The sequence below is a fragment of the Oscillatoria salina IIICB1 genome (assembly GCF_020144665.1).
Lineage (GTDB): Bacteria > Cyanobacteriota > Cyanobacteriia > Cyanobacteriales > SIO1D9 > IIICB1.
The window spans coordinates 1-81,922 of the sequence record NZ_JAAHBQ010000016.1 but is presented as its reverse complement, the minus strand read 5'-3'; the positions used below and the strand labels follow the sequence as shown (position 1 = coordinate 81,922).

Genomic DNA, 81,922 nt, shown 5'->3' with positions numbered 1-81,922 from the left:
AATCAGAAATATCAACATCTCTTTATCATTAAAATTAGTTTATGTCAAGAGAGGTAACGTTAACCAAACTTTTCTGATTCGGATCTTACGTAAAATCGATCGCTAAACTTTGCGTGTAACACTGATGACGATCGCCACTAAATTCGCTTTGCTATATCTAAAGGTAGATATCTTTAATCATTATTAGTGAAATTTACTGGAAAAATCCCCAAGCTAGTTTTAGAGCTATGTTTAACTACAAAAAGCAAGATTATATCAGAGTCTGGTTAGCGATCGTCAAAAGCAAGATCGCTCTCAATAATCAAATCGGACAAAATACTCCTTTTACGACAATTATTCCCTAAAAAAGTGGAAAATAGTCGATTATTTAGCTGTTTTCTCACTCAATTTGGTTAGAAAACTTGAACCTGACTAACTCACTTCACAAAGTTAAAATTGAAGAATCACTGATGCTAACCTGATTGAGTTGCGAGTAAACATTAGAGCAGTCATGACTAAATTTTTGGTAATTGAAGATGCGAGAGAAGTCAGGTTAAATTTGCAAGAAATCCTGGAATCTAAAGATTTTGAGGTAATTGATGCCGAAAATGGCGAACAGGGAATAAAACGAGCGCAAGAAGAGTTACCCGATTTAATTATTTGTGATATTATGCTGCCCGGATTAGATGGATATGACGTTTTAGGTGAATTAAGAAAAGAGCCTATTACAAGCACAATTCCCTTTATTTTTCTCACTGCGAAAGTAGATCGCGACGATCAACGTTTAGGTATGGAATTAGGAGCCGATGATTATATTACCAAGCCCTGTACGCCGACAGAATTATTAAGTGCGATCGCCACCAGAATGAAAAAACACACTGCTTATATGGAATCTTACGATCTAGAAAAAAAACGAGCGCAAGCTTTACAAAAAAGAGTTCAAGAACTTGAAAAATTGAGCAATTCTCAGGAAGAATTACTGAACAAACTATGTGAAGAATTACGCAATCCTACCTCGAACATTAACTTAGCTATTAAAATGTTGAACGTAGCTAATTCAGAAGAAACTCGTCAACGTTATTTACGAGTTTTACAACAAGAATGCAGCCGCGAAATAGCAATAATAAATCAATTTTCTCAACTCCTAAAAATACTCACACCAGAAAATGCTCAACTTTTAAGTTTATTGAATTCGTTAAATAAGTCAAATCAAGATTGAAGATAATGACCAAAGTGTTAGTAATTGAAGACGAACAATCAATTCGAGAAAATTTGCTTGACTTACTCGAATCAGAAAACTTTGAAACCCTAGCGGCTGCCAATGGGAAAATTGGCATTCAGTTAGCACTCGAACAACTACCAGATGTGATTTTGTGCGACGTAATGATGCCGGAATTAGACGGACATGATGTTATTTCTGAGTTACGCAAAACTCCAGCTACGGCTAATATTCCCTTTATTTTTTTGACAGCTAAAGGAGAGCGAACTGACTTAAGAGAAGGTATGAATTTAGGTGCCGATGACTATCTGGTTAAGCCATTTACACCTGATGAATTATTAACAGCACTGTCAGCAAGATTGAAGAGATTCCTACAACAAAATGAACAGCTTAAGCAAGTCGAGCAACAATTAGAAACCTTAGAAAATTTCGATCGGCTTACAGGTTTACCTAACTCATCAGCTTTAGGAGAATATTTATCGCAAGCTGATGCTCGAAGAAACAATAGTCAAAGTTTGGTTCCTTTTTTAATTTTAGGTTTAGATCGCTTTTCTCGAGTTAACGAAGTTATCGGTTATGAGGAAGGTGATTTAATTTTACAAGAGGTAGGCGATCGCCTAGTTGATTTTGGCAAAAATTATGATTTCTTAGCAATTGTCCGCCTTGAAGGCGATGAATTTGCTTTAATTTTTCCTCCAATTAGCGATGAAAATGAAATTAGCAATATTACTGACAATCTCCTCAAAGTTATCGCTAAACCTTTTTGGGTAGCTGGGAAGTCTTTAGTCTTAACTAGTAGTATCGGAATTGCTTTTTATCCCTTAGCTAAAAACTTAGAAGAATTGCGGAAACAAGCAAGTACCGCAATTAGTCAAGCCAAAGAGTCAGGAGGAAATAACTGTCAAATTTATCGTCGTCCTTTATTTGGTCTCGATGCCGATAAAGAGTTAAAATTATTAACTCAATTTCACGATGCGTGGCAAAATAAAAAATTAGAAGTTCGCTATCAACCGAGAATCGATTTAAAGAAAAATAGACTGGTTGGTGTTGCTGCAACTGTGGGCTGGAAACACCCTTGGCGGGGCGAGATTTCTCCAGGTAAAATTATCGAATTGGCAACAGAAGCTGGCTTAATTGTGTCGCTAACTGAATGGTTGTTAGAAAAGGCTTGTCAGGAAGTAGCAAAATGGCGAGAATCGAAATTTTTTTTACAGTTAGCAGTTAGTTTACCCGAACAGTTATTTGCGGCAAATAACTTACAGGAAATAGTTACTAATATTTTAGTAAAGACAAATTTAATACCTGGGATTCTCGAATTAGAAATAACAGCTAAAACAATTGAAAATACGAAAAATCTCAATGCTTTAGCTTTAAAACTTATGGAATTAAGACGATTGGGAATTAACATAACGATCGCCCAGTTAAATATGGCTAGTGGCTGTTTGCAAGACTTAGGCGATCTCCCCATAAATGGTGTCAAAATAGATGCTAATTCGATCGGTTCATTACCGCAAAATGCACCTTTAGTCAAGGCAATGGTAGAAGTAGCGAGAAATTTAAAAATGCGCGCGATCGCGGAAGGAGTAGAAAACCAAGAACAAATAATAATGCTAAAAAAGCAAAAGTGTCACGAAATCCAAAAAAAATCAGCCTTGACAGCAGCAGAAGTTAAAAAGTTACTAGAGAAAAATAAACTATTCAAGTTAAACTAAGAAAATAGGAGCGAGCAAAAATGACTAAAATTTTACTTATTGAAGACGAAGAAGCAATTAGAGAAAATATCTTAGACTTACTAGACGCAGAGGATTTTGAAACTTTTGCTGCTCCCAATGGCAACATAGGAATTAGTCTGGCAACAGAAAAATTACCAGATTTAATTATCTGCGACGTAATGATGCCAGAAGTCGATGGTCATGACGTACTAAAAACGCTACGATCTAATCCTAGAACAGCAACAATTCCGTTTATTTTCCTCACAGCTAGAGCAGATAAAGTAGATCTGCGGCAAGGAATGGAACTCGGTGCTGACGATTATCTTACCAAACCTTGTACCCCAGACGAATTAATGCGCGCGATCGCCATTCGCTTAGAAAAAAAAGCTCTTCTTCATCAAGAGACTCAGCAAAAATTGGATGAGTTACGCAGTAGTATTTCTTACTCGATTCCTCACGAATTGCGGACGCCACTAAATGGCATTCTTGGTTTTACGGAACTGATTTTGCTTGCAGGTGAAGACATGGAAAAATCAGAAATTCTGGAAATGGTCGAGCATATCAATACTTCTGGGAAGCGTTTATATCGACTGATTGTTAATTTCTTACTTTATGCAGAGTTAGAACTAGCTCGAACTAAACCAGAACGAATTGCCCAGCTACAAAATCAAAAGACTTTTTCGGTTAAAGATTTAATCACCGACAAACTGCTTCAACAAGCACAAGAAGCAGCAAGAGAAGCAGATTTGCAGTTAAATTTGTCAGATGCTCAATTAGCTATTTCCGGCAATTACCTGCAAAAATTAGTCGAAGAATTAGTCGATAATGCCTGGAAATTTTCTCCTCCGGGGAAAGCAGTCTTAGTCAGCAGCAAAGTTGAGAATGATAGTTTTATCCTGGAAGTGAAAGACAAAGGAAGAGGGATGAAACCCGAAGAAATTGACAAAATTGGCAGTTATATGCAATTCGATCGTAAACTTTACGAACAACAGGGAACGGGTTTAGGATTGGCGATCGCGCAACGTTTAGCAGATTTACATCGAGGTAAATTAATCCTGGAAAGTATACCCCAACAAGGAACTACTGTCCGAGTTATGCTTCCTCTAGCTTAGGAACTTCGGGTTAAAGGCGATCGCCTTTAATCAATTCCTAAGCTGGTAAACGATAAATATTAATCTCCCCATTTGCCGTACCAGTAACTAAAGTTTGCCCATCGGGGCTAAAAGCAACCGCATGAACTATGGCTAAACTGGGGATAGCTTGCAATACTTCTGCGGTGTGATAATTCCAAATTCTCAGTTGAGTATCTTCACCACTAACAAGAGTGCGTCCATCAGGACTAAAAGCAATAGCTCTAGCCTTGCTTGAATTGGCGCTAAGAATACGACACTCTTCTCCATCCGCAACTTTCCAAAGATAAATCGGTCGTTCCGAACTTGCTGCGGCGACTAAGCTACCATCGGGACTCACCGCAACAGACCGAATGAAACCTCTGGAGATGTCACCCCAAGCTGCAAAGGCGGCAAACCAATCATCGTGGCGGTTGAGAATTTGCGTTCGTTTTTCTTTACGCCAGTCCCAAATCATCACGATACCGTCCATACCACCACTGACAAGAAACCTTCCATCAGCAGAGAAAGCAACCGAAGACACTTCCCAACCATGTCCGCGTAGAGTATGCTCTTCCTTTCCGCTAGCCAGATCCCAAATTTTAATGTCAGTACCGATATGTCCGCTAGCGAGATATTTTCCATCAGGACTAAAGGCGACACTGCTAACTCTAATTGCCGGAAGATTAAAGAAAGATTTATTGAGCGATCGCTGCACTTTGCCAGTATTTACATCCCACAGCTTAATTGTACCCTCATTAAACTCCATATTACTCGAACTAGCTAAAGTCTTCCCATCCGGACTAAAAGCAACACAAAGAATAGAATTTAAATTTGTCTCTGGATTGTGTGCTTCTAGCCTCTGACATAATTCTCCAGTTTCTAAATTCCACAAGCGAATAAATCGATCCATGCCACCACTAGCAATAATTTTGCCATCTGGAGAAATTGCTACCGAATAAATTATTTCTTTATTTTCCCCAAGAGTTTTTTCTAATACCCATTCGTGAGAAAGAAAATTTCGCCAAGTAGGAGGTTCGATAGCTAGATTTTGGCAAATTATCGGCAACCAACTAATTCCTGGATATTGCTGATTATATAAATCGTACAACTTTCTTCTTGCAGCCAATACCGCCGCATAAACAGACTCATTAGCAGCAAAACTCGTCAGAAAATGCTTGAGAAACTCTCGTGCAACTTCATCTGGGATCTTTTCGCGCATCACGATACTTAAAGGAATGTGTAACTTAGCTAACTCATTAGCTAGTCCCAAACCATCACAAGAATTAAAAATAGCTACTTGCAATCCTTTCGCGATCGCCTCATCAATTGCGTTATAAAAATCTCCAATTGCTAAAATTTCTTTCGGATTAATTTGCAGTTCGCCAATTGTACCATCTTCATTACTACTACTGTGACCAGCAAAAAATAAAATATGCCAGCCCTCATTTTTCCATAATTTTTCGAGTAATTTTTGTTTGCTTGGCTGGTTGAGTAAGGCAATTTCTGCACTTGATGCAACTTGCTGCAACTGCTGGCGATCGAAATTTGTATTAATGCCAATACTATCGCCTAAAACAGCTAAAATTTTTACTTGCGATTGACGTTTTGTTACTGATGTTTTCCCTGGAGATTGGTAATTCGGCGTACTCAAAGCAATTTCTGCTTTTTTATATTCAAGGGCAAATAAATTCCAAACTGACCAAGGCAGTCGGCGCATTCGATCGTTGTCAGTTTGAATAATTACTCGAATCTCATCATCTCGGTGTAATTTTTGTTGTAATTTATCCCGAATTTTTTGCCAATCTGGTTCGCCTGAATTGAGCCATGTGTTAAACTCTACTTCTAAGTTCCGAGCTGAATTAAGAGAGTTTCTTTTAATTGTTTGTCTCGATGTGGCACGAGCGCGATCGCCAGCAGTTCTGCTATACTTTGGATTTACTTTATTTTGAAAGTCTTCCTGCCACTGTTTAACTAATTCAGTAAGCCGAGGTGCTGGAGGTAACTTACCCGCCATTTTCACTTCAGGTCGAGCATTTTCTTCTCCAATTTCTACAATAACTGTAAATCCCCGGTCAAAATCACCTTCAGCTAAATTAAGGACAACCAGTTTTCCCATTATTATCTAGATTTAAAAATCTTCTCTAATCGTAACATTATCTAGAGTCAGTTGGACGCTAAATAGTTCTTCTGGTTCAATACCAAACTCCAGTTGCATAGAGTCGTCTCCCCTTTCTGCTGTTGCTTCTGAAATAATTGCTGACAATTCGTCTATTGCTACTATTTGCAAACTTTCTGGTAAATGGGTAGTATCTTCAGCTGGATAAACTGCGACAATAACTCCAACTTGGTTCTCTAATTCTAAGGTCATTTGAACAACGAGTACGACTGAATCATTTTCGCCTAATTCTATTTTTTTAGCTCGTCTAATACTGGCTTCTGGTAATTCATTTTCGCTCGAAATAAATCTAGTTTTACTCTTAGGCAAAACTGTTTCTACCGGCTGCCAATCTTGAGCTAACGTTTCGCTACCGGGCGGAATTTTATTAGCTTTTACTTCGATTTTTAAATAATTTTCCAGTAATTGAGAAATTAGGTTATCAATGAAGGGTTTGTCAACTTCTTCAACTACAGCTTTTATCTCGATTTCCAGTAGAGATTTATTACTAGGTAAACTCAAATCAGCAATCTTTTGCCAATCGTTCACTCCTACAACTTCGCAAATTTTGACAAAATTTTCTGGGCGAATTCTACTTCGCTGCCAAAATCTTTTCAGAGTCGATCTGCCTACTAAAGCTAATTGATACCAAGCCTCTTCTTCTTTACTCCATCCTTTCTTAATTCTAGCGAGATCGATAATCTCTAAACCTTGTTTCGTTGCTCTAATCGAATTTGCCATGCTTTTTCTGAATTGATTGGCTAACTAGGTTCAATTTTCGCTCATTTTAGATCCAATTGGAAGCGACAAAGCTGGTAAGAAAGTGAACGTTGAAACGTAGATATATCAGTCATTCTAGAGTTGTGGAGAAAAAAAGCAGTTCCGGAACTCGATTTCTCCTCTTTCAAATAACAGTTGAAGGAGAACCGAGTTATGCAACAACTCTTAACAACTATTTTCGGCGTAACCGCGATCGCTACCCTAGCTACACCTACTTTAGCTGAAAGCAAAGCTGCGATTGAGCCAAGTACAGCAATCTTTGCAAGTTACCGTCAGGTTGGTAACGCGATCGCTACTGACAGTTATTCCCAGGTTTGCGATGACAAAGACGGTAAAAGCCCTTGTCCTCAATAGGCGATCGCATAAATACTTTAACGCACTGTAATTATACACAACGGAGGTGAATTAACTATGTTCAGCAAGCTAGAAACAATAATTACTGCTGTCGTGACAACATTTTTCGCATTAGCTACGAGTGGAAACTTCGCGCCGATACATTTACCTGCAACCTTGTCGGTAGGGAAAAATCTTCTTCTGGAAGTGGTTGAAGCACCGCAAAACAATTGCGATCCTGCACCACCAGTGAAGAATACTGCTCGTTAATAGTAGTAAGTTAGCCCGCTTATGCGGGCTAATTTGCTATTAGAAAATTGGTGTTTAAAATTTAGGAAGAGCAATTTGCTCTTGCAGCGATCGCGCCTTCTCTATCTCCCATTTTTTCTTCTACCTCAGACAATACACAATAAGCATCATCTCGATTATCTAAATTAATTGATTTCTGTAACTGAGTCTTAGCTTCAACTAACTGATTTTTCTGCAAATAAGCTAAACCCAAATTTTTATGCAAAGCCGATTTAACTGCCACTTCTTCCGCTTGTTTCAAGCCTGCTAAAATAATCTCGACGGCTTCATCGTAATTGGCATCTCGAAGTATATACAAACGAGCTAAATTATTCATAGCCCTAGAAGCAGCGCGATCGTCTTCATTTTGACTAGCAATTCTATATTCTTGATAAGCACAATCAAACTTTTTTCGCTCCTCACAAGCTGCACCCAAACCATATCTAGCAATGCCATAATTTGACTTAAATGAAATTGCCAAGCGATAATATAACTCAGCCTGACTGTACTCTTGTGCCATATATTTATCATAGGCAAGTTTATTTAACTGTTGGGCTACTTGAGGGGATAAAAATTTCCAACCTAGCACTCCCAAAACTAAGACAACTAACTGAGTCTTCCATCTCAAAAAAATAATTTGTTTTTTAGGGTTTATTTCCCGTTGAATTATCTTTCTTTTTCTAACAACTGACGAAGTTTGCAGACTTTGCTCTATTTCTTCAATTCGTTTGAAAATCTCTCGTGTGTGTTGAGGACGAACTTGAGGAGAAAAAGCGGTCAAATCATCTATTAAATCAGCAAATTGGTGACTGCATTCAGGCGCTTGAACGCGCCAAATCAAATGACAATTTTCATAATCAAAATTGAGCTTACTCGGCTCAATTCCTGTTAGTAAATATACAAAAGTTCTTCCCAGTGCAAAAAAATCTGACTGCGGAATTGCTTTCCCATTCGTTTGCTCCCAAGGTGTATAACCATCAGAAAGTAAATTTGTTACTCGATCTTCAGGTAATTTTACTAAATAAGTGTTACTAATTTTTCTCACAGCACCAAAATCGACTAACACCAGTTGTCCATCGGGCTTTAAAATAATATTTTGCGGCTTAATATCGCGGTGAAAATAATTATTTTTATGTAAATAATCTAAAATATTAACTAACTGCTTTAACCAATCAATTGCTATTTCGGTAGTAATTAATTTATGCTCTTTTTGTGGCAACCAATTTAACAAATTAACCCCAGGAATTTTCTCCATCATTAAACAATGAAGAATCGGGCAATTTTCTGAGTCATTAATCGTAAAATATCCTTCCGCAGCTAATTTTGGTATACCTAGATGATTTAATTTTTCTAGTACCTCAGCTTCTCGTTGAAAAAGCGCGATCGCCTTTTCCATTTTCTCTAAAGAATGACAATTTTCTAGATTTAAAACTTTTAATACTTTCAGCTTATTACCATCATTTACTTCATAAATTTTACCAAAACCTCCTTCACCCAATAGCTTAAGATTATGATAACGCTTTTGCAGCAATATTTCTAAAGTCAACATAACTCTTATCATCTCCTCTATAAATTACTAAAACGATTGATAACATACTTTCTAATTAGTGGCTGAATTGTATAAACCGTTTCCTTTTCCCTAGAACTTACCGAACTGGTTTCGATTAAACATCGTCGGATTAAAGATTGAAGTGCGTCGGTAATTTTTGTCGTTGATACTTGCAAGCAAATTCGCTTTTGTAACTCAGGATGATTCAGAGTTTTTTGCGCTGTTGCTAATTTATAGATTATCCTAATTTCTAAATCAGATAATCGTTCAAATTGTTGGTCTAGAATTTCACTTATATGACCCAAATAGGTACTATTCTTAGAAAAAAACTCTGAGGTTCTACCTTGGAATACTTCTGCAATTGTTGTAGAAACTATTTTTAAGTATGTAGGATTACCTTGATAACGTTGAATCAAATTTACCCACTCTGGTTCTTCAACTAAATTCCTAACTTGCAAAATATTTTTGGCTGCTTTGAGTTGCAAACCTTCTAATTTTAAGGAACGAACTGGGCTATTTTTACCTTCTAGTAAAGCAATTTCTGCTGATTTTTCAGAACTGGTTAACAACAAACAACTTTGATGTTCTGAATTACCTATTTCTCGGCAAAAATCTCCATATTCTTGATAACATTCGTGATATTCTCCTGCTAATTTATTGGTACACATAAGTGTTTCCAAGCCATCTAAAACAATTAGACAGCGACGCAATCGCAAAAATTTTAATAAGTTTTCTATTCTAGCTTCTAAAGTTTCTAGTGACTCAAATTCCTGGTGATTAGTAACTACTGAAACTAAGTCACCAACAATTTCTTCTAAGCGTGGAGTGTAACGTAAACTTCGCCAAATTATTATTTGAAATTTATCTTTAATTTCTCGTGCTAGTTTTACCGACAAAGACGTTTTCCCAATTCCTCCTATACCTATTATTGCCACCAAACGACATTGCTCTTTTACTATCCATTGTTCAAGAGTTGCTAATTCGCGATCGCGTCCATAAAAGTTACTAATATTTGGCGCACTATCCCAATTTTCAATCCGTTTATATTTTGGTTCTAACCAACAAACCACATCCTGCCAACTGCGGAGACTATTTTCTTCTCGTCCGGTTAAAACTTCTACATATCTATACAAACTTCTAGATAAGTCTGAATTAATTGTACTAGGTTGTTTGCAGATTTTACTAGCAAGTTCTGTAGGATTATATCCACAAAGTAAACCCAATAAATACTCTTTTTCTAGCTCACTCAATCCCTGTCTTTTGTGAGGAGCATACTTTTCCTTTGCTATTTTTAAATCTTCATACAGTTTAGCTATATCCCAATACTTTTGTACTATCTGGATAAATTCTTCTCGTTGAGTCATTTTCCTCGTTCACTATTAACTTCTTAAATATTAGCTTACCATCAAGTTAACAACCAAGTTAACAATCAAGTCACCAAACTTAATTGTTAACTCGTTGACCATGCCGACAAAAAACCTTACAGAAAGTAAGATTTAACGCCAAAGTTTTGCTAGTAAATTGCCAAGCAAATTACCAATCTTGATTGGTAGCCTCCATCCTGCCTTTCTAGTTATATTATTAATGAATCTAGAAGATGATAAACCCCAGAAAAATTTAGTTTCTATCAGAGTAAGGTTAACTTTGGAGACCTAAAGTTCGAGCAATAGCTGCTGAGAAAGCAAAAAAGTCTTCAAATGTAATCCCATCTCCATTTAGCTCACAGGGAGGCGATCGCTAATGTTTTCTTTACGTTCTCAGTTTTTGTTTGGAGCCAGCTTTCTCGCACTATCAGCTTGTCTGACTCCTAAAACTCAAGCCCAGATCATCGATAAGTATCTTAAAGTTCAGCCAATTCGAGTTTGTAATGACTTTGGCTTGAATTGTGCCGAGATGAACTTTTTTGAAGCCGAAACAGATAAAATTTGGTTTCAGGCAGGTATTGACATACTTTTCCTCGACTCCGTACAACTCAATGACTCTAAATATTTAAGTATTGCTGAAAACCCTGATAGTTCCCCACCTTACATCAATTACGAATTCCATCAATTAGCTTTTTCCGGAGATCCAGGTTCTTTCGGAAGACACCTGGACTCTGGGTGGAACACTGGACCTTTAAATATGTGGTTCGTTGATAATATCGAGACTGCTCTTCCTAACTTCACTACTTATGGAACAGCTTGGATAGGTGGTAATGGAACTATAATTAACGATGCCACTTTTAGTTATAATTCAGGTATTGGTCGCCGAGATACAATTGCTCACGAAATTGGTCATAATTTTGGACTCAAACATGATAATTTTGGTGCAGGTGATTCCGTAAATTTAATGACAAAAGGTAGTAAACGTAATGCTGCTAATTCTGTTAATGATATTACTCCAGACGGAGCTAAATTAGATCGGCTTACCCAAACCCAAATTGAGCAAGCTAGAAGTAGCAGTTTCCTCAGCACAATCCCTAAAGTTACTATTGATACTATCGGTTCTACACCTTATGAGACTAATGACTTTTTTAAAGTTAAGTTTTTAGAAGGTTCGTTAGGTAAAACTTTGGATTGGTTGACTTTAGATCTCAGTTCGGTTAATGCTTTTTTTGATCCCACAAATAATGCTCCAGGTTTAGAAGGATCGCCCCTAGGAATGAACTTACTTAACGGTATTTCTGACACTGATATTCAAGTTAGCGGTCTTGTGGATGGAAGTCAATTACTTAGACTAGATTTTCTGAATAGTTCTTTCGAGGTAGGCGATAGTTTTAATTTTGGCTTAGATATCGATATTTGGTCGAAAATTGACTTTTTTGGTGCTGAACCTTTTGAATTGGAAGGCGCTCTTTTTACCTTTGGATTTGATGATGGTTATACTGTTACCTCTGCTCTTAATGACTTTGTTGCCAGTTCTCATCAGCCTTTTACTAATTCTCAGTTTTTTGGCACGTCACTAGGTAGCGGAAATGCTCCCCAAACACCCCCTATTCCCTTGGAATTACCCGAACACGAACCCGAAAAAGTACCCGAAAATTTTATCTCTTTTTGGGTTTGGCTTGGTTTAGTAACCTTCGGTTTAATCTCACAAAAATTGAGTTTTAAAAACGAAAAAATAGCTGCCCTTAAGTAAATAAATATTAATTTTAGCTATTTTTTAGGCGGTTAAAATTCTTGCCAATCTTGCTAACGAGTAAGTTTATTTGTCGAACAATTAAGTTACCAACAAAAAGATTAATTTTAATTGTCAAGTTGGTGATAGTTCTGATGATTAATCTCGAAGCAAGAAATTATCAAGGTGCAAGTAGATTAACAATAGAGGTTGCTAGTCGCTAGATTTTTGTTTCAGTTATTTTGGTTTTAAAGCTAAATAAGTAGCCAACCAAACAATGATTTAGTTGTTCGATTGCTCTTGCTGTGAAAGTAATTTTTTCTAATTTATTAGGGAGATTTTGATAATGGCAGATTCTATTTTTTACGATAACGGCGTAGTTAGGGTAACGAGAAATATGTTTGAAGTTCCTAGTACTCAGTTTCCTATTCGTAATATTGCCGCAGTTAAAACTTTAATTGAAAACCCTAGTCGTAAAGGACCTATTATTTGTATTGTTTTAGGAGTTTTTTTGCTTATCTTTTACGGTCTTGGTCTTTTGTTAATTGGATTAGGAATTTGGTGGTGGCGTTCTCAAAAGTCTACTTATTGGATAGTAGTTGTTTCTGGGGGATCGGAATCAAGAGCGTATGCTTCTACCGATTTTAAACAAATTAGAGAAATTCAGTCAGCAGTTAATAGCGCTTTATCGCAGCATTAGTCAATTTGAGTAGGAGAAAAAGTAAGGTTTAGTTAGGAGCAAAAATTATGGCAATCGATCTGGATTTATTTTCTGGTAGTAACTACCGTTCAACTATTTCTAGGTATTGTAATCAATTAGGATGGAAAATTGCAGATATTAACGATCGCCGTACTATTCTTCGATTCACAATGGAGTCTGGTAGCACTCAAACTCTTTTTATTTTACGCTATGACACTACTTTGGAATTTTCTGTACCTAGTGGTGTCAAGTTTGATAGTCGAGATGAGATACCAGGTTGGATGTCTACGCTGTTGATTGCAGAAAACTCTAACTACAAAATCGGTTTTTGGTGTTTGGAAACTATTAGTGGTAGACAAACTTTTTCGATTATGCACAATGCTGAGATAAGTTTAATTGATGTTCCTTATTTTCAGAAAGTTGTTATTCAGTTAATTAACGAATGTGATAAGTTTGAGCAAGCAGTTTATCGAGCTTTAAGAGGTTAGTTTATTTGCTCTCAAGGTGGGTCGCGATTTCTTCTTAGTTACTTTCTAGAGGTCAAATTTATCAAAAGCTTGATTCGTGTAGCTAAAATTTCCTCATCGAAAAAGTTTTGCCTATTTTTGTCGATTGAGATTGCTTATGCTATTAATATGATAGTTCTTACCTAAGATAGATGTGTAGAAAAGAACTTATAAATAAAGCACAAATGTAGACTATAATAGCAGCAAAAAGTAGGCGATCGCCGTGTCGAAGATTTGCCTGAAGTGAGATTTAAATCACACCGAAAAGGTATTCTGAGCAGCTATCAATGAGATTAACTTATCTAAGCTAACAGGAGTGTATTTACCAATGAGTGAAGTTGCTAGCACTGGTGTAGAAATGTTTGCAGAACCATCTGTAGGAAGTGTAGAAGTAGCGATCGCTCACGATCGACCGGGACGAGCGAAGTTTCGTGCTAGCTATTGGCCCGCGAAGCTTTACCAAACTACTCCCGATCTTATTCCTACTATTCTACAGCCCGGTCAGCCAGTAACTGTTGTGGGTAGAGAAGGAATTGTCTTATTAGTAGTTCCAGCAAAGTAGCGATCGCGTCTTAGAAATCAGTCTTTCTTAATTAAATAATGGCGATCGCACTCAACTATCTCTAGCAACAATAATAGCGATCGCTTCGGTGAAAATTAAATAATCCGCCTTTAGCATGGCTAGAAGGCGGATCTAATCTTATTTATTTGATTTTCATGAGGTGGTTAGCCGACAGGTTGCAGGAGTAAATCGGAATGCTTCGAGCCTTTGACTTTCACGTTACCATCTTCGTCGAGGTCTACCAGTACGGTATCTCCATCTTCCACTTCACCCGACAAAATGGCTTCTGCCATACTATCTTCTAACAGTGCCATAATTGCCCGACGCAAAGGTCTTGCACCGTAACTAGGATCGTAACCTTCACTGACGACACGCTCTTTAAACGCTTCTGTAACTTCTAAATGAATCGATCGCTGTTCGCTCAGGCGATCGCTAACTTCACTTAACATACTTCACTTAACATATTGTCAGCGATCTGCTTAACTTCATCCTTAGTCAATTGACGGAAGACAATAATCTCATCGAGACGGTTGAGGAACTCTGGACGGAAATAATTCTTCATTTCGTCGTTGACGCGATTTCGCAGTTGATTATACTGCGATTCCGCTTTGTCTTCAGCGAACTCAAAGCCAAATCCGCCACCACCTTTCTCAATAATTCTCGAACCGATATTCGAGGTCATAATTACTAAGGTGTTGCTGAAGTTAACATGACGACCTTGTGCGTCAGTCAGACGACCATCATCTAACAGTTGTAGCAACAAATTAAACACATCTGGGTGTGCTTTTTCAATTTCGTCGAACAACAACACTGTATAAGGTCTGCGTCGCACTGCTTCGGTTAACTGACCGCCTTCATCGTAACCGATATATCCTGGAGGCGAACCAATCAACTTAGAAATCGTATGTGGTTCCATGAATTCCGACATATCGAGGCGAATCATTGCTTCGTCGGAACCAAACAGATAAGCGGCTAAAGCTTTGGCAAGTTCGGTTTTCCCTACCCCAGTTGGACCGGAAAAAATGACACTCGCGATCGGTCGATTGGTATCTTTCAAACCGACTCTTGCACGACGAATGGCGCGAGAAACTGCTTTGACAGCTTCGTCTTGACCGATCAAACGTTCGTGGAGGTTGGCTTCGAGATGCAGTAACATCTCCGATTCTGGGCGGGTTAGCTTAGTAACAGGTACTCCCGTCCAAGAAGCAACGATTTCGGCGATCGCTTCTTCGTCAACAATGGGAACTTCTCGATCTTCTTCTACTTCTTCGGCTTTGAGACGCTGAGAATGTCGTAAATGAGTCCGCGAACCAGCTTCGTCAATTAAGTCAATTGCTTTATCGGGAAGGAAGCGATCGCTAATATAACGGTCAGATAATTTTGCGGCTGCGGCTAAGGCTTCTTGAGTAATACTCACTTTGTGGAAATCTTCATAAGTTTCCCGCAAACCGATGAGAATTTCAAATGTTTCCTCAACTGAAGGTTCGCCAATTTTAACAGGTTGGAAGCGACGTTCTAATGCTGCATCTCGTTCGATATGCTTGCGGTATTCGTCGAGGGTAGTCGTTCCCACACACTGCAATTCTCCTCTGGCTAAGGCAGGTTTGAGCATATTTGCTGCATCGGTTCCCCCTCCCATCGCACCTGCACCCACGAGGTTGTGAATTTCGTCGATTACGAGGATAATATTACCTGCTTCTTTCACTTGGGCGACAACTGCTTTGAGACGTTCTTCAAATTCGCCTCGGAAACGAGTTCCGGCTAGGAGTAAACCCATGTCCAAGCTAATTACCTGTTTATCGCGGATTAACTCGGGAACGTCACCAGAAACAATTCGCAAAGCTAGTCCTTCAGCGATCGCGGTTTTCCCGACTCCTGGTTCTCCGATCAAAACTGGGTTATTCTTAGTACGACGACCTAATATTTGTACTGTTCGTTCGATTTCCCGTTCCCGTCCCACTACAGGATCGATTTTTCCTTCTGCTGCCCGTTGGGTCAAATTAATGCTAAATTCTTCTAAGGTGGGTTTTTTGCCCATCCCCGGACCGAAGAAAGAACCTGGTTGTTGCCTACTACCCATTGTGGCGGCGGCGGCCGTATTTTCTTCTGTAGAGGAATTGATTAATTCCTGGCGAATTTCGGCTCGATTGACTTCGAGTTGTTCCAAAACTTTAGTCGCTACGCTTTCGGTTTCCTTGGCGATCGCTAGCAATAAATGTTCTGGCGCGATAAAATTATGTCCTAGTTGTTGGGCTTCTCTGAGTGACTGATCGAAAATTCGCTTGGCTTTCGGTGTAAATGGTATATTTACTGGGGAATAACCCGGTCCTCTACCAATCAATTCGTCTACTCTCTTGCGGGCTTCCTTCAGCGTTACACCTAATTTTTTCAGGATTTTCGCTGCGTTAGAAGTTCCTTCAGCAATTAATCCCAGGAGAATTTGCTCGCTTCCGACGAGATTGTGCCCCGTACGCCGAGCTTCCTCCTGAGCTAACATAATAGCTTTGATTGCTTTGTCTGTGAAATGTTCAAACATAGTTGAAGATATTTAACCTAAATATACTGCTTAATTTTTCTTTACTTTGTTCCTTACTTCAACTATATCGAGGTTAACTGATTTGGATCAGTGGGAAAATCCGTAACCTAGTTGTCAGTTAAAATTTACCGAACTTGGGTTGACAGCGACCTAATTTTGTAGTAAAAGAAAATATTTGTTGATTAGTTAGCGATCGCCACTCAAAAACTAACTAATTATGCACCGAGTTAAATTGCTCGTTAACCGGAGTAGATGGAGGAAGTTGACAAGTTTGGACAGAAGGTGGAGAAGTTTTCACTTCAACCTGTTTATAGCCCGTGGTACTTAACAACTGAGTAACTGTCAATTGAGCGCGATCGTTTGCTTCTTTTAGCACCCCATCAGAGCAAGCAGTCGTAACAATTCGTTGTAAAGTAGTTTGTTGGGCTAAGGTTTGTAATTCTGGTGCCACATCAGGACCCAAACCTAAAAAACCTCGATTATAGTCATAAACACGAGAGCGATTAACATCAATTTTACTATCGAGAATCTGTGGCGGCGGGAGGATAACTTCAATTCGCTCATCAGTGACAGCAATATCTTCAGTTTCCAACTCACTTAAATCGACTCCAGCGCGTACTTCACCATAAGCAATATAAAGTAACGTCGTCGAGCCAACCACAATTTTACCTAATTTCCGGTCTTGACGAGCCGGAACCACAGCCTCCATAGCAAAAACAGCAGTCGTTAATTCACTAGCCCCGCGCAGTTTACTAACAATTTGAGTGGGCGGTTCAATTTCGGGTTTCGCCGGTTCAGCATGAAAAATCGTCCCAACCTGACTAACAAAGCGAGATCCCGTTTGCCACAAACCAAACAAGAGTAATAAAAAAACTAAAGTAATACTACCTTTAGTAATCAAAAAGATATATTTTAGGAAAGATAAGACACCCCGATCTGATGATTGGTTGGGAGTTTTCGGACTCATAAGTTTGCTCTGCATAGTAATTAACTTTCGCGATCGCCCGATCGGGCGCTGGGCGGAAGCCCAATCGCCACTAATCACGCTGACTACTTCACTCAATCGAAACTACAAAAATTTTGCACCCAATTTCGCTGAATTGAATTACCACTTAATCTTACAAAAAAATCAGGCATCCTCAGCGAATGCCTGACAAAGACTATCGAAAGTAAGAATTTTACTTAACGCTGACTTTCGCTCCAGCTTCTTCAAGCTGTTTCTTAACCGACTCAGCTTCTTCCTTAGCGACAGCTTCTTTAATCGGCTTAGGAGCAGATTCAACCATTTCCTTAGCTTCTTTCAAGCCCAAGCCAGTGATTGAGCGTACCACTTTGAGGATTGCAATCTTCTTATCAGCCGGGAACTCTTCGAGAATAACGTCAAATTCAGTTTTCTCTTCGACTTCTTCGGCAGCCGCAGCACCACCACCCCCAGAGGGAGCCATCATCATCATCCCACCAGAGGGAGCAGCAGCACTTACACCGAATGTGTCCTCGATTTGCTTAACAAGCTCAGAAGCTTCCAGCAAAGTCAGAGATTTCAATTTTTCCAAAATTTCGTCAGTTGTAGCAGACATGAATTAAACTCCTTGATGGTAATTAGTTAACTTTAACGACGCTCAAGCGCCAATTGGCAATCAACTGCTTAAGCAGCCTTGTCTTGTTCTTGTTTTTGAGCCAAAGCCCCAAAAACTCTGCCCAAAGAACCAGGAACCTCGTTGATTCCCCGTCCCAAAGAAGCAGGAACTTCATTGATCCCGACAGCCAGCTTAGTAGCGATCGAATTAATCGCCCCAGCCACTTGACCAATCAGTTCTTCCTTAGAAGGCAGATCCGCGATCGCTTTTACCTGATCTTGATTCAGGGCTTGACCCTGCATCACGCCACCGCGAAACTCAGTTTTCTTAGTAGCTTTCTGAAAATCCTGGTAAGCGCGAATCGCACTACCTACATCGTCTTTCACCAGTAAGAAGGCAGAACTACCAGCCAAAAATTCATTCATTGGCTGCCAGGTTTCATCACCTTCCACCGCACGCCGCATCAGCGTATTTTTGGTGATTTTACAAATTGCACCTGCGGGGCGCAGACGATCTCGCAAATCGGTAATTTCGGCTACCGACAGCCCTTGGTAGTCAATGACTACTGCTAGCTGCGATTCACTCAAGAGTTGCTTGAGATCCTCAACTACCGCTTCCTTGTTTTCTCGCGTTCTTCCCAACTCTGACTCACCTCCTGTGTTTATTTGGTAATGGGTTGGTAACTGCTCGCTGATAACTACTCAGGAGGTCTTTACTTCGTTGCTAAACAACTCGTTTTCCCAACACAAAACCCCGACATTTTTGCCGGGGTTGTGCTTGACGCAACACACTTTCTTAACTCTGCCACAGCTAAACTACGGCTGTAGCAGAAAGGGAAATTGTGAGTATCAACCTCGGCAGGGTATTAAGCTATTCGCTCCTGCTGTCTTCGGCTTAAACCTATTCAGTTATGAGTTATGAGCACTTAAGCAGCAATTTCAGTTGTTTTTAGATCCCGCAGCGAGCTAATATCAACTTCAATCGCAGGTCCCATTGATGCCGAGACATATACACTGCGCCAATAACGACCTTTAGCTCCAGAAGGACGATTGCGATCGATAACTTCCTGCAATGCCTTCAAATTGACTAACAAATCTTCTGCTGGGAATGATGCCTTTCCAAACATAACATGAACGATCCCAGTTCTGTCAGCCCGGAATTCTTGTTTACCTGCTTTAAATGCGCCAATCGCATCAGTAATGTCAGTAGTAACTGTTCCTCCCTTCGGAGAAGGCATCATCCCTCTCGGACCCAAAAGCCGCCCCAATTTAGCTACTTTCGGCATCATGTCTGGAGTCGCGATCACAATATCGAAATCCATTCGTCCTTGTTGGATTTCGTCGATTAATTCTTCAGAACCAACCACATCAGCACCAGCGTTAGTTGCTTCCTGTACTTGTTCGCCTCTAGCGATGACGGCAACCCGCACAGCTTGACCTGTACCTTTCGGGAAGCTAACCGTTGTCCGTAACTGTTGGTCGGTGTATTTGGGGTCAATTCCCAAACGAATATGAGCTTCGGCTGTTTCGTCGAATTTAGCCGTAGCTGTTTCTTTTAAAAGATTGAGAGCTTGTAGTGGTTCGTAAGCTCGTGGTTCTACTTTTTCCAGCGCCGCTTGCATTCGACGCGAGATTTTTTTTGCCATTTTTTTCTCCTTGGGTAAATAACGAAGCCGCAGCCTCTCCCCTAGTTAAATTATTTTAGTCTTCGATTTTCACGCCCATGTTTTTCGCCGTTCCTGCCACAATCTTCATTGCTGCTTCGATATCGTTAGCATTCAAATCGGGCATTTTAGTTTGCGCTATTTCCCTCAATTGGTCGCGAGTTATCTTACCCACGTTCTGCTTATTCGGTTCACTAGCGCCTTTTTCTACTCCGGCAGCTTTGCGAATCAATACTGACGCTGGTGGCGTTTTTAGGATAAAGGTAAAACTGCGGTCTTCAAAAACCGAAATTTCTACCGGAATCACCATTCCTGCTTGGTCAGCAGTCTTCGCGTTGTATTCTTTACAAAAAGCCATGATATTTACGCCATGTTGACCTAGGGCAGGTCCCACAGGCGGCGCTGGATTGGCTTTTCCTGCCGGAAGAGCCAATTTAATCAGGGCAACTACTTTCTTTGCCATTGCTAGCTTTGTTTCTCAACTTGGTTAAACTCTAATTCTACTGGCGTATCGCGCCCAAAGATAGACAGCAGAGCTTTCAGTTTACTTCTTTCCGGACTAACTTCAATGACCTCACCTTGAAAATCTTTAAAGGGTCCAGAGAGTACGGAAATTTTGTCTCCCACTGCCATATCGATTTTGACGATTGGTTCTCGCTCGGTAGTTTGTCTGAAAATGCGCTCGACTTCTCCCGGACTGAGAGGAACAGGTTTTACGTGACCGCGCCCTCGTCCGTAGCGACGTTTTTGTTCAGCACCTACAAAGTTAATCACATTTGGGGTGTTTTTGACAACCTGCCAACTTTCATCGTCCATTACCATTCTGACTAGGACGTAACCGGGAAAGACTTTTTCTTCGCTATGTTGGCGACTGCCATCTTTCCGGATTTTCACGGTTGGCATTTGGGGAATTTGTACTTGGAGAACTCTGTCAGCTACATCCAGCGTGCGAATACGCATTTCTAGGTTTGCCTTCACGCGCTTTTCACAGCCTGAAGCTACCTGCACTGCATACCAACGAGCTTTCTGTCGTTTTTCTTGTTGCTCAAGATTTTCTTCGTCTGGATATTCTGCTGCAAAACTCATTTTAAAACACCTTCCCTGCTGCCCATGCGAAGAAGTTATCGACTAAATAAATAATTGTTGCCACTAGTGTTACCATTAGCATTACTGCCGCCGATTCCCCAATCAATTGTTGTCGGCTAGGCCAAACGACTTTGGCAAGTTCTTCTTGAGTTTCTTTGACGAAACTCATATTGCCTAAGCCCTCTTTGCTGTCTTTGGTTTCTGTATTTTCTTTTTTAGTTGCATTTTTCTTTGCCACTGTTACTACCCTCCCCCAAAAAGTTCATTTAAAGGCGAAGTAATTTTCTACCTTTAAGTTTTATTTTTACTCACACTCAACAGCTTACCCGAATCTTGATTTGGCTAGGAAAAGCGTAGTTTGGTACGCTTGGGTTTCGCGTCACTGGTTTGCTCTTTTCGGGTACAGCCTTTTGGTTGAGATGAGAACGCGCCCTGGAGGACTTGAACCCCCGACATCAGGTTTTGGAGACCTGCGTTCTACCAACTGAACTAAGAGCGCATACTTTTTTATTATAACGTGAGGCGGAGCTTTTCTTCGATCCAGTTTAACGCAAAAGGGTAACTTTTGCAGGAGACTCCGCCGCTCTCTAGTTTAAATTGGGCGGTCGAAACGTTGTTTAATGCGGGTTGCTTTACCAATGCGATCGCGTAAATAATATAATTTGGCTCGACGTACTTTACCTCTACGAACTACTTTTACTGATTGAATTCTCGGTGAATGTAGCAGAAAGACTCTTTCTACTCCCACACCTTGGAAAATCCGTCGAACGGTAATTGTTTCATTAATTCCGCCATTACGCATGGCGATTACTGTACCTTCAAATGGCTGTACGCGTTCCTTTCCCCCTTCAATAATTCTTACTCCGACGCGTACTGTATCCCCCACGTTAATTGAGGGTAAGTCAGATTTGATGTATTCTGCTTCTATTGAGCGAATGACTTGTTCGGCTTTCATGGCTTTTGTAAAAACTCACAATTTTCTACTATACCTCATTGAGAGGATTTTTGTCTAGATTTGTTAAGAATCTTCGCCGCACCCGTAAACGGGCGGCTACACGAACGAAGCCCGCCTTCGCGGGCTAGTAAATGCTGTCATTCTTTTAAAGCGAAGAATCTCAAGCACACCTGAGACGAAGGGACAATCTACATTGCGCTGGAGATGCTACTCTACCCTTCGGGAAGGCTACGCCAACGAGAACGCTACGCGAACACTCAATTCTTCACTACGTTCACCCATTTCCCTCAGCATGACATAATTTAGACTGAGAACCTTTTGGCGATCGCTTCCCAATTGTCAGTTTACATTGTCATTCTGAGCGAAAAGTAGTGTCATTCTTTTAAAGCGAAGAATCTTCTCCATCCAGTATGTTGGAGATGCTACTCTACCCTTCGGGAAGGCTACGCCAACGAGAACGCTACGCGAACACTCAATTCTTCACTGCGTTGAGAATTTCACTCAGCATGACATAATCAGATACAGAAGTAAAATGCCCATCCCATCGGGCGATAAAATAAAGTAAATATTCCTAACATTTACTTGCTATTTAGCCAAAAATGATTTTAAATCAGTTAACTCCCGAAAGAGAAACGACGACCGTAAACTTAGATTATGATGTGGCGATCGCTGGTGGCTCGATTGTGGGAACTACTTTTGCGGCTGCGTTGCAGGATTCTGGCTTAAAAGTAGTTATTATTGAAGCGTTACCCCAAGAAGTAGCCACTGCACGTAAGCAAGCTTATGCTCTTTCGTTACTTTCGGGGAGAATTTTGACTGGGATTGGTGTTTGGGATGATATCTTACCCAAAATTGCCCAGTTTCGCAATATTCGCTTGTCGGATGCAGATTATCCGGAAATTGTCAAGTTCCAGTTGTCCGATTTAAAGACAAATGCACTGGGTTATGTTGCTGAACATGGCACAGTTTTGTCTTCTCTGCAACAGTTTACGGCGGAATGCGACAATATTACTTGGTTATCTCCGGCAGAAGTAATCAAAGTTGATTATCACGAATCAGATGTCGAAATTGAAGTAAAATTAAACGGAGAGATCCGCAAACTGCGATCGCGTTTACTGGTGGGTGCTGATGGGAAGCGATCGCAAATTCGTACTCAAGCTGGTATCCAAACTCACGGCTGGAAGTATTGGCAATCTTGCGTCACATTTACGATTAAACATTCAGCCCCAACTAATGATACTGCTTTCGAGCGCTTTTGGTATAGCGGTCCAATGGGAGTCTTACCTTTACCAGGAAACCGTTGTCAGATAGTCTGGACATCTCCCCACGCAGAAGCGAAAATTTTACAAGAACTACCCGCAGACGAATTTCTGGCAAAATTAGAACAGCGTCTGGCTGGTTTACTTGGAGAAATTGAATTGAGCAGCGATCGCTATTTGTTTCCCGTACAATTGATGCAGAGCGATCGCTACATTAAACCTAGATTAGCCTTAATTGGCGACGCAGCCCACTGTTGTCATCCCGTCGGGGGACAAGGTTTAAACCTCGGTATTCGCGACGCAGCCGCCCTTGCTCAAATCTTGCGCGAAGCTTACAATCGAGGTGAGGATATTGGTGATATTCGCATCCTCAAACGCTACGAACGCTGGCGCAAACTAGAAAATCTTACTATTCTCGGCTTTACTGACTTTTTAGACCGAATTTTTTCTAATAACCTTTTTCCTATTGTCACCCTCCGTCGCTTCGGTTTGTGGCTAATGAATCACATTCATCCTCTCAAAATCTATTCCCTAAGATTGATGACAGGATTATTGGGAAAAACCCCGCAATTAGCCCAACGTTAAAAAATGAATTCAAGGTGGGCATTGCCCACCCATCAAAACTGGTAAACTGAAAACAGTAAATTATTTATTTTTCACTCAGCTAAGTTAAAAAATTGCCATGAAAATAAAAATTTGTAACTTAGGCGTTATCGAAAAAGCTGAGATAGATTTAAAGCCTCTTACAGTGTTTATTGGTCATAATGGCACTGGAAAAACTTGGACAGCTTACACTTTAGCATCCATTTTTAGTTCTTACGGATATGAACAGTATTTAACAACATATCTTGAAAATAAAAATATAACTCAGCAACTTTACCCACCTATTGATACTGCTATTGAACAAATAATAAATGAAGGTAATGCTCAAATTAATTTAGTTGATTTTGTAGATAAATACGCAGAAATATACTTCAACGAATTAGCCAAGTTGACACCTAATTGGATGAATAATTTTTTGGCTACCGAACGAGCAAATTTTCAAAAATTAAAGGTTAGTTTTGATTTACAGGATACCAAACAAAAGTTAAAACAAGCAGTTTATAATTTAAGTATAGATTCAAAAATTTCTCCTGACTCAAAAGAAAATTTTTCTTTACTAAATAGTTTAAAAGAATCCGACGATTATACTCTTTATTTTTATAGGATTTCTACTAATTCGGATCGAGAAATTCTCCAAAAGCTTCCCAAACAAATTCTTATTAGCTTTATATACAATGTGATATTTCAAGCGATTCATAATTCTTTGTTTAAACAACTGTATATATTTCCGACAGAAAGAACTACATTTATTACCTTACCTTTTCAAAACTTTAATGCGACCACTGCTCAAGCAGCAATTGAAGAACAAAAGCGGCAAAATACAAAATATTTAGTTTATCAACCAGTAAGATATTTTTTAAGAATTATTCATCGAATTTTAAACGGAAATAAGCTAGAACGAGAAAAGTTAGGGAAAAACCATCAAATAATTTATAAATACATACAACTTTCTCAACTATTAGAAAAGGAAATTTTACAAGGAAAAGTAGATTTTGATAGCTCAGGATTACAGAAAGAATTGCTTTTTGAAGTATCAGAAAATTATAAGTTAGAAATGCCAATTGTTTCCTCAATGGTAAAGGAACTTGCTCCCTTAGTTCTTTGCTTACGTTATCTAGCTGAACCCAATGAATTAATAATTATTGATGAGCCGGAAATGAACTTACATCCGGCGGCTCAAGTTGAAATAATTGAATTTTTAGCCACGTTAGTAGAGGCTGGACTAAATGTATTAATAACTACTCATAGTCCTTATATTGTCGATCATTTATCCAATTTAATGCAAGCTGCTAGATGTGAAGATAAAGAAAGTATCAAAGAACGTTTTTATTTAGAACGTACAGAAGCTTTCATTCCACAAGAAAAGGTATCGGTTTACTTATTTGAAGACGGGACAGCCAAAAACATTTTAGGCGAAAAAGGAAGAATAGATTGGGGTAGTTTTGCTGATGTTTCTGATGATATTTCCCACATTTTCTCTTAGATTGTTAATACTTTAAAGTTGTTGAAGAAACTGTGTGTTTTGATATTTTAATGTTAAGTGGATGTTTGCTTCCTGGTAAAACAAGTTTCAAAGAAGAAGGTGTTTCAATTAACATTCAGCCAGAAAGTGGAGAAACAATTCTTTTTTTCTCGATAGATGACCAAGTAAATACTCAGTGTAAATTGCGACAATTATTAGGAATGAACAAAGAGAAGACAAGAATTTGCGATTTGCTTGTTTTTTATGCTAAAGAAGATCGGAGAATAATTTGCTTTGTAGAATTAAAACGTAGTGGTAAGCTAGGAGATGCTGTTGAGCAAGTAATTAATACAAGTAAATATTTTCAGCAATTTTTGAATAAAAACAAATATCTTAATCAATCTAATTATTTGAGCAAAGCTTTTATTATTTTAGAAGGTTCTGTGCCAAAAGAATATCAAGAATATAAAGATAAGTTAGATAATGCTTTTGGGAAAAATAATTACGATCATAACGGGAGAAGTACAGATTTTGGTAACTTTTTAAGAGGTACAGGAGGTATACCACGTGAATATAAAAAAGGTAAACGCAAAAAAAGCAAATAGGTGGGCAATACCCACCTAAAAAATTACTTACCCATACCTAATTGTTGCGCCTTTTGATAAACCTTACCTTCTGTTAGTAAAGAAGGAGCAATTACAACTTCAACTTGTTGCATTTCTTGGAGATTTTTCGCGCCTAAAGTTCCCATACTGGTTTGTAAAGCACCTAAAAGATTGTGCGTACCATCGTCCAATTTAGCTGGACCGCGCAGAATTTCTTTAAGAGTACCAGTGGAACCAACCTTGATGCGAGTACCGCGAGGTAAAACTGGGCTAGGTGTCGCCATACCCCAATGATAATCTCTGCCTGGGGCTTCTTTCGCACGAGCGATGGGAGAACCAATCATGACCGCATCTGCACCACAAGCGATACACTTACAAATATCGCCACCAGTGACAATCCCGCCATCAGCAATAACCGGGACATAATTACCTGTTTCTGCATTATAGTCGTCTCGTGCTGCAGCACAATCAGCGATCGCTGTCGGTTGTGGTACTCCTACACCCAAAACGCCGCGAGAAGTACAAGCAGCCCCCGGACCAATACCGACTAAGATAGCAGCCGCGCCTGCTTTCATCAAATTCAAAGCGACTTCATAAGTAACGCAGTTACCCAAAACCACAGGTATCGGCATTTCCTGGCAAAATTGAGCTAAGTCTAGCGGTGTTATCGACTCCGGCGATAAATGCGCTGTCGAAACTACTGTAGCTTGGACAAAAAATAAATCCGCCCCTGCTTCAGCTACAGTTTCGCCAAACTTTGACGCGCCCGCAGGTGTCGCACTAACCGCAGCGATACCACCTTTATCCTTAATTTCCTTAACGCGCTGTTGAATTAATTCTGGTTTAATGGGTTCGCTATAAAGTTCCTGCATCAAACCCACAAACTCATCCTTCCCAACCGAGGCAATGCGGTCTAAAATTGGTTTTGGATTGGGATAGCGAGTTTGAATTCCTTCTAAATTCAAAACGCCCAATGCTCCCAACTCTGACAGCAAAACTGCCATGCGTGCGTCAACCACACTATCCATTGCACTAGCAATAATGGGAATGTCGCGCTCAATGCCCCCTATTTGCCAGCGTGTATCTGCCAAACTAGGGTCTAAGGTTCGCTGTCCCGGAACTAAAGCAATTTCATCTATTCCGTAGGCTCTCCGAGCCTTTTTACCCCTACCGATTATAATATCCACGCTTGTTCACCGTTCCCAAACTTATTCAGATAGGCTACCAAATTTTTGTTGCTCTTGGCTAATCCCAACTTAAATCGAGTTGATAATTGGCAATAAAATCAGTAAAGTTTTACACCAATTAACAGTAATTGAGGAAGGAGAACATTTTTTCTTTGTTTATGCTCCTTCCTCAATTATGATTAATCAATCAAGCTGGATAAATTCGCAGTCGTCGATTAGGTTCTTCGCCGAAACTATCAGATTTCAGGCGATAATGTTCGACTAGCTCGTGCTGCATCTTGCGGACTTTTGCCGATCGCGGTAATAATTCTACTGGCTGTCCGTTGGGAATGACAATTTGCTCTACGGCTAGTCTGGCTTCTTCTAAGGCTTCGATTTCGTCGTCGTTACCACTTTGGGTAAATAAGCGTAAATCGACGGCTTCAGGCGTGCGGGGGTCGTCCATATTCAGTAAACGCCGCAAAGCACGAGTAATCTGAGCGGTATTGCCTGATTTGACTGCATGAATTGGCAGTTGGCGGTGTTTCGCCATTTGCTTGAGTTTCGAGTGATGTTTGATGTGCGATCGCAAAGCTAAAATTGCATCAGCATTTTCTAGGTCTTTTGTCAAGACTACAGGCAAATTTAAAATCTCGATTACTTGGTCGAGGAGATTGCGGCTGATGCCGTAAGGATAGATATACACGGGCAAATCTTCGCCGTTGGGTCCGGGAGTCCGGATTTTCTCGCCCAGTGCTTCTTGCTGATGCCAAGATTTATCGAGCATCCGCTCAAAATCGTTACTAGGTGCAGCATAGCGCGTTTTCGTCGAACTGGGTACAGGCTGCATTCGTCCTGATGCTCGCCAGCCGACTGGTTGTTCGGGTGCGGAAATACGCGTACCCAGTGGTGCAGTTGCAGGAAGCGATCGCTCTTGTCGAGAACCGGAAAATCTCTCTAACTCTTTAACTTCTATCTCACCTCGATCGTTAACCGTTCTCAATTGGGGTTGTGGCTCTTTTCCCCGCAACAAGAGATCGACGGTTTGCGACACATCAGGATGCACAATCCAAGTTTGTCGCTCTTGCATTTCAATGGCAATTTCAAATGTTGGCGGTGCTTTACGTTCTAAAACAGTCTTTTGAGAACCCCGCCGTCTGGCTTCGTCGTCTCCGAGGGTAACAGCTTGAATCCCGCCTACTAGATCTGATAAAGTAGGATTCTTGATTAAATTTTCGATTTGATTGCCGTGAGCCGTACCCACTAATTGTACGCCTCGTTCGGCTATGGTTCTGGCAGCAAGAGCTTCTAATTCTGTACCGATCTCATCAATGACGATTACTTCCGGCATATGATTTTCCACTGCCTCGATCATCACTTGATGTTGTAATTCCGGACGAGCAACTTGCATTCTTCTTGCACGACCGATCGCTGGATGAGGAATATCACCATCACCAGCAATTTCGTTGGAAGTGTCGATAATTACGACTCTTTTTTCGAGATCGTCGGCTAAAACTCTGGCAATTTCCCGCAAAGCTGTAGTTTTGCCGACACCGGGACGACCTAAAAGTAAAATTGACTGTCCGGTTTCTACCAAATCCCGAATCATGCCAATTGTGCCAAAAACCGCTCGACCTATGCGACAGGTTAAACCAATAATCTCTCCAGTGCGGTTTCGCATCGCGCTAATGCGGTGCAAAGTACGTTCGATACCAGCCCGATTATCACCACTAAAGATGCCGACTCTCTCGATGGAATATTGCAAATCTTCGTGAGAAATAGGTGTTTGAGTCAGGTACTCCGCGCGATCGGGAAAACGAGCTTCGGGTAGTCTTCCTAAATCCATGACTACTTCGATTAAGTTATCTCGTTTAGGATGTTTTTCTAATACCGTACGAATTTTTGCTGGCAGAATTGCTAGTAATTGGTCGAGATTATCAGTTACTTCCGTTCTTCTGGTTGTCTGATTGTTTTTCTGCACAGTTGAGGATGTTTCAGAAGCTAACACCTGTTGTTCTCGAAAATCGATCTTCTTGGGGTTCACCATTACAAATTGGATTAGTCAATTTTTAGGGGTTAGTTATCAGTTGTGAGAATTGAGCCTTAGTTAAGGGAAAATAGTGCAGTAAGTAATGTCGATCATGTTTTTAGTGAATGGGTAAAGGGTTTGCGGAAAAAGATTTAACTTGAGACACGAGAGAATGTGCTAACATCACAGCTTGCCAAAGCAAATTAGGGTCATTTTCTAATTTAGGTAGAGGATAAGCTGAATTAGCCTCGTTGGTTTGCCGATCGCCTTTTTCTAAACGATCGAGAATTGGTGCAAGCCGCGATCGTGCGTAACTTCCATAAGCAACTCCTGCTATCTGATGAGAAGAAAAATCAAGTTTTGCTTGTAAATTTACTCCCCAATTCGACTGGAAACTCTGAGTAGTTTCCCCCTCAAAGTTAAGTCTTTCTCTGCTGTTTAAAAGCCCAGCTTTGGCTAACTTGGTAACGGTATGATTGTTCGTTCCGCCCGCAAGCTGAATGTATCCTGGTAATTTGGTTTGGAGGACTTTTTGCGCTAATTTAATTGAGGCGCTAGTCGTACCTTTGCCAATGTCGCCACTCATCGGACGACCATCGGTTTGCCAAATTAACGGACAAGGTAAAGGCGAAATTACTGCATAGAGAAAGTGTAAATAATCCTCTAAATTTGCACCATCGGGACAGCTAATTGCTAGCAACTTAAGTCGATCTACCCAAGGTGCGATCGCTTGCCAAATTCTCTGGAAATCTTGTTCGTGTCCTACTTGGGTATGAATTTCAATCGCATCAATTCCCGACTCCAGAATTAATGGCGCGATCGCCTCTGGCGTATATACATAAGAGCGTGCAAAAATCAACCCCTCTGGACAGACAGGAATACACCTACCGCAACCGTAACAGCGTTCGTCAATGACTCCAAATTTAGCCCGATCCAAATCGCTAATCGCCTCTGCCGGACAAATTTGCTGACAGGGACGCGAACATTCTGGCGGACATTGAGTTGAGTCAAATTCTGCTTTGCGAAAATGAGGATCTTCCCCATCGTTTAAACTGACCATCAGCCAAGGCAAGCTACGATAGCCAAACCCCCTTGCAGTAGCAGCTTCGGCAAACTTCTCAGCAACCGCTAGCGCCTCCTTCGCCGCCGCGATCGCCGCAGGATCTGCCGCTACATCAATACAGTCAGCACCCGCTAAGGTATAAGCTAAGGTGAGACTACGCACCGCAGGGAGGTGTTGGAAACTGGCTCCGCAAATTAGTTTGAACCAGTGACCTAACTTTAGAGAATGTAAGGGATAGTACAGTTCGCTCACCCTTATATCCTAATATTCCTGACCACAAAAATGATGCTCTCTTAGGCATGATTTTCCAGCCGGAAAGTAAATTTTGGTTAAATTTTACTATCTTGGGTTGCCATCAACACTAAATGTGTGGTAATCAACACTCATTCCTCTACATCTAGCGACTGACTCTTCATCTCCTCCTTGCTCGCAACTCTAATCTTTGAACCAAAAATTTAAGTAAATCATCTGAAACCAACTTTGTAGTATTACTTGTAATATTATACTACAAAGTAAATCATTGTCTAGAGATCGAATTAGCCCGCGTAGGCGGGCTTTGTGCATCTAGCGGGCTACTATCTCTTAATCCAATTAATCAATAACAGCATTCAGCAAAACCTCAGCCAGAGTCACCTCTTCCATATCATCCATCGTAATCGTATCGACAATATCGAAAGCCGCCCCCGCACTTTGTAACTGGTCATCCAAAGCCTTGAGAAACTCAGTTGCCATTTTATCTGTACCAACCTGAATCAGAGAAATACCCAACTCCTCATCGCGATCGATTTGACGCGAAGCCTCAATAATCGTCCGCATCACCGCTTTGCGATCGTCAGGTTCCCCATCAGTAATCACTAAAATTGTTTCTCCATTCGGCTTCGTTTGTCCTGCTGCCTTACGCTGAAAATAATTATTCAAAGCATCTTGTAACACCGAAGCCAGATCGGTACGCCCCATCGGATCGTTTTCCGCAAAAACTTGAGAAACCTTATCCGAAGTCACATTATCGTAACGTCTGAACCGCCCAGAAAACAAATAAACTGTAATCCCATCCGGGTCAAACTGTTCGCACTTTCTCGCTAACGCCAGCGTAGACTCTTGTACAGCCTGCCAGCGACTTTTACCTCCTGGCTGGTCTTGAGTGGACATACTGCCACTTTTGTCAATAATTAGGGTATAATCGCGATCTTCCACCAAAGAACCTCCTTCCATCTTGGATATAACCTCCTAATCTTAGTTATTTCCCCATCTAGGTTATCTGACGTTTCTGCATATCCAGAAGAATCTCTATATTTTTTTTGCCTAATCACTCATATAGTGACTAAACTAGCATTTGTTGGCAATATTTTCGCTCGAAGGAACCTGAAAACGCCTCGATCGCCTCTTTTTGTCGTAACTTCGCCAATACTAGCCGATCGGCTTGCTCGGCTAAATTTCAACCCGAATTGGGAATTAATTTCTTGACAAATTCTCTTCCCTGTGAATTTGCTTCCATTTAACACTTGCGGCACTACCGCTTCCACATCTGCGATCGCTAGCAAACTTTCTCGTTGTTGCTGGCGAATTTGATTCAGGCGATCGGTTAATTACCGGATAATGTTGAATATTGACATATGTTTGAATAATATGTATTAATGTGATGGACACTTATTCCGTTTAAGTAATTAAAAGCAGCTACCTTAGTCTTCAAAATGGCTAAATTATCGAGGAGAAGTAAGAGTCGTTATTCTTTCGATAAAAAGCACATCCCAATTAACTATAGAGGTTACTATCCCTATAAGCAGGGCTGGTTCAGTCTATCTTCAAGTATTAATTTAATAACGACTTAAATTCTTAGCCATATACTCAATAAAAACCAATGATCGTTAAGAAACTGGTATTAAGAGAAGACAAGGAAAACTCGGATAGTAACGCGATCGCCCTAATGGGATTGATTATTGCACTAATAGCACTTTCTATAACAGCAATATTGATCAGAATTTGTCTTCAAGAAAATAGTGCTAATACAATTGTTTTCAACCGTCTTTGGATGGCTAGTTTATGTTTTGGTGTATTGAATGGAATTAGTCAATTCCGCACGCCAAAATCAAATCAGTCCTCCGAATTACCAAATCAATCCTCTGAATCAGAATCGTCCTATAAAATAGGAGATATTTTACTTTTTGTAGGGGTTGCAATCTTTCATTTATCAGGCAGATTACTTTGGACTATATCCATAGGTCAAACCAGCATAGCTAATGCTAATGTCTTAGGCTCCTTAACACCATTATTTGTTACCCTAGGAGCATGGTTATTCTTAAAGCAGCGTTTTGATTCTCGTTTCTTGCTTGGTCTATTACTTGCTATAGTAGGAACGACAGTTTTAGCGTATGAAGATTTCTTCAAATCAAGCAGTAGTTTTATCGGAGATTCGATTGCTTTATCGTCTTCCTTATTTTATGCAGTTAACTTTCTCATTCTCGAAAAACTGCGAGTTAAGTTTAACGTAGAAATCATCCTATTTTGGCGTTGTTGTTTAGGCGCAATTTTTATGCTTCCAGTCGTCCTAATCTGGGAAGAGCAATATTTTCCAATTGGTTGGACGGGATGGTTAGCTATTGTTTGTTTGGCATTGATCTGTGAAGTAGTGGGACATGGTTTAGTAGTCTATAGTCTCAAGCACTTTTCTTCAAGCTTTGTTTCTTTAGTTTTACTTCTCGACCCCATAGTTGCTGGTATTTTAGCTTGGATAATTTTTGCCGAACACTTAAGTGTTTTTAACGTAGTGGGTTTTGCAATAATAATGCAAGGAATCTATCTAGCCAAAACTGGTCAAGGTGCTGATAAATCAAACGATACAACAGAAGATCTAGCCAGCCAGACAACAGAAGAGCTAGAACCGATAAACGAAGGTGAACAATTAAGTTTGTTCTAAATCTACGGGAGAAAGCAGTTTAGTTAGTAGTTGCTTTTCTCCCCACAGCCCCTTACAGTGTGAGTCTCCAGCAAGTATTTATTTAAGATGAAAATATCTGACGAGAAGAAAAAGCATTTTTACCAAATAACTACCTTATTCGTTCTGACGATCGCCTTTATTAGTTATTTACTTTCGCAAAATTTAGTTGCCCAAGCCCAAACAATCGATCCTCTCCCCAGTTGGAATCAAGGAATTGCCAAAACGTCAATAATTGAATTTGTAAACCGGGTTACCACAGAAGACAGTCCTGATTTTGTTCCTCTAGAAGATCGCATTGCCGTTTTTGATAATGATGGTACCCTTTGGCCCGAAGAACCTTTTATTCAAATGATGTTTGTTAAGGAACGGTTAAAATTAATGGTAAAAACCTTTCCGAGTTTACAAGACAAACAACCGTTTAAAGCCGCATTAGAAGATGATAACGACTACTTTGATACTCATAAAAGAGAAACAGGAATGATAGTATTTGCTGCCGCTTTTGCTAATATGCCCGAAAAGGAATATCAAGCAGAAGTAAAAGCTTTTTTTGCTAAAGCTAATCATCCTACCCTAAATATTCTTTATACTGAGGTTGCTTATCAACCGATGGTAGAATTAATGGAATATTTACGGAATAATGACTTTCAAACTTGGATTTGTTCGGCAGGTGCATTGGATTTTATTCGGGCAATTTCTTTAAAAATGTATGGGATTCCACCTCAACAAGTAATTGGCAGTTCTACCATCAAAGAATTAACTGCAAAAGATGGTAAATTGGTACTTTGGCGAAAAGATGAACTTAATTTATATAACGACCAGCTAGCGAAACCAGTTTCCATCGATCTCTTCATTGGTAAGCAACCTATTTTTGTAGCTGGAAATGTTCGCTCAGAGGGAGATATTGGAATGTTAACTTATTCTCAGATACAAGAAAACCCCTCTTTTCAATTACTGATCGATCATGATGACAAACAGCGAGAATTCGCTTACTCAGAACCAGGTGATGTTTCTTTGAATGCAGCACGAAAAAATAACTGGCAAGTTGTCAGTATGAAAAATGATTGGAAATTGATCTTCAATAGTAAGTAACCTGAGTTAGAGGTAAAAAAAAGGCGATATAGTAAGTAAAAATGCCCAAAAGCTTACCATTAAACCCCATCCGATCGTTGAATAATATAACTAGAAATGGGCGCGATCGCTTGTACAACTACAAAGTCATTTAGTTATTAACTCCTGCTAAAAAATAAAAATCTTTCTTGAGATAGATAACGAGCGATCGCTACTCGTGAAATGCTTCTGTCACTCTCCGAAATCAAGAAATAATCAACATGAGAATCGATCGAAAAAGAGAAAATGACAGAGATTTTTTTCATATATATTTATATATTGACATTCGCAGATCGAGTGAGCCATAATTGGGTTAACTGAAGGTTAAATCAACTAAACTTTGAGGTTATATACTGAAAAATGACTGACTTTATTGATTTTGAGTTGAAGGAGATAATTTCCAATGATAGACTACATCAAGTAACAGAAATAAAACAAATAGTTACTGACAAAACTAAAGTTAATAGTAATGAGCTTCGGGAAATCGATCGAGAATATCTTTCCTGGGGAGATACAGTACATTATCAGAAAAGACCGATTATTGTTAATGGCTGTCAAGGCGGACTCATTTTTGATGATGAAGGACACTCCTACATAGACACAGGAATGTGGCATTCTAGCTGTAACTTTGGTTATCGAAATCCTGAAATTGAAACAGCAGTTGTCAAACAAATGGGGATTTTACCTCAAGCAAATGGAGATTTTTTACACCAAGAAAAATTATTAATTGCCAAAGAAGTTGTTAATGCGATTTATGAAAGAACGGGAGTAAAAGGTCGAGTTTCTTTCAATGTTGGTGGAGCTTTAGTTGTTGAAGATGCCCTAAAAATCGTCCGCAAAAATACAGGAAAAAATAAAGTAGCGGTAATGATGGGAGCCTATCACGGGCGTTCTTTAGGAACCCTTAATCTTTCGAGCAGCCATCGCTATCGGGAATATTATAACGAATTTCCAGAAAAGTCGATTATGTTTCCCTTTGCTAACTGTCAGCAATGCTTTTACGAAAAAGAGCGAGAAAGCTGCGATCTCTACTGTGCCAAAATGATTCGGAAAGCATTTTCTAATGAGTATTATGGCATTGCTAGTGTTAACAGTTCAGAAGTAGGTGCTGTTGTCATCGAACCCTGTCAAGGTCGAGGTTATACCATTCCCCCTAAAGACTTTTACCGCAACTTTGTTGAAGACTTAAAACAGCGAAATATTCTCGTAATTGATGATGAGATTCAAGTCGGTATGTATCGCACGGGAAAACTATTTGCTTTTGAACACTTTGGCTTTGTACCCGATATAATTACCCTCAGTAAATCCTTTACCAATGGATTAAGTCCAGTAAGTTTAGTTTGGGCGAGAGAAGACTTAGTACATCCGGAAAAATTCACCCCTGGTCATGCTCATAGTAACTTTGCTAATCATCCTCTAGGAACTGCTTCTGCCTTGGCTTCATGGCGTTATATGTTAGCACAGAACTATGAAACATCAATCCCCCAAAAAAGTCAATATTTTCTTGAGCAATTACAAACACTTCAAGCTCGTTATCCCTTTGTGTATAGTGTGGATGGGTTAGGATTATTGCTCAACATGGTATTTGCTGATGAGAAAGGGCAACCCTACAACAATTCAGCCAATTTAGCTGCCGCGATCGCCCAAGATAATGACTTTATTTGGGATAATCAAACTTGGCGGATGATTCTGCAAACTGGCGGTTATAATTTGAATGTTATTAAATTAGCCCCTCATCTTGATATCACTTACGAAGAAATCGATCGGATGATTGGGGTATTAAATCAAGTTCTACAAAAATTGGGCAAGGAGTTAAGATGAAATGAATTGTATTAGCGTTGATGACTTAGTCAATAACTTAGCAGCTCTACGGTTAGATAGTCCAATGGCAATCATTGGCACCAAGGCAGGCAAAATTTTTGATATTTTAGCTAAAAAATGGGGACTTTCCTCAAAAAAGATAACACAATATATCGACAAAGATCTCGAAGCCATTACCTCTTCGGAAGGGGAAAAAACCGAATATAACCTTATCATTCTGCTTCCCGATATTTTAGCACAAATCTATCAAATAGAAGAACGGTATCAAAAAATTGTTGCTTTAGCTCAAAAATTACGTCGCGATGGACGAATTGTTATTTTGGTCGTCGATCCAGGCAATTTAGGATTGATGGAGAGACGTTGGGATGATAGTATCGAGACCAGAGAAAGCAGAACTCAATTAGCAGAAGTAAATTGGATTAAGGGCATTCGTCATTGCGAGTCTGAAGGAACAACCGCGATTATTACTCGCTCAGAACTTCTACTAAGTTTTGCGACTGCCAACTTAACTATAGAGGAAGAACCCCTCACAAAGGTAAATAATTATCCATCTCTAGGTTTACAGCGATTTATCGCCCGTAAGGAATTGCATTCTCCCTATTCTAACGGACAGCTTTATAATCTACTGGTTACTCTCCCAGAAGCATATAAAGAATTTGTCCTCTCTTATATTACTCCTGGAATGGAAGTTTTAGAATTAGGTTCCGGGACAGGGCGATTTAGTTTACCCTTGCTAGAAAAAGGAGCAAAAGTTACCGGGATAGAAATTGAGGAAAGATTGCTAAATGAAGCCAAAATAAATCTTAGTCAATGGTTAAAAAAAGAAAAGCTTGAACTGATTCATGGAGATATTTCCCTTTTTGACTTAAAACGGCAATTTGATTTTGCTTTTTTATCAGGAGAAATTTTAAGCTATCTCCCAGAGGTCGAAAAACGTCACCAATTTTTTCAATGTGTCTCAGCACATTTGCGAGAGAAAGCACGTCTGTTAATTATTCTAGACAATCCTGCTATCTATATGCACAGAGGATATCGTCGAACTCGTACTCGTCAGCGTCAATTATCTGATGGAAGTATCCTCAGAATCACGGAAGATCGAGCTTACGATCCTGTAGGAATGTATCAAATGGGAATTGAACAATATTCCATATCATCCGAAGAAACATTTTTTCAAGGGAGTCATTCTCTAAAACATGGAATTATTCTAACTGATGAAATTCGCTTACAAGCTCATTTAACAGGATTAAAACTGGTAGAGACATATGGAAACTATCAACGAGAAAAGTTACTTCCTTCCTCGGACAGAGCTATTTATGTTTTAGAAAAAGTTCCCTAACTAAGTAAGAAGAAAGAGTTTGAGGTTTTGTACTATAGCAGCAAACAAGTTGGTAAGGATATCCTCATTGTTGGCAAAATTTGCTAACATATGCTTCGCTCGTTGTTTACTTGTCGCTGCTATAAAAGCTCAACTACAAAGTTGAAATTTACAACAGTTTAAAAGTAAGGTAATCAAATAATATTTTTGTGTTAAATTAATAATTTAATGAAAGCAATGAAAGCAGCAATTTTATCTCAATCTAAACAAATAGAAATCCGTCAAGTTCCCACACCACAAACTTCTCAACCAGACGAATTAGTGGCTGATGTTAAATTTGTGGGAGTATGTAAAACTGACCAACAATTGATGCAGACGGGGATAGAAAAAGACTGTATTTTAGGTCATGAAGTCGTTTGTAGTTTACCCGAACGGAGCGGTCATTTTGCTTTAAATAACGAGCTTTCTTGTGGTAAATGTAGTTATTGTGTTGAAGGATTAACCAGTCATTGTCTTAACCTTAAAGAATTGGGAGTTAATGAAGATGGCGGGTATACTGAGAAAATTTGCGTACCTAAAAATGCCTTACACCCGTTTCAATTTTCTAATCCCGCTTTAGGGGTTTTAATTGAGCCGTTAAGTTGTGCCGTTCATGGATTCAACCGCATTTTAGCTACCCTTAAATTACTCCCGGTTTCTCAACCCAAAACCCTAGTGATTGGTGGGGGAATTTCCGGCACATTAATGACCTATTTACTCGATCGCTCACCTGAGTTTCAAGGACAAATATCCCTTTACGATATTACGCCAAATCAACTACCTTGGCTAGATAAATTAGGAATAGAAAGAGTAGAAAAACCAGAGCCAGATCGCTTTCATTTAGCGATCGAATGTTCCGGTTCACCTGGTGGATTAAAGATGGCTTTCGCTTTAGTGCGTAAAGGTGGTTTGGTGTTTATTTATGGGGTTCCCAAACCCGATATTACCTTACCCATGTCTCCCCAGGAATTATTTATGCAAGAGGTGACAGTTTTAACCTCTTTTGCGGGTGCAACAGACGCAACCATTACAGCCGCTATCGACTATATCAAACAAGATGAAGCCTTTTTTGAGAAACTGTTAGGAAAATTTATTCCCCTGGAACAACTGTCCCAGGAGTTAACCTATTGGAGTCCTCAACCAGGAACAAGAACGGTGGTAGATTTAGAGGCTTAAGGGATTTTTCCATGAAAAAAAGACAAAAAGCCTTTATTTTTGACATGGATGGGTTACTTATTGATAGTGAACCCTTGTGGCAACAAGCTGAAATAGAAGTATTTGAAACTATTGGTATTTCTCTGACTAAGACAATGTCTTCTGAAACAATGGGGTTACGAACCGATGAAGTGGTTAAATATTGGGCGGATAAATTCCCTAACATTTCTTTTAACCAACCTCAAATTGTTGAGAGACTTATCAACCGCATGAAGGAACTAATTATAACCGTTGGACAAGCAATGCCTGGTGCGATCGAGGCAGTACAACTATGTAAAAAAATGAAGGTTCCTTTGGGTTTAGCGACCTCATCTTCGATGACATTAGTGACTAGTGTTTTACAACGATTAGAATTAACCAATGTGTTTGAGGTCATTACCTCAGCAGAAAAAGAACCCTTCGGCAAACCCCATCCTGCTGTTTATCTTACTGCCAGCGATCGCCTAGGCATACCAGCCACTAACTGTATTGCTTTTGAAGACTCCCTTAACGGTGTTATCAGTGCTAAAGCAGCCAGAATGAAATGTATTGCCGTTCCCTCCCCAGAAAGTAGAGAAGAACCACAGTTTGCCTTAGCCGATGTCACTCTCAGTTCCCTCGAACAAATTACTCAATCTCAGCTTGAGGAATTTCTTAAACTATAAGATTATTGATTGGAGGTGCTGATGACAACCATGCAAGTTGCAGTTTGGTATGGAGCAGGTCGTGAAAACTTTCGTTTAGAAACTAGAGAACGACCCTCCCCAAAACCAGGAGAAGTCTTAATTCAAGTTAAAAAATGCTTTTTTTGTGCGATGCACGCTAGGGCTGTTTTAGTCGGTCATGCTAAACATACTCCCCCTGTCATCTTTGGTCGGATGTTTGCCGGAGACGTGGTAGCAGTGGGAGATGGGGTAACTCATGTTCGAGAAGGAATGCGAGTTACAGTCAACCCAGAAAAGCCCTGCGGTGACTGTTTTTATTGTCAACGGGAAGAATTTGGTCATTGTCTGTTTCCCACTAAGTTACAATCCGGGGCGATGGCTGAATATGTCTATATTCCCCCAACGCTGGTTCAGGGGATTTTTGAATTACCTGCCTCAATTCCCTATGAATTTGCTGCTTTTACCGAAACCCTTGCTTGCATCCTTCAGGGAATGGACTTATCTCACATTAAACTGGCTGACTGTGTGGTGATTATCGGGGATGGGGGTGTGGGACTCGCTTTTACCCAATTAGTCCGGTTGAGAGGGGCAACCAAAATCATTGTTGCTGGAAAACACGATGAATCTTTGCAACAAGCAACAGAATTGGGGGCGACTCGAACTGTCAATATCAGCAAAGAGTCTCTTCAGGAAGTGGTAAGGGCAGAAACGGGAGAATATGGGGCTGATGTAGTGATTGAAGCCGTCGGTTCTGGACAAACCTATGAAGAATCCTTGACGCTCTTACGATCTGGCGGGACGGCTGTAGGGTTTGGTGGAACGCCCCCAGGAACTAAGTTTCAAGGAGATCCGAATTTAATTCATTATCGTTCTCTCAAGATTTATGGAAGTTATCGTTATGCTCCCCATCATTTTCGTCAGGCTCTAGACCTAATTTGTACTCAGGCGATCGACCTTAAACCCATTGTTACTCATGAAGTTCCTTTCGCCAATTTGACAAGAGATGGGGTTGATATTCATAATCAAGAGAATTGTCGATCTTTGGTCATTAATTTTTAAGTTGTGAGGAGTTTTATTGATGATTTTAGCAGGTGATTTAGGTGGAACAAATTGTAGATTAGCTGTGTTCGACATGGATTTATCCGTAGTTACACAAAAAATTTATAAATGTAGAGATTACGATTCTTTTGAGGCGATCGTCGAACATTTTATTACTAACTGTGAATATTCGCTAAAAGCTGCTTGTTTTGGCTTACCTGGTCCAGTTAAGCAAGGTAAATGTAAATTAACTAACTTACCTTGGCCCGAAATTGATGCTACTAAGTTAGTGGAAGTCAGTGGAGGACTCCCCGTCAAGTTACTTAATGATGTAGAGGCTAATGCTTACGGACTGAAGACATTACAAGAAGATGAGCTAGTGACGTTAAATGAGGGCGATCCCATCCCAGGGGGAAATTGCGCGATCGTTTCTCCGGGAACAGGTTTGGGAGAAGCAGCACTTATTGAAGTGGAAGGTAGAAGTCATGCGATCGCTTCTGAGGGTGGACACGCTGATTTTGCCCCATTAAATGAGCTTCAGATGGATTTGGTTAAATATGTGCAGCAAAAATACCGACGGGTGAGTTATGAAATTATGTTAGGGGGTCCGGGTTTAGTTTGGATGTATGATTTTCTGCTCGATCGCTCTAATACTACCACCCCTGAATGGTTAGCTCAAGAAATGACTCAAGGGGATAAAGCGGCGGCTATTAGTAACGCAGCTTTAAATAACAAATGTCCTATTTGCGTGCAAGCACTGGATATGTTTGTTTCCATTTTAGGGTCTGAAGCCGCCAACGCTGCGGTCAAGTTTTTGGCTACTGGAGGAGTCTATATCGGTGGCGGAATTCCTCCTCGTATTCTCAATAAGCTACAAGAACCCCTATTTATGGAAAATTTCCTCAATAAAGATAAGATGGTCAATTTCTTAAAGGGGATTCCGATTTATGTCATTCTTAACGATAAAGCGGCTTTACAGGGGGCTGCTTGGTATGGGAAGAGAATCATTTCTTCTCCCTTGATCAGTTCGTTGGAAACTAAGAATCCAGGTAAAGATTAGATGTTTTCTCAATATTTTATGGGGAATCCTAGCATTCCCCCATTAGCGGAACAGGTAGCTGCTGAATTTGCGGTTCTCCCTCAAGTTGTCGCAATCGCTTGGGCAGGTTCGCGGACGAATCAAGCCTCAGATGAACAGTCAGACTATGATTTTTATGTCTATATAGAAGAGGATATTCCTATCGAAATTAGAACCGCGATCGCCAAAAAGTTTGCCCAGAAAATAGAAATAAATAATCAATTTTGGGAAACGGGTGATGAGTGGATTGTGACAGAGTTGGGAATAGGGGTTGATATTATGTATCGTAATCCTCAGTGGATCGAAGGCGAAATCGATCGCACTTTGATTCACCATCAAGCATCGGTAGGTTATTCTACTTGTTTATGGTGGAATGTCTTAACTTCTGTGAGTTTGTTTGACCGAAATGGTTGGTTTAAGAAACTACAAGAAAAGTCTAAACAACCTTATCCTGAATCGCTGAAAAAAGCAATTATTGCTAAAAATTATCCCATCCTGAAGCAAAATATTTCTTCTTATACCCATCAGTTACAATTAGCAGTATCTCGCCAAGATCGCATCAGTGTTTTACATCGAACTACTGCATTGTTAGCCAGTTATTTTGATATTATTTTTGCGCTTAATTCTATCCCTCATCCAGGGGAAAAACGTATTCTTAAAAAAGTTCTGACACTTTGCGATAAAGTCCCTGAGAACTTAGCAGAACAAATTAATAATATTATTAATTCTTTGAATTCAGAATCGCAGTCAGTTTTATTGAATAATATTAATTTATTAGTCAATAATTTAGAACAGTTATTAATTGCTGAAGGTTTGTATAGCAATCCTCGATGACTTACGAGGTGACAAGTGGGTTGAAGCCAAGATGGGTAGAGAGTTTGCTCGTTTGGATTTACGATCTAATAAAGAAGATTTGCCAATGCGATGTTTGACAACTATATTAATGCTAGTTGGTTGAGCGTTGGTCATCAGGGATAAAATTTGCTTTAGTTGCTCTTTGCGACTAACTCGATCCAGCAATAAAAGGATATCTTTCCTGCGATCAACTACCAAGCATTTTTCAACACTCTTTGAGCAGAAAAACGGTAAAATTAAAGCTAATCTGAGTTTAAATTGAGCGAGTTTCTCGTAAAGCTTCTAGGTAATCGATCGCTGCTTCTAGTTTAGACTCGTAAGAATAGGAAAACTCTTCAAACCACAATCCTTCTTCGGAGTTGGGGTTTAAATTTTTCAGCCACTCTTTCGCTTTACTTTCTAAGGCTTTTCTACGTCGCTGTTGTCGCAGTTGTTCTTGTCTTTGTTGTTCTTTCAGTCGCAGTTGTTCTTGTCTTTGTTGTTCTTTAAGCTGTTCTTGTCGGCGTTTTTCTTCTTCGCGCTGTTTCTCTTCAAACTCAGATTTTAATTCGCCGAGAAAATTACTACTAGGCTGAGTATATCGTTGCTTGGAGGGACGTTTAACTTGTTGAGGTGGGGTAACTTGATTTTGCGGTTTTGGTTTGTTTTCTTTTACCTCAGACTCCACTGCTGCTAATAAGTCATCTAACCTGGAAGAAGATGACTCAGATGAGGTATTATTCAGATGAGAAGGGCGAGAAAAAGATTGCTGTTTACCTTGCTCAACCTCAGTTTTAACTTGATTTAATAAATTGTTGGTGAGGGAGTCAGTTCGAGATTGAGATTTAGGTTTTTCTGAATCTAATTCAGATTTTACTTCACTTAATAAATCGTCGATGGGGGAAGATTCCCGATTTTGTTTATTCATGGGTGAAGATGACTGATTTCGAGACTCTGACGGCTTGGGAGAGAGTTTTTCAGATTGGCGATCTTGGCGATCGCCTTCAGCTTTAATTTCCGCTAACAGATCGTCGATTGATTCCATTACTCTACCCCCTCTACGATAACCTACGACTCAGCCTAAGCTTCACCCAAAATGCTTACTTGGTGAGATCGACTTTTCACCAATTTAGTCTAGATTTGGCGATCGCTTTAATCAATAATCGCATTGAGTAACACTTCGGTGAGAGTCATATCTTCCATATCATCCAGCGTCACCGTATCCACAATGTCAAATTTAGCACCCGCCGATTGCAATTCATCGTCTAAAATCTTGAGAAACTTCTTCGCATCAGGATCGTTACCAACTTGAATAAACGAGATCGCTAACTCTTCATCTTTGTCAATACGTCGAGATGCTTCCACAATAACCCGCATCACCGCTTTGCGATCGTCAGGTTCACCATCAGTAACAACTAAAATAGTTTCTCCATTTGCTTTCGTTTGCCCTGCTGTTTTACGCTGAAAATAGTCATTAAGCGCATCTTCTAGGACTTTAGCTAAATCGGTACGCCCAGAAGGTTCATTTTCCTGAAAAATTTGTCCTACTTTATTGGCAGTAACGTTATCGTAGCGTCGAAACTTACCAGAAAAAGTATAAACCGTAATTCCATCCGGGTCTAACTCTTCGCACTTACTAGCTAGAGCTAGGGTAGACTCCTGCATCACGCTCCAGCGACTTTTGCCACCATACTGATCTTTTATCGACATACTGCCACTTTTGTCAATAATCAGTGTATAATCGCGTTCTTCAATCATGGGAGTCCCCCTTAGTTAGCTCTTTTATTTCCAGAGTATCAAATCTCAGGCAGCAGTTAAGGTTTCACTGAGAGGCTCCCAACGAAAATAGCGATCGCCACCTACTTCTAAGACCACTTTAATTCGTGGCTCTTGTTTCGGTAAAGCAGCTAAATACTCTTTTTCGCTTTGGGAAAGCACATATCCTTCAATAATCCACAATACCAACCCTTGAGAATTTGGTGGTAAAGTTTCTAGTTGATAACCAGCGATCGGTTGTGCAAAATAGATCGGTCCGACGGCTGCATCTTGACCAATAGTTTTTTTCCCTAAATGGGGTGGACGTACACCGTGAACCTGAGTCAAATAGGCTGATAAGTCTCCTAAACCTCTAGCCGTTAAATTTAATGTCGCATATCCCACCGCCCGCAATCTTCGCTGGTAGCGCCCTTCAAACCCACCTTCTAAAGGGGCGTATACTCCTAATGCGCCTGACTTTTCTAAGTCACGAATAAATGATTTCCCGCTTGCAATCAGTGCCATCGCGTTTGAATTTTTGTGAATATTTTGTTCGTATTTTAATATATGTGAGTGCTTAAGCTAGAATCAACTTTCGCCTGACTTGACTAATCGCTTGTCAAAAGTTAAGATAGACGATTGTGACCGCACGACCAAACTGCAACTCAATCAAATTGGGTCTGCGCAGAGGTGAATGCTGACTAGCTGGTGGGTTCTAGACTTGAGCTAGGAAAGCTTCTGCGGAACTTAAAAAGGCAAAGCTGACTTTCAGGTGTATACCTGAACAAAAAAAGTTTTGCCCGCGAGACAAAAAGCTAGCCCGTGCAACCAAGTTAAGGAATTAGCTAACTTACTTCTTGACTGGTAATGCTGCCTCGTGTGGCTCTTAGTGAGAGCATCCGCAAAGTTTGGATACTGAGGATGATTTTCCTTAAGTCCAAGCGGTCAAAGATAACTAAAAAAGTCAATCACCGAGGTAAGAAGTTACTTGCAACGGTTGAGTGCAATTATCTTTAGGTCGCAAAGAGACCTCAGCTAAAAATAAATTTAGTTTCAGGTTGAGTGGCGATCGCCAAAACAAATTAGCTTAAACCCCTCCTTAAGGAGGATAAGTTCTGATGGCAGACCAGCAGTTTGAGCAGAAATAGTTAGTTCTGCGTAGAAAAATGCGCTCGCGCCATCAAATATAGTGTTGTCTAGAAAAAAGGGGCTTTCAAGAGTGTCTGTCGGTATCCTCGGCACAAAACTCGGCATGACCCAAATATTTGACAAAGAAACAGGAATTGCCATTCCTGTTACTGTCATCCAAGCCGGACCATGCACCATAACACAAATTAAAAGTAAAGAAACTGATGGCTACAACGCCGTCCAAGTTGGCTATGAAGAAGTTAAGCCGAAAGCTTTAAATAAGCCAGAATTGGGACATTTAGCAAAATCAGATGCTCCTCCTTTGCGTCATCTGAAAGAGTATCGTCTCGAAGAGATTGCTCAATTCGGACTAGGAGAAGCAATCAAAGCTGATATTTTCAGTCCCGGTCAAATAGTTGACGTTAAAAGTAAGAGTATTGGTAAAGGATTTGCCGGAAACCAGAAAAGACATAACTTTCGGCGCGGACCAATGTCTCACGGTTCCAAAAACCACCGACAACCAGGTTCAATCGGTCCTGGAACCACCCCTGGTCGCATTTATCCAGGGAAGAAAATGGCAGGACGACTCGGTGCAACCCAAGTGACGATTCGTAAACTTACTGTCGTCCAAGTAGACGCAGAACGCAATCTCTTGCTAATTAAAGGGTCTGTTCCTGGGAAACCGGGCGCGTTATTAAACATTGTTCCCACCAACAAAGTAGGAAACAAATAGTTATTGCTCGTAGTTCTTGGTTTTTGTTACTAGTTTGCCAACTCTGGAAAAAGGAGAAAAGAACCAGACAAAAGCCAAGGCAAGAGCAAAGAACAGAACAAAGCACAAGACAAAGGACAAGAGATGGTTGATTGTGTAGTTAAAAACTGGCAAGGAGAAGAAGTCGGGCAGGCAAGCTTAGAATTACGAGTTGCCAGAGAAGAAAGCGCTGCTCACATCGTCCACCGCGCCCTAGTAAGGCAAATGACTAACGCTCGTCGAGGCACAGCTTCGACTAAAACCAGAGCAGAAGTTAGAGGTGGCGGACGCAAACCTTGGCGGCAAAAAGGCACTGGGCGCGCTCGTGCAGGTTCAATTCGCTCGCCATTATGGAAAGGCGGCGGTGTAATCTTCGGTCCGAAACCTAAAGACTACAATATCAAAATGAACCGCAAAGAGCGGCGACTGGCACTGAGAACAGCTTTAAATAGCCGCGCCGAAGATTTGCTCGTCGTCGAAAATTTTGCCGAGCAGTTGCCAAGACCGAAAACTAAAGAATTGGTACAAGCAATCGAGCGCTGGGGAGTAGAACCTGGAGCAAAAGTTTTACTAATTCTGAGAGAATTTACTGACAATGTTTATTTGTCAGCCCGCAATATTAGCACTTTAAAGTTAATGAAAGCTGAGAGTTTAAATATTTATGATTTGCTTTTAGCTGACAAAATCGTCATAACTAGCGAGGCTCTGGCAAAAATTCAGGAGGTTTACAGTGACCAGTAAACATAAATGCGATCCCCGCGAATTACCGGATTTAATTATTAGACCGATTGTTACCGAAAAGGCAACGATTTTGTTAGAGCAGAACAAATATGTCTTTGATGTGGCAAAAAAAGCGAGTAAGCCGCAAATTAAAGCTGCGATTGAAAGCTTGTTTGATGTCACAGTAACAAAAGTCAATACCTTGAATCGACCTCCGAAAAAGCGTCGCGTCGGTAGATTTATCGGTTACAAGCCCCGATATAAACGCGCGATCGTTACTTTGGCAGAAGGAGATTCAATTACCCTATTCCCAGAAGTTTAGGGAGAGAAAATAACTAATCTTCTGTGTAGTTAATTTTTGAGTATAAGTTATGGGTTTACGTTCTTTTCGACCGTACACGCCGGGAACCCGCCAAGCGACTATCTCGGATTTTTCCGAAGTTACTAAAAGCGAACCAGAAAAATCTCTAACCAAGTATAAGCATAGGAAAAAAGGTCGCAATAACCGGGGTGTAATTACCAGTAGACGTAGGGGTGGCGGACATAAGCGCCTCTATCGTCAGATAGATTTTCGTCGGGATAAGCATAATATTCCCGCAAAAGTAGCCGCGATCGAGTACGATCCCAACCGGAATGCAAGAATTGCTCTCCTCTTTTATGAAGATGGGGAAAAAAGATATATTATCTGTCCGGCAAAATTGCAGGTTGGTGCAACAGTTGTGGCTGGAGAAGAATCTCCTTTTGAAATTGGCAATGCTTTGCCTTTGAGTAAGATTCCTTTAGGTACTGACGTTCACAATATCGAGCTAGTTGCTGGACGAGGCGGACAGATTGTGCGTGCGGCTGGTACTGCGGCTCAAGTGGTAGCCAAAGAAGGAGATTACGTCACGCTCAAATTGCCTTCTAAAGAAGTGCGTAAAGTTCGGAAAGAATGCTACGCCACGATTGGACAAGTAGGCAATGTTGATGACCGAAACATCAGTTTAGGAAAAGCAGGTAAAACAAGACATTTGGGACGCAGACCTCAAGTAAGGGGAAGTGCGATGAACCCAGTCGATCACCCTCATGGTGGTGGTGAAGGACGCGCTCCCATTGGTAGAAGTAGTCCGGTAACACCTTGGGGTAAACCGACTTTGGGTGCAAAAACCCGTAAGTCGAAGAAACGCAGCGATGCCTTAATCGAGCGTCGTCGCAGCAGAGGTAAGGGTAGAGGTTAAGCAAACTGAAGCTTGAAGTAAAAAATAAACTAGCTAATTCTTGACAAAGTAAAGAATATATGCAGTAAAGACAAAGTGTTTTTCAATCAAAAATACTTCATGCTTAGTTACGTGCTAATTGTATTGATTTCGAGTAGAAAATATGAGTCGTTCCTTAAAAAAAGGTCCGTTTATTGCCGACAGCTTGCTGTCAAAAATTGAAAAGCTCAACGCCAAAGGTGAAAAACAAGTAATTAAAACTTGGTCAAGAGCATCAACCATTTTGCCCCAGATGATCGGTCATACGATCGCGGTACACAACGGTCGCCAGCACGTACCAATTTTCATCAGCGAACAAATGGTCGGACACAAACTAGGGGAATTTGCCCCCACGCGAACCTTTCGCGGACACGCAAAAAGCGATAAAAAAGCAGGTCGGCGCTAAGCGGCGATCGCAGCTTGCTCGTCAAGCGCTCATTACCAAACCCAAATGACGCTCTGACACGAACAGGAGAAAACAATGGTAATAGATACTACAGCAGAAGTAAAAGCGATCGCCCGCTACGTGCGGATGTCACCAGACAAAGTCAGACGAGTTCTCGATCAAATTCGCGGTCGTTCCTATCGGGAAGCATTAATTCTCTTAGAATTCATGCCCTATCGAGCTTGTGAACCAATCCTGAAAGTATTGCGTTCTGCTGTGGCAAACGCCGAGCATAACGAAGGGCTAGAGCCAACTACATTGGTAGTTAGTAAAGCTTTTGCAGATCGAGGACCCAGTTTAAGACGCTATCGTGCTAGGGCGCAAGGTCGGGCATATCAAATTCGCAAACCCACCTGTCATATCACCGTCGCAGTTGCTCCCGAAGCAGAGGAAGAATAAAAAAGTTTATGGGACAGAAAATTCATCCAATCGGGTTTCGGCTTGGCATCACCAAAGAACATTTATCTCGTTGGTATGCCGACACCAAACGCTATCCGGAACTCTTACAAGAAGACCACCAAATTCGGCAGTACGTCGATAGAAACCTAAATAACGCCGGAATTTCTCAAGTCAGAATTGAACGCAAAGCCGATCAAATTGACCTAGAAATTTATACCGCTCGACCAGGTGTAGTCGTTGGGCGTGGAGGTAGCGGCATTGAATCTCTACGGACTGGCTTACAAGAACTTTTAGGAGGTTCTCGCCAAATCCGAATCAACGTTATCGAAGTAGCCAGAGTAGATGCTGATGCAGCCTTAATTGCTGAATATATCGCCCAACAGCTAGAAAGGCGGGTTTCCTTCCGGAGAGTCGTGCGTCAAGCAATTCAACGCGCTCAAAAAGCCGAAGTACAAGGAATCAAAGTTCAAGTTAGCGGTCGTTTAAACGGAGCAGAAATTGCTCGTACAGAGTGGACTCGCGAAGGTCGAGTACCTTTACACACCTTACGCGCCGATATTGACTACGCTTATCGCACCGCCCGAACCATTTACGGAATCTTGGGAGTGAAAGTTTGGATTTTCAAAGGGGAAATTATTCCCGGTCAAGAAGAATTACCACCTCCACCCCAAACACCAACTCCCCGTCGTCAACGCCGTCGTCAGCAGTTTGAAGACCGTTCTGAATAGTCATATTTTGATGATTTGTTCGTGAAGCGGTAATCTTTCACAACCAATGTAGAAGCACGCCAAGCAGCTTCTTCTCGTACAACAAACAACAAACGACAAATCATGTTAAGTCCCAGAAGAACTAAATTCCGCAAACAACAACGCGGACGGATGAGAGGGCTAGCACATCGAGGTAGCACAATCAACTTTGGTGACTTCGCCTTACAAGCTACCGAACCAAGTTGGATTACCTCTCGCCAAATCGAAGCCGCACGTCGAGCCATGACTCGTTATATTCGTCGCGGTGGGAAAATTTGGATTCGCGTTTTCCCAGACAAACCAGTCACTATGCGCCCTGCTGAAACCCGGATGGGTTCCGGTAAAGGTTCTCCCGAATATTGGGTAGCCGTAGTAAAGCCCGGACGAATTATGTTTGAAATTGCTGGAGTTCCTGAAGAAGTAGCCCGCGAAGCAATGCGTTTAGCAGCGCAAAAGCTACCAATTAAAACTAAGTTTATTACTCGTGAAGACGAGTACCTTTAAATCCAGGAATTCTCAGTTTTCAGTTCCAGAATTCAAAGTTACTGAGTCGAAAAAATTATGCCTCTGCCGAAGATAGAAGAAGTCAGACAATTAAGCGATACCGAATTAGCGGAAAATATTATTGCCGTGAAACGGGAATTGTTTGAACTGCGACTGCTGAAGGGGACTGGCAGATTAGAAAAAACTCACCAGTTCAAGCACAAACGGCATCGCCTTGCTCAACTACTAACTGTAGAAACCGAGCGGCAAAAAGCAGCCGAACAAGAGTCGTCAGCAAAATCAACGACAACTCAAGAGTCCCCAGCATCCACAGCACCAGAAGAGGAGTAAAAGCAAATGCCAGCAAAAGAACGAGTGGGATTTGTAGTCAGCGACAAAATGAATAAAACCGTCGTTGTTGCCATCGAAAACCGCTCTCCTCACCCAAAATACGGCAAAATCGTCGTCAATACCAAAAGATATAAAGCACACGACGAAGAAAATAAATGTCGAGAAGGCGATCGCGTCCGCATTCGCGAAACTCGACCCTTGAGCCGCACCAAAAGGTGGACAGTTACAGAAATTATTAGTAGTAGTTCTCAAACTTAAAATTGGCGATCGCGATGCCAGTAATTTACTGAGAACCAAAAAAATAAATCACCCCTACAAAGCTTACTTACGGAAATGATTCAACAAGAGTCTTACCTAAACGTTGCTGATAACAGTGGCGCTCGCAAAATAATGTGCCTGCGCGTTTTAGGATCGAGCAACCGTCGTTATGGCGGTATTGGCGATGTGATTATCGCCGTCGTCAAAGACGCTATTCCCAATATGGGAGTAAAAAAATCAGATGTGGTGCGAGCAGTCATCGTCCGTACTCGTCAAAGTTTGCGCCGCGAAAGTGGTATGAGCATTCGCTTTGATGACAATGCTGCGGTGATTATTAATGCCGACGGCAATCCTCGTGGAACGCGGGTTTTCGGTCCTGTAGCGCGGGAACTGCGCGATAAAAATTTTACTAAAATTGTTTCCCTCGCACCGGAGGTCATCTAATGGCAACCAAGAAAAAGCAACAACCCAAACGCTACAAAATGCACGTTAAAACAGGCGACCGAGTGCAAGTAATTGCTGGTCGAGATAAAGGTAAAGTCGGCATAATTAAGCGGGCAATACCAAAAACCAGCAAAGTAGTCGTCGAAGGAGTCAACGTCAAAACTAAGCACGTGAAACCTCGTCAAGAAGGAGAAACAGGTCAAATTATTACCTTTGAGGCACCAATTCACAGTTCTAATGTGATGCTTTATTCCGACAAAGAAGGTGTTGCTAGTCGCATTAGCTATACCTTTACCGAAGACGGTCGGAAAGTAAGAATGCTCAAAAAAACAGGCGAAATAATTGACTAAAATACAATTAGTTCACCTGGGGATAATTCTCAACCCTAGTTCCCTGACCAAGCCCAGGGAAAAGCAGTAGGAATCATGACACAAAAACTCAAACAAACTTACCAAGAAATTATTGTTCCCAAGCTGAAAGAAGAATTTGGTTACACGAACATTCACCAAGTTCCTAAAGTGGTCAAAGTCACAGTTAATCGAGGCTTAGGGGAAGCACATCAAAACGCTAAAGCTCTAGAATCATCACTGAGCGAACTAGCAACAATTACCGGACAAAAACCAGTCGTTACCAGAGCTAAAAAAGCGATCGCTGGTTTCAAAATTCGTAAAGGGATGCCTGTAGGTGTAATGGTTACTTTACGCTCTGACAGGATGTACGCTTTTCTCGATAGATTGATTAATTTAGCTTTGCCTCGAATTAGAGACTTTCGTGGCGTTAGCCCGAAAAGCTTTGATGGACATGGAAACTATAGCCTTGGCATTAGAGAACAACTCATTTTTCCCGAAATAGATTACGACAGTATCGATCAAATTCGCGGTATGGATGTTTCCATTATTACTACTGCCAATACTGATGAAGAAGGTCGGGCGTTACTCAAAGAAATGGGAATGCCGTTTCGAGGTAGTTAGTTATTGATTATTTAGGAAGGAAAAAAGGCAATAATGGCGTCGAACGACACAATCTCCGATATGCTCACCCGCATACGCAATGCTTGTTTGGTGAGACACTTAACTACAGAAGTAGCGTCCACAAAAATGACGCGCAGCATTGCCCAAGTTCTTAAAGACGAAGGCTTTATTAGTGATTTTGAAGAAGTTGGCGAAGGAATTAAAAAGAATTTAGTTATTTACCTAAAATATAAGGGAAATAACCGCCAACCAATTATCAAAAAACTCAAGCGAATCAGTAAACCGGGATTGCGAGTTTACTCGAACCGCAAAGAATTGCCTCGTGTCTTAGGTGGAATTGGGATTGCAATTATTTCTACATCTAGTGGCATCATGACAGACCGGGAAGCCAGACGCAAGGGCATCGGTGGCGAGGTACTTTGCTATGTCTGGTAGTTATTAGTCATTAGTTACTAAAAAAATAACAGTAACTGAGAGGAACTAATGGCAAACAACAAATAACAAAGGAGTAGTTAATTATGTCTCGTATCGGCAAGCGTCCGATTGAAATTCCCGATCAAGTAAGCGTGGAAATCGATGGGCAAAAAGTCGCGGTTAAAGGACCGAAGGGTCAATTAGAGCGGGTGCTGCCACCTCAAGTTAAAGTAGAGCAAGAAGATAAAACCCTGCGGGTTTTGCGACGGGATGATTCGAGAGTTGCTCGCCAGCGTCACGGCTTATCCCGCACCTTGGTAAATAACATGGTTGAAGGTGTTTCCAAAGGATTTGAGAAACGATTGCAAATCCAAGGTGTCGGTTATCGGGCGCAGGCACAGGGGAAAAAACTGATCCTAACTGTGGGTTATAGTCATCCCGTAGAAATAGAAATGCCCGAAGGCGTTTCCGTGGCAGTAGAAAAAAATACGGAAGTAATTGTAACTGGGTTTAATAAAGAAGTGGTTGGTAACGTCGCCGCGAAAATTCGTGGCGTTCGTCCTCCAGAACCCTATAAAGGTAAAGGTATTCGCTATGCAGGCGAAATGGTGAGACGTAAAGCTGGTAAGGCAGGTAAGAAGTAAAAATGAAGTTAACTCGCAAAGAATTAGTTCAGCGCCGTCATCGGCGGTTACGCAAAAAAGTAAATGGTACGTCAGAGCGCCCCAGATTATCTGTTTTCCGCTCTAATCAGCACATTTATGCTCAGGTGATTGACGATACCAAGCAACATACCTTAGCAGCAGCCTCAACTTTGGATACAGAGTTGAGAGCGCAATTGGAATCAGCCGCTACTTGTGAAGCATCTTCGGCAGTGGGGAAATTAGTCGCCGAGCGATCGCTCTCCCAAGGAATTAAAAAAGTAGTTTTCGATCGCGGCGGTAACATTTATCATGGTCGGGTTAAAGCTCTAGCTGAAGCTGCCCGTGAAGCAGGATTAGATTTTTAATCTATCTTTACTTTAAGTTTAGTTATGGATTGTCAGAAAAAGGAATTTAATTATGGCAAAACGTCGCAAAAGTAGCCGCGCTAAAGAAAAAGAAACTAATTGGCAAGAGCGGGTGATTCAAATCCGCCGCGTTAGTAAAGTTGTTAAAGGCGGTAAAAAACTTAGCTTCCGCGCGATCGTCGTCGTTGGCAATGAAAAAGGTCAAGTAGGCGTAGGTGTGGGTAAAGCTAGTGATGTAATTGGTGCTGTCCGCAAAGGTGTTGCTGATGGCAAAAAACAACTGATCGATATTGCCCTCACCAAAGCGAACTCGATTTCTCATCCCACAAGTGGGGTTTCCGGAGGAGCAAAGGTAATGATGCGACCCGCAGCCCCAGGTACAGGTGTAATTGCCGGGGGTGCAGTGAGGACAGTTTTAGAACTTGCGGGAGTGCAAAACATTCTCGCCAAACAACTAGGTTCTAATAATCCTTTAAATAACGCTAGAGCAGCAATTGATGCTTTAGAAAGTATCCGTACTTTTTCCGAAGTAGCAGAAGAAAGAGGAGTTTCGGTCGAAAAGCTTTACGCTTAGGAGAAACTTTTTTGCCTGCAAATATTGTGCAGATGGGAAGAAAATTATGAGACTTAATAATATTGGACCAAAAGAAGGCTCAAAACAGCGCCCTCGCCGCGTTGGGCGCGGGATTTCTGCCGGACAAGGCGCTAGTTGTGGTAAAGGTATGCGGGGACAAAAATCTCGCTCAGGTACCGGAACCAAACCAGGCTTTGAAGGCGGACAAATGCCTCTGTATCGCCGGATTCCTAAATTAAAACACTTTACTGTAGTTAACAAACGCCGTTACACTACGATTAATGTAAGTAAGTTAGCATCGCTGCCTGCCAACACAGAAGTAACCCTCGCCTCTTTGATGGAAAGGGGTATCGTTACCAGCAATGATGGACCGTTGAAAATTCTCGGCGATGGAGAATTAAACGTTCCCCTTCAGGTAAAAGCTGCGGCTTTTACTGCTGGCGCCCGCAAAAAAATAGAGGCTGCTGGTGGCAGTTGCGAAGCGATCGCTTAGGACGCGATCGGCTCGAACCTCGGTTTACCTATGGATAATTATCTAACCATTAGGTACGGACAAGGTTCGGTGCAATTCGCTCCTCAAGTTCCAATTGAGGAAGTTGCAGTTTGATGGGGAAAACCTCGCAACTTACGCTCCCTGCCAACTTTCTAGAGGTAGCCCTTTATGGTAGTTAGTCGAGAAAAAACACCAACGGCTCAAGAAACTTTTATGCAAATGGCACAAGCTGCCGGGCTTCGAGGTCGGCTGCTTGTCACCGTTGGTTTGATAATTTTAGTCAGGTTCGGCGTTTTTATACCCGTACCAGGAATTGACCGCACTAGGTTTGCCGAACAGCTTCAGAATAGTCCGATTACCGGATTATTGGACATTTTTACAGGAGGCGGTCTTTCTGCCTTGGGTATTTTTGCTCTGGGCATTTTACCTTACATTAATGCTTCAATCATCATGCAGCTTCTCACTGCTGCAATTCCCGCCTTAGAAAATTTGCAGAAAAATGAAGGAGAAGCGGGACGGAGAAAAATTTCTCAGATTACTCGCTATGTTGCACTAGGCTGGGCAATTATTCAAAGTACGGCGATTACAGTCGGTTTACTCAGACCTTTTGCGGTTAATCCCGGACTCTGGTTTGTGATTGAAACAGTTTTAGCACTAACTGCTGGCTCGATGTTCGTGATGTGGATATCAGAGTTGATTACTGAGCGAGGAATTGGTAACGGTGCTTCGTTACTAATTTTCGTCAACATCGCCGCAGTTTTACCAAGAACTCTAGGTCAGACCATTGAGTTTGCTCAACAAGGGGGTAGAGAAACCGTAGCTCAAGTGGTAATCTTGCTCTTGGTTTTCTTAGTGATGATTGTCGGCATCGTTTTCGTCCAAGAAGGAACTCGCCGCATCCCGATTATTTCTGCTCGTCGTCAAGTAGGGCGTCGTCTTTATCGCGAAAGGACTGCTTATTTGCCCTTGCGTCTTAATCAAGGTGGTGTGATGCCGATTATTTTCGCCTCAGCAGTCTTGATTATACCTTCATCTCTCGCTAGATTTATTAGTCCTGAAGAAAGTACAGGTTTTCTGGCAGGAGTTAATCGAGTTTTGGTGGGAGTAGCCAATGCTTTAAGACCTGGTGATTGGCCTTATTTGGTGACTTATTTGCTGTTAATTCTGTTCTTCAGTTACTTTTACGCTTCTTTAATTGTTAACCCCGTCGATATGTCGCAAAATTTGAAAAAGATGGGGTCTAGTATTCCCGGAATTCGCCCTGGTAAGGCTACTAGCGAATATCTGGAGGGAGTATTAAATCGTTTGACTTTTTTAGGTGCAATCTTTCTGGGTATTGTGGCAACAGTACCTACCGCAGTAGAAAGTGCTACTAATGTCGCTACCTTTAGAGGCTTTGGTGCTACTTCTTTACTGATTTTGGTGGGTGTGGCGATCGATACAGCTAAACAAATTCAAACTTACGTGATCTCCCAGCGCTATGAAGGAATGGTCAAGCAGTAATTGAAAAATGTTTTTTGTACATAATTAATTTGGAGGACACGCATTAAGGAAGTAGAAAGTAAAAAGATGTTTCCCTTAGCTCTTTTTACTTTTGCTTCTTTTGGTTGCTGTGTAAAAGAAGGAGTGACGCGATTAATTTTTTTGGGAGCGCCGGGAGCAGGGAAGGGTACTCAGGCAGGACGTTTGGCGAGTTCGTTAGAAATTCCTCATATTTCAACCGGGGAAATTCTACGCAATGCGATTAAGGAAAATACTCTCTTGGGACAAAAGGCTCAAAAGTATGTTGATGCTGGGGAACTTGTACCTGATGAATTGATTTTGGATTTGATTCGAGAACGTTTGAGTCAATCCGATGCTCGAGAAGGATGGATTCTTGATGGCTTTCCTCGGAATGTAACTCAAGCTGAGTTTTTGTTACAACTTTTGGCAGGCTTGGGTCAAAAGTACGATTGGGTGTTGAATTTAGAAGTACCGGATGAAGTTTTGGTTGAACGACTGCTTAAACGAGGTCGTCTCGATGATACTGAAGAAACAATTCGTCGGCGTTTGGATGTCTATCGCGAGCAAACAGAACCTTTGATCGATTTTTATCGTCAGCGCCAATTGTTGCAGTCAATTGACGGCGATCGCCATCCCGAACAAGTAACTGAGTCTCTCTTAGAGGCGATCGCTTCTTGATAACTCTTGAAAAAAGTTAGTTGTAAGCGACAGGAATACTTAGCCAGATCGAGACTTACTTAATAAGTTTGCCTTTTTCTGGATTTCTTTTTCGAGTATCATTATAATAGGGTTTTTGTGTAGCTAGTTGAATTTAGTAAATTTTTGATAAAATATATTAAACCAAATACTCAACAAAATCCAAGACGAGAATGATAGTCACTAAACTCAGATAACTTAAATTCGCGTCTTATTCGCAATGGAGGGTTAACAAACTTGGCTAAACAAGATTTAATTGAAATGGAAGGCACGGTGACAGAATCACTGCCTAATGCTATGTTTCGCGTAGAGCTAGATAACGAACATAAAGTTCTCGCTCATATTTCTGGTAAAATCCGTCGCAACTACATCAAAATTTTGCCCGGAGACCGAGTGAAAGTAGAACTGACTCCTTACGACTTGAGTAAAGGAAGAATTACTTATCGTTTGAGAAAGAAATAAGTATAACTAAAGAGTAGCTATTGAAAATTTGTAAATAGTTATAGTTATAGAAATAAACGCCCAAAAACTGATATAATGCAATGTTTGCAGCGTCGCCAGAAAAAGCATGAAAGTTCGAGCCTCAGTAAAAAAAATTTGTGAAAAATGCCGCGTCATCAGACGGCGCGGTCGAGTCATGGTGATTTGCGAAAACCCAAAGCACAAGCAACGCCAAGGCTAGTAAACAGCGAATCAATGATTAGTTTGATGAGCTGAGAAAAATTAGTAGGAAAACAGCGCTGATTAGGGAGAAAAGAGAGTGGCACGGATTAGTGGAGTAGACCTGCCGCGTGACAAGCGTGTTGAAATAGGTCTGACTTATATATACGGTATCGGTTTATCTCGTTCTCAAGAAATTTTGGAGAACACAAGTATTAATCCAGATACAAGAGTACGAGATTTAACTGACGAAGAAGTAGCAACTTTGCGATCGCACATCGAGAGTAAGTATCAAGTCGAAGGAGATTTGAGACGTTGGGAATCGATGAATATTAAGCGCTTAGTTGATATAGGAACCTATCGCGGTCGCCGTCACCGTTCCGGTTTACCAGTGCGGGGGCAGCGAACCAGAACTAATGCTCGAACCCGTAGGGGTAGACGACTGACAGTAGCTGGCAAGAAAAAAGCTGCAGCCAAGAAATAGGTTAGGCAAAGACTTCAGAAGTAATATCTGTCAAGTCACAATTGCAGCCAGCAGAAAAATTTTCCGTTTCGCTAAATAGCTTAAAGCGGACAGCAAATAAATAAAGAGAACTACCAGATTAAGGTAACTCAAATTAGTTGAACTATCTCAAAGTAAAACAAGATGGCGCGACCAACAAAAAAAAGTGGTGCAAAAAAGCAAAAACGCAATGTTCCCAACGGAGTAGCTCATATTACCTCCACATTTAATAACACAATTGTCACAATTTCCGATACCAGAGGTGACGTAATATCCTGGGCATCTTCTGGTTCGAGTGGCTTCAAAGGAGCAAAAAAAGGTACTCCCTTCGCCGCGCAGACAGCAGCAGACAGTGCAGCACGTCGGGCAATTGAACAAGGAATGCGTCAAGTAGAAGTAATGGTTAGCGGTCCAGGAGCAGGTAGAGAAACCGCTATTCGAGCTTTACAAGCTGCTGGATTAGAAATAACCCTGATTCGCGATGTAACACCGATACCACATAACGGTTGCCGCCCCCCGAAGCGGCGTCGAGTGTAATTGAGCAATCGTTGCAGGAAGCAGGAAGAATTCAAGGGCAAGCTCCTTGCTGGAATTAACTTATAGCTGCTCGTTCAGCGAAGGTAAACAAAAATTCTTTCTGTGAAAGTAGCGATGGCTGCGCCGAAGGGCAAAGCGCGTAGCGAACGCAGCGCAACGAGGATCGTAACTCAAAAGCACGAATATTCTTCTCACTGGGCAAGGGTAACAGCAAAATCCCTTGCAACTTACGGTGAGGTTTTATGAACAAGGGAGGTCACTCTGTGGGGTTTCAAATTGAGTGTGTCGAGTCCAAGACTAACAAGAATCAAAGTCAATATAGCAAATTTGTCCTAGAACCTCTAGATCGCGGTCAAGGCACGACAGTTGGGAACGCCTTGAGAAGGGTTTTATTATCTAATCTGGACGGTGCCGCAGTGACAGCCGTCCGTATTGCGGGAGTAAGTCACGAATTTGCGACCATTAAAGGGGTACGAGAAGATGTCTTAGAAATCCTTTTAAATATGAAAGAGATTGTCTTCAAAAGTTATAGCTCGACACCTCAAATTGGTCGGCTCGTGGCAACAGGACCCGGTACAGTAACGGCGGCTCAGTTCGATCTCCCCTCAGAAATAGAAGTTGTCGATCAGAACCAGTATGTAGCGACTCTTTCCGAAGATGCCAAACTGGAAATGGAGTTTCGCATTGAAAAAGGTCAAGGATATCGAGCCATAGATCGAGGCAGGGATGAAACTACATCTTTAGATTTCCTGCAAATTGATGCGGTATTTATGCCTGTTACTAAGGTTAATTACAGCGTCGAAGATACACTTGCCGATGGTTCTTTAGCAAAAGATCGACTAACGTTGGAGATCTGGACTAATGGCAGTTTAAAGCCAGATGAAGCTCTTTCGCAAGCAGCAGGTATTGTTGTTGATTTGTTTAACCCGATTAAGGATCTCAACATTCAAGAGCTTGACGAAGAAGACGATGATAAGGATAATGAAGCCCGTCAAATTCCGATCGAAGAACTACAGTTGTCAGTACGTGCTTATAACTGTTTAAAACGGGCGCAAATTAACTCAGTGGCAGATTTGCTTGACTACAGCCAAGAAGACCTTTTGGAAATCAAAAACTTTGGTCAAAAGTCGGCTGAAGAAGTAATCGAAGCTTTACAGCGACATATGGGAATTACCCTTCCCCAAGAAAAATCAAAAGCTGGTTAAGTAAATTAGCTACAAGCAAAGTTTTTTGTCGAGTAAAACAGAACGGGAGAAAAAAATGCGTCATCGGCGTAAAGTACCAGAATTAGGAAGACCAGCCGACCAACGTCGGGCTTTACTGCGATCGCTGGCGACAGAATTAATTCGTCACGGTCAAATTAAAACTACTTTAATTCGCGCGAAAGCAGTGCGCAAAGAAGTGGACAAAATGGTTACTCTTGCCAAAAATGGCTCTTTGGCAGCGAGAAGACAGGCAATTGGCTATCTTTACGATAAAGATTTAGTTCATGCTCTGTTTGCGAACGTTCAAGATCGCTATGGAAATCGTCAAGGAGGGTATACCCGAATTGTCCGCACTAAGCGTCGTCGCGGCGACAATGCTGAAATGGCGATTATCGAACTGATTTAAATTTATCCATTTTGCGGTCGGCTAGTTAGTACAGACGTGGTTAAGAACGTTGGGACAAAGCGATCGCGCTTTTGGTTGATAGATGAAAAACGATAATCTACACTCACAGCCTGAGCGACAGCGAATTGCCTTGGTAATCCAATACCTAGGCACTAATTTTCATGGTTGGCAACGCCAACCGAACCATCGGACAGTCCAGGAAGAGATTGAAACAGCTTTAGCGAAAATTCTCGGACATCCCGTAACCTTACATGGAGCCGGACGAACTGATTCTGGAGTCCACGCTGCCGCGCAGGTAGCTCATTTTGAGCATCAGAGTCCAATTCCCCCCGAACGCTGGGAAAAAGTCCTTAACTCCTGGTTGCCAGATGATATTTTAATCCGAGGTTCGGCGGCTGTCGCTCCAGACTGGCACGCTCGCTTTAGTGCGAGTTGGCGGCGCTATCGTTATACGATCTACACCGAAGGGCGATCGAATTTGTTTGTAACGCCGTTTAGTTGGCATTATTATCTAGCGCCTCTGGAAGAGTCTTCCATCCAAGCAGCTTTAACTCCTTTGCTCGGAAAACACCACCTCGCAGCATTTCATCGGGCTGGCTCGGCTCGCCGCCATTCTTGGGTGGAAATCCAAGCCGCAGAATGCTATCGCCGAGGAGCATTTCTGAATATTGAAATTCAAGCAAATGGATTTTTGTACGGGATGGTAAGACTGCTAGTAGGAATGCTCGTCGAAGTAGGTTCCTCGAAGCGATCGCTCTTGGAGTTTACCGAGATTTGGCGGAATCAAAGACGCGAAGAAGTTAAGTATGCTGCCCCCGCCAAAGGTTTATGTTTGTTAAGGGTAGGCTATCCGGAATTTCCTTTTCCTAAAGAAGTCTGGTTTGATACTCAACCTTTATTTGTCTTTGGTAGTTAGTTATCGCTGCTTGTAGCTAACAAATAACTTGTAATCACTAAATAGTTAAGATGAACAAAACACCCCTTCCTACTCAGGAAAATTTAGAGCGAAAATGGTATGTTGTCGATGCTGCTGACCAAAGATTGGGTCGGCTAGCAAGCGAAATTGCTGGAATTCTCAGAGGGAAAAATAAACCAACTTTTACCCCTCATCTGGATACAGGTGACTTTGTAATCGTTATTAACGCCGAAAAAGTCGCGGTAACAGGCAAAAAAAGAAGTCAAAAAGTTTACCGTCGCCATTCCGGAAGACCGGGTGGTATGAAGACAGAAAGCTTTACTCATTTACAAAAGCGCTTGCCAGAAAGAATTATTGAAGAAGCGGTCAAAGGAATGTTACCCAAAACTTCTTTGGGTCGCAAACTGTTTACGAAACTAAAAGTTTATGCTGGTTCGGAGCATCCTCACCAAGCACAACAACCTGAAACATTAGAAATTAAAACAATTCCCGTGGGAGAAGGCTAATGCAAGCAACAGAATCTACAGATAAAGTAGTTTATTGGGGTACAGGTCGCCGTAAAAGTTCGATCGCGCGAGTCCGTTTAGTCCCCGGTAGCGGTGAAATCGTCGTTAATGGCAAACCAGGAGTAGATTATTTTAACCGCAATCCTAGTTATATTTCCTCGGTCAAAGCTCCTTTAGAGACTTTGGGTGTCGAAAATGAGTACGACATTTTAGTCAAAGCTCATGGTGGCGGGCTGACTGGTCAATCAGATGCCGTTAAACTAGGAGTAGCTAGAGCTTTGTGTCAGTTAGACCCAGAAAATCGCCAGCCTCTGAAAACTGAAGGCTATCTCAGACGCGATCCACGGGCAAAAGAGCGGAAAAAATACGGCTTACACAAAGCTCGCAAAGCACCCCAATACTCAAAACGATAAACGAATATTTGGCTGCGCTTGGTGCGGTAGCGCTAGCAACCCAAGCGGCGATCGCTATTTGTACTTGTTAAAATAATAGTTAGCGGGCGATCGACCGAAGATAAAAAAAGAAAAATCAAAAATCTTCAAGGATTATTGCGAGCTAAGAGGATAACAATGCCCAAACCTGATATTCATCCAGAATGGTATCCAGAAGCGAAAGTCATCTGCAACGGCGAAGTTGTCATGACTGTTGGTTCCACTCAACCAGAAATTCACGTCGATGTCTGGTCTGGTAATCATCCCTTCTTTACAGGAACGCAGAAGATTATCGATACTGAAGGACGGGTTGATCGCTTCTTGCGTAAATACGGAATGCTCGATACCAGCAAAAAAGAGAAATAGCTTGAATTGTTTGCTTGACGCACCCAGCAGTTTTTCATGCTGGGTTTGCGTCGTTTAAGGAGAGGTAGACAAAGCAAGCTATTTTTTTAATTCGAGCGCAAGGAGTAATAATTGTGGCGGAAATATACCTTTTAGAAAAACTTCAATCTGTCGAACAAACTTTTAAGGAGTTGACGAAACGTTTGGCAGATCCCGATATTGCTACTAATCCTGATGAGTTGCAAAAGGTAGCAAAAGCCCGTTCTTCTCTGGAAGAAACGGTTAATACTTATCAAACTTGGAAAGATACCCAAGAAGAGTTAGTTGGTGCAAGAGAGATTGTCAAAGAATCTAATTCTGAACCTGAGTTGCGGGAAATGGCAACTCTGGAAGTTGAAGAATTGGAATCTCGGTTAGAAGAATTAGAAAATCGCCTGACAATTTTGCTCTTGCCCCGCGATCCCAACGATGACAAAAATATTATGTTGGAGATTCGCGCTGGTACTGGTGGCGATGAAGCGAGTATCTGGGCAGGCGATCTGGTGCGAATGTACTCTCGCTATGCTGAATCCCAAAATTGGACGGTGAAGTTAGTTAGTGAGTCTCCGGCTGATATGGGTGGCTTTAAAGAAGCAATCCTGGAAATTCAAGGGGAGCAAGTTTACAGTAAACTGAAATACGAAGCTGGCGTTCATCGCGTTCAGCGAGTACCTGTCACCGAGGCTGGAGGAAGGGTTCATACTTCTACGGCGACAGTAGCAGTAATGCCAGAAGTCGATGATGTGGAAATCGAAATCGATCCCGGCGAGATTGAACTGAAAACTGCTCGTTCGGGTGGCGCTGGCGGACAAAACGTTAACAAAGTAGAAACCGCAGTAGACTTGTTCCACAAGCCGACTGGAATTAGAATTTTTTGTACTGAGGAGCGATCGCAACTGCAAAACCGCGAACGCGCGATGCAAATTTTGCGGGCTAAACTTTATGAAATGAAGCTACAAGAGCAACAACAAGAAGTTAGTTCGATGAGGCGTTCTCAAGTGGGTACTGGTTCTCGTTCTGAGAAAATTCGTACTTACAATTACAAAGATAATCGCATTACTGACCATCGCCTGAGTCAAAACTTTACTCTCGCACCTGCTTTAGAAGGTGATATCGAGAATTGCATTCAAGCTTGTATTGCCCAAGATCAGCAAGAAAAGTTGGAAGAATTGGCTGCTTCTCCTGCTACTGCCGAAGCATTAAATTAGGCATTTGTCAAGCAATTTGTCAGTAATTTTATTAGTCAGTGAAACCTGAGTTGAGTAGGGGCGTACAGTATTAAGCGCCCCGAAAATTTTTATTAATAATTGTCTTGAGATAGCATTTAATTAGTTGTAGAAACGTAGCAATGCTACGTCTCTAAAATTTTACCAGTTTTAGGAATTGAAATTGTGCCAATCAAACTATATTTTATTCAGTTTGAGATGTATCGGTAATAATGTATTCCGCCGCATTAACATTAGCTTCGAGAGGCTGTAATTTACCTTGATAAACCATTGCTTGATGAATTAAAGCTGCGGCTGCACCTCGGTTAAGAAACTCATTCGGATTGAGAAATTGAGGTTCGGGATAGTTAACAACAATATTGGATTTAGTTGCGGCGGCTACATCATCAATAGCGTATTCAGGAATTTGGTCAGCGTCTTCATAAAACTGAATAATATCTGCTGCGGTAGCCCCTGGTGTGCGAGTTTGTCCTGCGGCTGCGATAGTTTCAGGTTCAGTTTGTACGGGTTGAGCAACTGCTTTGGGAATGCTTAAAATTGGTTGCATTAAAGCTGTAAATGCGAGGGGAAACGCCAAACGATTTTTGATGACTCGACGTTTTTTAGGAGCAGTTTCAATTTCTAAAGCTGTTTGTTCTGGAGTTGCAAAAGTTTCGGTTGAAATGGGTTGGTCGTAATTAATATCCAAACCGTTTGTTAAAGAAACTAAGGCTTCAACTCTCGTGATTTCTTGTTTGGGAAGAAACATCTGTTCTGGATAACCTTTCAGGAAGCCTGTTTCATAAGCTTCTTCAATTGGAGGTGCAGCCCAATAATCAGCAGGAACATCATTAAAAACACTACCGCTAGGAATTTTTTTAATTTGTTCTTGATTAAAAGCTTGGCGAATCATGGCGGCAAATTCATCGCGATCGACATTTTCTGTGGGTCGAAAAGTGCCATCAGGATAGCCAACAATAATATCTTGTTCAGCTAAAACTTGAATAAATGGATTTGCCCAATAATCAGCAGTTACATCAGGAAAACCAACTTCAGGTGAATCTTGAGCCGAGGTTTCGCTAATATCAATTGTACAAAAACCCATTGCTATTGCTAGCATTACTGCACTTGCAGAGAGATAATGCAAAATATTATTCATTTTTCCTCCCTATTTAATTTTGCTAAACTTTGGTGATAGATGGGCGATCGCGCCAGTTTAAACAAATTAGGAACGGCGATCGCGGTTGACTACTGAACGTCCTTCAGTATCGATATCTAATTCTTCGCGACGAAGTTTTTCGGTAGCTTCTACTTGTTCTGTATCGACTTCTTTGTGGATATCGACTTCTTCGCGGACGAATGCTTGCTTGTCAATCTCAGCTTTTTCTTCATAAACTTCCATTTCCGCTACTTTTCCTGAATGGAAGTCAGCTTCACCTGGTTTAGCGGGAATCTTACCCTTTTTGGGAGCATTGCGTTCGATGATAACTCGTTCTTTTTCCACTGGAACCGATGCGCGTGCGGTGTCTGTTTCCACCCGTTTACCAATTTCGACTTCACCCGCTTGACGACGACTTTTACTCGCAACCAGTCGTTCTTCATAAAGCTTGAACTTTTGATGATCGATCTCGCTCATTTGATAAAGTTCCGGTTCGAGATCGTATCTGTATCGATCGCGATCGTCGCGAACTTGTTCTCGTTCCGCAGTTACAGGTTTTTCCTTGTACTCGTGAACTTCGCTCTCGATCCTTGGGCTTTCCGGTTGCGGTACTTTCGCTCTCGATCCTACCACTCCAGAACCTTCCACAGGTGGTGTCATTTCTACTCGGGAAGACCTTCCTACAGGTGGCTTACGGTAAATATCCCGCACTCGCTCTTCATAATTGTAATCCAAGTTGATAGTTTCATCATAAGGAGGTAAATTTTCCGCTTGATCTTTAGTCGCAAGTCCCACCGCATAAACTTTTTGTGCATCTGCATCAACATGACAGCGACCAACTGGTAATAAAACTTTTTTCCCAAAAATCCAGAAACCAGTATCAATTACTAAATAGCGGAAACGACCCATTTCATCAACGAGAACGTTATCAATTGTACCTATTTTTTCGTCGGTTCTACCCGCATAAACATTCAAACCTTTGAAATCTTCACCATCAAAAGCTTCTTCGCGGTATCGAGGATTAAAATCTTCTATTTTATGGAGAGCCATTTAACAAATTCCAATTTGGTTAAGTTCTAGATCTGCTCTTACTCTAATATTTCTCGAAATTTTAATCCTTCCTTCCTGCGACTGATTAGTTTAATTTAATCCCCACTCCTAATTATAATTTTTAATAATTCAGAAAATAATTTATCTCTTTCGATAGATGATTTTAGAGCGAATATTTCTTGAAAAAATCAGTTTTTGAAGACGAGGCAGAAAAATCAAAATTCACCAACTAAATAGATTCAAATATCTATCCTTCTACCTCATGACAGATATGAAAATAATAAATCTTTCTTAAAATTAACTTTAAAAGTTTTAAATGTCATCACTAGCCAAAAAAAGAAGCGGGAGAGAGAAAGAGAAAATGTCATACACAGAGCAAACCAGAGAAGATGTTAGAGATCCTGTAGTCGTTAATTCAGTAGTTGATTATCACGATCGCGTTCGCTGGGGTCCAATTTTTGCAGGAATTGTAATTGCCATTAGCACTCAATTAGTATTGAGTGCATTAGGAGCAGCAATTGGCTTCAGCGTAGCAGATACAAATGAAGCTAGTGCTGTAGGACTTGGAGTAGGAATTTGGTCAATTATTAGTTTGTTTATCTCCCTATTTATTGGTGCTTGGGTAATGGCTCGTACCTGTGGACCAATGAATAATAAAACAGCTTTATTGAATGGAGCAATTCTGTGGGCGACTACTTTAGCGATTAGTTCCTGGCTACTTGCTAGTGGAGTTAGCGGTACTTTCGGCGTAGTTGTTTCCAATGCTGGAGAAATTATCGATCGAGTGCAAGAACCGGGTGGCGTAGAGATCCCAAATAACGTCCCCAATCTCAATACTGCTCAAGCTACGGTTAACGCAGCCAAAGTAGCTTGGTCATTTATTTTTGGTTCTCTCCTTGGTTTAGTAGCATCAATGATTGGTGCGATCGCTGGAGCGAGAAAACCTAATGTTCGGGTTTAAAACTATTAACTAAAAACCTTGTGAAATAATGCCAGATTTATCTGTTTCTCCCAGTTTATTTCACCTAAGTCCAGTTTACCAACTAAAATTGTATTTGTCAGCGCAATGGAGTAGAAATACTTGTTTCTAGCCCTTGCGCTCATATATTCACAAGCGTAAAACCAGTTAAATGTAGTCGGAAAAGGAAATTTAAGTTAGAGATTGATGACATTAAGCTCAATTTGGCAAAAAATTTTTGCTAGAGCTAAAAAAAAGTAAAAATCAGTCCGAACAGATAACTCCTGTTATTATTATCATGACTGTGAAATAGACACTATAGGGCAACAATTATGAGACAACAAGCACCTGTATCTCCGGTGGTGCTAGTTATTTTAGATGGTTGGGGTTATCGCGAAGCAACGGAGGCAAATGCTATTGCTGCTGCGTCTACGCCAGTAATGGATAGTCTGTGGGCAACATACCCGAATACCTTAATTCGTACCTCTGGAAAGGATGTAGGATTACCAGAAGGTCAAATGGGTAACTCGGAAGTAGGACACCTGAACATTGGGGCTGGACGAGTAGTACCGCAAGAATTAGTACGCATCAGTGATGCAATCGAAGACGGTTCTCTGTTGCGTAACCCAGCACTGGTAAAAATTTGCCAAGAAGTGCGATCGCGCCAAGGAAAACTTCACCTCATCGGATTATGCTCTGAAGGAGGCGTACATTCTCATTTGAATCATTTGCTGGGACTTCTCGATTTAGTTAAGTCCCAAGAAATCGAGAATGTCTGTATCCACGCTATTACTGACGGTCGCGATACAAATCCGACGGAGGGAGTCAAAGTCATACAAAAAATTCAAGACTATACAGACAAAATCGGCATCGGCAAAATTGTCACGATCGGTGGTCGCTATTATGCAATGGATAGAGATCGTCGCTGGGATCGAACGAAAAAAGCATACGATCTCATGACGAGAGATGGTGAGGGGGAAGGAATTTCTCCCGTCCAAATTCTCAAAAATAGCTATGCTGAAGATGTCACTGACGAGTTTGTCATTCCCACTAGAGTTGCTCCGGGCGCAGTGAAACCAGGGGATGGGATAATTTTCTTTAATTTCCGTCCCGATCGCGCGAGACAATTAACCAGTGCTTTTGTCCAAGCTGACTTTTCAGGGTTTGAACGGGAACAAATTGAACCCCTCAGCTTTGTTACCTTCACTCAGTACGACTCCCGTTTACCTGTTCCAGTTGCTTTTGAACCCCAAAATTTGAATAATATTTTGGGTGAAGTGATTGCTAGAAATGGTTTGCGGCAGTTTCGGACTGCGGAAACAGAAAAATATCCTCATGTTACCTATTTCTTTAATGGCGGTATTGAGGAACCGTTTGCAGGTGAAGATCGCGAACTGATTAACTCTCCAATGGTTCCTACCTACGATCGCGAACCGAAAATGTCGGCTCAACCTGTTACTGATATAGCTTGCACGGCGATCGAGAAACAAGTATATTCTCTGGTGGTGATTAATTACGCTAACCCTGATATGGTCGGGCATACTGGTAACATCGAAGCTACAGTTGAAGCAATTGAAACTGTAGACCGATGTTTGGGACAACTGCTGGAAAGTATCAGCAAAGTTGGCGGAACTGCCATCATTATCGCCGATCACGGTAATGCTGAGTATATGCGCGATGAACAAGGAAATCCCTGGACAGCACATACTACTAATCCTGTACCGTTTATCTTGGTAGAAGGAGAAGGTCGGAAAATTCCCGGACACGGAACTGATGTTGCTTTGCGATCTGATGGGCGTTTATCAGATATTGCCCCAACTATTCTCGAAATCTTACAATTACCTCAACCAACGGAAATGACTGGTCGTTCTATGATTACTCCTGTAGAGTTTGAGGTGAAACCAAATCGTACGCCAGTGCGCATTTCTTTGTGAGTTTAAAGCAGGGACAACCTGTTAGGATTGAATTTGTGATAGCTAGTCCTCTGATGACTAGCTATTAACTTTGGACAAATTTTTCGGTTACTAAGGAGATTTTTCCTCGATGACAGTCTACCAACTTTTACAAATTATCTGGGTAGTCTCAGCTTTTTTGCTGGTTATTTTAGTTTTGTTGCATTCTCCCAAAGGAGATGGAATTGGTGGTATTGGTGGACAAGCACAATTGTTTACTAGCGCTAAGAGTGCAGAAACTACTCTCAATCGCGTTACTTGGATACTGAGTATCGTTTTTATCGGTTTAACGATTGTTTTGAGTGCAGGTTGGGTTGGCTGAAAGTTGAGAGTTTAAGAATTATTCAGCTTTATGTGGTTGACAAAGAATACTTTTAATGGTATGAGAAAGTGTAAATGGTGGCGACGTTGGAGTATTTTCGGAATCGCGATCGCCACAAGTTTACTCTTTATTTTGGCAGGTACGGGGAAAATTGCCGCAGAAACTTCCCGGTCTTCTTTACCAGAGTTAAAAGTTCATCCTTTACCACCTTCTCTAGCACAATGGTCGAGGAAAAACCGTAGTGGTGACTATTTTTCCCAAGTAAAATCTACGCCTCTAGGTTATTTAATTTGGTCTAATTTTCCAATTAAATATTATCTCGATCGCCCACTCAATCCCGATGAAAATGTAGCTAGTGACATTCGCTTTTTAAATTGGGTAAATGCAGTTACCAAAGCAATAGAAGAGTGGGACAAATATTTACCTTTACAAGAAGTTGAAAACGTCGCACAAGCCGATTTAATTATTAAAAGGAAGCGTCCTAGTTTACGGGAAATAATTGACTTGGAAACAGGCGAAACCAAGCCCCCACGCGCTCGAACCGCCCTCACTAGCTATGAATTTTATCTGCGAGTAAAAGAAGATAATTCACTTATTTTAGCTCATCGAATGACGATCGAATTAAGTACAGGAATGAGCGAAAGACAAACTTTAGCTACAGCGCGTCATGAAATAGGTCACGCTTTAGGAATTTGGGGACATTCCCAACAAGAAACCGATGCTCTTTATTACTCTCAAGTAGCAAATCCACCTGCAATTTCTCCGCGAGATGTTAATACTTTGAAGAAGATTTATGAACAGCCAACTAGATTAGGTTGGTTGGTGGGTAGATAAAATATTATTAATTTTTTCGCGCCAAGACGCCAAGACGCAAAGGGGGATTTGCTGAGGGGTTTTTGAAGTGGAGGAGGCGCAAATAATTAATGAGTTGATTAATAGGTAGCTTCAATTTTTAGTAGAAAAGAAAACAGTGCTGCTTTTAAGTAAGATTTAGTAGCTGCATTGATGATAAATTTACCAGTTAATAGTTATTAGTTAATTATCATAGCTTTTTGGTGTCAAAATAGTTAGGGTGCGGGGTGCAAGGCTGATTTCTGCTTGTTGAGGGACTTGAGAATTATCAAAGTCGGTTTCTGGGAAAAAGTCGTCTCCGACACGGATAGGTGATTTTCGCCAGGAGAGATTTAGTTGTTGGCAGCGAGAGAACGTGATTGGTATGATATCAGTAGAAGTAGTTTCCGTATCGAGCCATTCCAGTAAAGCCGAACGTCCTTCCTCTTCTAGATAAGCAAGATCGAGCCAGCGATCGGTGGGATCGATTTTCGATGCAATTGACAGCCTCGGACCAACAAAGCCAATATTAAGCATTTCCAGGAAGAGAAAATGACCTTCGATAACCCGATCGCCTAAACAAGCACTTACGGCTATAGGTTCGCACTCCATGACCTTTTTCCGCAAGACATGGCGAGCGATCGCTAATTTTTCACTGGGATCGCTAACAGAAATCTCGCGATGGTGCATATCCAAAGCAGCTAAGGTGAGCATACCTAAACCACATCCTTCGAGAAAAAGACGACGACCCCAAGATCCTGATGCAGTCCAAAGATCGAAACTTTGACGAGATGCGGTAGCCCAAGATTGGATAATTTCTTCTGGAGTCCCGATAATTCCCAAATCGGTCGCAATATTGTTAGCAGTTCCCAAAGGTATAATCGCGATCGCTGGATTTGATTCGGGCAAATTTACAGCTACTTTCGTCACTGTACCATCCCCACCTGCGGCGATCGCCAGATCGAGCGGATCGTCAAGGATAGAGGGGAACTCAGGATCTTTTGTAGACTGGTAACGAGGATTGTATCCCATAGTACGCAGTAATTTGATTAAGCGATCGCGGGAAACATTTCCTCCACCAGCCGTCGGATTGTGAATCAGGCTTACACGCATGAGAAATTATGGGAAAAGTAGGGGTTGGTTAAACTACCAAACCCATTTTTCCTCAATTTTCCCAAATTTTCGCCTTAAATTCCTGCTTCTTTCGACAGAATTGTTTCACTATAGAAATAGCGATAATTTCAGTGTCTATAACCACGACTAAGTTGAACGTGGCGCGATCGCAGCACATCAACATACAATTTTTCTAAACGGGTAATATTACGACTAAGAGTATAACGATCTAAAACGCGCAATCGCGCTTTTTGTCCCAACAGCGAAGTTAACTCCGGATGATCCCGAAATAAAGGTAAAAGCGTTTTCAACTGCGTCGTTACCCCCTGAGTAGAAAGAACTACACCTGCACCATCTTCGAGAACTTCCCCATCAGCCCCTGCATCAGTCGCCAAACAAGCAACCCCACAAGACATAGCCTCCAGCAACGACAGAGAAAGCCCTTCTACCAACGAAGGTAGAATAAAAACATCAGCAGCTTGTAGAATTTCAATCCGTCGTCGTTCATCAGCAACAAATCCTAACCAAATAATGTTATATTCTTCTCCGTAAAGAGGCTTTAACGAAGCAGTCAAAGGTCCATCACCAACAATGACCAACTTACTATTTCCGTGCATTTCCGAATGCTTCCAAGCCCGGAGCAAAGCTTCGACATTCTTTTCCGTAGAAATGCGACCTTGATAAACAAATAATCGTTCGGCATTAACTTCCGATTTAAAATGAGAAAAACCGGGAGCATATTTTTGCACATCAACCCCGTTTGGGATCACCGCTAACTTCTTCACTGGGACACCCAATTTGACAAGGAGATCGCGCTGCATCTTAGAAAAAACAATTACGCGATCGTAATGAGCCAAAAATGGTGCATATAATTGATAAGCGAGAAACTGGGTACTAGATTTGAGATTGCGTAACTTACTATCAAAAGCTGGATGAAAAGTAGCCACTAAGGGCAAATTAAGTTCGCTACAAATTTCCGGCAAGCGAAAATCGAGAGTAGATAAAGTTAGAGAAGCATGAACCAGATCCGGTTGTAGTTGTTCCAGCGATCGCGTCAGAATTTTACTCGAATTAGGAGTAGGAATTGTATAAACCTGAGATTTATAAATAAAAGGCAAAAACACTTCCGGGCAATCAGGCCAGTTTTCTTGCATAGACTCTTCTTGGGCAAAGTGGAGAAAACTGACCCGATTTCCTCGATCTAACAAGGAATTAGTAATTTCTCGACTATAAGTTACATTGCCACAAAAAGGTGATTTTTTTCCCAGCCAAGCGATGTGCATTCAGTTTATCGGAAATAAATATATTATTAGAAGACTACAACTAAAGTAAAAACAGGTGTAGTCAATCAAGCAAATAGGTATTGGGGACTGGTGATTAGAGATTAGGTTCAGTTATCAGTGAACAGTTATCAGTGAACAGTTAGCAGTTTATCCTCCAAGTCTTCTCCCTCTTACCAGTCACCAGTCCCTAATCCCTAATTCCTAGTTGCTTTAGTTGACATTACTGAGCCTGTACGGGAAATATACCAGGTTAGGAGTCCTCCTGTAACTGCTAAAATCGCCAAACCGAGAAAAACTGACTTTAAACCAAAAAAAGCTTCTGCTACGCCTGCTAACGCCAAAGGCAAAGAGAGAGCAATATTCACCGCATTATTTTGTAAGCCAAAGACCTTTCCGCGCATTTTTTCGGGAGTTTCGGCTTGAATAGTCGTTTGCATTGGTACGCCGACTAAAGCAGCAAATGCGCCTAAAAAGGTAGTCATGAGTAAAGCTAGCCAAAGCTGATGGGTAAACAAAGATAAACCAACCAACGAACCAGCTACTCCAAACGAACCAGTCAAACTAAGATTGGTATGAGAAAATCTTTGACCCCAGTTACCTAAAAAGCCTGCACCCAAAGCCATACCTATACCGCCAGCCGCCAGTAAAAAACCAAATTGTTCTGGCTTCATTGCGGGAATAGTTTCCGCCAGACGTACAGCCAATACTGCTAACGCTGCAAAAACCGAGAAGAGAATGACTAACTGAATCAAAGCATTGCGAACTCGATGGTTTTTTCCTAAGTAGCGAATACCTTCGCGAATATCTTCAAAAATGTGTGTTTCTTCTTCTTTAGGTAAAATTTCTTTGGTTTCTCCTGTTTTAAGGAGTAACAAAATTAATCCAGCGATCGCGTAAGCACCGCCGACAATCATTTCTTTGCCAAAACTCCAGTTAATGCCTAATTCAGCTAACAGTTTATCTGTCAGTTCCAACAAAGGCTCGCCGATAGCAAAACCGATAATCAACAATGCCATCATTGTAGTTGTATAAAGAGAATTAGCTGGTAATAAATGCCGACGTTTGACAATTAAAGGAATCGCCGACTGTTCTGCGGGCGCAAAAAACTGCGTCAGGGTTGAAACTAAAAAAGTTACGCCCAATAAAACCCAAAACCCTGCGGGTAAGCCAAAAATCGGCGTTCGATCCTGAGATAGCCACAAAAGGAACGGCACAGCTAAAACTATCGCGCCGCGCAAGAGATTTGTAGCTACAAGTACCGTTTTTTTCGACCAGCGATCGACATAAACTCCTGCTAGAGAACCAAATAACACTGCTGGGATTGTAAAAGCAATCATAATTGCTGAAACCCAACCGCTAATTGTTTGATTGGCTGCCTGAAAATGACTGGCAATCAAAGCAATCATCAACACGAGATATACTTTATCTGCTAGTTGAGAAAATACTTGACCGCTCCAGAGAATTAAGAAGCGGCGATTTTGCAAGACAGGCAAAAAACCTTTCGTCTTTGCTGCTACATTTAGCTTACTTTCATTACTTTCATCCCAAGAAGTCGCATCATCCCAGGAAATTTGGTTACTCGTTTCTGCTTCTAAGATTTCAGTTTCGTTAGTCACATCGTTAATTATTGATTCTAATTTTGTTTTTTCAAGTTCAGATACTCGCATTTTCACTTAATCAGGTTTTCATCAAACAATTAAATAAGTTTTTTTACCTAAAAAGGTAACGGATACAGAGAATCAACTAGAATAGCCGAGCGAATTGACTTTCCTAGTTGGTACTCCGTGTAATCCCGTAAAAGTCTTTCGATCTCTATCCAGGCTGTATTCACAGAGGTATTCAGATACCTCTTTGGTATTATTTTCTCAAATTGAGGTAACTCTGCTGTCCCAAGTTGTTGTAATCCAGTTAGTTCAACAGCATTAAGTTTGCTATTGATTCGTGGTGTAGGCAATAATCGCCTTTCTGTAGCCTCTGTTTCACTACTGTTGCTGGGACTTAAGCTTACCTGAATTGGTAAAGCGATCGTTCCTCCAGCTTCAAAGCTAAAGCCTACTCGCCATCCAGCATTAGTAAAATCCGGTGTTAGTGGTTGCTGAGTCAAACAACAGTTACCCACCACAGGGGCGATTCCTGCTATGGCTAGCAAGTGAAATATCGCTTGACATAAATGGCTGAGTATTATTGATGCTGATGAGTCTAGATTGCTACCAGTAGTTATGCAGTCTAAGCGTCTCAGATGTTCGTTGAGCAGTTGGTAGAGTTCTGTTTGTGGCTGTTCGCTCAAACTCACGCAGATGACTAATTCTGCCAGATATTGAGCTACAGCTAATTTGCCTAAATTTTTACTTAAACCTGGATAAGATTCAATAGTTTCTGCTTGAGTAATTTTATCCAGCGATCGCCCTTTAGCAATTAATAACTCGTTCACCACAAACAACTCGCTTCTACCTCGAAGCTTTGATTTGTGCTTGCGCGATCCCGGTGCTACTGCTTTAATCAAACCAAATTCCGGTGTCAAGATTGTCACTAAACGATCTGCTTCGCCTAGTGGCATACTCTTAAGATTAATTCCGGTTACTTTATAGGTTCGACTCATTGGTTATTCTTCGCGTCTTGCTCAAAGCCAGTAAGATTAGTCCTTTTCTAGGGTATCGCGCTGGCTCAACAACTCAAGCCCTCGGGAAGTCCCTAGCCTAGTTGCACCTGCGGCAATTAAATTGAGGGCAGTCTCTAGAGTCCGAATTCCTCCAGATGCTTTGATGCCAATTTGCCCTTTCGTAATTTCTCTCAACAGTCGCACATCCTCGACTGTCGCGCCGCCGTACCAACCCGTACTGGTTTTCAGATAAGCTGCGCCTGCATCCATACATATTTCCGCAGCTAACCGTTTTTCCGCATCTGTCAAGAGGGCAGTTTCCAGAATTGCCTTGACAGTTTGCCCGGTTTCTTCACAAATTTCGGCTATTTCTCGATAAACTGCGTTTGTTTGTCCCGCTTTCAACCAACCTAAGTTAATTACTACATCTAACTCTACTGCTCCATGTTCTACAGCTTCTTGTGCTTCATAAAGCTTCGTTGCTGAGGTAGTAGCCCCAGTAGGAAAACCGATGACAGTACATACCTTAGTTTTTTTGCCATGCAGAAATTCTGCTGCTTGTCGCACTGCACTAGGATAAAGACAAACTGCGGGAAATTTATATTGCTCTGCTTGGCTACAACAGTGAACTACTTGTTCGGGTGTAGCTGTAGGATTAAGCAGGGCGCTATCAATATACTCAGCCAGATCGATTGCATTTAAATCTAGACCCATCGTTGATTCTCCGACGACTCCTGGTTAAGTTTTATCAGAATTTTAAGAAAAATTAAAGAATTAAGGCAGAAATTTTGCCTATTTTGTCGCAAACGCTAATTTTCGCGCGATCTCACCGCTCCTAATTATGAGAAAAAAGCCAGTTGCCACTTTCCACAAAGGAAAAATTACAACTGACATTTTGCTGGAGAATTTTCTCATTTCAGACGATTTGGCGATCGTCTCATTTTCACCGCACTACTAAATCACCACACCAAAACATTAAATTCAAATTTGAGCTGCCGGGATCGATTCTAGGTTTTCTAAATTCTCGATCTCTACTTGACCATTTTTACCATTCAGGTGATTTTCGTTGCCGTTACGAGGTTGAATTACGCCATAACCACCGTGATTCCGTTGATAGATGACATTAATCTCGCCAGTCTCTTGATTGCGGAACATATAGAAATCATGGTCTACTAGCTGTAGGTGTTCGAGAGCTTCTCGAATCGTCATTGGTGGCATCGCAAAATATTTCATACGCACAACTTCATCGGGAAGTTGAGGTTCGCGATCGCCAATCATATCATCTGCCACTGGTTCCCCTTCCAGCATTTCGCCAGTTTTTGGCTGGGTGTGCGTTTTCTTGTATAAATGCTTCTCCTTGTACTTCCTTAGCTGACGGGCAATTTTATCTGCAACCATATCAATGCTCGCATACAGGTTTTCACTGCTTACCTGCGCCCGAATTACTCGTCCATTGGCATAAACCGTTACTTCTGCCGCCTGATTATTGCTTATCCGGGGATTGCGTGCCACAGAAAGATGTACGTCTACTTTCGTGGTGATATTTTGAAAATGCTGAACTGCCTTTTCTAGCTTTTGCTGCACGTAATCGCGAATTGCATCTGTGACTACAATATTGTTGCCCTGGATCAAAAGCTTCATACTAATTACTCCATTCTCTAAAACTTGAGACGTTTTTGCACTGCCCAGCGATCTTGCTGTACTTTTTTATTCAGCAAATTACTTGCTGGATTTAAGTGAGATTGAGGGGGAGTTTCTGAACAACTTCACCAAAATTCATCAAACATTTATTGTTTACTTTTTTCTTTCTTTTTGCTTCACCACCACTGTCAAAATGTGTTAAAACAGTTTTTATGTTTCCAATCAGCTTTCGCTGAATTGGTTCAGTCGTGGGATATTTATCTTCGTCAACCTCGTTTAATTGCTTTATACTTTAACCCTAGCATCTTGTATCGTGCAAAACAGATACCTTTGATTTCTCTTCATTATCCTTTGCATAGCTTGACATTTCTTGAAATTGCCACAGAGCCGAAAAAAAACCGTCATTGTAAAGTTGACAAAAACGGGCTAATCCCCTATATGGAAGCTTGGGAAAAACAACATTCCCTGGTAGCTCAACGTCTCAGCAATCCTGAGTTAGATGACGTTCTGCTACTATTAGAACATCCTCCAGTCTATACTCTTGGCACTGGAGCCAAGACGGAATTTCTCAAATTTGACCCCACTGTTACAGGTTGGGAAGTTCATCGTATCGAACGCGGTGGAGAAGTTACCTATCATTGTCCAGGGCAAATCGTCGGCTATCCGATCCTCAATTTGCGCTATTATCAAACAGATTTACATTGGTATCTCCGTCAGCTAGAAGAAGTAATTATTCAGTTATTAGCTGGTTACGGATTGAGAGGATCTCGCCTTTCTGGATTGACAGGTGTTTGGGTAGAAGGACGAAAAGTTGCAGCGATCGGGATTAAAGTCCGACGTTGGATTACTATGCACGGATTTGCCCTTAATGTCAACTGCGATCTTACTGGTTTTCAACACATTATTCCTTGTGGGATCGAGGATAAACCTGTGGGTAGTCTCGCCCAGTTTATTCCGGATCTCGACATCGAGCAAGTACGCCAAGCCTTGATTACCACATTTGCGGAAGTATTTCAAGTCAAGTTAATCTAGGGGATTGGATTCAGTTAACAGCGAACAGTTACCAGTTATCAGGCTGAATTTAAGAATAATTTGAAACTAAACGAGAAAATTATCACGGATCGACGATCGCGACAATATTTAAATTTTTATAACTGCTTCGAGCGACTATCCCGCACAATTTTGTCTAATAAAAAGTTATCTAGCTCTTCAAAAGTTGTGGCATAAGTAATCGTCGGATTGTCATAACCTTTGAGACTTACCTGGTATTGCTGAAAGCGTCTTTGAGCTTCGGGAAATTCACTTAAATATTCATAAGTTTCCTCTCCCAAAGCAACATCCAAGTGAATTTCTTTGGTAGCAGATTCTAAGCGAAAGGCGGCATTAACCGTGTCGCCGATCGCGGTATAATCTGGGCGATCGCCACTACCAGTATTTCCCACCATCGCATAACCTGTGTTGATTCCGGCTCCAATTCTTAAGGGAAACGGTAAAGGATACTGGTTGCTCAAATCTGTAGTCATTTTACGCAAATCGCTGATTGCTTGGAAAATTTGCACTACTTCTTCTTTGGTAAGTTCTGTTTGTCCGTGAAACCAAATCGCCATTACCGCATCACCAATATATTTATCCACCCAACTACCAGAAGAGCGGATAATTTCTCCCGCTTGACGAAACCAACTACCAACCAACATGGAAAGAATTTTTTCGTCTAACTGTCTGGTCAAAACTGTAAAATCACGAATATCCACTACCATTACTGACATTAGTCGCCTAACATGGAGAGTCGAAGTTAAAGTTTCCTTTTCCGAGACTTCACCATTTTCATTGTCTTGGCGAATGTGAGGGGGACAGTGAAATTCAATTTCTGTTTGACCGAAGGTAAGGCGATCGCCATTTTTTAAAGTTACCGGAATATTTACCCGACGACCATTGACAAAGGAACCGTTACGACTTCCTAAGTCAATAAGATAAAATTCTCCAGTCTCAGTAAACTGTAACATCGCATGAGTGCGGGAAATCCAGCGATCGGGAATCATAAAATTATTCTCGTCACTTCGTCCCAATGTCCAGCAACTGCTACCTACTAAGGGTAAGTAGCGATTACCTGTTGCAGTACGAAGAAGCAAGTAAGGAGTTCGTCCCAAGGCTACCCCTGATGTAGTAGCGATCGCTGGTGGTAAAGAAGCATTTTTCTGCCCTAACTTTTCCGGAGTTAAAATCTCGTGTCGGAAAAAACTGTGATTTGAGTGCATTCTACCCCAATGATAATTTATGCCTCTCCACACCAAAACAGCTACATTAAAACACATTCTTTCGCAATGTTGTGACGATCGCCTTTATGCCATTGATGCTGCTAGCCAGAATAAACCATCTACCAAAATGGTACTCAATACTGCTCCTGAAAATGCCCACCAATGTAGTTCCTGTTTTTGCAATGACCACAAGCCGATACCTAAGAGGATATTTACTAATACTACTGCCCAACTGATTCCCCAAACAGTTTGTACTTGAGCGATCGCGTTTTGGAAAATTGGCGTTACCAATTCTGGTTCCACTGTCATGACTTTGCGCCAGTAAGGAATTAAACCTGTTACATAAAAGTAACCATCTGTCAATGCCGTACCTAACAAAGAACCAAGATAAAATAAATTTCCTACCTTAGCCCAACCTCGCCATAGTCCCCACAGGGCAAATGGTAAACCAACCGATTCCACAGGTAAGTGGATCAAAGGTTCCCAACGCAGCCAACCCCAGTAAATAGAACCAGCCAACCAACTCCAGGTAAACCCTAGCAAAATATCGCCCCACAGTTCCGTTTTTTGACGCTTGGAGAGCCACAAGGCTAGCTGTAACCATCCCCAGGTCAAAAGCAAGCTAAACCACGGTAGCAGCCGCACTAACGGCGCTTGGAAAAATACTGGTACGGAAACTAAAAATCCTGCGGCTAAGAAAACTAGCCAGCGCTGACGTTGTTCGCTTCCCCACTCAGTGAGACAAAAGAAACTTTCCTCTGACTTGAGTTTGTAGTCAGAGACTGATGAAGATGACATTAATGTGAACCAGCTATTGTGAAACAAAATATTGTTAATATTCTTTACTTATCTTTATTTATCTTAAATTTAGCACTTTTTTATCCCCCTAGGGGGCATTATATGGGATCGGGGACTGGGTTCAGTAAGCAGTGAACAGTAAACAGTGAACAGTTTATCCTTTTTGTCCTTTCCCTTTTCCCCCTCTTGCTTGTCTCCAATCTCTACTCTCTACTGATAACTGATAACTGTTCACTGAAATCCCCAATCACCAATCCCCAATCACCACTGCTATACTGCGTAGCGAAACAATCAGGTCAAAGCGAGGAGAGGATGAGAGGATTGGCAAAAAAAGGTTTAAGATTAGCTGTAGCGATCGCTATAGGTATGACACTCGCTTTTACTTGGTCAGGATTAATCCAAGCATCTAGCGTAGTAGCCCAAGTACCACCGACAGAAATAAACACTCCGGCATCAACTTCGCAATACAATCTGTTTCAAGCAGCTTTTTTGGGTTTTGTGCAAGGAATGACCGAATTTCTGCCGATTAGTAGTACCGCCCATCTGAAAGCAGTACCAGTATTCTTAGGTTGGGGCGATCCGGGAGTAGCTTATACTGCTGTAATTCAATTAGGTAGTATTGCCGCAGTAGTTTGGTATTTTTGGAGCGACTTAGTACAAGTAACTGTCGGAGCAATTCAAGCAATTCGTAAATCAGATTATCAAGCTTTAGAATTCAAAATTGCTCTCGGTATTGGGATTGGGACGATTCCGATTGTCTTTTTCGGCTTATTAATTAAATTCTCGATCCCCGACTTTGACAACTCACCGTTGCGAAGTATGAGCGCGATCGCGATCGCTTCGATTGTGATGGCGCTATTATTAGGATTAGCAGAAAAAATTGGCACTCGTCAGCGAGACTTCGAGCATCTTTCGACGAAAGACGGTATCTTGATGGGATTAGCCCAAGCATTGGCTTTAATTCCCGGCGTATCTCGCTCTGGTTCGACGATTACTGCTGGTTTATTTATTGGTTTAGAAAGAGCAACTGCGGCTCGTTTTTCCTTTTTATTGGGTATTCCCGCCATTACTATCGCTGGTTTAGTGGAATTAAAAGGAGTTTTCGAGCAAAATGTCAGTAGTTCTTCAATCATGCCGTTAGCAGTAGGAACTATTTCCTCAGCCTTATTTTCTTATTTAGCGATCGCGTGGTTAATCCGCTATTTACAAAGACAAAGTACCTGGGTTTTTGTCTGGTATCGCTTAATTTTCGGTATAGGTATTTTAGCCGCGATCGCGACAGGATTGTTAGATTGATCGATTATGACCGAATTTTCTCTTCGTCCCGCCCGTATTACTAAAGTTTTACCCGACTCTATCGCTGCTGAAATTGGTTTTGAAGTTGGGGACGCGATCGTTTCTATTAATGGTACTCGTCCCCGCGATTTAATCGATTATCAATTTCTTTGTGCTGATGAAATTTTAGCACTTGAAGTTATCGATATCAAGGGTAAAAAGCACTATCTCGAAATTGAAAAAGATTATGAAGATGACCTCGGTTTAGAATTTGAAACTGCTCTGTTTGATGGTTTAATTCAATGTAATAATCGCTGTCCTTTTTGCTTTATCGAACAACAACCACCAGGAAAGCGAAAAACTCTTTATCTCAAAGATGATGACTATCGCCTCAGCTTTCTTTATGGTAGTTATTTAACCCTAACTAATCTTACCACAAAAGAATGGCAGCGTATCGAACAAATGCGCTTATCTCCTCTTTATGTTTCAGTGCATGCAACTGAACCAGAAATCCGCATTCGTTTACTTAAAAATCCTCGCGCAGGTCAAATAAAATCACAATTACGTTGGTTTCAAGAAAGACGCTTACAAATTCACGCGCAAGTTGTTGTTTGTCCCGGGATTAATGATGGTATTCATTTAGAAAGAACTTTACTCGATCTAGCTGATTTCCATGCAGGAGAAATTCCGGCTGTTGCTTCCGCAGCAGTGGTTCCCGTAGGTTTAACTCGCTTTCGCCCGACAGAAGATGAATTAGTTCCTGTAAGTAAAGAAAAAGCCGCCGAAGTAATCGCCCAAGTTGAGAAATTACAAGCAAAATTTAAAAGTAAATTTGGGACAAACTTTGCTTGGTTGGCTGATGAATGGTTTTTGATTGCTCAACAAGAATTACCACCAGAAAATCATTATGAAGATTATCCTCAAATTGGCAACGGTGTAGGTTCAATTCGTCAATTTCTTAAGCAGTTTGAACAAACAGCAACGAAATTATTACCGTCAAAAGTTAACAGTTATCGTCGCTTTACCTGGGTAGTGGGTAACGCTGTCGAAATAGCTTTTCAACCTTTAGTAACGCAATTAAATCAGGTAGAAAATTTAGAAGTTAATTTAGCAGCATTGCGTAGTGAATATTGGGGACAGGAAATAACTGTTACAGGTTTACTTACCGGACAAGATTTGCTAGCAGGATTAAAGCAACGAGATAATGGTAATGGGATTTTGTTACCTGATTTAATGCTCAAGCATGACGAAGCCTGTTTTCTTGACGATTTAACTGTTGCAGAAGTCAGCGAGATGTTAGAAACGCCAATTTTTCCTGTTAATGGTATTGACAAATTGATAGAAACGTGCATTGAAGAGCAGGGAACTTGATAATTCTTCAAAAAATTGACGACGATCGGATCGCCTAAGCAAATTTACGTCAAAAAAATTAAGTTAATTTTTTTATCAATCGGCTTAAGTAGCTTAACTGTAAGTCTACACAAATATTGACAAATTGAAGCTGAGTTTTCCGCAGCGATCGGGGCAACCTAGAAGTA

Annotated in this window: 91 protein-coding genes, 1 tRNA gene, 1 pseudogene and 1 other annotated feature; of the genes and pseudogenes, 60 read left to right on the top strand and 33 right to left on the bottom strand. The window is 41.2% G+C overall.

The genetic code is table 11. The features are described from left to right. The first annotated feature begins 490 nt into the window (after positions 1-490). Genes G3T18_RS06535 through G3T18_RS06525 form a run of 3 tightly spaced genes read left to right on the top strand, consistent with a single transcriptional unit; the run spans position 491 to position 4,022 of the window. On the top strand, positions 491-1,198 hold the full coding sequence (locus tag G3T18_RS06535) for a response regulator transcription factor (RefSeq protein WP_224409732.1): 708 nt from the start codon (positions 491-493) through the stop codon (positions 1,196-1,198). 5 nt (positions 1,199-1,203) lie between these two features. Further along, a complete protein-coding gene (locus G3T18_RS06530; protein WP_224409731.1) occupies positions 1,204-2,910 on the top strand; it encodes a putative bifunctional diguanylate cyclase/phosphodiesterase in 1,707 nt (568 codons plus the stop codon). A 20-nt stretch (positions 2,911-2,930) separates the two neighbouring features. Beyond that, positions 2,931-4,022, top strand: a complete 1,092-nt coding sequence (locus G3T18_RS06525; RefSeq protein WP_224409730.1) for a hybrid sensor histidine kinase/response regulator — start codon at positions 2,931-2,933, stop codon at positions 4,020-4,022. A 37-nt stretch (positions 4,023-4,059) separates the two neighbouring features. Here the strand turns inward: G3T18_RS06525 and G3T18_RS06520 are convergent, their stop codons facing one another. Both G3T18_RS06520 and G3T18_RS06515 read right to left on the bottom strand, forming a co-directional pair. Further along, positions 4,060-6,138 carry a CHAT domain-containing protein gene (locus G3T18_RS06520; RefSeq protein ID WP_224409729.1) on the bottom strand — a complete coding sequence of 693 codons (2,079 nt, stop codon included), beginning with the start codon at positions 6,136-6,138 and terminating at the stop codon, positions 4,060-4,062. Between the two features lie 12 nt (positions 6,139-6,150). Continuing rightward, positions 6,151-6,918: a DUF1822 family protein gene (locus G3T18_RS06515; RefSeq protein ID WP_224409728.1), complete on the bottom strand. Its 768-nt coding sequence runs from the start codon at positions 6,916-6,918 to the stop codon at positions 6,151-6,153. A 192-nt stretch (positions 6,919-7,110) separates the two neighbouring features. Here G3T18_RS06515 and G3T18_RS06510 point away from each other — a divergent pair, with 192 nt between their 5' ends. Both G3T18_RS06510 and G3T18_RS06505 read left to right on the top strand, forming a co-directional pair. Then, entirely contained in the window at positions 7,111-7,311 is a 201-nt protein-coding gene (locus G3T18_RS06510) for a hypothetical protein (protein WP_224409727.1), read from the top strand. Between the two features lie 57 nt (positions 7,312-7,368). Beyond that, on the top strand, positions 7,369-7,560 hold the full coding sequence (locus tag G3T18_RS06505; RefSeq protein WP_224409726.1) for a hypothetical protein: 192 nt from the start codon (positions 7,369-7,371) through the stop codon (positions 7,558-7,560). A gap of 61 nt (positions 7,561-7,621) precedes the next feature. On the opposite strand, the gene G3T18_RS06500 is transcribed toward G3T18_RS06505, so the two are convergent. Next, positions 7,622-9,127 (bottom strand): serine/threonine-protein kinase, encoded by a 1,506-nt coding sequence (locus G3T18_RS06500; RefSeq protein ID WP_224409725.1) that lies wholly within the window; start codon positions 9,125-9,127, stop codon positions 7,622-7,624. Positions 9,128-9,144: 17 nt separating this feature from the next. Beyond that, entirely contained in the window at positions 9,145-10,491 is a 1,347-nt protein-coding gene (locus tag G3T18_RS06495) for an NB-ARC domain-containing protein (RefSeq protein WP_224409724.1), read from the bottom strand. 376 nt (positions 10,492-10,867) lie between these two features. Between G3T18_RS06495 and G3T18_RS06490 the strand changes: the two genes are divergently transcribed. The 4 genes from G3T18_RS06490 (at position 10,868) to G3T18_RS06475 (ending at position 13,991) form a co-directional block, all read left to right on the top strand. Then, positions 10,868-12,244: a zinc-dependent metalloprotease family protein gene (locus tag G3T18_RS06490; protein WP_224409723.1), complete on the top strand. Its 1,377-nt coding sequence runs from the start codon at positions 10,868-10,870 to the stop codon at positions 12,242-12,244. 325 nt (positions 12,245-12,569) lie between these two features. Next, positions 12,570-12,923, top strand: a complete 354-nt coding sequence (locus G3T18_RS06485; RefSeq protein ID WP_224409722.1) for a DUF6232 family protein — start codon at positions 12,570-12,572, stop codon at positions 12,921-12,923. 47 nt (positions 12,924-12,970) lie between these two features. Further along, complete coding sequence (locus tag G3T18_RS06480) at positions 12,971-13,411, top strand: hypothetical protein (protein ID WP_224409721.1); 441 nt, start codon at positions 12,971-12,973, stop codon at positions 13,409-13,411. A gap of 346 nt (positions 13,412-13,757) precedes the next feature. Then, positions 13,758-13,991, top strand: coding sequence for an NfeD family protein (locus tag G3T18_RS06475; protein ID WP_224409720.1), 234 nt, complete (start codon positions 13,758-13,760; stop codon positions 13,989-13,991). A 164-nt stretch (positions 13,992-14,155) separates the two neighbouring features. On the opposite strand, the pseudogene G3T18_RS06470 reads toward G3T18_RS06475, so the two are convergent. The 10 genes and pseudogenes from G3T18_RS06470 to rplS form a co-directional block, all read right to left on the bottom strand. After that, positions 14,156-16,527 (bottom strand): annotated as a pseudogene (locus G3T18_RS06470) (ATP-dependent Clp protease ATP-binding subunit). A 211-nt stretch (positions 16,528-16,738) separates the two neighbouring features. Further along, a complete protein-coding gene (locus tag G3T18_RS06465) occupies positions 16,739-17,494 on the bottom strand; it encodes a DUF4230 domain-containing protein (RefSeq protein WP_224409719.1) in 756 nt (251 codons plus the stop codon). A gap of 211 nt (positions 17,495-17,705) precedes the next feature. Then, entirely contained in the window at positions 17,706-18,104 is a 399-nt protein-coding gene (gene rplL, locus G3T18_RS06460; protein WP_224409718.1) for a 50S ribosomal protein L7/L12, read from the bottom strand. Positions 18,105-18,172: 68 nt separating this feature from the next. Continuing rightward, positions 18,173-18,745: a 50S ribosomal protein L10 gene (gene rplJ / locus G3T18_RS06455; RefSeq protein ID WP_224409717.1), complete on the bottom strand. Its 573-nt coding sequence runs from the start codon at positions 18,743-18,745 to the stop codon at positions 18,173-18,175. Positions 18,746-18,840: 95 nt separating this feature from the next. After that, positions 18,841-19,015, bottom strand: a sequence feature (ribosomal protein L10 leader region). Between the two features lie 14 nt (positions 19,016-19,029). Further along, complete coding sequence (gene rplA, locus G3T18_RS06450; protein WP_224409716.1) at positions 19,030-19,749, bottom strand: 50S ribosomal protein L1; 720 nt, start codon at positions 19,747-19,749, stop codon at positions 19,030-19,032. Between the two features lie 55 nt (positions 19,750-19,804). After that, complete coding sequence (gene rplK, locus G3T18_RS06445) at positions 19,805-20,230, bottom strand: 50S ribosomal protein L11 (RefSeq protein WP_224409715.1); 426 nt, start codon at positions 20,228-20,230, stop codon at positions 19,805-19,807. Positions 20,231-20,232: 2 nt separating this feature from the next. Then, entirely contained in the window at positions 20,233-20,853 is a 621-nt protein-coding gene (gene nusG, locus G3T18_RS06440) for a transcription termination/antitermination protein NusG (RefSeq protein WP_224409714.1), read from the bottom strand. Between the two features lies 1 nt (position 20,854). Continuing rightward, the gene (gene secE / locus G3T18_RS06435; protein ID WP_224409735.1) at positions 20,855-21,022 is read right to left on the bottom strand and encodes a preprotein translocase subunit SecE; all 168 of its coding nucleotides are present in this window, start codon (positions 21,020-21,022) and stop codon (positions 20,855-20,857) included. A gap of 257 nt (positions 21,023-21,279) precedes the next feature. Next, a tRNA-Trp gene (locus G3T18_RS06430) sits at positions 21,280-21,352 on the bottom strand. A 93-nt stretch (positions 21,353-21,445) separates the two neighbouring features. Further along, on the bottom strand, positions 21,446-21,808 hold the full coding sequence (gene rplS, locus G3T18_RS06425) for a 50S ribosomal protein L19 (protein ID WP_224409713.1): 363 nt from the start codon (positions 21,806-21,808) through the stop codon (positions 21,446-21,448). Between the two features lie 599 nt (positions 21,809-22,407). On the opposite strand from rplS, the gene G3T18_RS06420 reads away from it, so the two are divergent. The 3 genes from G3T18_RS06420 to G3T18_RS06410 all read left to right on the top strand — a co-directional run bounded on the left by G3T18_RS06420 (position 22,408) and on the right by G3T18_RS06410 (position 25,737). Further along, the gene (locus tag G3T18_RS06420) at positions 22,408-23,652 is read left to right on the top strand and encodes an FAD-dependent hydroxylase (RefSeq protein WP_224409712.1); all 1,245 of its coding nucleotides are present in this window, start codon (positions 22,408-22,410) and stop codon (positions 23,650-23,652) included. 97 nt (positions 23,653-23,749) lie between these two features. Then, positions 23,750-25,153: an AAA family ATPase gene (locus G3T18_RS06415; RefSeq protein ID WP_224409711.1), complete on the top strand. Its 1,404-nt coding sequence runs from the start codon at positions 23,750-23,752 to the stop codon at positions 25,151-25,153. A 32-nt stretch (positions 25,154-25,185) separates the two neighbouring features. Beyond that, on the top strand, positions 25,186-25,737 hold the full coding sequence (locus G3T18_RS06410; RefSeq protein WP_224409710.1) for a hypothetical protein: 552 nt from the start codon (positions 25,186-25,188) through the stop codon (positions 25,735-25,737). Between the two features lie 23 nt (positions 25,738-25,760). Here the strand turns inward: G3T18_RS06410 and G3T18_RS06405 are convergent, their stop codons facing one another. From G3T18_RS06405 to G3T18_RS06385, 5 genes are all read right to left on the bottom strand, one after another. Then, positions 25,761-26,924 (bottom strand): GuaB3 family IMP dehydrogenase-related protein, encoded by a 1,164-nt coding sequence (locus tag G3T18_RS06405; RefSeq protein WP_224409709.1) that lies wholly within the window; start codon positions 26,922-26,924, stop codon positions 25,761-25,763. A 187-nt stretch (positions 26,925-27,111) separates the two neighbouring features. After that, the gene (locus G3T18_RS06400) at positions 27,112-28,950 is read right to left on the bottom strand and encodes a R3H domain-containing nucleic acid-binding protein (RefSeq protein WP_224409708.1); all 1,839 of its coding nucleotides are present in this window, start codon (positions 28,948-28,950) and stop codon (positions 27,112-27,114) included. Positions 28,951-29,050: 100 nt separating this feature from the next. Beyond that, the gene (ldpA, locus tag G3T18_RS06395) at positions 29,051-30,247 is read right to left on the bottom strand and encodes a circadian clock protein LdpA (RefSeq protein ID WP_224409707.1); all 1,197 of its coding nucleotides are present in this window, start codon (positions 30,245-30,247) and stop codon (positions 29,051-29,053) included. Between the two features lie 339 nt (positions 30,248-30,586). Then, positions 30,587-31,192 (bottom strand): vWA domain-containing protein, encoded by a 606-nt coding sequence (locus G3T18_RS06390; RefSeq protein ID WP_318013938.1) that lies wholly within the window; start codon positions 31,190-31,192, stop codon positions 30,587-30,589. Between the two features lie 255 nt (positions 31,193-31,447). Further along, a complete protein-coding gene (locus tag G3T18_RS06385; protein ID WP_224409705.1) occupies positions 31,448-31,642 on the bottom strand; it encodes a hypothetical protein in 195 nt (64 codons plus the stop codon). Between the two features lie 277 nt (positions 31,643-31,919). On the opposite strand from G3T18_RS06385, the gene G3T18_RS06380 reads away from it, so the two are divergent. Both G3T18_RS06380 and G3T18_RS06375 read left to right on the top strand, forming a co-directional pair. Beyond that, complete coding sequence (locus G3T18_RS06380; protein ID WP_263480285.1) at positions 31,920-32,909, top strand: DMT family transporter; 990 nt, start codon at positions 31,920-31,922, stop codon at positions 32,907-32,909. 87 nt (positions 32,910-32,996) lie between these two features. After that, a complete protein-coding gene (locus G3T18_RS06375) occupies positions 32,997-34,019 on the top strand; it encodes an HAD family hydrolase (RefSeq protein WP_224409703.1) in 1,023 nt (340 codons plus the stop codon). A 137-nt stretch (positions 34,020-34,156) separates the two neighbouring features. Here G3T18_RS06375 and G3T18_RS06370 read toward each other — a convergent pair whose 3' ends face one another. Continuing rightward, the gene (locus tag G3T18_RS06370; protein WP_224409702.1) at positions 34,157-34,303 is read right to left on the bottom strand and encodes a hypothetical protein; all 147 of its coding nucleotides are present in this window, start codon (positions 34,301-34,303) and stop codon (positions 34,157-34,159) included. Between the two features lie 94 nt (positions 34,304-34,397). Between G3T18_RS06370 and G3T18_RS06365 the strand changes: the two genes are divergently transcribed. The 7 genes from G3T18_RS06365 to G3T18_RS06335 all read left to right on the top strand — a co-directional run bounded on the left by G3T18_RS06365 (position 34,398) and on the right by G3T18_RS06335 (position 42,021). Beyond that, positions 34,398-35,858 carry an aspartate aminotransferase family protein gene (locus G3T18_RS06365; RefSeq protein WP_224409701.1) on the top strand — a complete coding sequence of 487 codons (1,461 nt, stop codon included), beginning with the start codon at positions 34,398-34,400 and terminating at the stop codon, positions 35,856-35,858. A 1-nt stretch (position 35,859) separates the two neighbouring features. After that, positions 35,860-37,194, top strand: a complete 1,335-nt coding sequence (locus tag G3T18_RS06360) for a class I SAM-dependent methyltransferase (protein ID WP_224409700.1) — start codon at positions 35,860-35,862, stop codon at positions 37,192-37,194. A gap of 207 nt (positions 37,195-37,401) precedes the next feature. Then, the gene (locus G3T18_RS06355; RefSeq protein ID WP_224409699.1) at positions 37,402-38,388 is read left to right on the top strand and encodes an alcohol dehydrogenase catalytic domain-containing protein; all 987 of its coding nucleotides are present in this window, start codon (positions 37,402-37,404) and stop codon (positions 38,386-38,388) included. A gap of 11 nt (positions 38,389-38,399) precedes the next feature. Next, entirely contained in the window at positions 38,400-39,071 is a 672-nt protein-coding gene (gene hxpB / locus G3T18_RS06350) for a hexitol phosphatase HxpB (RefSeq protein ID WP_224409698.1), read from the top strand. A 21-nt stretch (positions 39,072-39,092) separates the two neighbouring features. Continuing rightward, positions 39,093-40,130, top strand: coding sequence for a zinc-dependent alcohol dehydrogenase (locus G3T18_RS06345; protein ID WP_224409697.1), 1,038 nt, complete (start codon positions 39,093-39,095; stop codon positions 40,128-40,130). A gap of 19 nt (positions 40,131-40,149) precedes the next feature. Next, positions 40,150-41,169 (top strand): glucokinase, encoded by a 1,020-nt coding sequence (gene glk, locus G3T18_RS06340; protein ID WP_224409696.1) that lies wholly within the window; start codon positions 40,150-40,152, stop codon positions 41,167-41,169. Further along, positions 41,170-42,021, top strand: coding sequence for a DUF4037 domain-containing protein (locus tag G3T18_RS06335; RefSeq protein WP_224409695.1), 852 nt, complete (start codon positions 41,170-41,172; stop codon positions 42,019-42,021). Positions 42,022-42,295: 274 nt separating this feature from the next. On the opposite strand, the gene G3T18_RS06330 is transcribed toward G3T18_RS06335, so the two are convergent. The 3 genes from G3T18_RS06330 to ndhN all read right to left on the bottom strand — a co-directional run bounded on the left by G3T18_RS06330 (position 42,296) and on the right by ndhN (position 44,301). Then, positions 42,296-43,066: a salt stress protein, Slr1339 family gene (locus tag G3T18_RS06330; RefSeq protein WP_224409694.1), complete on the bottom strand. Its 771-nt coding sequence runs from the start codon at positions 43,064-43,066 to the stop codon at positions 42,296-42,298. A gap of 107 nt (positions 43,067-43,173) precedes the next feature. Further along, the gene (locus G3T18_RS06325; protein WP_224409693.1) at positions 43,174-43,779 is read right to left on the bottom strand and encodes a vWA domain-containing protein; all 606 of its coding nucleotides are present in this window, start codon (positions 43,777-43,779) and stop codon (positions 43,174-43,176) included. 45 nt (positions 43,780-43,824) lie between these two features. After that, positions 43,825-44,301, bottom strand: a complete 477-nt coding sequence (gene ndhN, locus G3T18_RS06320) for an NAD(P)H-quinone oxidoreductase subunit N (RefSeq protein ID WP_224409692.1) — start codon at positions 44,299-44,301, stop codon at positions 43,825-43,827. A 694-nt stretch (positions 44,302-44,995) separates the two neighbouring features. Here ndhN and rplC point away from each other — a divergent pair. The 32 genes from rplC to prfA all read left to right on the top strand — a co-directional run bounded on the left by rplC (position 44,996) and on the right by prfA (position 63,151). Beyond that, on the top strand, positions 44,996-45,637 hold the full coding sequence (gene rplC, locus G3T18_RS06315; protein ID WP_224409691.1) for a 50S ribosomal protein L3: 642 nt from the start codon (positions 44,996-44,998) through the stop codon (positions 45,635-45,637). A 123-nt stretch (positions 45,638-45,760) separates the two neighbouring features. Continuing rightward, the gene (gene rplD, locus G3T18_RS06310; protein WP_224409690.1) at positions 45,761-46,396 is read left to right on the top strand and encodes a 50S ribosomal protein L4; all 636 of its coding nucleotides are present in this window, start codon (positions 45,761-45,763) and stop codon (positions 46,394-46,396) included. Continuing rightward, entirely contained in the window at positions 46,386-46,697 is a 312-nt protein-coding gene (locus tag G3T18_RS06305) for a 50S ribosomal protein L23 (RefSeq protein WP_224409689.1), read from the top strand. The genes rplD and G3T18_RS06305 overlap by 11 nt, the downstream gene beginning before the upstream one ends. A gap of 49 nt (positions 46,698-46,746) precedes the next feature. Continuing rightward, a complete protein-coding gene (gene rplB, locus G3T18_RS06300; protein WP_224409688.1) occupies positions 46,747-47,592 on the top strand; it encodes a 50S ribosomal protein L2 in 846 nt (281 codons plus the stop codon). Between the two features lie 142 nt (positions 47,593-47,734). Then, positions 47,735-48,016, top strand: a complete 282-nt coding sequence (rpsS, locus tag G3T18_RS06295) for a 30S ribosomal protein S19 (protein WP_224409687.1) — start codon at positions 47,735-47,737, stop codon at positions 48,014-48,016. A gap of 75 nt (positions 48,017-48,091) precedes the next feature. Then, complete coding sequence (gene rplV / locus G3T18_RS06290; RefSeq protein ID WP_224409686.1) at positions 48,092-48,454, top strand: 50S ribosomal protein L22; 363 nt, start codon at positions 48,092-48,094, stop codon at positions 48,452-48,454. Between the two features lie 8 nt (positions 48,455-48,462). After that, positions 48,463-49,182 carry a 30S ribosomal protein S3 gene (gene rpsC / locus G3T18_RS06285; RefSeq protein WP_224409685.1) on the top strand — a complete coding sequence of 240 codons (720 nt, stop codon included), beginning with the start codon at positions 48,463-48,465 and terminating at the stop codon, positions 49,180-49,182. Positions 49,183-49,284: 102 nt separating this feature from the next. Continuing rightward, entirely contained in the window at positions 49,285-49,704 is a 420-nt protein-coding gene (gene rplP, locus G3T18_RS06280) for a 50S ribosomal protein L16 (RefSeq protein WP_224409684.1), read from the top strand. A gap of 57 nt (positions 49,705-49,761) precedes the next feature. Continuing rightward, positions 49,762-50,034, top strand: coding sequence for a 50S ribosomal protein L29 (gene rpmC, locus G3T18_RS06275; protein WP_224409683.1), 273 nt, complete (start codon positions 49,762-49,764; stop codon positions 50,032-50,034). 6 nt (positions 50,035-50,040) lie between these two features. Further along, on the top strand, positions 50,041-50,292 hold the full coding sequence (gene rpsQ, locus G3T18_RS06270; protein WP_224409682.1) for a 30S ribosomal protein S17: 252 nt from the start codon (positions 50,041-50,043) through the stop codon (positions 50,290-50,292). Positions 50,293-50,367: 75 nt separating this feature from the next. Beyond that, positions 50,368-50,736, top strand: coding sequence for a 50S ribosomal protein L14 (rplN, locus tag G3T18_RS06265; protein WP_224409681.1), 369 nt, complete (start codon positions 50,368-50,370; stop codon positions 50,734-50,736). After that, positions 50,736-51,086 carry a 50S ribosomal protein L24 gene (rplX, locus tag G3T18_RS06260; RefSeq protein ID WP_224409680.1) on the top strand — a complete coding sequence of 117 codons (351 nt, stop codon included), beginning with the start codon at positions 50,736-50,738 and terminating at the stop codon, positions 51,084-51,086. The genes rplN and rplX overlap by 1 nt, the downstream gene beginning before the upstream one ends. A 75-nt stretch (positions 51,087-51,161) precedes the next feature. After that, positions 51,162-51,707: a 50S ribosomal protein L5 gene (gene rplE / locus G3T18_RS06255; RefSeq protein WP_224409679.1), complete on the top strand. Its 546-nt coding sequence runs from the start codon at positions 51,162-51,164 to the stop codon at positions 51,705-51,707. A gap of 33 nt (positions 51,708-51,740) precedes the next feature. After that, complete coding sequence (rpsH, locus tag G3T18_RS06250) at positions 51,741-52,142, top strand: 30S ribosomal protein S8 (protein WP_224409678.1); 402 nt, start codon at positions 51,741-51,743, stop codon at positions 52,140-52,142. An 83-nt stretch (positions 52,143-52,225) separates the two neighbouring features. Continuing rightward, a complete protein-coding gene (gene rplF, locus G3T18_RS06245) occupies positions 52,226-52,765 on the top strand; it encodes a 50S ribosomal protein L6 (RefSeq protein ID WP_224409677.1) in 540 nt (179 codons plus the stop codon). 2 nt (positions 52,766-52,767) lie between these two features. After that, the gene (rplR, locus tag G3T18_RS06240) at positions 52,768-53,130 is read left to right on the top strand and encodes a 50S ribosomal protein L18 (protein ID WP_224409676.1); all 363 of its coding nucleotides are present in this window, start codon (positions 52,768-52,770) and stop codon (positions 53,128-53,130) included. 52 nt (positions 53,131-53,182) lie between these two features. After that, positions 53,183-53,704 (top strand): 30S ribosomal protein S5, encoded by a 522-nt coding sequence (rpsE, locus tag G3T18_RS06235; protein ID WP_224409675.1) that lies wholly within the window; start codon positions 53,183-53,185, stop codon positions 53,702-53,704. Between the two features lie 46 nt (positions 53,705-53,750). Further along, entirely contained in the window at positions 53,751-54,197 is a 447-nt protein-coding gene (gene rplO, locus G3T18_RS06230) for a 50S ribosomal protein L15 (RefSeq protein ID WP_224409674.1), read from the top strand. Positions 54,198-54,365: 168 nt separating this feature from the next. Next, entirely contained in the window at positions 54,366-55,700 is a 1,335-nt protein-coding gene (gene secY, locus G3T18_RS06225) for a preprotein translocase subunit SecY (protein ID WP_224409673.1), read from the top strand. Between the two features lie 123 nt (positions 55,701-55,823). Continuing rightward, positions 55,824-56,378 (top strand): adenylate kinase, encoded by a 555-nt coding sequence (locus G3T18_RS06220; protein WP_224409734.1) that lies wholly within the window; start codon positions 55,824-55,826, stop codon positions 56,376-56,378. Between the two features lie 255 nt (positions 56,379-56,633). After that, positions 56,634-56,858 (top strand): translation initiation factor IF-1, encoded by a 225-nt coding sequence (gene infA, locus G3T18_RS06215; RefSeq protein WP_224409672.1) that lies wholly within the window; start codon positions 56,634-56,636, stop codon positions 56,856-56,858. A gap of 106 nt (positions 56,859-56,964) precedes the next feature. Further along, positions 56,965-57,078 carry a 50S ribosomal protein L36 gene (gene rpmJ, locus G3T18_RS06210; protein WP_073069333.1) on the top strand — a complete coding sequence of 38 codons (114 nt, stop codon included), beginning with the start codon at positions 56,965-56,967 and terminating at the stop codon, positions 57,076-57,078. Positions 57,079-57,156: 78 nt separating this feature from the next. Next, on the top strand, positions 57,157-57,540 hold the full coding sequence (gene rpsM, locus G3T18_RS06205; protein ID WP_224409671.1) for a 30S ribosomal protein S13: 384 nt from the start codon (positions 57,157-57,159) through the stop codon (positions 57,538-57,540). Positions 57,541-57,702: 162 nt separating this feature from the next. Beyond that, on the top strand, positions 57,703-58,095 hold the full coding sequence (gene rpsK, locus G3T18_RS06200) for a 30S ribosomal protein S11 (protein WP_224409670.1): 393 nt from the start codon (positions 57,703-57,705) through the stop codon (positions 58,093-58,095). Positions 58,096-58,197: 102 nt separating this feature from the next. After that, positions 58,198-58,341 (top strand): hypothetical protein, encoded by a 144-nt coding sequence (locus tag G3T18_RS06195; RefSeq protein WP_224409669.1) that lies wholly within the window; start codon positions 58,198-58,200, stop codon positions 58,339-58,341. Continuing rightward, positions 58,338-59,300, top strand: coding sequence for a DNA-directed RNA polymerase subunit alpha (locus G3T18_RS06190; RefSeq protein WP_224409668.1), 963 nt, complete (start codon positions 58,338-58,340; stop codon positions 59,298-59,300). Before G3T18_RS06195 ends, G3T18_RS06190 begins: the two co-directional genes overlap by 4 nt. A gap of 55 nt (positions 59,301-59,355) precedes the next feature. Continuing rightward, positions 59,356-59,706 carry a 50S ribosomal protein L17 gene (gene rplQ / locus G3T18_RS06185; protein WP_224409667.1) on the top strand — a complete coding sequence of 117 codons (351 nt, stop codon included), beginning with the start codon at positions 59,356-59,358 and terminating at the stop codon, positions 59,704-59,706. A gap of 82 nt (positions 59,707-59,788) precedes the next feature. Beyond that, positions 59,789-60,622 carry a tRNA pseudouridine(38-40) synthase TruA gene (gene truA, locus G3T18_RS06180; protein WP_224409666.1) on the top strand — a complete coding sequence of 278 codons (834 nt, stop codon included), beginning with the start codon at positions 59,789-59,791 and terminating at the stop codon, positions 60,620-60,622. A gap of 50 nt (positions 60,623-60,672) precedes the next feature. After that, positions 60,673-61,128, top strand: a complete 456-nt coding sequence (gene rplM, locus G3T18_RS06175) for a 50S ribosomal protein L13 (RefSeq protein WP_224409665.1) — start codon at positions 60,673-60,675, stop codon at positions 61,126-61,128. Further along, positions 61,128-61,541 (top strand): 30S ribosomal protein S9, encoded by a 414-nt coding sequence (rpsI, locus tag G3T18_RS06170; RefSeq protein ID WP_224409664.1) that lies wholly within the window; start codon positions 61,128-61,130, stop codon positions 61,539-61,541. Before rplM ends, rpsI begins: the two co-directional genes overlap by 1 nt. 156 nt (positions 61,542-61,697) lie before the next feature. After that, complete coding sequence (gene rpmE, locus G3T18_RS06165; RefSeq protein WP_224409663.1) at positions 61,698-61,925, top strand: 50S ribosomal protein L31; 228 nt, start codon at positions 61,698-61,700, stop codon at positions 61,923-61,925. A gap of 113 nt (positions 61,926-62,038) precedes the next feature. Then, positions 62,039-63,151, top strand: a complete 1,113-nt coding sequence (gene prfA / locus G3T18_RS06160) for a peptide chain release factor 1 (RefSeq protein WP_224409662.1) — start codon at positions 62,039-62,041, stop codon at positions 63,149-63,151. Positions 63,152-63,353: 202 nt separating this feature from the next. Here prfA and G3T18_RS06155 read toward each other — a convergent pair whose 3' ends face one another. Together G3T18_RS06155 and G3T18_RS06150 are read right to left on the bottom strand one after the other, a co-directional pair. Beyond that, the gene (locus tag G3T18_RS06155; RefSeq protein ID WP_224409661.1) at positions 63,354-64,307 is read right to left on the bottom strand and encodes an S-layer homology domain-containing protein; all 954 of its coding nucleotides are present in this window, start codon (positions 64,305-64,307) and stop codon (positions 63,354-63,356) included. 66 nt (positions 64,308-64,373) lie between these two features. Beyond that, a complete protein-coding gene (locus tag G3T18_RS06150; protein ID WP_224409660.1) occupies positions 64,374-65,357 on the bottom strand; it encodes a DUF2382 domain-containing protein in 984 nt (327 codons plus the stop codon). Positions 65,358-65,718: 361 nt separating this feature from the next. Here G3T18_RS06150 and G3T18_RS06145 point away from each other — a divergent pair, with 361 nt between their 5' ends. The 4 genes from G3T18_RS06145 (at position 65,719) to G3T18_RS06130 (ending at position 69,423) form a co-directional block, all read left to right on the top strand. Next, on the top strand, positions 65,719-66,318 hold the full coding sequence (locus G3T18_RS06145) for a hypothetical protein (protein WP_224409659.1): 600 nt from the start codon (positions 65,719-65,721) through the stop codon (positions 66,316-66,318). 329 nt (positions 66,319-66,647) lie between these two features. Further along, a complete protein-coding gene (gpmI, locus tag G3T18_RS06140; RefSeq protein ID WP_224409658.1) occupies positions 66,648-68,249 on the top strand; it encodes a 2,3-bisphosphoglycerate-independent phosphoglycerate mutase in 1,602 nt (533 codons plus the stop codon). 109 nt (positions 68,250-68,358) lie between these two features. After that, entirely contained in the window at positions 68,359-68,589 is a 231-nt protein-coding gene (gene secG / locus G3T18_RS06135; protein WP_224409657.1) for a preprotein translocase subunit SecG, read from the top strand. Positions 68,590-68,649: 60 nt separating this feature from the next. Beyond that, a complete protein-coding gene (locus G3T18_RS06130) occupies positions 68,650-69,423 on the top strand; it encodes a matrixin family metalloprotease (protein ID WP_224409656.1) in 774 nt (257 codons plus the stop codon). 201 nt (positions 69,424-69,624) lie between these two features. On the opposite strand, the gene G3T18_RS06125 is transcribed toward G3T18_RS06130, so the two are convergent. From G3T18_RS06125 to hpf, 6 genes are all read right to left on the bottom strand, one after another. Continuing rightward, entirely contained in the window at positions 69,625-70,533 is a 909-nt protein-coding gene (locus G3T18_RS06125; protein WP_224409655.1) for a diacylglycerol/lipid kinase family protein, read from the bottom strand. 128 nt (positions 70,534-70,661) lie between these two features. Next, a complete protein-coding gene (locus G3T18_RS06120) occupies positions 70,662-71,816 on the bottom strand; it encodes a glycosyltransferase family 4 protein (RefSeq protein WP_224409654.1) in 1,155 nt (384 codons plus the stop codon). Positions 71,817-72,010: 194 nt separating this feature from the next. Continuing rightward, the gene (locus G3T18_RS06115) at positions 72,011-73,483 is read right to left on the bottom strand and encodes an MFS transporter (RefSeq protein WP_224409653.1); all 1,473 of its coding nucleotides are present in this window, start codon (positions 73,481-73,483) and stop codon (positions 72,011-72,013) included. Positions 73,484-73,530: 47 nt separating this feature from the next. Then, positions 73,531-74,415 carry a DNA repair protein RecO gene (gene recO, locus G3T18_RS06110; protein WP_224409652.1) on the bottom strand — a complete coding sequence of 295 codons (885 nt, stop codon included), beginning with the start codon at positions 74,413-74,415 and terminating at the stop codon, positions 73,531-73,533. Positions 74,416-74,451: 36 nt separating this feature from the next. Next, positions 74,452-75,129: a deoxyribose-phosphate aldolase gene (gene deoC / locus G3T18_RS06105; RefSeq protein WP_224409651.1), complete on the bottom strand. Its 678-nt coding sequence runs from the start codon at positions 75,127-75,129 to the stop codon at positions 74,452-74,454. Between the two features lie 267 nt (positions 75,130-75,396). Continuing rightward, complete coding sequence (gene hpf / locus G3T18_RS06100) at positions 75,397-76,056, bottom strand: ribosome hibernation-promoting factor, HPF/YfiA family (RefSeq protein WP_224409650.1); 660 nt, start codon at positions 76,054-76,056, stop codon at positions 75,397-75,399. 375 nt (positions 76,057-76,431) lie between these two features. Between hpf and lipB the strand changes: the two genes are divergently transcribed. Then, a complete protein-coding gene (lipB, locus tag G3T18_RS06095) occupies positions 76,432-77,088 on the top strand; it encodes a lipoyl(octanoyl) transferase LipB (protein WP_318013937.1) in 657 nt (218 codons plus the stop codon). Between the two features lie 116 nt (positions 77,089-77,204). Here lipB and G3T18_RS06090 read toward each other — a convergent pair whose 3' ends face one another. Together G3T18_RS06090 and G3T18_RS06085 are read right to left on the bottom strand one after the other, a co-directional pair. Beyond that, entirely contained in the window at positions 77,205-78,368 is a 1,164-nt protein-coding gene (locus tag G3T18_RS06090) for an adenylate/guanylate cyclase domain-containing protein (RefSeq protein ID WP_224409649.1), read from the bottom strand. A gap of 27 nt (positions 78,369-78,395) precedes the next feature. Beyond that, positions 78,396-79,109, bottom strand: coding sequence for a DUF3120 domain-containing protein (locus G3T18_RS06085; RefSeq protein WP_224409648.1), 714 nt, complete (start codon positions 79,107-79,109; stop codon positions 78,396-78,398). 312 nt (positions 79,110-79,421) lie between these two features. Here G3T18_RS06085 and G3T18_RS06080 point away from each other — a divergent pair, with 312 nt between their 5' ends. Both G3T18_RS06080 and G3T18_RS06075 read left to right on the top strand, forming a co-directional pair. Continuing rightward, positions 79,422-80,405, top strand: a complete 984-nt coding sequence (locus G3T18_RS06080; protein WP_224409647.1) for an undecaprenyl-diphosphate phosphatase — start codon at positions 79,422-79,424, stop codon at positions 80,403-80,405. Between the two features lie 6 nt (positions 80,406-80,411). Next, complete coding sequence (locus G3T18_RS06075; RefSeq protein ID WP_224409646.1) at positions 80,412-81,755, top strand: TIGR03279 family radical SAM protein; 1,344 nt, start codon at positions 80,412-80,414, stop codon at positions 81,753-81,755. Positions 81,756-81,922 lie beyond the last annotated feature (167 nt).

What these genes read in the sequence shown, in the direction of transcription:
- G3T18_RS06535 (WP_224409732.1), top strand. Translation starts at nt 491, where the DNA reads ATGACTAAATTTTTGGTAATTGAAGATGCGAGAGAAGTCAGGTTAAAT.
- G3T18_RS06530 (WP_224409731.1), top strand. Translation starts at nt 1,204, where the DNA reads ATGACCAAAGTGTTAGTAATTGAAGACGAACAATCAATTCGAGAAAAT.
- G3T18_RS06525 (WP_224409730.1), top strand. Translation starts at nt 2,931, where the DNA reads ATGACTAAAATTTTACTTATTGAAGACGAAGAAGCAATTAGAGAAAAT.
- G3T18_RS06520 (WP_224409729.1), bottom strand. Translation starts at nt 6,138, where the DNA reads ATGGGAAAACTGGTTGTCCTTAATTTAGCTGAAGGTGATTTTGACCGG.
- G3T18_RS06515 (WP_224409728.1), bottom strand. Translation starts at nt 6,918, where the DNA reads ATGGCAAATTCGATTAGAGCAACGAAACAAGGTTTAGAGATTATCGAT.
- G3T18_RS06510 (WP_224409727.1), top strand. Translation starts at nt 7,111, where the DNA reads ATGCAACAACTCTTAACAACTATTTTCGGCGTAACCGCGATCGCTACC.
- G3T18_RS06505 (WP_224409726.1), top strand. Translation starts at nt 7,369, where the DNA reads ATGTTCAGCAAGCTAGAAACAATAATTACTGCTGTCGTGACAACATTT.
- G3T18_RS06500 (WP_224409725.1), bottom strand. Translation starts at nt 9,127, where the DNA reads ATGTTGACTTTAGAAATATTGCTGCAAAAGCGTTATCATAATCTTAAG.
- G3T18_RS06495 (WP_224409724.1), bottom strand. Translation starts at nt 10,491, where the DNA reads ATGACTCAACGAGAAGAATTTATCCAGATAGTACAAAAGTATTGGGAT.
- G3T18_RS06490 (WP_224409723.1), top strand. Translation starts at nt 10,868, where the DNA reads ATGTTTTCTTTACGTTCTCAGTTTTTGTTTGGAGCCAGCTTTCTCGCA.
- G3T18_RS06485 (WP_224409722.1), top strand. Translation starts at nt 12,570, where the DNA reads ATGGCAGATTCTATTTTTTACGATAACGGCGTAGTTAGGGTAACGAGA.
- G3T18_RS06480 (WP_224409721.1), top strand. Translation starts at nt 12,971, where the DNA reads ATGGCAATCGATCTGGATTTATTTTCTGGTAGTAACTACCGTTCAACT.
- G3T18_RS06475 (WP_224409720.1), top strand. Translation starts at nt 13,758, where the DNA reads ATGAGTGAAGTTGCTAGCACTGGTGTAGAAATGTTTGCAGAACCATCT.
- G3T18_RS06465 (WP_224409719.1), bottom strand. Translation starts at nt 17,494, where the DNA reads ATGAGTCCGAAAACTCCCAACCAATCATCAGATCGGGGTGTCTTATCT.
- rplL (WP_224409718.1), bottom strand. Translation starts at nt 18,104, where the DNA reads ATGTCTGCTACAACTGACGAAATTTTGGAAAAATTGAAATCTCTGACT.
- rplA (WP_224409716.1), bottom strand. Translation starts at nt 19,749, where the DNA reads ATGGCAAAAAAAATCTCGCGTCGAATGCAAGCGGCGCTGGAAAAAGTA.
- rplK (WP_224409715.1), bottom strand. Translation starts at nt 20,230, where the DNA reads ATGGCAAAGAAAGTAGTTGCCCTGATTAAATTGGCTCTTCCGGCAGGA.
- nusG (WP_224409714.1), bottom strand. Translation starts at nt 20,853, where the DNA reads ATGAGTTTTGCAGCAGAATATCCAGACGAAGAAAATCTTGAGCAACAA.
- secE (WP_224409735.1), bottom strand. Translation starts at nt 21,022, where the DNA reads ATGAGTTTCGTCAAAGAAACTCAAGAAGAACTTGCCAAAGTCGTTTGG.
- rplS (WP_224409713.1), bottom strand. Translation starts at nt 21,808, where the DNA reads ATGAAAGCCGAACAAGTCATTCGCTCAATAGAAGCAGAATACATCAAA.
- G3T18_RS06420 (WP_224409712.1), top strand. Translation starts at nt 22,408, where the DNA reads ATGATTTTAAATCAGTTAACTCCCGAAAGAGAAACGACGACCGTAAAC.
- G3T18_RS06415 (WP_224409711.1), top strand. Translation starts at nt 23,750, where the DNA reads ATGAAAATAAAAATTTGTAACTTAGGCGTTATCGAAAAAGCTGAGATA.
- G3T18_RS06400 (WP_224409708.1), bottom strand. Translation starts at nt 28,950, where the DNA reads ATGGTGAACCCCAAGAAGATCGATTTTCGAGAACAACAGGTGTTAGCT.
- G3T18_RS06380 (WP_263480285.1), top strand. Translation starts at nt 31,920, where the DNA reads ATGGGATTGATTATTGCACTAATAGCACTTTCTATAACAGCAATATTG.
- G3T18_RS06375 (WP_224409703.1), top strand. Translation starts at nt 32,997, where the DNA reads ATGAAAATATCTGACGAGAAGAAAAAGCATTTTTACCAAATAACTACC.
- G3T18_RS06370 (WP_224409702.1), bottom strand. Translation starts at nt 34,303, where the DNA reads ATGAAAAAAATCTCTGTCATTTTCTCTTTTTCGATCGATTCTCATGTT.
- G3T18_RS06365 (WP_224409701.1), top strand. Translation starts at nt 34,398, where the DNA reads ATGACTGACTTTATTGATTTTGAGTTGAAGGAGATAATTTCCAATGAT.
- G3T18_RS06360 (WP_224409700.1), top strand. Translation starts at nt 35,860, where the DNA reads ATGAATTGTATTAGCGTTGATGACTTAGTCAATAACTTAGCAGCTCTA.
- G3T18_RS06355 (WP_224409699.1), top strand. Translation starts at nt 37,402, where the DNA reads ATGAAAGCAATGAAAGCAGCAATTTTATCTCAATCTAAACAAATAGAA.
- hxpB (WP_224409698.1), top strand. Translation starts at nt 38,400, where the DNA reads ATGAAAAAAAGACAAAAAGCCTTTATTTTTGACATGGATGGGTTACTT.
- G3T18_RS06345 (WP_224409697.1), top strand. Translation starts at nt 39,093, where the DNA reads ATGACAACCATGCAAGTTGCAGTTTGGTATGGAGCAGGTCGTGAAAAC.
- glk (WP_224409696.1), top strand. Translation starts at nt 40,150, where the DNA reads ATGATTTTAGCAGGTGATTTAGGTGGAACAAATTGTAGATTAGCTGTG.
- G3T18_RS06335 (WP_224409695.1), top strand. Translation starts at nt 41,170, where the DNA reads ATGTTTTCTCAATATTTTATGGGGAATCCTAGCATTCCCCCATTAGCG.
- G3T18_RS06330 (WP_224409694.1), bottom strand. Translation starts at nt 43,066, where the DNA reads ATGGAATCAATCGACGATCTGTTAGCGGAAATTAAAGCTGAAGGCGAT.
- G3T18_RS06325 (WP_224409693.1), bottom strand. Translation starts at nt 43,779, where the DNA reads ATGATTGAAGAACGCGATTATACACTGATTATTGACAAAAGTGGCAGT.
- ndhN (WP_224409692.1), bottom strand. Translation starts at nt 44,301, where the DNA reads ATGGCACTGATTGCAAGCGGGAAATCATTTATTCGTGACTTAGAAAAG.
- rplD (WP_224409690.1), top strand. Translation starts at nt 45,761, where the DNA reads ATGGTTGATTGTGTAGTTAAAAACTGGCAAGGAGAAGAAGTCGGGCAG.
- rplB (WP_224409688.1), top strand. Translation starts at nt 46,747, where the DNA reads ATGGGTTTACGTTCTTTTCGACCGTACACGCCGGGAACCCGCCAAGCG.
- rpsS (WP_224409687.1), top strand. Translation starts at nt 47,735, where the DNA reads ATGAGTCGTTCCTTAAAAAAAGGTCCGTTTATTGCCGACAGCTTGCTG.
- rplV (WP_224409686.1), top strand. Translation starts at nt 48,092, where the DNA reads ATGGTAATAGATACTACAGCAGAAGTAAAAGCGATCGCCCGCTACGTG.
- rpsC (WP_224409685.1), top strand. Translation starts at nt 48,463, where the DNA reads ATGGGACAGAAAATTCATCCAATCGGGTTTCGGCTTGGCATCACCAAA.
- rplP (WP_224409684.1), top strand. Translation starts at nt 49,285, where the DNA reads ATGTTAAGTCCCAGAAGAACTAAATTCCGCAAACAACAACGCGGACGG.
- rpmC (WP_224409683.1), top strand. Translation starts at nt 49,762, where the DNA reads ATGCCTCTGCCGAAGATAGAAGAAGTCAGACAATTAAGCGATACCGAA.
- rpsQ (WP_224409682.1), top strand. Translation starts at nt 50,041, where the DNA reads ATGCCAGCAAAAGAACGAGTGGGATTTGTAGTCAGCGACAAAATGAAT.
- rplN (WP_224409681.1), top strand. Translation starts at nt 50,368, where the DNA reads ATGATTCAACAAGAGTCTTACCTAAACGTTGCTGATAACAGTGGCGCT.
- rplX (WP_224409680.1), top strand. Translation starts at nt 50,736, where the DNA reads ATGGCAACCAAGAAAAAGCAACAACCCAAACGCTACAAAATGCACGTT.
- rplE (WP_224409679.1), top strand. Translation starts at nt 51,162, where the DNA reads ATGACACAAAAACTCAAACAAACTTACCAAGAAATTATTGTTCCCAAG.
- rpsH (WP_224409678.1), top strand. Translation starts at nt 51,741, where the DNA reads ATGGCGTCGAACGACACAATCTCCGATATGCTCACCCGCATACGCAAT.
- rplF (WP_224409677.1), top strand. Translation starts at nt 52,226, where the DNA reads ATGTCTCGTATCGGCAAGCGTCCGATTGAAATTCCCGATCAAGTAAGC.
- rplR (WP_224409676.1), top strand. Translation starts at nt 52,768, where the DNA reads ATGAAGTTAACTCGCAAAGAATTAGTTCAGCGCCGTCATCGGCGGTTA.
- rpsE (WP_224409675.1), top strand. Translation starts at nt 53,183, where the DNA reads ATGGCAAAACGTCGCAAAAGTAGCCGCGCTAAAGAAAAAGAAACTAAT.
- rplO (WP_224409674.1), top strand. Translation starts at nt 53,751, where the DNA reads ATGAGACTTAATAATATTGGACCAAAAGAAGGCTCAAAACAGCGCCCT.
- secY (WP_224409673.1), top strand. Translation starts at nt 54,366, where the DNA reads ATGGTAGTTAGTCGAGAAAAAACACCAACGGCTCAAGAAACTTTTATG.
- rpmJ (WP_073069333.1), top strand. Translation starts at nt 56,965, where the DNA reads ATGAAAGTTCGAGCCTCAGTAAAAAAAATTTGTGAAAAATGCCGCGTC.
- rpsK (WP_224409670.1), top strand. Translation starts at nt 57,703, where the DNA reads ATGGCGCGACCAACAAAAAAAAGTGGTGCAAAAAAGCAAAAACGCAAT.
- G3T18_RS06190 (WP_224409668.1), top strand. Translation starts at nt 58,338, where the DNA reads ATGAACAAGGGAGGTCACTCTGTGGGGTTTCAAATTGAGTGTGTCGAG.
- rplQ (WP_224409667.1), top strand. Translation starts at nt 59,356, where the DNA reads ATGCGTCATCGGCGTAAAGTACCAGAATTAGGAAGACCAGCCGACCAA.
- truA (WP_224409666.1), top strand. Translation starts at nt 59,789, where the DNA reads ATGAAAAACGATAATCTACACTCACAGCCTGAGCGACAGCGAATTGCC.
- rplM (WP_224409665.1), top strand. Translation starts at nt 60,673, where the DNA reads ATGAACAAAACACCCCTTCCTACTCAGGAAAATTTAGAGCGAAAATGG.
- rpsI (WP_224409664.1), top strand. Translation starts at nt 61,128, where the DNA reads ATGCAAGCAACAGAATCTACAGATAAAGTAGTTTATTGGGGTACAGGT.
- rpmE (WP_224409663.1), top strand. Translation starts at nt 61,698, where the DNA reads ATGCCCAAACCTGATATTCATCCAGAATGGTATCCAGAAGCGAAAGTC.
- G3T18_RS06155 (WP_224409661.1), bottom strand. Translation starts at nt 64,307, where the DNA reads ATGAATAATATTTTGCATTATCTCTCTGCAAGTGCAGTAATGCTAGCA.
- G3T18_RS06150 (WP_224409660.1), bottom strand. Translation starts at nt 65,357, where the DNA reads ATGGCTCTCCATAAAATAGAAGATTTTAATCCTCGATACCGCGAAGAA.
- G3T18_RS06145 (WP_224409659.1), top strand. Translation starts at nt 65,719, where the DNA reads ATGTCATACACAGAGCAAACCAGAGAAGATGTTAGAGATCCTGTAGTC.
- gpmI (WP_224409658.1), top strand. Translation starts at nt 66,648, where the DNA reads ATGAGACAACAAGCACCTGTATCTCCGGTGGTGCTAGTTATTTTAGAT.
- secG (WP_224409657.1), top strand. Translation starts at nt 68,359, where the DNA reads ATGACAGTCTACCAACTTTTACAAATTATCTGGGTAGTCTCAGCTTTT.
- G3T18_RS06130 (WP_224409656.1), top strand. Translation starts at nt 68,650, where the DNA reads ATGAGAAAGTGTAAATGGTGGCGACGTTGGAGTATTTTCGGAATCGCG.
- G3T18_RS06125 (WP_224409655.1), bottom strand. Translation starts at nt 70,533, where the DNA reads ATGCGTGTAAGCCTGATTCACAATCCGACGGCTGGTGGAGGAAATGTT.
- G3T18_RS06120 (WP_224409654.1), bottom strand. Translation starts at nt 71,816, where the DNA reads ATGCACATCGCTTGGCTGGGAAAAAAATCACCTTTTTGTGGCAATGTA.
- G3T18_RS06115 (WP_224409653.1), bottom strand. Translation starts at nt 73,483, where the DNA reads ATGCGAGTATCTGAACTTGAAAAAACAAAATTAGAATCAATAATTAAC.
- recO (WP_224409652.1), bottom strand. Translation starts at nt 74,415, where the DNA reads ATGAGTCGAACCTATAAAGTAACCGGAATTAATCTTAAGAGTATGCCA.
- deoC (WP_224409651.1), bottom strand. Translation starts at nt 75,129, where the DNA reads ATGGGTCTAGATTTAAATGCAATCGATCTGGCTGAGTATATTGATAGC.
- hpf (WP_224409650.1), bottom strand. Translation starts at nt 76,056, where the DNA reads ATGAAGCTTTTGATCCAGGGCAACAATATTGTAGTCACAGATGCAATT.
- G3T18_RS06090 (WP_224409649.1), bottom strand. Translation starts at nt 78,368, where the DNA reads ATGTGTTTTAATGTAGCTGTTTTGGTGTGGAGAGGCATAAATTATCAT.
- G3T18_RS06085 (WP_224409648.1), bottom strand. Translation starts at nt 79,109, where the DNA reads ATGTCATCTTCATCAGTCTCTGACTACAAACTCAAGTCAGAGGAAAGT.
- G3T18_RS06080 (WP_224409647.1), top strand. Translation starts at nt 79,422, where the DNA reads ATGAGAGGATTGGCAAAAAAAGGTTTAAGATTAGCTGTAGCGATCGCT.
- G3T18_RS06075 (WP_224409646.1), top strand. Translation starts at nt 80,412, where the DNA reads ATGACCGAATTTTCTCTTCGTCCCGCCCGTATTACTAAAGTTTTACCC.